The 112,232-nt window shown below is 71.9% G+C and carries 107 protein-coding genes, 6 pseudogenes and 1 riboswitch (1 of these 114 running past the window's edge); of the genes and pseudogenes, 58 read left to right on the forward strand and 55 right to left on the reverse strand.

From position 1 onward, the window contains the following. Positions 1–239 precede the first annotated feature (239 nt). From ACZ573_RS25755 to ACZ573_RS25775, 5 genes are all read right to left on the reverse strand, one after another. Positions 240–1,400, reverse strand: coding sequence for an acyl-CoA dehydrogenase family protein (locus ACZ573_RS25755; protein ID WP_471308003.1), 1,161 nt, complete (start codon positions 1,398–1,400; stop codon positions 240–242). Beyond that, on the reverse strand, positions 1,397–3,301 hold the full coding sequence (locus tag ACZ573_RS25760) for an acetyl/propionyl/methylcrotonyl-CoA carboxylase subunit alpha (protein WP_471308006.1): 1,905 nt from the start codon (positions 3,299–3,301) through the stop codon (positions 1,397–1,399). Before ACZ573_RS25760 ends, ACZ573_RS25755 begins: the two co-directional genes overlap by 4 nt. 8 nt (positions 3,302–3,309) lie before the next feature. Further along, positions 3,310–4,908 (reverse strand): acyl-CoA carboxylase subunit beta, encoded by a 1,599-nt coding sequence (locus tag ACZ573_RS25765; protein ID WP_471308008.1) that lies wholly within the window; start codon positions 4,906–4,908, stop codon positions 3,310–3,312. After that, on the reverse strand, positions 4,905–6,554 hold the full coding sequence (locus tag ACZ573_RS25770) for an acyclic terpene utilization AtuA family protein (RefSeq protein WP_471308446.1): 1,650 nt from the start codon (positions 6,552–6,554) through the stop codon (positions 4,905–4,907). Before ACZ573_RS25770 ends, ACZ573_RS25765 begins: the two co-directional genes overlap by 4 nt. Before the next feature lie 68 nt (positions 6,555–6,622). Next, positions 6,623–7,435 carry a TIGR03084 family metal-binding protein gene (locus tag ACZ573_RS25775; protein ID WP_471308010.1) on the reverse strand — a complete coding sequence of 271 codons (813 nt, stop codon included), beginning with the start codon at positions 7,433–7,435 and terminating at the stop codon, positions 6,623–6,625. A gap of 390 nt (positions 7,436–7,825) precedes the next feature. Between ACZ573_RS25775 and ACZ573_RS25780 the strand changes: the two genes are divergently transcribed. Continuing rightward, positions 7,826–9,448: a CocE/NonD family hydrolase gene (locus ACZ573_RS25780; RefSeq protein WP_471308014.1), complete on the forward strand. Its 1,623-nt coding sequence runs from the start codon at positions 7,826–7,828 to the stop codon at positions 9,446–9,448. A gap of 925 nt (positions 9,449–10,373) precedes the next feature. On the opposite strand, the gene ACZ573_RS25785 is transcribed toward ACZ573_RS25780, so the two are convergent. Continuing rightward, a complete protein-coding gene (locus ACZ573_RS25785; protein ID WP_471308017.1) occupies positions 10,374–10,610 on the reverse strand; it encodes a hypothetical protein in 237 nt (78 codons plus the stop codon). A gap of 145 nt (positions 10,611–10,755) precedes the next feature. Between ACZ573_RS25785 and ACZ573_RS25790 the strand changes: the two genes are divergently transcribed. Next, complete coding sequence (locus ACZ573_RS25790; RefSeq protein WP_471308019.1) at positions 10,756–11,508, forward strand: DUF6879 family protein; 753 nt, start codon at positions 10,756–10,758, stop codon at positions 11,506–11,508. A 15-nt stretch (positions 11,509–11,523) separates the two neighbouring features. After that, positions 11,524–12,371 (forward strand): annotated as a pseudogene (locus ACZ573_RS25795) (helix-turn-helix domain-containing protein). A 688-nt stretch (positions 12,372–13,059) separates the two neighbouring features. Here ACZ573_RS25795 and ACZ573_RS25800 read toward each other — a convergent pair. From ACZ573_RS25800 to ACZ573_RS25810, 3 genes are all read right to left on the reverse strand, one after another. Beyond that, positions 13,060–13,404 carry a DUF1801 domain-containing protein gene (locus ACZ573_RS25800; protein ID WP_471308021.1) on the reverse strand — a complete coding sequence of 115 codons (345 nt, stop codon included), beginning with the start codon at positions 13,402–13,404 and terminating at the stop codon, positions 13,060–13,062. Continuing rightward, positions 13,404–14,381 (reverse strand): EamA family transporter, encoded by a 978-nt coding sequence (locus ACZ573_RS25805; protein WP_471308023.1) that lies wholly within the window; start codon positions 14,379–14,381, stop codon positions 13,404–13,406. Before ACZ573_RS25805 ends, ACZ573_RS25800 begins: the two co-directional genes overlap by 1 nt. Before the next feature lie 90 nt (positions 14,382–14,471). Further along, a complete protein-coding gene (locus ACZ573_RS25810; RefSeq protein ID WP_471308026.1) occupies positions 14,472–17,267 on the reverse strand; it encodes an FAD-binding and (Fe-S)-binding domain-containing protein in 2,796 nt (931 codons plus the stop codon). Between the two features lie 84 nt (positions 17,268–17,351). On the opposite strand from ACZ573_RS25810, the gene serC reads away from it, so the two are divergent. After that, positions 17,352–18,482, forward strand: coding sequence for a phosphoserine transaminase (gene serC, locus ACZ573_RS25815; protein WP_471308029.1), 1,131 nt, complete (start codon positions 17,352–17,354; stop codon positions 18,480–18,482). Between the two features lie 155 nt (positions 18,483–18,637). Continuing rightward, positions 18,638–21,769 (forward strand): sacsin N-terminal ATP-binding-like domain-containing protein, encoded by a 3,132-nt coding sequence (locus ACZ573_RS25820; protein WP_471308032.1) that lies wholly within the window; start codon positions 18,638–18,640, stop codon positions 21,767–21,769. A gap of 42 nt (positions 21,770–21,811) precedes the next feature. Here the strand turns inward: ACZ573_RS25820 and ACZ573_RS25825 are convergent, their stop codons facing one another. Together ACZ573_RS25825 and ACZ573_RS25830 are read right to left on the reverse strand one after the other, a co-directional pair. Next, positions 21,812–24,277 (reverse strand): cation-translocating P-type ATPase, encoded by a 2,466-nt coding sequence (locus ACZ573_RS25825; protein ID WP_471308038.1) that lies wholly within the window; start codon positions 24,275–24,277, stop codon positions 21,812–21,814. A gap of 415 nt (positions 24,278–24,692) precedes the next feature. Then, complete coding sequence (locus ACZ573_RS25830) at positions 24,693–25,064, reverse strand: DUF2530 domain-containing protein (RefSeq protein ID WP_471308041.1); 372 nt, start codon at positions 25,062–25,064, stop codon at positions 24,693–24,695. A 128-nt stretch (positions 25,065–25,192) separates the two neighbouring features. Between ACZ573_RS25830 and ACZ573_RS25835 the strand changes: the two genes are divergently transcribed. After that, positions 25,193–26,656 (forward strand): NCS2 family permease, encoded by a 1,464-nt coding sequence (locus ACZ573_RS25835; protein ID WP_471308045.1) that lies wholly within the window; start codon positions 25,193–25,195, stop codon positions 26,654–26,656. On the opposite strand, the gene ACZ573_RS25840 is transcribed toward ACZ573_RS25835, so the two are convergent. Beyond that, complete coding sequence (locus ACZ573_RS25840; RefSeq protein WP_030010567.1) at positions 26,657–26,839, reverse strand: hypothetical protein; 183 nt, start codon at positions 26,837–26,839, stop codon at positions 26,657–26,659. Between the two features lie 129 nt (positions 26,840–26,968). Here ACZ573_RS25840 and ACZ573_RS25845 point away from each other — a divergent pair, with 129 nt between their 5' ends. From ACZ573_RS25845 to thpR, 3 genes are all read left to right on the forward strand, one after another. After that, complete coding sequence (locus ACZ573_RS25845) at positions 26,969–27,406, forward strand: MarR family winged helix-turn-helix transcriptional regulator (protein WP_030010566.1); 438 nt, start codon at positions 26,969–26,971, stop codon at positions 27,404–27,406. A gap of 25 nt (positions 27,407–27,431) precedes the next feature. Next, positions 27,432–28,790 carry an MFS transporter gene (locus tag ACZ573_RS25850; RefSeq protein ID WP_471308047.1) on the forward strand — a complete coding sequence of 453 codons (1,359 nt, stop codon included), beginning with the start codon at positions 27,432–27,434 and terminating at the stop codon, positions 28,788–28,790. A gap of 111 nt (positions 28,791–28,901) precedes the next feature. Continuing rightward, positions 28,902–29,456 (forward strand): RNA 2',3'-cyclic phosphodiesterase, encoded by a 555-nt coding sequence (gene thpR / locus ACZ573_RS25855; RefSeq protein ID WP_471308054.1) that lies wholly within the window; start codon positions 28,902–28,904, stop codon positions 29,454–29,456. Positions 29,457–29,626: 170 nt separating this feature from the next. On the opposite strand, the gene ACZ573_RS25860 is transcribed toward thpR, so the two are convergent. After that, positions 29,627–30,616, reverse strand: a complete 990-nt coding sequence (locus ACZ573_RS25860) for an aldo/keto reductase (protein ID WP_471308058.1) — start codon at positions 30,614–30,616, stop codon at positions 29,627–29,629. Between the two features lie 59 nt (positions 30,617–30,675). After that, positions 30,676–31,368, reverse strand: coding sequence for a GDSL-type esterase/lipase family protein (locus ACZ573_RS25865; protein WP_471308061.1), 693 nt, complete (start codon positions 31,366–31,368; stop codon positions 30,676–30,678). 76 nt (positions 31,369–31,444) lie between these two features. Between ACZ573_RS25865 and ACZ573_RS25870 the strand changes: the two genes are divergently transcribed. Then, positions 31,445–32,437 (forward strand): YncE family protein, encoded by a 993-nt coding sequence (locus ACZ573_RS25870; protein ID WP_471308064.1) that lies wholly within the window; start codon positions 31,445–31,447, stop codon positions 32,435–32,437. Positions 32,438–32,679: 242 nt separating this feature from the next. On the opposite strand, the gene ACZ573_RS25875 is transcribed toward ACZ573_RS25870, so the two are convergent. The 3 genes from ACZ573_RS25875 to ACZ573_RS25885 all read right to left on the reverse strand — a co-directional run bounded on the left by ACZ573_RS25875 (position 32,680) and on the right by ACZ573_RS25885 (position 35,454). Further along, complete coding sequence (locus tag ACZ573_RS25875; RefSeq protein WP_471308067.1) at positions 32,680–34,143, reverse strand: flotillin family protein; 1,464 nt, start codon at positions 34,141–34,143, stop codon at positions 32,680–32,682. Between the two features lie 127 nt (positions 34,144–34,270). Further along, a complete protein-coding gene (locus ACZ573_RS25880) occupies positions 34,271–34,474 on the reverse strand; it encodes a hypothetical protein (RefSeq protein WP_327266828.1) in 204 nt (67 codons plus the stop codon). A 56-nt stretch (positions 34,475–34,530) separates the two neighbouring features. Continuing rightward, entirely contained in the window at positions 34,531–35,454 is a 924-nt protein-coding gene (locus ACZ573_RS25885; RefSeq protein WP_471308073.1) for a DUF3027 domain-containing protein, read from the reverse strand. Positions 35,455–35,782: 328 nt separating this feature from the next. Here ACZ573_RS25885 and ACZ573_RS25890 point away from each other — a divergent pair, with 328 nt between their 5' ends. From ACZ573_RS25890 to ACZ573_RS25905, 4 genes are all read left to right on the forward strand, one after another. Beyond that, positions 35,783–37,138, forward strand: a complete 1,356-nt coding sequence (locus tag ACZ573_RS25890) for an MFS transporter (RefSeq protein WP_471308077.1) — start codon at positions 35,783–35,785, stop codon at positions 37,136–37,138. 190 nt (positions 37,139–37,328) lie between these two features. Then, positions 37,329–37,820: a DUF2771 domain-containing protein gene (locus ACZ573_RS25895; protein ID WP_471308079.1), complete on the forward strand. Its 492-nt coding sequence runs from the start codon at positions 37,329–37,331 to the stop codon at positions 37,818–37,820. A 13-nt stretch (positions 37,821–37,833) separates the two neighbouring features. Beyond that, positions 37,834–38,565 (forward strand): futalosine hydrolase, encoded by a 732-nt coding sequence (locus tag ACZ573_RS25900; protein WP_471308081.1) that lies wholly within the window; start codon positions 37,834–37,836, stop codon positions 38,563–38,565. Continuing rightward, positions 38,546–39,427 (forward strand): 1,4-dihydroxy-6-naphthoate synthase, encoded by an 882-nt coding sequence (locus ACZ573_RS25905; RefSeq protein ID WP_471308083.1) that lies wholly within the window; start codon positions 38,546–38,548, stop codon positions 39,425–39,427. Before ACZ573_RS25900 ends, ACZ573_RS25905 begins: the two co-directional genes overlap by 20 nt. 85 nt (positions 39,428–39,512) lie before the next feature. Here the strand turns inward: ACZ573_RS25905 and ACZ573_RS25910 are convergent, their stop codons facing one another. Then, entirely contained in the window at positions 39,513–39,896 is a 384-nt protein-coding gene (locus ACZ573_RS25910) for a cold-shock protein (protein ID WP_136225748.1), read from the reverse strand. 178 nt (positions 39,897–40,074) lie between these two features. Here ACZ573_RS25910 and ACZ573_RS25915 point away from each other — a divergent pair, with 178 nt between their 5' ends. Further along, positions 40,075–40,326, forward strand: a complete 252-nt coding sequence (locus ACZ573_RS25915; protein WP_471308086.1) for a hypothetical protein — start codon at positions 40,075–40,077, stop codon at positions 40,324–40,326. 18 nt (positions 40,327–40,344) lie between these two features. On the opposite strand, the gene ACZ573_RS25920 is transcribed toward ACZ573_RS25915, so the two are convergent. Continuing rightward, positions 40,345–40,962: an HAD family hydrolase gene (locus ACZ573_RS25920; RefSeq protein WP_471308088.1), complete on the reverse strand. Its 618-nt coding sequence runs from the start codon at positions 40,960–40,962 to the stop codon at positions 40,345–40,347. A gap of 307 nt (positions 40,963–41,269) precedes the next feature. Then, positions 41,270–42,268: a hypothetical protein gene (locus ACZ573_RS25925; RefSeq protein WP_471308094.1), complete on the reverse strand. Its 999-nt coding sequence runs from the start codon at positions 42,266–42,268 to the stop codon at positions 41,270–41,272. Between the two features lie 86 nt (positions 42,269–42,354). On the opposite strand from ACZ573_RS25925, the gene ACZ573_RS25930 reads away from it, so the two are divergent. Together ACZ573_RS25930 and ACZ573_RS25935 are read left to right on the forward strand one after the other, a co-directional pair. After that, on the forward strand, positions 42,355–44,847 hold the full coding sequence (locus tag ACZ573_RS25930) for a helicase-associated domain-containing protein (RefSeq protein ID WP_471308099.1): 2,493 nt from the start codon (positions 42,355–42,357) through the stop codon (positions 44,845–44,847). A gap of 70 nt (positions 44,848–44,917) precedes the next feature. Further along, on the forward strand, positions 44,918–45,514 hold the full coding sequence (locus ACZ573_RS25935; RefSeq protein WP_471308102.1) for a DUF4291 domain-containing protein: 597 nt from the start codon (positions 44,918–44,920) through the stop codon (positions 45,512–45,514). Between the two features lie 39 nt (positions 45,515–45,553). Here the strand turns inward: ACZ573_RS25935 and ACZ573_RS25940 are convergent, their stop codons facing one another. Continuing rightward, entirely contained in the window at positions 45,554–46,096 is a 543-nt protein-coding gene (locus tag ACZ573_RS25940) for a DoxX family protein (RefSeq protein ID WP_471308104.1), read from the reverse strand. A gap of 181 nt (positions 46,097–46,277) precedes the next feature. Between ACZ573_RS25940 and ACZ573_RS25945 the strand changes: the two genes are divergently transcribed. Continuing rightward, the gene (locus ACZ573_RS25945) at positions 46,278–47,102 is read left to right on the forward strand and encodes a hypothetical protein (RefSeq protein ID WP_471308106.1); all 825 of its coding nucleotides are present in this window, start codon (positions 46,278–46,280) and stop codon (positions 47,100–47,102) included. Between the two features lie 24 nt (positions 47,103–47,126). Here ACZ573_RS25945 and ACZ573_RS25950 read toward each other — a convergent pair whose 3' ends face one another. Together ACZ573_RS25950 and ACZ573_RS25955 are read right to left on the reverse strand one after the other, a co-directional pair. Continuing rightward, entirely contained in the window at positions 47,127–47,606 is a 480-nt protein-coding gene (locus ACZ573_RS25950) for an N-acetyltransferase (RefSeq protein ID WP_471308108.1), read from the reverse strand. Next, positions 47,603–48,163 carry a peroxiredoxin-like family protein gene (locus ACZ573_RS25955; protein WP_471308111.1) on the reverse strand — a complete coding sequence of 187 codons (561 nt, stop codon included), beginning with the start codon at positions 48,161–48,163 and terminating at the stop codon, positions 47,603–47,605. The genes ACZ573_RS25950 and ACZ573_RS25955 overlap by 4 nt, the downstream gene beginning before the upstream one ends. A 68-nt stretch (positions 48,164–48,231) precedes the next feature. On the opposite strand from ACZ573_RS25955, the gene ACZ573_RS25960 reads away from it, so the two are divergent. Both ACZ573_RS25960 and ACZ573_RS25965 read left to right on the forward strand, forming a co-directional pair. After that, complete coding sequence (locus tag ACZ573_RS25960) at positions 48,232–48,849, forward strand: TetR/AcrR family transcriptional regulator (RefSeq protein ID WP_471308449.1); 618 nt, start codon at positions 48,232–48,234, stop codon at positions 48,847–48,849. A gap of 128 nt (positions 48,850–48,977) precedes the next feature. Continuing rightward, positions 48,978–50,621, forward strand: coding sequence for a DNA repair helicase XPB (locus ACZ573_RS25965; RefSeq protein ID WP_030387353.1), 1,644 nt, complete (start codon positions 48,978–48,980; stop codon positions 50,619–50,621). Here ACZ573_RS25965 and ACZ573_RS25970 read toward each other — a convergent pair. Together ACZ573_RS25970 and ACZ573_RS25975 are read right to left on the reverse strand one after the other, a co-directional pair. Next, positions 50,579–51,346 (reverse strand): glycosyltransferase 87 family protein, encoded by a 768-nt coding sequence (locus tag ACZ573_RS25970; protein ID WP_471308114.1) that lies wholly within the window; start codon positions 51,344–51,346, stop codon positions 50,579–50,581. The two genes, ACZ573_RS25965 and ACZ573_RS25970, sit on opposite strands and share 43 nt — an antisense overlap. Positions 51,347–51,393: 47 nt before the next feature. Continuing rightward, complete coding sequence (locus ACZ573_RS25975; protein WP_468123337.1) at positions 51,394–51,573, reverse strand: hypothetical protein; 180 nt, start codon at positions 51,571–51,573, stop codon at positions 51,394–51,396. 237 nt (positions 51,574–51,810) lie between these two features. On the opposite strand from ACZ573_RS25975, the gene ACZ573_RS25980 reads away from it, so the two are divergent. Next, on the forward strand, positions 51,811–52,437 hold the full coding sequence (locus ACZ573_RS25980; protein ID WP_471308118.1) for a hypothetical protein: 627 nt from the start codon (positions 51,811–51,813) through the stop codon (positions 52,435–52,437). 157 nt (positions 52,438–52,594) lie between these two features. Further along, on the forward strand, positions 52,595–54,736 hold the full coding sequence (locus tag ACZ573_RS25985) for a HelD family protein (RefSeq protein WP_471308120.1): 2,142 nt from the start codon (positions 52,595–52,597) through the stop codon (positions 54,734–54,736). A gap of 205 nt (positions 54,737–54,941) precedes the next feature. On the opposite strand, the gene ACZ573_RS25990 is transcribed toward ACZ573_RS25985, so the two are convergent. Then, positions 54,942–55,628: a copper homeostasis protein CutC gene (locus ACZ573_RS25990; RefSeq protein WP_471308125.1), complete on the reverse strand. Its 687-nt coding sequence runs from the start codon at positions 55,626–55,628 to the stop codon at positions 54,942–54,944. Between the two features lie 137 nt (positions 55,629–55,765). Here ACZ573_RS25990 and ACZ573_RS25995 point away from each other — a divergent pair, with 137 nt between their 5' ends. The 3 genes from ACZ573_RS25995 to ACZ573_RS26005 all read left to right on the forward strand — a co-directional run bounded on the left by ACZ573_RS25995 (position 55,766) and on the right by ACZ573_RS26005 (position 59,118). Further along, complete coding sequence (locus ACZ573_RS25995; RefSeq protein ID WP_471308128.1) at positions 55,766–56,437, forward strand: HD domain-containing protein; 672 nt, start codon at positions 55,766–55,768, stop codon at positions 56,435–56,437. 63 nt (positions 56,438–56,500) lie between these two features. Further along, complete coding sequence (locus tag ACZ573_RS26000; protein WP_471308451.1) at positions 56,501–57,721, forward strand: Cmx/CmrA family chloramphenicol efflux MFS transporter; 1,221 nt, start codon at positions 56,501–56,503, stop codon at positions 57,719–57,721. Between the two features lie 149 nt (positions 57,722–57,870). Beyond that, on the forward strand, positions 57,871–59,118 hold the full coding sequence (locus tag ACZ573_RS26005; RefSeq protein WP_471308130.1) for a serine hydrolase domain-containing protein: 1,248 nt from the start codon (positions 57,871–57,873) through the stop codon (positions 59,116–59,118). A gap of 75 nt (positions 59,119–59,193) precedes the next feature. Here the strand turns inward: ACZ573_RS26005 and ACZ573_RS26010 are convergent, their stop codons facing one another. From ACZ573_RS26010 to ACZ573_RS26020, 3 genes are all read right to left on the reverse strand, one after another. Beyond that, a complete protein-coding gene (locus ACZ573_RS26010) occupies positions 59,194–60,117 on the reverse strand; it encodes a helix-turn-helix domain-containing protein (protein WP_471308135.1) in 924 nt (307 codons plus the stop codon). A 356-nt stretch (positions 60,118–60,473) separates the two neighbouring features. After that, positions 60,474–60,746 carry a DUF4031 domain-containing protein gene (locus ACZ573_RS26015; RefSeq protein WP_471308137.1) on the reverse strand — a complete coding sequence of 91 codons (273 nt, stop codon included), beginning with the start codon at positions 60,744–60,746 and terminating at the stop codon, positions 60,474–60,476. Between the two features lie 7 nt (positions 60,747–60,753). Further along, positions 60,754–61,128 (reverse strand): hypothetical protein, encoded by a 375-nt coding sequence (locus tag ACZ573_RS26020; RefSeq protein WP_030727652.1) that lies wholly within the window; start codon positions 61,126–61,128, stop codon positions 60,754–60,756. A 100-nt stretch (positions 61,129–61,228) separates the two neighbouring features. On the opposite strand from ACZ573_RS26020, the gene ACZ573_RS26025 reads away from it, so the two are divergent. The 4 genes from ACZ573_RS26025 to ACZ573_RS26040 all read left to right on the forward strand — a co-directional run bounded on the left by ACZ573_RS26025 (position 61,229) and on the right by ACZ573_RS26040 (position 65,498). Next, positions 61,229–62,176 (forward strand): MurR/RpiR family transcriptional regulator, encoded by a 948-nt coding sequence (locus tag ACZ573_RS26025; RefSeq protein WP_471308140.1) that lies wholly within the window; start codon positions 61,229–61,231, stop codon positions 62,174–62,176. 220 nt (positions 62,177–62,396) lie between these two features. Next, complete coding sequence (gene murQ, locus ACZ573_RS26030; RefSeq protein WP_471308143.1) at positions 62,397–63,332, forward strand: N-acetylmuramic acid 6-phosphate etherase; 936 nt, start codon at positions 62,397–62,399, stop codon at positions 63,330–63,332. 22 nt (positions 63,333–63,354) lie between these two features. Next, a complete protein-coding gene (locus ACZ573_RS26035; protein ID WP_471308145.1) occupies positions 63,355–64,863 on the forward strand; it encodes a PTS transporter subunit EIIC in 1,509 nt (502 codons plus the stop codon). 47 nt (positions 64,864–64,910) lie between these two features. Next, positions 64,911–65,498 (forward strand): GNAT family N-acetyltransferase, encoded by a 588-nt coding sequence (locus ACZ573_RS26040; RefSeq protein WP_471308147.1) that lies wholly within the window; start codon positions 64,911–64,913, stop codon positions 65,496–65,498. Between the two features lie 170 nt (positions 65,499–65,668). Here ACZ573_RS26040 and ACZ573_RS26045 read toward each other — a convergent pair whose 3' ends face one another. From ACZ573_RS26045 to ACZ573_RS26060, 4 genes are all read right to left on the reverse strand, one after another. Next, positions 65,669–66,088, reverse strand: a complete 420-nt coding sequence (locus tag ACZ573_RS26045; RefSeq protein ID WP_471308149.1) for a PIN domain-containing protein — start codon at positions 66,086–66,088, stop codon at positions 65,669–65,671. Continuing rightward, entirely contained in the window at positions 66,079–66,285 is a 207-nt protein-coding gene (locus ACZ573_RS26050; RefSeq protein ID WP_471308151.1) for a type II toxin-antitoxin system VapB family antitoxin, read from the reverse strand. The genes ACZ573_RS26045 and ACZ573_RS26050 overlap by 10 nt, the downstream gene beginning before the upstream one ends. A gap of 70 nt (positions 66,286–66,355) precedes the next feature. Next, positions 66,356–66,889 (reverse strand): amidase, encoded by a 534-nt coding sequence (locus ACZ573_RS26055; RefSeq protein WP_471308156.1) that lies wholly within the window; start codon positions 66,887–66,889, stop codon positions 66,356–66,358. Then, complete coding sequence (locus ACZ573_RS26060; RefSeq protein ID WP_471308159.1) at positions 66,886–67,107, reverse strand: hypothetical protein; 222 nt, start codon at positions 67,105–67,107, stop codon at positions 66,886–66,888. Before ACZ573_RS26060 ends, ACZ573_RS26055 begins: the two co-directional genes overlap by 4 nt. Positions 67,108–67,221: 114 nt before the next feature. On the opposite strand from ACZ573_RS26060, the pseudogene ACZ573_RS26065 reads away from it, so the two are divergent. Beyond that, positions 67,222–67,973 (forward strand): annotated as a pseudogene (locus ACZ573_RS26065) (helix-turn-helix domain-containing protein). Between the two features lie 13 nt (positions 67,974–67,986). Beyond that, positions 67,987–68,211, forward strand: a complete 225-nt coding sequence (locus ACZ573_RS26070) for a DUF397 domain-containing protein (RefSeq protein WP_471308454.1) — start codon at positions 67,987–67,989, stop codon at positions 68,209–68,211. A gap of 4 nt (positions 68,212–68,215) precedes the next feature. Here the strand turns inward: ACZ573_RS26070 and ACZ573_RS26075 are convergent, their stop codons facing one another. Further along, the gene (locus tag ACZ573_RS26075; RefSeq protein WP_471308161.1) at positions 68,216–69,415 is read right to left on the reverse strand and encodes a S8 family peptidase; all 1,200 of its coding nucleotides are present in this window, start codon (positions 69,413–69,415) and stop codon (positions 68,216–68,218) included. 365 nt (positions 69,416–69,780) lie between these two features. Here ACZ573_RS26075 and ACZ573_RS26080 point away from each other — a divergent pair, with 365 nt between their 5' ends. Then, the gene (locus tag ACZ573_RS26080; protein WP_471308164.1) at positions 69,781–70,152 is read left to right on the forward strand and encodes a protease inhibitor I9 family protein; all 372 of its coding nucleotides are present in this window, start codon (positions 69,781–69,783) and stop codon (positions 70,150–70,152) included. Positions 70,153–70,192: 40 nt separating this feature from the next. Here the strand turns inward: ACZ573_RS26080 and ACZ573_RS26085 are convergent, their stop codons facing one another. Further along, a complete protein-coding gene (locus ACZ573_RS26085; RefSeq protein WP_471308166.1) occupies positions 70,193–71,617 on the reverse strand; it encodes an outer membrane protein assembly factor BamB family protein in 1,425 nt (474 codons plus the stop codon). 149 nt (positions 71,618–71,766) lie between these two features. Beyond that, a pseudogene (locus ACZ573_RS26090) lies at positions 71,767–72,309 on the reverse strand (TetR/AcrR family transcriptional regulator C-terminal domain-containing protein); the annotation flags it as partial. Between the two features lies 1 nt (position 72,310). Here ACZ573_RS26090 and ACZ573_RS26095 point away from each other — a divergent pair. Beyond that, a pseudogene (locus ACZ573_RS26095) lies at positions 72,311–73,174 on the forward strand (FAD-dependent oxidoreductase); the annotation flags it as partial. A gap of 168 nt (positions 73,175–73,342) precedes the next feature. Here ACZ573_RS26095 and ACZ573_RS26100 read toward each other — a convergent pair. From ACZ573_RS26100 to ACZ573_RS26120, 5 genes and pseudogenes are all read right to left on the reverse strand, one after another. Next, positions 73,343–73,525, reverse strand: a pseudogene (locus ACZ573_RS26100) (hypothetical protein); the annotation flags it as partial. Between the two features lie 437 nt (positions 73,526–73,962). Then, on the reverse strand, positions 73,963–74,703 hold the full coding sequence (locus ACZ573_RS26105; RefSeq protein WP_471308169.1) for an SDR family oxidoreductase: 741 nt from the start codon (positions 74,701–74,703) through the stop codon (positions 73,963–73,965). 108 nt (positions 74,704–74,811) lie between these two features. After that, positions 74,812–75,411, reverse strand: coding sequence for a phosphoribosylanthranilate isomerase (locus ACZ573_RS26110; protein WP_471308172.1), 600 nt, complete (start codon positions 75,409–75,411; stop codon positions 74,812–74,814). A gap of 32 nt (positions 75,412–75,443) precedes the next feature. Then, positions 75,444–75,635: a hypothetical protein gene (locus ACZ573_RS26115; protein WP_471308174.1), complete on the reverse strand. Its 192-nt coding sequence runs from the start codon at positions 75,633–75,635 to the stop codon at positions 75,444–75,446. Positions 75,636–76,002: 367 nt separating this feature from the next. After that, complete coding sequence (locus ACZ573_RS26120; protein WP_471308175.1) at positions 76,003–76,182, reverse strand: hypothetical protein; 180 nt, start codon at positions 76,180–76,182, stop codon at positions 76,003–76,005. A gap of 314 nt (positions 76,183–76,496) precedes the next feature. Here ACZ573_RS26120 and ACZ573_RS26125 point away from each other — a divergent pair, with 314 nt between their 5' ends. Continuing rightward, a complete protein-coding gene (locus ACZ573_RS26125; protein WP_471308177.1) occupies positions 76,497–77,096 on the forward strand; it encodes a TetR family transcriptional regulator in 600 nt (199 codons plus the stop codon). Positions 77,097–77,427: 331 nt separating this feature from the next. Here the strand turns inward: ACZ573_RS26125 and ACZ573_RS26130 are convergent, their stop codons facing one another. Next, positions 77,428–78,024, reverse strand: coding sequence for a hypothetical protein (locus ACZ573_RS26130; protein WP_471308180.1), 597 nt, complete (start codon positions 78,022–78,024; stop codon positions 77,428–77,430). Between the two features lie 215 nt (positions 78,025–78,239). On the opposite strand from ACZ573_RS26130, the gene ACZ573_RS26135 reads away from it, so the two are divergent. From ACZ573_RS26135 to ACZ573_RS26160, 6 genes are all read left to right on the forward strand, one after another. After that, a complete protein-coding gene (locus tag ACZ573_RS26135; protein WP_471308183.1) occupies positions 78,240–79,754 on the forward strand; it encodes a DHA2 family efflux MFS transporter permease subunit in 1,515 nt (504 codons plus the stop codon). A 37-nt stretch (positions 79,755–79,791) separates the two neighbouring features. Then, the gene (locus ACZ573_RS26140) at positions 79,792–80,445 is read left to right on the forward strand and encodes a TcmI family type II polyketide cyclase (RefSeq protein ID WP_471308186.1); all 654 of its coding nucleotides are present in this window, start codon (positions 79,792–79,794) and stop codon (positions 80,443–80,445) included. Positions 80,446–81,026: 581 nt separating this feature from the next. Then, the gene (locus ACZ573_RS26145) at positions 81,027–81,455 is read left to right on the forward strand and encodes a nuclear transport factor 2 family protein (protein ID WP_471308190.1); all 429 of its coding nucleotides are present in this window, start codon (positions 81,027–81,029) and stop codon (positions 81,453–81,455) included. A gap of 32 nt (positions 81,456–81,487) precedes the next feature. After that, positions 81,488–82,300: a response regulator transcription factor gene (locus ACZ573_RS26150; protein WP_471308192.1), complete on the forward strand. Its 813-nt coding sequence runs from the start codon at positions 81,488–81,490 to the stop codon at positions 82,298–82,300. Positions 82,301–82,403: 103 nt separating this feature from the next. Beyond that, on the forward strand, positions 82,404–83,624 hold the full coding sequence (locus tag ACZ573_RS26155) for a cytochrome P450 (RefSeq protein ID WP_051837739.1): 1,221 nt from the start codon (positions 82,404–82,406) through the stop codon (positions 83,622–83,624). A gap of 11 nt (positions 83,625–83,635) precedes the next feature. Further along, positions 83,636–83,830 (forward strand): ferredoxin, encoded by a 195-nt coding sequence (locus ACZ573_RS26160; RefSeq protein WP_471308195.1) that lies wholly within the window; start codon positions 83,636–83,638, stop codon positions 83,828–83,830. Between the two features lie 62 nt (positions 83,831–83,892). On the opposite strand, the gene ACZ573_RS26165 is transcribed toward ACZ573_RS26160, so the two are convergent. Beyond that, a complete protein-coding gene (locus ACZ573_RS26165) occupies positions 83,893–84,351 on the reverse strand; it encodes a nuclear transport factor 2 family protein (protein WP_471308197.1) in 459 nt (152 codons plus the stop codon). Positions 84,352–84,636: 285 nt separating this feature from the next. On the opposite strand from ACZ573_RS26165, the pseudogene ACZ573_RS26170 reads away from it, so the two are divergent. The 10 genes and pseudogenes from ACZ573_RS26170 to ACZ573_RS26215 form a co-directional block, all read left to right on the forward strand. Then, positions 84,637–84,813 (forward strand): annotated as a pseudogene (locus tag ACZ573_RS26170) (TcmI family type II polyketide cyclase); the annotation flags it as partial. A gap of 84 nt (positions 84,814–84,897) precedes the next feature. Beyond that, positions 84,898–85,230: a TcmI family type II polyketide cyclase gene (locus tag ACZ573_RS26175; protein WP_471308457.1), complete on the forward strand. Its 333-nt coding sequence runs from the start codon at positions 84,898–84,900 to the stop codon at positions 85,228–85,230. Further along, positions 85,227–86,498: a beta-ketoacyl-[acyl-carrier-protein] synthase family protein gene (locus ACZ573_RS26180; RefSeq protein WP_471308200.1), complete on the forward strand. Its 1,272-nt coding sequence runs from the start codon at positions 85,227–85,229 to the stop codon at positions 86,496–86,498. The genes ACZ573_RS26175 and ACZ573_RS26180 overlap by 4 nt, the downstream gene beginning before the upstream one ends. Beyond that, positions 86,495–87,688, forward strand: coding sequence for a ketosynthase chain-length factor (locus ACZ573_RS26185; protein ID WP_471308201.1), 1,194 nt, complete (start codon positions 86,495–86,497; stop codon positions 87,686–87,688). The genes ACZ573_RS26180 and ACZ573_RS26185 overlap by 4 nt, the downstream gene beginning before the upstream one ends. A gap of 40 nt (positions 87,689–87,728) precedes the next feature. Then, the gene (locus ACZ573_RS26190; RefSeq protein WP_030718886.1) at positions 87,729–87,995 is read left to right on the forward strand and encodes an acyl carrier protein; all 267 of its coding nucleotides are present in this window, start codon (positions 87,729–87,731) and stop codon (positions 87,993–87,995) included. Between the two features lie 35 nt (positions 87,996–88,030). Beyond that, complete coding sequence (gene fabG / locus ACZ573_RS26195) at positions 88,031–88,816, forward strand: 3-oxoacyl-ACP reductase FabG (RefSeq protein WP_266383837.1); 786 nt, start codon at positions 88,031–88,033, stop codon at positions 88,814–88,816. A gap of 33 nt (positions 88,817–88,849) precedes the next feature. Continuing rightward, positions 88,850–89,803, forward strand: coding sequence for an aromatase/cyclase (locus ACZ573_RS26200; protein ID WP_471308205.1), 954 nt, complete (start codon positions 88,850–88,852; stop codon positions 89,801–89,803). Beyond that, entirely contained in the window at positions 89,800–90,699 is a 900-nt protein-coding gene (locus ACZ573_RS26205; protein WP_471308208.1) for an alpha/beta fold hydrolase, read from the forward strand. The genes ACZ573_RS26200 and ACZ573_RS26205 overlap by 4 nt, the downstream gene beginning before the upstream one ends. Before the next feature lie 35 nt (positions 90,700–90,734). Next, positions 90,735–90,914, forward strand: a complete 180-nt coding sequence (locus ACZ573_RS26210; RefSeq protein ID WP_471308211.1) for a hypothetical protein — start codon at positions 90,735–90,737, stop codon at positions 90,912–90,914. Continuing rightward, positions 90,911–91,765 carry a 4'-phosphopantetheinyl transferase family protein gene (locus tag ACZ573_RS26215; RefSeq protein WP_471308213.1) on the forward strand — a complete coding sequence of 285 codons (855 nt, stop codon included), beginning with the start codon at positions 90,911–90,913 and terminating at the stop codon, positions 91,763–91,765. The genes ACZ573_RS26210 and ACZ573_RS26215 overlap by 4 nt, the downstream gene beginning before the upstream one ends. Positions 91,766–92,106: 341 nt before the next feature. Here the strand turns inward: ACZ573_RS26215 and groL are convergent, their stop codons facing one another. From groL to thrC, 4 genes are all read right to left on the reverse strand, one after another. Next, entirely contained in the window at positions 92,107–93,729 is a 1,623-nt protein-coding gene (groL, locus tag ACZ573_RS26220) for a chaperonin GroEL (RefSeq protein WP_033223630.1), read from the reverse strand. Between the two features lie 327 nt (positions 93,730–94,056). Continuing rightward, entirely contained in the window at positions 94,057–94,263 is a 207-nt protein-coding gene (locus ACZ573_RS26225) for a cold-shock protein (RefSeq protein ID WP_030009783.1), read from the reverse strand. 425 nt (positions 94,264–94,688) lie between these two features. Next, positions 94,689–94,967: a MoaD/ThiS family protein gene (locus ACZ573_RS26230; protein ID WP_033223628.1), complete on the reverse strand. Its 279-nt coding sequence runs from the start codon at positions 94,965–94,967 to the stop codon at positions 94,689–94,691. Positions 94,968–95,003: 36 nt separating this feature from the next. Beyond that, on the reverse strand, positions 95,004–96,293 hold the full coding sequence (thrC, locus tag ACZ573_RS26235; protein WP_471308218.1) for a threonine synthase: 1,290 nt from the start codon (positions 96,291–96,293) through the stop codon (positions 95,004–95,006). A 17-nt stretch (positions 96,294–96,310) separates the two neighbouring features. Next, positions 96,311–96,468: riboswitch (SAM riboswitch) on the reverse strand. Between the two features lie 185 nt (positions 96,469–96,653). Between thrC and ACZ573_RS26240 the strand changes: the two genes are divergently transcribed. After that, positions 96,654–97,604, forward strand: a complete 951-nt coding sequence (locus ACZ573_RS26240; protein WP_471308459.1) for a glucosyl-3-phosphoglycerate synthase — start codon at positions 96,654–96,656, stop codon at positions 97,602–97,604. 46 nt (positions 97,605–97,650) lie between these two features. Then, positions 97,651–99,102 (forward strand): alpha,alpha-trehalose-phosphate synthase (UDP-forming), encoded by a 1,452-nt coding sequence (locus ACZ573_RS26245; protein ID WP_471308220.1) that lies wholly within the window; start codon positions 97,651–97,653, stop codon positions 99,100–99,102. A 92-nt stretch (positions 99,103–99,194) separates the two neighbouring features. Here ACZ573_RS26245 and otsB read toward each other — a convergent pair whose 3' ends face one another. From otsB to ACZ573_RS26260, 3 genes are read right to left on the reverse strand one after another with little or no spacing between them, the layout of a single operon-like run. Continuing rightward, positions 99,195–100,043: a trehalose-phosphatase gene (gene otsB / locus ACZ573_RS26250; protein WP_471308222.1), complete on the reverse strand. Its 849-nt coding sequence runs from the start codon at positions 100,041–100,043 to the stop codon at positions 99,195–99,197. 39 nt (positions 100,044–100,082) lie between these two features. Next, positions 100,083–100,319, reverse strand: a complete 237-nt coding sequence (locus ACZ573_RS26255) for a DUF3263 domain-containing protein (RefSeq protein WP_030031449.1) — start codon at positions 100,317–100,319, stop codon at positions 100,083–100,085. A 47-nt stretch (positions 100,320–100,366) separates the two neighbouring features. Beyond that, a complete protein-coding gene (locus ACZ573_RS26260; protein WP_471308224.1) occupies positions 100,367–101,665 on the reverse strand; it encodes an extracellular solute-binding protein in 1,299 nt (432 codons plus the stop codon). 176 nt (positions 101,666–101,841) lie between these two features. Here ACZ573_RS26260 and ACZ573_RS26265 point away from each other — a divergent pair, with 176 nt between their 5' ends. The 3 genes from ACZ573_RS26265 (at position 101,842) to ACZ573_RS26275 (ending at position 104,955) form a co-directional block, all read left to right on the forward strand. After that, complete coding sequence (locus tag ACZ573_RS26265) at positions 101,842–102,774, forward strand: ROK family protein (RefSeq protein WP_301374627.1); 933 nt, start codon at positions 101,842–101,844, stop codon at positions 102,772–102,774. Beyond that, entirely contained in the window at positions 102,774–103,925 is a 1,152-nt protein-coding gene (gene nagA / locus ACZ573_RS26270) for an N-acetylglucosamine-6-phosphate deacetylase (RefSeq protein WP_471308225.1), read from the forward strand. The genes ACZ573_RS26265 and nagA overlap by 1 nt, the downstream gene beginning before the upstream one ends. A 112-nt stretch (positions 103,926–104,037) precedes the next feature. After that, positions 104,038–104,955 carry a 1-phosphofructokinase family hexose kinase gene (locus tag ACZ573_RS26275; protein ID WP_471308226.1) on the forward strand — a complete coding sequence of 306 codons (918 nt, stop codon included), beginning with the start codon at positions 104,038–104,040 and terminating at the stop codon, positions 104,953–104,955. Between the two features lie 30 nt (positions 104,956–104,985). Here ACZ573_RS26275 and ACZ573_RS26280 read toward each other — a convergent pair whose 3' ends face one another. Next, positions 104,986–106,002 (reverse strand): CBM35 domain-containing protein, encoded by a 1,017-nt coding sequence (locus ACZ573_RS26280; RefSeq protein ID WP_471308230.1) that lies wholly within the window; start codon positions 106,000–106,002, stop codon positions 104,986–104,988. 68 nt (positions 106,003–106,070) lie between these two features. After that, a complete protein-coding gene (cdgB, locus tag ACZ573_RS26285) occupies positions 106,071–107,843 on the reverse strand; it encodes a diguanylate cyclase CdgB (RefSeq protein WP_471308232.1) in 1,773 nt (590 codons plus the stop codon). Positions 107,844–108,145: 302 nt separating this feature from the next. On the opposite strand from cdgB, the gene ACZ573_RS26290 reads away from it, so the two are divergent. After that, positions 108,146–108,715, forward strand: coding sequence for a flavin reductase family protein (locus tag ACZ573_RS26290; RefSeq protein ID WP_471308234.1), 570 nt, complete (start codon positions 108,146–108,148; stop codon positions 108,713–108,715). Positions 108,716–108,777: 62 nt separating this feature from the next. Here the strand turns inward: ACZ573_RS26290 and arfB are convergent, their stop codons facing one another. Continuing rightward, positions 108,778–109,203: an alternative ribosome rescue aminoacyl-tRNA hydrolase ArfB gene (arfB, locus tag ACZ573_RS26295; RefSeq protein ID WP_266483857.1), complete on the reverse strand. Its 426-nt coding sequence runs from the start codon at positions 109,201–109,203 to the stop codon at positions 108,778–108,780. A 209-nt stretch (positions 109,204–109,412) separates the two neighbouring features. Here arfB and ACZ573_RS26300 point away from each other — a divergent pair, with 209 nt between their 5' ends. Both ACZ573_RS26300 and ACZ573_RS26305 read left to right on the forward strand, forming a co-directional pair. Next, on the forward strand, positions 109,413–109,988 hold the full coding sequence (locus tag ACZ573_RS26300; RefSeq protein ID WP_362395804.1) for a TerD family protein: 576 nt from the start codon (positions 109,413–109,415) through the stop codon (positions 109,986–109,988). A gap of 90 nt (positions 109,989–110,078) precedes the next feature. After that, positions 110,079–110,597, forward strand: coding sequence for a GNAT family N-acetyltransferase (locus tag ACZ573_RS26305; RefSeq protein ID WP_471308238.1), 519 nt, complete (start codon positions 110,079–110,081; stop codon positions 110,595–110,597). 12 nt (positions 110,598–110,609) lie between these two features. On the opposite strand, the gene ACZ573_RS26310 is transcribed toward ACZ573_RS26305, so the two are convergent. Both ACZ573_RS26310 and ACZ573_RS26315 read right to left on the reverse strand, forming a co-directional pair. Then, the gene (locus tag ACZ573_RS26310; protein WP_471308240.1) at positions 110,610–112,022 is read right to left on the reverse strand and encodes a M1 family metallopeptidase; all 1,413 of its coding nucleotides are present in this window, start codon (positions 112,020–112,022) and stop codon (positions 110,610–110,612) included. Positions 112,023–112,054: 32 nt separating this feature from the next. Beyond that, positions 112,055–112,232: the 3' end of a GlcG/HbpS family heme-binding protein gene (locus ACZ573_RS26315; RefSeq protein WP_471308244.1), read on the reverse strand. Its footprint extends 389 nt past the window's final position; 178 of the gene's 567 nt are visible here — the last part of the coding sequence; its start codon lies beyond the right edge, outside the window; it ends in the stop codon at positions 112,055–112,057.

Here is a 112,232-nt window from a genome sequence, read left to right on the forward strand (position 1 = left end):
GCCTGAGGGGTGGGGGGACGGGGCGGGGTGTCCCCGCAGGACGAGCGCGCAACCACCGGGTACGGCCGAGACAAACCCGCACGCGCCGAGCCGAGGCGACACCCCGCCCCGGCACCCCACCCCGCCACCAACCGACAGGCCCGCGCACTCAGCCCCGCCGGCGATTGAGGCGCGGGTCCGGGCAGCGCCCGGCAGACAGCCCGAGCCGAACACACGGCCCGCGCCCCCGCCGCAGGGACCTAGTAGGACTTCGGGAGGCCCAGGGTTTGGTGGGAGATGAAGTTCAGGATCATCTCGCGGCTGACCGGGGCGATGCGGGACACGCGGGAGGCGGTGATGAGGGAGGCCAGGCCGTATTCGCGGGTGAGGCCGTTGCCGCCGAGGGTGTGGACAGCCTGGTCCACCGCACGGACGCAGGCCTCCGCCGCGGCGTACTTGGCCATGTTCGCCGCCTCGCCCGCCCCCATGTCGTCGCCCGCGTCGTACAGGCGGGCCGCCTTCTGCATCATCAGGCGGGCCAGTTCCAGTTCGATGTGCGCCTGGGCCAGCGGGTGGGCCACGGCCTGGTGCGCGCCGATGGGCGCCTTCCAGACCTGGCGGGTCTTGGCGTAGTCGACGGCCTTGGCGAGGGCGTACCGGCCCATTCCGATGGCGAAGGCCGCGGTCATGATCCGCTCGGGGTTGAGCCCGGCGAACAGCTGGAGCAGGCCCGCGTCCTCGTCGCCCACGAGGGCGGAGGACGGCAGGCGTACGTCGTCCAGGGTGAGTTCGAACTGCTTTTCCGCGGCGGCCAGTTCCATGTCGATGACCGAGCGGGTGAAGCCGGGGGCGTCGCGCGGGACGATGAACAGGCAGGGCTTGAGGCTGCCGGTACGAGCGTCCTCGGTGCGGCCGACGATGAGGGTGGCGTCGGCGATGTCGACGCCGGAGATGAAGACCTTGCGGCCGGTGAGGATCCAGTCGTCGCCGTCGCGGCGGGCCGTGGTGGTGATCCGGTGGGAGTTGGATCCGGCGTCGGGTTCGGTGATGCCGAAGGCCATGGTGCGGCTGCCGTCGGCGAGGCCGGGCAGCCAGGCCTGCTTCTGCGCGTCCGTGCCGAAGCGGTCGATGACCGTGCCGCAGATGGCGGGCGAGACGACCATCATGAGGAGGGGACTGCCCGCGGCCCCGAGTTCTTCCAGGACGATGGAGAGTTCGGCGATGCCACCGCCTCCGCCGCCGTACTCCTCGGGGAGGTTGACCCCGAGGTAGCCGAGCTTCGCGGCGTCGGCCCACAGCTCGTCGGGGTGGCCGCCTTCGCGGGCGACGCGGGTGAGGTAGTCGCGGCCGTAGCGCTGTCCGAGGGCGGCGACGGCGGCGCGCAGGGCGTTGTGCTCTTCGGTTTCGATGACGGTGCTCATGCTTGCGGTTCCTCCTGGACTACGGCGAGCAGGGCGCCGAACTCGACCTGTTGGCCGGTGGCGACGTGGAGCGCGGTGAGCGTGCCGGAGGCGGGAGCGAGGATGCGGTGCTCCATCTTCATGGCCTCGAGCCAGAGCAGGGGCTGGCCGGCGGTGACGGGGCCGCCGGGGGCCAGGCCCTCGGCGACGCGGACGACGGTGCCGGGCATGGGGGCGAGCAGCGAGCCCGGTTCCGTGCGGTCCTGGGGTTCCGGGAAGCGGGGGACGCGGGTGAAGGTGTGGGAGCCGAGGGCGGAGTCCACGTAGATGTCGTTCGAATTTTGTTTCACGTGGAACGCACGTCGGATTCCCTCGACTTCAAGGGTGACGAGGGTGGGGGTGGCGGCTACCACGCGGATCCCGGGGTGGTTCACCGGGTGGTACTGGACCTCGTGCTCGACGCCGGCGGACCGGTAGCGGCGGGTCTGCGGCTGGGAGCGGACGTTGCGCCAGCCGCCGAGGCGGGCCGCGAGGGGGGCGTCCGGGCCAGGGGCCGCTTCGGCGAGGGCGGCGGCGAGGGCGGCCGGGGTGGCGTCCGGGGCGCCGGTGGTAAGGGTGTCGAGGTGGCGGTCGTAGAAGCCGGTGTCGAGCTGCCCGACGGCGAACTCCGGGTGGCGCAGGGAGCGTACGAGGAGCTCGCGGTTGGTGGTGAGCCCGTGGATGCGGGCTCCGGCGAGGGCGCCGGCGAGGGCCCGGACGGCCTCGGCGCGGGTGGGGGCGTGGGCGACGACCTTGGCGAGCATGGGGTCGTAGTGGATGCCGACGGTGTCCCCGTCGGTGAAGCCGGTGTCCACGCGGACCTCGCCGGGGATGGCCAGGGTGTGCAGGAGGCCGGTCTGCGGGCGCCAGTCCTGGGCGGGGTCCTCGGCGTAGAGGCGGGCCTCGACGGCGTGGCCGGTGGGCTGCGGGGGTGCCGGGGGCAGGGCCGCGCCCTCGGCTACGCGCAGCTGGAGGGCGACGAGGTCGAGGCCGAAGACGGCTTCGGTGACCGGGTGTTCGACCTGGAGGCGCGTGTTCATCTCCAGGAAGTACGGGCGTCCGTCGGCGGTGACGAGGAACTCGACGGTGCCCGCGCCCTCGTAGGAGACCGCGCGGGCGGCGGCGACGGCTGCGGCGTGCAGGGTCTCCCGCAGGCTTTCGGGCAGGCCCGGTGCGGGCGCTTCCTCGATGACCTTCTGGTGGCGGCGCTGGAGGGAACAGTCGCGGGTGCCCAGCGCCCAGACGGTGCCGTGGGCGTCGGCGAGGATCTGCACCTCGACGTGGCGGCCGCGTTCCACGTAGGGCTCGGCGAAGACCTCGCCGTCCCCGAAGGCGGAGCGGGCCTCGGCCGAGGCCGCGTCGAGGGCCTCCTTGAGCTGGTCGAGGTCGCGGACCACGCGCATGCCGCGGCCGCCTCCGCCGGCCGCGGCCTTCAGGAGGAGGGGCAGGTCGGCGGGGGTGGCGGTGGCCGGGTCGACGGGGTCGAGGAGGGGCACCCCGGCGGTGCGCATCAGTTCCTTGGCCCGGGTCTTGGAGGCCATGGCCTCGATGGCTTCGGGGGGCGGGCCGATCCAGGTCAGTCCGGCGGCCAGGACGTCGCGGGCGAAGTCGGCGTTCTCGGAGAGGAAGCCGTAGCCGGGGTGCACGGCGTCGGCGCCCGCGGCGAGGGCGGCCTTGATGACGAGGTCGCCGCGCAGGTAGGTGTCGGCGGGGGCCGCGCCGGGCAGCCGTACGGCCGCGTCGGCGTCGCGGACGTGCAGGGCGTCGGCGTCCGGGTCGGAGTGGACGGCGACGGTGGCCAGGCCCAGGGCGCGGGCGGTGCGGAAGATGCGGACGGCGATCTCGCCGCGGTTGGCGACGAGGAGGGAGGTCAGGTTCGTCATGTGCGGGCTCACATCCGGAAGACGCCGAAGCCGCCACGGGCGCCCTCGACGGGGGCGTTGTGGACGGCCGACAGGCACAGGCCGAGGACGGTGCGGGTGTCGCGCGGGTCGATGACCCCGTCGTCGTACAGCCGCCCGGACAGGAACATCGGCAGGGACTCGGACTCGATCTGCGCTTCGACGAAGGCCCGCATCCCTGCGTCGGCCTCCTCGTCGTAGGGGAGTCCCTTGGCGGCGGCGGACTGGCGGGACACGATGGAGAGCACTCCGGCCAGCTGCTGGGGGCCCATGACGGCGGACTTGGCGCTGGGCCACGCGAACAGGAAGCGGGGCTCGTAGGCGCGGCCGCACATGCCGTAGTGGCCGGCGCCGTAGCTGGCGCCGATGAGGACGGACAGATGTGGGACCTTCGAGTTGGAGACCGCGTTGATCATCATCGAGCCGTGTTTGACGATGCCGCCCTGCTCGTACTCCTTGCCGACCATGTAGCCGGTGGTGTTGTGGAGGAAGACGAGGGGGATGTCGCGCTGGTTGGCGAGCTGGATGAACTGGGCGGCCTTCTGGGACTCGGCGCTGAACAGCACGCCCTGCGCGTTGGCGAGGATGCCGACCGGGTAGCCGTGCAGGGTGGCCCAGCCGGTGACGAGGCTGGAGCCGTAGAGGGGCTTGAACTCGTCGAAGTCGGAGGCGTCGACGATCCGGGCGATGACCTCGCGCGGGTCGAAGGGGGTCTTGAGGTCGGGCGGGACGATGCCGAGGAGTTCTTCGGGGTCGTGGAGGGGTTCCTCGGCCTTCGGCGGGTCCTGGTGCGGCTTGCGGTGGTTCAGGCGGGCCACGACGCGGCGGGCCTGGCGGATGGCGTCGTACTCGTCGAGGGCGTAGTGGTCGGCGAGTCCGGAGACGCGGGCGTGCATGTCCGCGCCGCCGAGGGACTCGTCGTCGCTCTCCTCACCGGTGGCCATCTTGACCAGGGGCGGACCGCCGAGGAACACCTTGGAACGGTCCTTGATCATGATGGTGTGGTCGGACATCCCGGGGATGTACGCGCCTCCGGCGGTGGAGTTGCCGAAGACGACGGCGACGGTCGCAATGCCCTCGGCCGAGAGCCGGGTGAGGTCGCGGAAGACCGCGCCGCCCGGGATGAAGATCTCCTTCTGGGAGGGCAGATCGGCGCCGCCGGACTCCACGAGGCTGATGCAGGGGAGGCGGTTCTGCCGGGCGATCTCGTTGGCGCGCAGCGCCTTCTTCAGCGTCCACGGGTTGGAGGCGCCGCCGCGGACGGTGGGGTCGTTGGCGGTGATCAGGCACTCGACGCCCTCGACGGTGCCAATGCCGGTGACCATGGAGGCGCCGACCGGGTAGTCGCTGCCCCAGGCGGCGAGCGGGGACAGTTCCAGGAACGGGGTGTCGGGGTCGAGGAGCAGCTCGACGCGCTCGCGCGCCAGGAGCTTGCCGCGGTCCCGGTGACGGGCCGTGTACTTCTCGCCGCCGCCCTGCAGGGCCTTGGCGTGCTCGGCGTCGAGGGCGGCGAGGCGCTCCAGCGCGGCGGTACGGGCCTGCGCGTGATCGGGGGCGTGCGGGTCGACGGTGGTGCCGAGGCGGGTCATGAGGTGGCCTCCGGGGCCGGGAGGAGAGCGACGGGGATGTCGAGGTGGCGGGCGCGGAGCCATTCGCCGAGGGCCTTGGCCTGGGGGTCGAAGCGGTGGCCGGAGGCGACGCCGTCGCCGAGGATGCCGGTGACGGTGAAGTTCAGGGCTCTCAGCCGCGGCAGCTCGTGGCGGGCGACGGGGAGGCCGCGGGTCTCCGGGAGCAGCTCCTGGAACACCTCGGTGGTGACGGTGTCGCGCAGCCACTCCCAGGCGGGGTCGGTCTCGACCCAGACGCCCACGTTGGCGTCGCCGCCCTTGTCGCCGCTGCGGGCCCCGGCCACCGTGCCGAGCGGCGCGCGGGTGGTGGGCCCTGCCGTCGGCCCTGCGGGGGCCGTGCCCCCGGGCCCCGGCTCCTCGAACGCCGGAGGGGCTGAACATGCGGCGGGGCCTGTCGGCGAAGCCTGAAGGGGCATGCGCGTGCCGTCCGGGAGGACCGCCACGTGCGGGACCTCGTCCGGCGGGATCAGGGTCGAGGTGAAGACGCCGTAGGGCTGGGCCGGGCCCGGCGGGGACGTCACGTGGAAGCCCGGGTAGCTGCCGAGGGCCAGTTCGATCGCCGCGGAGGTCAGGGCGCGGCCCACCCGGTCCGGGGACGGGTCGCGGACCACCAGTCGCAGCAGGGCGGAGGCCGTCTCCTGCGTGTCGGCGTCCTCGTGGTCGGTGCGGGCCAGGGTCCAGGTCACGTCGGCCACGCCGTCCAACACGTCGGTGAGTTGGGTACGGACGAGGTCCGCCTTGGCCTCGATGTCCAGGCCGGTCAGGACGAAGACGACCTCGTTGCGCCAGCCGCCGATCCGGGTGACGCCCACCTTCAGGGAGGGCGGCGGGGCCTCGCCTCGCGCTCCCGTGATGCGTACCCGGTCGGCGCCCTCGTCGGTCAGCCGGACGGTGTCCAGGCGGGTGGTCACGTCGGGGCCGAGGTAGCGCACGCCCTGGGTCTCGTAGAGGAGTTGGGCGGTGACGGTGCCGGTGGTGACGGCTCCGCCCGTGCCGGGGTGTTTGGTGATGACCGCCGAGCCGTCCTCGGAGATCTCCGCCAGCGGGAAGCCGGGGCGGCGGACGTCGTGCCGGGCGAAGAAGGAGTAGTTGCCGCCGGTGGCCTGGGTGCCGCACTCCAGGACGTGGCCCGCGGCCACCGCCCCCGCCAGCCGGTCGTGGTCGTCCGGGGCCCAGTCGAACCACCAGGCCGCCGGGCCGCTGACCAGCGCCGCGTCCGTGACCCTGCCGGTCACCACCACGTCGGCCCCCGCGCGCAGGCAGGCCGTGATCCCGGCGCCCCCGAGATAGGCGTTGGCGGTCAGGGCCCCGTCCACCTGCGCGGTGAGGTCGTCACCCTCGACGTGGGCGACCCGCACCGGGACGCCCGCCTTCGCCGCCAGGGCCCGTACGGCGTCGGCGAGTCCGGCCGGATTGAGGCCGCCGGCGTTCGCGACGATCCGTACGCCGCGCTCGTGCGCGAGCCCGAGCCCCTCCTCCAGCTGGCGCAGGAAGGTCTTGGCGTAGCCGAGGTCCGGGTTCTTCAGGCGGTCGCGACCCAGAATCAGCATGGTCAGCTCGGCCAGGTAGTCGCCGGTCAGCACGTCCAGCGGGCCACCGGTCAGCATCTCGCGCAGGGCGCCCGAGCGGTCCCCGTAGAAGCCCGAGGCGTTGCCGATGACGAGCGGGCGCCGGGTCACCGCGCGGCTCCCGGTTCCCGGCCGGCTCCCGCCGGGCCGGCGAACGCCTGCGCGATGTCCAGCCAGCGGTCCGCGTCGGGGCCGGTCGCGGTCAGGCCCAGGTCGGCGCGGTGGGCCCGCTGGGTCACCAGGAGGCAGAAGTCGAGGGCCGGGCCGGTGATCCGCTGCGGGGCGTCCGGCGGGCCGTACGTCCACACCTGCGGGCCGTCGGGGGCCGTCAGCTCCACCCGGAACTGCTCGGCCGGCGCGGGCAGTCCGCGTACGCCGTAGGCGTAGTCGCGGGCCCGTACGCCGATCCGCGCCACGTGCCGCAGCCGCGCGGTCGGGGTGCGGCGCAGGCCGAGCGCGTCGGCGACGTCCTGGCCGTGGGCCCAGGTCTCCATCAACCGGGCGCTGGCCATGGAGGCGGCCTTCATCGGGGGCCCGTACCAGGGGAAGCGGGTGTCGGGCGAGGCCGCGGCCAGCGCCTCGTCGAGGGCGGCGCGCGTGGTGCGCCAGCGGGCGAGCAGCTCGGCGGGGGCAAGCTCCGCGCCCTCGCGCGCGCCCTCGTCGACGAAGGTGTCGGGGGCCTTCAGGGCCTCCTCGACCATGTGGCCGAAGCCGGTGGCGTCGGTGAGGGAGAGCAGCGAGGCCCGGTCGGTCCAGTGCAGGTGGGCGATCTGGTGGGCGACGGTCCAGCCGGGCGCGGGGGTGGGCCGGCCCCAGTCCGGGACGGCCAACTTCCCGACCAGGGAATCCAGTTCACGGCCTTCCTCGCGCAGATCTGCGAAGACGGCGACGGCTGCGTCGACGGCGGACGGATCGGGCACGGTGCGCTCCCCTTCTCGGCGTGAGGGGAAGACTGGCAGCACCCGGCAAAACAATCAAGCATGCTTGCATGATTTTCTCGGGCGGCGACGCCTTCCCGCCACGCGAGCCAAACCACGCCACCGGAAAGGCAGTTGCCGCCCCGCGCACCGGCCGCAGGTCCCGCCGCCCGACGGCCCGCGGGAACGGCGGGGGCGATTTCGGCCGTAAGCCGGAAACTCGCGATACGTCACCGGATGTCCCGTCGATACTGAACGCTCCGCTCCGGGCCCGGGCGGGCGCACCCAGTTCGTGTCACTCGACGAAGACGACTCACTCGACTCACTCGAATCGCTCGAATCATTCGACGAAGACGACGAAGACGACGAAGACGACGAAGAGGATGGACCGACGTGACTCCAGCCGCCCGCACCCCCTTCTCCCTCTATCCCGAACTCGACGCGACCGCCCTCACCGCCTTCGTCGCCGCCCTGGAGAGCGGCGACGTCACCGGCCTCGCCCCCGCCCGCGCCGCCGAGATCGCCGAGGTCCGCTCGGTCGCCGTCTTCACCCGCGGCAAGGTGACCGGCGCCGACGGGGACCTCCTCGACGCCGCGCTCTGGCGGCACACCGGGACCCAGCCCCGCCCCGCGATCGTCATGCCCTCACCCTGGTCCAGCCTGGGCTGGCTCCCGTACGCCGTCCAGGCCTCCCTCTTCGCCGCCCGCGGCTACAACGTCCTCGCCTACTCCGCCCGCGGCTTCGGCGGCTCCGAGGGCCAGGTCGACGTGGCGGGCCCGCTCGACGTCGCCGACGGCAGCCGGGCCCTGGACCACCTCATCGAGCGCAGCACCGGCCCGGTGACGAAGATAGGCTTCCTCGGGGACTCGTACGGCTCCGGCATCGGCCAGCTCGTCGCCGCGCACGACACCCGCGTCGACGCCGTGGTCGCGCTCAGCACCTGGGGCGACCTCGGCGAGGCCTTCTACGAGAACTCCACCCGGCACGTCGCGGCCGTACGGGCCCTGCTCGACGCGGCCGCGAAGGCCCGGCTGAGCCCGCAGACGCAGAGCGTCTTCGACAACGTCCTCGCCGACCGCGACGTCCAGGGCACCCTGCGCTGGGCGGAGACCCGCTCGCCCTTCACCCACATCAAGGAACTCAACCGCCGCCAGGTGCCCGTCTTCTTCTCGCACGCCTGGCACGAGACGCTCTTCCCGCCCAACCAGACGCTGAAGATGTTCAACGAGCTGACCGGCCCCAAACGCCTCGCCGTCTCCATCGGCGACCACTCCGGCCCCGAGATGACCGGCATGCTCGGCCTGCCCAACCGGATCTGGACGGACGCCCACCGCTGGTTCGACCGCCACCTCAAAGAGATCGACAACGGCATCGACGCCGAGGGTCAGGTGCTCGGCGAGATCATGTGGAGCAAAACCCTCGAACCCCGCCCCACCTGGCCCTCCCTCACCGAACGCCTGGAACGGCTGCACCTGGCGGCCGAAGGCGAGCTCGGCGACGAGCCTCAGGCCGGCTGGACGGCGACCGTACTGTGCGGGGTGGACACCCCGGCGACCGTCGCCGACACGGTGGTGCAGTCCGGCTACGCGGAGATCGCCGGCCGCCCGAAGGTCTACCGGACCCAGGACATCGACCGCACCGTCGCCGCCGTATGGACCGCGGACCCGGCCGGGGAGACCACCCGGCTGCGCGGCATACCGCGGCTGCGCGTGACGTACCGGGCGGCGAACCCCGGATCCACCTTCGTCGCGTACCTCCTCGACACCGCCCCCGACGGCACGGCCCACATCATCACGCACGCCCCGTACACGGACCTCGACTCCCCGCCCGACAGCCTGATCAGCGCGGACATCGAACTCCAGGCCACGGCCTACGACGTCCCGCGCGGCCACCGCCTGATGCTGGTGATCGACGCCCGCGATCCCTTCTACGCCGACGCCAACCTGCCCCGCGCGACCCTGGCGTTCACCTCCCCGGACGCCACCCCGTCCTACCTGGACCTGCCCCTGGGCTGACCTGCGGTCGGGGGCTTCGGCGGGCGGGAGCCACTTGATCGGAATCAGGGATGCGTATGGGGGTTTCCCGTCAGTCCCATCGTCCCTCCGTGTCGGGCCGGTCCCTCAAGGGCGCTCCTACGTCGCGTCACTGCGTGATGGCCTTCGGCCACCCTTGACCGACCGCCCCGCCCCGGAGAAACGAAAGACTGCCGGGAAGCCCCCAAAGGAACGGGCCGGGCGATCCAGGAGCAGGACGGGGCGATCAGAGATGCCCGAGGAGATCCGGGCCGCCACGCGCAAGAGACGGGGCCCATCAAGACCAGGGCCCGGGTCGGGGGAGGCGCGTCCGATCGTTGCGCGCTTCTCATCTCTCAGCGTCCGACGACCGTCCTGGGTGGGACATAAGCCGCCCACGAGCCGTAGGCGCTCCTCATGGGAGGCGCCTGACGGTTGTTCGTGGCGGAGAAGCCTGGAACAGCGGCTATTCCGTAGTGGAGCCGGGTCAGCGCATGCAGGCACCCCAAAGGGCCCATGAACCACCCTGCTCGTGGAGTCGGTCCTGCGCTGACGCCCATCCCCGACGTCGCCAGCGCCGGGTCCTCGCTGTCGGCGCACTCGTTCGCGTCGCCGGTCGGAGGTGCTTCCCAGCCGCAGTCAGGGTGCACACAACGGGCTCTGGCGGTCGTCTCGGCATCGGGATGCCGCTTGATCACATGCTTGACGAAGGTCACGACGGACCTGACGGTCACGACTGCCCCTCCCTGCTGCCGGTTTCGCTTGAATGCGCTCCTGCGACGGTGCGGATGATTGCGGATCTCGGCGTTCATCTTCGCCACCTCCACAAGATCCGCGGCTCGCCATGCCTCTGCCCGTTCCTCGTTGAGGGCTTCGCACACGCCACAGTCGATGAACGGGACTGGTTCAAGCCCGGACCCGGAACCCGTCATGATTCCCGCCTCCCGTGCCCATCGGCATGCAGCCGGATACGAATGTTGCAGTCGGTCGCAGTGCTGCCGTCGTGCTCTTTGCGGGCCGCGCGACGCAGCTTGCTCAGGCGGGTGCACTCGTCACATCCGTCAGTCGGCTCGGCATCGGGCTTGGGGAACGCATCGCGCTGCGGCGTCTGCTGCCACAAGATGCTCCAGATCCCGTCCCGGTTTTCGGCTGGGGTCACGTCCATGAACGGAAAGCTAGAAGCCGGGAGTTGGACCGCAACGAGACTATTCCCGGATATTCTCGCGCGGGGTCCCGTCATACGTCGACATTCGGCTGCGGGGGCCGACACCCTTGTCGGGACGTCAGTCCTCCACGAGAGGTGATCACGAATGGCACGCATGCTGCGGTTCAACGGCACGGGCAGCGGCGGGACCGGATGCCCTTCGGTCCACGAGGACGTGGACAGCCGAGAGGTGATCGTCCACGGCCCGCCACTGACAGACCGCAACGATGTGGCCCAGCTACAGCACCTCTCCGAGGGCGAGGTCGCCATCGTCGTGCCTCGCGAGCTGCTGGTGGACTGGACGCCGAAGGACGCCACACGGAAGGCGAGCATCATCGGCTTGGAGGAGTTCGAGAACCTGTTCCGGACGTTCGAGCACACCGCGTGGCGACTGGAAACCCGAAGCCGGTATGCCAGCGACGAAGCCACCGAGACGTACGGGCAGTTCATCGAAACCGGAGCGGCGCGCTGGGATCCCAAGGACCCGTACTGCGAACTGATCGCTCCGCAGACGGCGCAGGGCAAGAGGGTCGAGCGGGTACGCGTCGTGGACGATCCGCCGACCGTTGGCCAGCTCTACCTGATGGACAACGCGAGGCGGAACAGCAGTCTGGGCGAGGACATCCGCAATCTCAGCCGCGAGGACGCCAAGCGCCTGCACCTCCCCTCCGACGATGCTTGGCTGTTCGACAGCCGACTCGTTGCCGTACTGCGCTTCGACCAGGCGGACAACCTCGTGGACGTAGAGGTGATCACCGAACCCTCGGAGGTGATCCGCTGGACGCGGGCGAGGGACGCGGCATGGCATCACGCGGTCCCGTACGAGAGGTTCCTGGCAGGGCTGACTGCGGGCGAGTAGACAGAACGACCACCGGTGAGCACGGACTACCAGAAAGCCCGCGAGGCGCTCGGGCTGCGCCTGCGTGAGCTGCGCGAGTCGAGCCCCCATGGCAGGATCACCGGTACTGCTCTGGCCGAGCGGTTGGGCTGGGGACAGAGCAAGGTCTCCAAGCTGGAGAACGGACGCCAGACGGCCACACCCGACGACCTCCGGCAGTGGGCCGAGGCCGCAGGCCAACCGGGCACATATGAGGAGCTGCACGGCCGCCTGAAAGGGTTCGAAAGACACGTCCGGTCGTGGCGGCGGCAACTCGCGGGGGGACACCGCCCGGTGCAGGAAACCTGGAACGCAGTGGTCTCCAATGCCGGCACCATGCACGTCTGGGAGAACAATGCCGTCAACGGCATGCTCCAGACCGCCGAGTACGCCCGCTGCATCTTCGAGCACTACTCCGCTCTCCAAAACTCCCCTCGGGACGCCGATGAGGCCGTCAGGGTCCGAATGAAGCACAGGAGTGGCTCTACCAGCCGGGGAAGCGCCTACGGCTGATCATGTGGGAGGGCGCCCTCCAGGCGCGGCTGTGCCCTCCACCAATCCACGCCGCCCAGCTGGACCGTTTGCTGGGGGTCGTGGGCATGGACACCGTGAAGCTGGGGATCGTCCCGTACGAAGCAGCCTTGAGGCTGCCGCCGGGCAACCCGTTCTGGATCTTCGATGACCAACTCGTCATTGCCGACGACTGGCATGCGGAATTGTGGCTGGACGACGCGGAGACGATCGGTGTCTACCGCAGGGTCTGGGAAGCGTTCCACTCGGCCGCCGTGTTCGGCGCAGAGGCCCAGAGGGTGATCACCCGAGTACGCAGAACCGTCCAGGTCTGACTGAGCCGGCGATCGCGCCGAGCAGCCGCAACTGCGGAGCGCGCAGCGGTCCGGACCGGACAGCCGGTCCGAGTCCTCGATCTCACCCCGTGACCACGTCCGAACGGCCGGCCGCAGTCCCGGAGAAGCGCACCCGCAGGTGGTGGGCGGCCCATGTCCAGCGCAAGACGGCCTGGAGACGCTGAGAGATGAGGAGCGCGTAGCGATCGGACGCGCTCCCCCATCCCGGCAGGCGGCTGTCATGGGCCCCGTCTGTGGACCGTGCCCAGCGGGATCTGCCCGGGCATCTCTGATCGCCCCGTCCTGATCCTTGAGTGCCCGGCCCGTTCCTTCGGGGGTTTCCCGGCAGTCTTCGACTTTCCGGGGCGGGGCGGTCGGTCAAGGGTGGCCGCAGGCCATCACGCAGTGACGCGACGAAGGAGCGCCCTTGAGGGACCGGCCCGAACCGGAGAGACGATGAGACTGACGGGAAACCCCCATACACATCCCTGATTCCGGTCGGGCAGCTCCCCCCACCGGAGCCGGCCCATCCAGCCGGCCGGGCCAGGCGGAGTTCTCCGACGCCCGACCCCGCCCAGCAGGCCATCGGCTCCGCCCGGCCTCCGAGGGGGGGCGGGTGGGCAGCCACCGCCCGCGAGCGGGGGCGCCGAGGGGGTGAAGGCCCCGCGCGCGCAGCTCCCGTACCCCCTCAGCCGGCCTTCGCCGCCGCCGCCCGGAGGAGGTCCCGGAGGAGGTCGAAGTCGACCTTGGCGGGGTTGCGGAAGCGGAGGCAGGCCTTGCCCATGTCGTGGGCGGCCAGGCGGTCCGCGAAGGCGTCCCGGACGTCCGTGCGCATCAGGTAGAAGGAGATGTACTGCTTCTGGTTCGCCCAGGCGATCTCGGCGGCGGTCTCGCCCGCCCGCACGTACACCGGCATCCCGTACGCGATCCCCTCCTCGAACCCGGTCAGCTCCTCCAGGCACAGCTCCCGCAGCCGCACCAGGGCCTCCCGTCGGGCCTCCGGGACCGCGGCCAGGTAGGTGGCGACGTCCATCAGGCGGCCTTCTTCCGGATCTGCGAGCGGACCGCGCCCATGCTGGCCGCGATCACGAGGGCGATGGCCAGGGCGTCCAGTGCGGACATGGCCTGGTTCAGGACGAGGAAGCCCGCGGTGGCGGCGATGGCCGGCTCCAGGCTCATGAGGATCGCGAAGGTCGGGGCCGGCATCCGCCGCAGCGCGAGCAGTTCCAGGGTGTACGGCAGGACGGAGGACAGGACGGCCACGCCCACACCCAGCGCCAGCGTGCTCGGGACCAGCAGGTCCGAGCCGGCTTCGGCGATGCCCAGCGGCAGCGAGACGACCGCGGCCACCGCCATCGCCAGCGCGAGCCCGTCCGCCTGCGGGAAGCGGCGGCCCGTACGCGCGCTGAACACGATGTACGCCGCCCACATCGCGCCCGCCCCGAGCGCGTACGCCGCGCCCACCGGGTCGAGGGAGCCGAAGCCGAGGCCGCCCCCGCCGTGCCCGGACAGCAGGATCACGCCGCCGAGCGCGAGGCCGGCCCACAGCACGTTGACCAGGCGCCTGGAGACGATGACGGAAAGGGCGAGCGGTCCGAGGACCTCCAGGGTGACGGCCGGGCCGAGCGGGATCCGGTCGATGGACTGGTAGAAGAGGCCGTTCATACCGGCCATGGCGACGCCGAAGGCGAGCACCGTGCCCCAGTCGGAACGGGAGTGGCCGCGCACCTTCGGGCGGCACAGGATCAGCAGCACGAGCGCGGCGGCCGCGAGGCGCAGGGTGACCACGCCCGCCGCGCCCGCCCTCGGCATGATCATGACCGCGAGGGCTGCGCCGAACTGCACCGAGATCCCCGCCGAGATCACCAGCGCCACGGGACCGAGCCCAGAACGGGAGCCAGAGCCGGAACCAGAACCGGAACCGGAACCGGGGCCCTTGGCGGTCGACGGGACCGGTGCGGCGACGGCCGGCGGGGCCGCCGGGGAGGACGAAGAGGAAGGTGCGGGCATCTCTCCAGACTAAGGGCCCGTAAGGAGTGTCGCCGCATGTCCTGCCTTACAACCATGTCAACACTGCCCTACGGCTGCACGACAACCGCCCTACAGCCCCTCCGCAAGGAGTTCCGCCAGGTGCCGGGCCCGCACCCCGCCCAGCTGTGCGATCTGCGTACGGCAGGAGAATCCGTCCGCCTGGACGACGGCGTCCCGCGGGGCCGCACGCAAGGACGGGAGCAGCTGTTCCTCCGCGCAGGCCACCGACACCCCGTGGTGCCCGGGCTCGAAGCCGAAGTTGCCCGCCAGCCCGCAGCAGCCCCCGCTGAGCTCGCCCACCAGCCCGGCCCGCTCGCGCAGCCGCCGGTCGGGGCCGTCCCCGAGCACCGCGTGCTGGTGGCAGTGGGTCTGGCCGACGACCTCCCGGTCCAGGCGCGGCGGCCGCCAGTCCGGGGCGTACTCCTCCAGGGTCTCGGCGAAGGTCCGCACCGCTCCCGCGAGGCGGGCCGCGCGGGGGTCGTCGGGGAGCAGCGCGGGCAGGTCGGTGCGCAGGGCCGCGGCGCAGCTCGGCTCCAGCACCACCACGGGCCCCGGTACGTCTCCCAGTACGTCCAGCGTCCGGCGCAGGACCTTGCGGGCGCGGTCGAGGCGGCCCGTGGACACGTACGTCAGGCCGCAGCAGACCCGGCCGCCGCGGGGGACGGACACCTCCAGGCCGGCCGCCCGGAGCACCTGCACGGCCGCCCGCCCCGCCGCAGGACTCAGGTACTCCGTGAACGTGTCCGGCCAGAGGGTGACGGATCTCCCCGGCCCCGACCCCGCCCCCGACCGCCCCGACCGCCCCGACGACCCCGAGGGCCCCGCCGGCCCCGAGCGCCCCGACGCCCCCGACCGCCCCCACCACCGCGTGAACGGCTCCCGCGCCAGCTCCGGCAGGCGGCCGCCGCGGTCCCGGTCCAGCCCCGGTACGGGGACGCGCCGGGCCAGGGCGTTGACGGGCCCCGCCGCCCGCAGAGCGGCGATCAGCCGGAGCCAGCCCGGCAGGCCGCCCAGGGTGTAGTGGGACAGCGGGCGGATCCGGCTCGCCCAGTGGCGGTGCAGGAATTCCGCCTTGTACGCGGCCATGTCCACGCCCACCGGGCAGTCGCTGCGGCATCCCTTGCATGCCAGGCACAGGTCCAGCGCCTCGGCGACCTCCGCCGAGCGCCAGCCGTCGGTGACGATCTCCCCGGCCAGCATCTCGTGCAGCAACCGGGCCCGGCCGCGCGTGGAGTGCCGTTCCTCCCCCGTGACCCGGTAGGAGGGGCACATCACCGAGGCGCCGCCGCCCGTGTCCGTGGTCCGGCACTTCGCGACGCCCACGCACCGCGCGACCTCACCCGCGAACGAAGTGGCCGGCAGCACCGCGAAGCGCAGGTTCTCGTCCAGTCGCGCCGGCCGGACCAGCATCCCCGGGTTCATGCCGCCCGCCGGGTCCCACACGTCCTTGTACGCACCGAAGAGCCGGACCACCTCCGTCCCGTACATCTTCGGCAGCAGCTCCGCCCGCGCCTGCCCGTCCCCGTGCTCGCCCGACAGGGAGCCGCCGTGCGCGACGACCAGATCGGCCAGTTCCCCGGAGAAGTCCCGGAAGCGGGCGATGCCCGCCGCCGACACCAGGTCGAAGTCGATCCGTACGTGCACGCAGCCCTCGCCGAAGTGCCCGTACGGGGATCCGCGCAGCCCGTGCGCCGCCAGCAGGGCCCGGAACTCCCTCAGGTAGGCCCCCAGCCGGGCCGGCGGCACCGCGCAGTCCTCCCATCCGGGCCAGGCCATGCTCCCGTCTGGCATCCGGGTCGCCGTGCCCGCCGCGTCCTCGCGGATCCGCCACAGCGCCCGCTGCCCCGCCGGATCGGTGACGACCGTCGCGTCCACCGCGTCGGCGGCCCGCAGCAGGGCCCGGGCTCTGCCCTCGTCCGGCATCTCCACGAACAGCCACGCCCCGCCCCGGGGCAGCTCCGCGGCCGTGCCGCCGACCAGGTCCTGGGCCATCCCCTCCACCGTCAGCGGACCGTACGGCAGCAGCCCGGCCGCCGCGTCCGCCGCCGCGCCCTCGTCCGCGTACCCGAGCACCGCGAGCACCGGCGCGCGCGGCGCCTCCACCAGGCGCACCACCGCCTCCGTCACCACCCCGAGCGTGCCTTCGCTCCCGCAGAACGCCCGCGCCAGCTGCACCCCGCGCTCGGGCAGCAGCGCGTCGAGGCCCCCGTAGCCGGAGATCCGCCGCGAGAAGCCGGTCGGCATCCCGGCGGGTGTCATCCCGGTGCGCAGCAGCCCCAGATGTGCGGTGATCAGCTCCCGCAGGCCCGCCGGGGCACCGTCCCAGCCGGTCGCGAGCCGGTGCGCGGTGCCCCCGTACGCGGTCACGGCGAGCTCGGTCACGTTGTCCGCGGTGGTGCCCCAGGCCACCGAGTGGGCGCCGCACGCGTTGTTGCCGATCATGCCGCCGAGGGTGCAGCGGGAGTGCGTGGACGGGTCGGGCCCGAAGGTCAGCCCGTACGGCCGCACCGCGTCCCGCAGCCGGTCGAGGACCAGCCCGGGCTGGACCACTGCCGTCCTCGCCGCCGGGTCCACCGACACGAGGCCGTTCATGTGCCGGGTGAGGTCGAGGACCACGCCCACGCCGGTGGCCTGGCCGGCGATGGACGTCCCGCCGCCGCGCGGCACGACCGGGACCCCGGCCTCGGCGCACACCGCGAGGGCGGCCGCCACGTCGCCGGCGTCGCGCGGGGCGACCACACCCACCGGGACACGCCGGTAGTTCGAGGCGTCCATGGTGGTCAGGGCCCGTGCGGCGGCGCCGAAGTCGATCTCCCCGCGCAGGTTCTCCCGCAATGTCCGTTCGAGTTCACCGGGTGACGTCACGGCCCCACCCTCCCACCGGCCGGACCCGTCTCATCGGGTGGACGCGCTTCCGAGGCGCGGACCGGGACCCGATACGCTCCGCTCGTGGCTGAGATCCAGATTCCCGCTGACATCAAGCCCGCCGACGGACGCTTCGGCGCGGGCCCCTCCAAGGTGCGGACCGAGGCGCTGGACGCCCTCGCCGCCACCGGTACCTCCCTGCTCGGAACCTCACACCGCCAAGCCCCGGTCAAGAACCTGGTCGGCTCGGTGCGCCAGGGCCTCCGGGACCTCTTCTCCCTCCCCGAGGGGTACGAGGTGATCCTGGGCAACGGCGGCTCCACCGCCTTCTGGGACATCGCGACCGCCGGTCTGATCGAGCGGAAGTCCCAGCACCTGACCTTCGGCGAGTTCTCATCGAAGTTCGCCACGGCCGCGAAGCTCGCGCCGTGGCTGGACGCGCCGTCCGTGATCTCCTCCGACCCGGGCACGCACCCGGAGCCGGTGGCCGAGGCGGGCGTGGACGTGTACGCGTACACCCACAACGAGACGTCGACGGGCGTGGCGGCGCCGATCAAGCGCGTCGCGGCCGCCGACGGTGCTGACGAGGGGTCCCTCGTTCTGGTGGACGCGACCTCGGGCGCCGGCGGTCTGCCGGTGGACATCACCGAGACGGACGTCTACTACTTCGCCCCGCAGAAGTCCTTCGCCTCGGACGGCGGCCTGTGGCTGGCCGCGTTCTCCCCGGCCGCCCTGGAGCGCGCCGCCCGCGTGCACGCCTCCGGCAGCCGGCACATCCCGGAGTTCTTCTCGCTGCCGACGGCGATCGACAACTCGCTGAAGAACCAGACGTACAACACCCCGGCGCTGTCCACCCTGTTCCTGCTGGACCAGCAGCTGCGGTGGATGAACAGCCAGGGCGGCCTGGAGTTCACCACCGGCCGTACGGCTGCCAGTGCGCGCAACCTGTACGGCTGGGCGGAGGCGTCCAAGTACGCGACCCCGTTCGTCGTGGACGCCGACAAGCGCTCGTCCGTCATCGGCACGATCGACTTCTCGGACGACATCGACGCGGCGGCCGTCGCCAAGGTGCTGCGCGCCAACGGCATCGTGGACACCGAGCCGTACCGCAAGCTCGGCCGCAACCAGCTGCGTATCGCGATGTTCCCGGCGATCGACCCGGCGGACGTGCAGGCGCTGACGGCCTGCATCGACCACGTGATCGAGAAGCTCTGACCCTCACCCGTCCGGTACGACGTGAAGCCCCCGGTGACTGCCTGCTGTCGCCGGGGGCTTCGGCGTTCCCGGGACACCGCGAGGCCACCGGCGTGGGGGTTTCCCCGGCACGCGGTACCTTCAGGGCTCCGGCGGCGATTCTTGGAGGCAGCGGCGTGAGCGTGCGAGTGACGGCGGCCCAGAGCGGTGTGGACCCCTTCGGCACGGCCCGGCTGCGGCGCGGGGTGCTCGACGCGTGGGGTGCGGGCCCGGCCCGGTTCCGCGAGGACGCCAACGCCGAGGAGGACCTCGCACTCGGCGGCTACCGCGACCGGCTCGTCATCGAGCTGGCGCAGAACGCCGCCGACGCCGCGGCCCGGGCCCAGGTGCCCGGCCGGCTGCGGCTCACCCTGCACGCGGGCGAGGGCGGGCACGCGCTGCTGGCCGTCGCCAACACCGGTGCCCCGCTGGACGCGACGGGCGTGGAGTCGCTGAGCACCCTGCGCGCCTCCGCCAAGCGGGAGCCCGCCGGCGACAGCGTCGGCCGGTTCGGCGTCGGCTTCGCGGCCGTGCTGGCCGTCTCCGACGAACCCGCGGTGCTCGGCCGCCACGGCGGCGTGCGCTGGTCCCTGGCCGAGGCCCGGGAACTGGCCCGGGGCGCCGCCGTCGGCAGCCCCGGCCTCGGCGACGAACTGCGCCGCCGCGACGGGCACGTTCCGCTGCTGCGCCTCCCGCTGCCCGCCGAGGGAACCGCCCCGGAGGGCTACGACACCGTCGTGGTCCTCCCGCTGCGCGACGCCGCCGCCGAGGATCTGGTGGAACGGCTGCTGGCGGGTGTCGACGACGCCCTGCTGCTGACCCTGCCCGGGCTGCGCGAGGTCGTCGTGGAGACCCCGTCCGAGGGCGTGCGCACCCTGTACCGGCGCGACGAGGGCCCGTACACGGTCATCGAGGACACCACCGCCTCCGGTACGGTCACCCACCGCTGGCGCACCGTCCGCCACGGCGGCCCCATCGAGCGCGCGCTGCTCGCCGACCGGCCCGTCGAGGAACGGCTGCGGCCCGCCTGGGCGGTGTCCTGGGCCGTGCCCGTCGACACCGACGGCGCCCCGGTCCGCCCCGCCACGGCCCCGGTGGTGCACGCGCCGACCCCCACCGACGAGCCGCTGGGCATCCCGGCGCTGCTCATCGCGACCCTGCCGCTGGACACCTCCCGCCGGCACCCGGCGCCGGGTCCGCTGACCGACTTCCTCGTGGAGCGCGCGGCCGACGCGTACGCCGAACTCCTCGGCGCCTGGGACCCGGTGACCACCGCGCTGGTGGACCTGGTGCCCGGCCCGCTCGGCAAGGGCGAGCTGGACGGGGCCCTGCGCGCGGCCGTGCTCCAGCGCCTGCCCCGTACCGCTTTCCTCGCACCGGCCGCGCCGCCCGAGCACGCGGAGGAGCGCGCCGCCCTGCGCCCCTTCGAGGCCGAGGTGGTGGAGGGCGCGGGCGCCGACACCGTACGCGTCCTCGCCGAGGTCCTGCCGACCCTGCTGCCGGCCGGCCTGGAGCGCCGGTCCGAGCTGCGCACCCTGGGGGTGGGCCGGCTCCCGCTGGGCGATGCCATCGAGCGGATCGCGGGCATCGAGCGGACCCCCGAGTGGTGGCACCGGCTCTACGACAGCCTCGCCGGGGTGGACCCCGACCGGCTGTCGGGGCTGCCCGTGCCGCTCGCCGACGGCCGCACCTCGATCGGGCCCCGGCACATCCTGCTGCCCGGCGCGGACACGCCGGCGAGCCTGGCCCGGCTGGGACTGAAGGTGGCCCACCCTGACGCGGCGCACCCGCTGCTGGAGAAGCTCGGCGCTCTCCCGGCCACGGCGCGGGCGGTCCTGACGACCCCGCAGGTGCGGGCGGCCGTCGCCGCCTCCCTCGACGCGGGGGAGATCTGGGACGAGGACGCCGACACCCTGGACGCCGACGAGCTGGCCGAGGTGGTCCTCGGGCTGGTCCGGGACGCCGATCTGGCGCCGGGCGACGAGCCGTGGCTCGGCGCGCTGGCCCTGCCGGACGAGGACGGGGAACTGGTTCCGGCGGGCGAGCTCCTGCTGCCGGGCAGCCCGCTGGCCTCGGTGATCCGCGAGGACGAGGTCCCGTACGTGGACGCGGACCTCGCCGAGAGGTGGGGCGCGGGCCCGCTCACCGCGTGCGGGGTCCTGGCCACCTTCCAGCTGGTCCGCGCCACCGACGTGGTCCTCGACCCGGACGAGCTGGAACCGCGCGAGGGCGACTTCGCCGAGCCCGACGACGCGGGCCTCCTGGACGCGGTGGACGTGTGGTGCGAGGACGTCCTGGACCAGCTGCCGGACACCCCGGTCCCGCCGGTGGCGACCGAGCTGATCGCCGTCCGGGACCTCGACCTCGTCGACGACGACTGCTGGCCGCAGGCCCTGGCCATGCTCGCGCAGCCGCCGCTTCGTGACGCGCTGACCCAGCCCGTGCGGATCCTGCTGCCGGACGGCACCACGCAGTCGGTGCGCCCGTACACCGCCTGGTGGCTGCGCGACCACCCGGTGCTCGACGGCCGCCGCCCGGCGGGACTGCGCGCGGCGGGCGGCGACCCGCTGCTGGCGGGCCTCTACACCTCGGCGGACGCCACGGGCTTCGAGGACGAGCAGGTCCTGCGGGCGCTGGGCGTACGCACGTCCGTGCCGGCCCTGCTGGACGAGCCCGGCGGCGCCGCCGAACTGCTGGCCCGGCTCGCCGACCCGGACCGCGAGGTCACCGGCCACCAGCTGCACGGCCTGTACGGCGCGCTGGCCGATCTGGATCCCGAGCAGGTCACCCTCCCGGACGAGCTGCGCGCGGTGGTGGACGGCGAGGTGCTCGTGGTGGACGCGGCCGACGCGGTGATCGCGGACGCCCCGGACCTGCTCCCGCTGACGGCGGGTCTTCCGCTGCTGCCGGTCCCGCCGTCGCGTGCGGCGGATCTCGCGGAGCTGCTCCAGGTCCGCCGCCTCTCGGAGACGGTTCCGGCGGAGGTGACCACGCCCGGCGAGGAGCACGAGGTACCGGAGTCGGTGCTCGTGCTGCTGGGTCCGGCCACTCCGGCGACGTACATCGAGCACGAGGAGCTCGTCGCGGGCGGCACGGAGCTCGACTGGCGCCGCACCCCCGACGGCACGCTCCACGCGTCCACGCTGGAGGGCGTGGCCGCCGGCCTTGCCTGGTCGGCGGGCCAGTGGCCGCGCCGCTTCGAGGTGGCGGCGCTGCTGGAGGACCCGTCGCGTACGGCGGAACTGGCGCGGGACCGCTGGTTCGACTGACCTGAAGGAGCCGGGAGGGGGCCGGGAGCGGACCGGCCCCCGTCAGGCCGGGAACTTGCGGTCGACCCACCTGAAGGTGAACTCGATCAGGACGGCTGCGCCCACGGCGACGGCCACCGCGATCCACGGCACCATGACGCCCACCAGCTTGAGCTGGAAGAAGTCCTGCAGCCACGGCACGACGAGGACGATCAGGAACGCCCCGCCCATCGCGCCGACCAGGGCCACCCGCCACCAGGTGTAGGGGCGGGCGATGATCGCCAGTACCCACATGGACGTCAGGAACAGCGTCAGCGTGGCCGCGCTGGACTCGGCATCGAGGGCGCCCTGGCCCGTGTAGTGGTGGCGGGCGATCAGGTACGAGACGAAAGTGGCCACGGCCGCGATGACGCCGCCGGGGATCGCGTACCGCATGACCCGCTTCACGAAGTGCGGTTTCGCGCGTTCCCTGTTCGGCGCCAGGGCCAGGAAGAAGGCCGGGATGCCGATGGTGAGCGTGGACAGCAGCGTCAGGTGGCGGGGCAGGAAGGGGTACTCGACCTGCGAGCAGACCACGAGGATGGCCAGCAGCACCGAGTAGACCGTCTTCGTGAGGAAGAGGGTGGCCACGCGGGTGATGTTGCCGATGACCCGGCGGCCCTCGGCGACGACCGAGGGCAGGGTCGAGAAGCTGTTGTTGAGGAGGACGATCTGGGCCACCGCCTTCGTCGCCTCCGAGCCCGAGCCCATGCTGACGCCGATGTCGGCGTCCTTGAGGGCGAGCACGTCGTTGACCCCGTCGCCCGTCATGGCGACCGTGTGGCCCTTGGACTGGAGGGCCCCCACCATGTCCCGTTTCTGCTGCGGGCTCACCCGTCCGAAGACCGAGTTGTCGTCGAGGACCTTCGCCATGTCGGCCCGGTCGGTGGGGAGCCCCCGGGCGTCCACGGTGTCCTCCGCGCCCGGCAGACCCAGCTTGCCGGCGACCGCGCCGACGGAGACCGCGTTGTCGCCGGAGATGACCTTCGCGCTGACGTTCTGGTCCTCGAAGTAGCGCAGCGTGTCGGCGGCGTCGGGGCGCAGCCGCTGTTCCAGGACGACGAGGGCGGTCGGCCGGACCCCGGTGGCGACGGCCGCGTCGTCGAGCTCGCGGGCGGAGCGGGCCAGCAGGAGGACGCGCAGGCCCTGTTCGTTGAGGTCGTCGATCTCCTCGAGGGCCGGGTCCCCGGCGGGGAGCAGCACGTCGGGGGCGCCGAGCAGCCAGGTGTTGTTCTCGCCGTCGCCCTCGCTGAAGCTGGCGCCGCTGTACTTGCGGGCGGAGGAGAAGGGCAGGGACTCGGTGCAGCGCCACTCCGCCATGTCGGGGTAGGCGTCGATGATCGCCTGGAGGCTGGCGTTGGGGCGCGGGTCGGACTCCCCGAGGGCGCCGAGCACCTTCTTGACGTACGCGGGCTCCGCGCCGCCGAGCGGGCGCAGCTCGGTGACGTCCATGCCGCCCTCGGTGAGGGTGCCGGTCTTGTCGAGGCAGACCACGTCGACGCGGGCGAGGCCTTCGATGGCGGGCAGCTCCTGGACCAGGCACTGCTTGCGGCCGAGCCGGATGACGCCGATCGCGAAGGCCACGGAGGTGAGCAGGACGAGCCCTTCGGGGATCATCGGGACGATGCCGCCGACGGTCCGGGCGATGGAGTCTTTGAGGTTGTTGTCCTTGACGAGGAGCTGGCTGATGATCAGGCCGATCGAGGTCGGGATCATCATCCAGGTGACGTACTTGAGGATGGTGGAGATGCCGGAGCGCAGCTCGGAGTGGACGAGCGTGAAGCGGGAGGCCTCTTCGGCCAACTGGGCGGCGTAGGCCTCGCGGCCGACCTTGGTGGCGGTGAAGGCGCCGCCGCCGGCGACGACGAAGGAGCCGGACATGACCGGGTCGCCGGGCTTCTTCAGGACGGGGTCGGCCTCGCCGGTGAGCAGGGACTCGTCGATCTCCAGGCCGTCGGCCTCGCCGACGGATCCGTCGACGACGACCTTGTCGCCGGGGCCGAGTTCGATGACGTCGCCGAGGACGATCTCGGAGGTGGAGATCTCGGCGGTCCGGCCGTCGCGGCGCACGCTGGGTTTGACCTCGCCGATGACGGCGAGGCTGTCGAGGGTCTTCTTGGCGCGCAGTTCCTGGATGATGCCGATGCCGGTGTTGGCGACGATCACGAAGCCGAAGAGGCTGTCCTGGATCGGCGCGACGACGATCATGATCGCCCAGAGCACGCCGATGATCGCGTTGAACCGGGTGAAGACGTTGGCGCGGACGATGTCGGTGGTGGAGCGGCTGCTCCGGACGGGAACGTCGTTGACCTCGCCCCGCGCGACGCGCTCGGCGACCTCGGCGGTGCTCAGCCCGCCCGGCTTGAAGCGGGGCGCGGGCGGGCGCACGGGATGTACGGGGTCCAGCTCCGCTCCCGCGTCGATGGCGGGGGCGGCCGTCCTGCCACCCGGCTCCGGCCCGTCGGATTCGGTTCCAGCCCGCTGCGTCATGCCTTCGACGTTAAGCGGGGTTCTTTCGCTTCACCCGCCGAGCAGCGGGAAGATCCGACCTCAGGATGACCCGAATCGTCCCCTGGTAGCGCGTACCGGGCCGTGGGGCGGGGGCACTCCGGGACGTCCCCGCAGGTCGAGCGAACCCACCGCCGGGCCACGGGCCGGTCCGGCCCAGGGTTCGCGAGCCGAGGAGACGTCCCGGAGGGGCACTGCCACACCCCGAAGCCGCCGGACCCGCGCCCAGGCCGCCGCTAGTGCTGTGACCGGGAAGGTTCACCGGGTCACGACGCCCGGCACGGCGCCTCGCCGCGTTGTCGGACCGCGCAAGTACGTCCAGTACGAGCCGCGGTCCTCCGCCTTGCGATCCACCGCACCGGACGACGCGACCCGGCAAACCTTCCCGGCCACAGCACTAGGCCTGAGGCCCCGAGCCCGCCTGCCCGGCCTGCCCGGCTTGCCCGGCCTGCCCAGCTTGCCCGGCCTGCCCGGCCTGCCCGGCCTGCCCGTCCCGCTCGGCCCGCGCAGCGGCCTCGGCCTGTTCAGCGGCATGGCGCTTGAGGGCGGCGTCACGGCCGCGGACGTACCAGATGCCGATCAGGCCGAGGAAGCCGCCAGCCGCGCAGGTCCAGACCCACCACAGCTGGTCCCGGTCGGCGAACCACCCGTAGAAGGGCAGCTGGACCAGGAAGAGGGCGAACCACAGGATCGTGCCACCCGTGACGGTGGCGACGACGGGGCCCTCCAGGGGCTCGGGCGCCTCGTGCTTCGCAATCCATTTCGCCATGCGGCAAGTCTAGGCGGCGGGAAATGACATCTACGCGCGGAGATGGACGCCCTTTCGTTCATGTGTTCATACTGAAACGGTGTGGGCGCGGCCCATTTTCTTCGTATGAACCACCCAATGAGGACCGTATGAGTACCCCGGCCCCCGCCCCCGCAGCCACCGCTCCGGAGCCTTCCCCCAAGGAAGCCTCCGGCCCGCTGGACCGCTACTTCAAGGTCTCCGAGCGCGGCTCGACCCTCGCCCGCGAGGTCCGCGGCGGCTTCGCGACCTTCTTCGCCATGGCGTACATCATCGTGCTGAACCCGATCATCCTGGGCAGCGCGAAGGACATGTACGGGCACCAGCTCGACGGCGGCCAGCTGGTGACGGCCACCGTCCTGACGGCGGCCTTCACCACCCTCCTCATGGGTGTCATCGGCAACGTCCCGATCGCGCTCGCCGCCGGACTCGGCGTGAACACGGTCGTCGCACTCCAGCTCGCCCCCCGCATGAGCTGGCCCGACGCCATGGGCATGGTGGTCCTGGCCGGCTTCGTGGTGATGCTGCTGGTCGCCACCGGCCTGCGCGAGCGGGTCATGAGCGCCGTGCCGCTGGGCCTGCGCAAGGGCATCGCCATCGGCATCGGCCTGTTCATCATGCTGATCGGCCTGGTCGACGCGGGCTTCGTCTCCCGCATCCCGGACGCCGCGCACACGACGGTCCCGCTGCAGCTCGGGGCCACCGGGCACCTGGACGGCTGGCCGGTCCTGATCTTCGTGATCGGCGTGCTGCTCACCCTCGCCCTGCTGATCCGCAAGGTCCCGGGCGCGATCCTGATCTCCATCGTGGCCATGACCGTCGTGGCCGTCGTGGTCCAGCTGGTCGCGAAGGTGCCCGACTCGGGCTGGGGCCTGACGGTCCCGGAATGGCCCGGCAATCCCGTGGCCGCGCCCGATTTCGGGCTCGTCGGCGAGGTCAGCCTGTTCGGCGGCTTCGGCAAGGTCGGGATGCTCACCGGCATCCTCTTCGTCTTCACCGTGCTGCTGTCCTGCTTCTTCGACGCCATGGGCACGATCCTCGGCGTCGGCGACGAGGCGAAGCTGATCGACAAGAAGACCGGCGAGTTCCCCGGGATCAACCGGGTCCTGCTGGTCGACGGCCTGGCCGTCGCCTCGGGCGGTGCCACGTCCTCCTCCGCGACCACCTGCTTCGTGGAGTCCACGGCCGGGGTCGGCGAGGGTGCCCGTACGGGTCTGGCGAACGTCGTGACGGGCGGCCTCTTCGCCGTGGCGCTGTTCTTCACCCCGCTCGCCACCATGGTCCCGTCCCAGGCGGCCACCCCGGCGCTCGTGGTGGTCGGCTTCCTGATCCTGGCGGGTTCGGTCAAGGACATCGACTGGAGCGACTTCACCATCGCCGTCCCGGCCTTCCTGGCCATGGTGATGATGCCCTTCACCTACTCGATCACCAACGGCATCGGCATCGGCTTCGTGAGCTTCTGCGCACTGCGCCTGGCGACCGGCCGGGCCCGCGGGGTCCCGGTGGCCATGTACGTGGTGTCGGCGGTGTTCGTCTTCTACTACGCGATGCCCGCCCTCGGGCTCGGCCAGTAGCTACGTCAGCCCGTAGAACTTCTCTGTCTCGTCGACGGCCGCCTTGAAGCGCTCGTCGAAGTCATCGCGAATGAGCGTCCGGACCACATAGTCCTGGACGCTCATTCCGCGTTTGGCGGCATGGATCCGGAGCCTGTCGAGGAGCTCCCCGTCTATGCGCATGCTCAGCACATGTGTCCCCATGCCGAAAGAGTCGGGGCACAGGGTGCGTACGCGTGTCACTTTCAGCCGCCGGCTCACCCGTACGAGTGACCCCCTTGCGAGCCGGAAAACCGGTTTTCCTTAGGAAGAGTAATGAGTTACCCTAAACACATGCATGACCTCTCCCATGGCGACGACGCAGCCGCCGTGAACGATCTCCGCTCCGCCGTCATGCGGCTGGGGCGACGCCTGAAGCACCAGCGCGTCGACGAGTCGCTGAGCCCGACCGAGATGTCGGTCCTCGGCACCCTCGCCCGCTGCGGCCAGGCCACACCCGGCGAGCTCGCGCGGCGGGAGCACGTCCAGCCGCCGTCGATGACGCGCATCGTCGCGTTGCTGGAAGCCAAGGGACTGGTCACGCTGGAACCGCACCCCGACGACCGCCGCCAAAAGGTGGTCCGCCAGACGGAGGAGGCCGAAGCGATGCTCGAAGAGAGCCGCCGCAAGCGCAACGCCTTCCTGGCCGGGCTCGCTGCCGAGCTGACCGAGGACGAATGGGCCAAGCTGCGCGCGGCCGCACCCGTCCTGGAGAAGCTCGCGCACCTGTAGGAACGACGCCAGGAGGCGAACGCTTTTGAGTACGGGAACCGGAGCAGACTCCGCACCCGGCCACACATCCACCCCCGCTACCGCCGCGACCGTCGCGGCACCCACGAGCAAGGGCTCCATGTTCAGCTCGCTGAAGATCCGTAACTACCGGCTCTTCGCCACCGGCCAGGTCGTGTCCAACACGGGCACCTGGATGCAGCGCATCGCCCAGGACTGGCTGGTCCTCTCGCTGACCGGCTCCGCCTCCGCCGTCGGCATCACCATCGCCCTGCAGTTCCTGCCGATGCTGATGTTCGGCCTCTACGGCGGCGTGCTCGCCGACCGGCTGCCCAAGCGGCCGTTGCTCCTCGCCACCCAGAGCGCGATGGGCCTGACCGGCATCGCCCTCGCCGTCCTCACCCTGGCCGGACACGTCCAGGTGTGGCACGTCTACCTCGCCGCCTTCGCGATCGGCCTGGTCACCGTGGTCGACAACCCGGCCCGGCAGACCTTCGTCTCCGAGATGGTCGGCAAGGACCAGGTGGCCAACGCCGTCAGCCTGAACTCGGCCAACTTCCAGTCCGCCCGGCTGGTCGGCCCGGCGATCGCCGGTGTGCTGATCACCGCCGTCGGCTCCGGCTGGGCCTTCCTGCTGAACGGCCTGTCCTTCGCCGCGCCCCTCGCCGGCCTGCTGATGATGCGGACCCACGAACTGCACCGGGTCGAGCCGAGGCCCCGTGCCAAGGGCCAGCTGCGCGAAGGCCTGCGCTACGTCGCCGGCCGCCCGGAGCTGATCTGGCCGATCGTGCTCGTGGGCTTCATCGGCACCTTCGGGTTCAACTTCCCGATCTGGCTCTCGGCCTACGTCAGCGACGTCTTCCACGGGGACGCGGGCACGTACGGGCTCTTCAACACCCTGATCGCGGCCGGCTCCCTGGCGGGCGCCCTGCTCGCGGCCCGGCGCGGACAGTCCCGCCTGCGGGTGCTGGTGGCCGCGGCCGTGCTGTTCTCGGTCCTGCTCCTGGTGACCGCCTTCGCACCCGGCTTCTGGCTGTTCGCCGCCCTGCTCGTCCCCATCGGGATCTTCGGCCTGACGGTCAACGTCACCGCCAACTCCAGCGTGCAGATGGCGACCGACCCCGAGATGCGGGGCCGGGTCATGGCCCTGTTCATGATGGTGTTCACCGGCGGCACCCCGCTGGGCGCCCCGCTGCTGGGCTGGATCACGGACACCTACGGCGCCCGGATCGGCATGGCTTCGGGCGCGCTGGTCTCCCTGGCCGCCTCGGTCGCGATCGCGGTGGTCCTGGCCCGTGTCGGCAACCTCCGGCTGCGGGTGGACCGCCGCGGTGTGACGTTCGTCCCGGCCGTCCCGCGCCACCGCGAACTGGTGACGGTGGCCTGACCCCGGGGCTCAAACGCGGCGAGGCTGAATGTAGCCTCGCCGGCGTTTGAGGCGCGGGGGTCCGGGGGCAAAGCCCCCGACAACGGCGCCGCGCGCGGCTACGCTCGCCGCATGAGACTGTTCGCCGCCGTCCTGCCACCCGACGCGGCCGTCGCCGAGCTGGCACGGGCCGTGGACGGAGTCCGCGACGACCACCTGACGTGGACCGCGCGAGCGGGCTGGCACTTCACGCTCGCCTTCATGGGCGAGGTACGGGACGAGGTGCTCCCGGAGCTGCACACCCGCCTGGAGCGGGCCGCCCACCGCACGCCCCCCTTCGCACTGCGGCTGCACGGCTGCGGCCACTTCGGGGAGCGCGCCCTGTGGGCCGGCGCCGCCGGGGAGCTCGCCGCCCTGCGGATGCTCGCCGAACGGACCGACGCCGCCGCGCGGCGAGCCGGCGTACCGATGGAGCAGCACCGCCGGTACACCCCGCACCTCACCCTGGCCCGCAGCCGCAGCGCCACCACCCCGCTGCGGCCCTACCTGGACGCCCTGGCGGACTTCGAGGGCACACCCTGGCAGGTCGACACGCTCAGCCTGGTCCGCAGCAACCTCCCCGTCAGCGGGGTGCCGGGCGAGCAGCCCCGTTACGAGACCGTCGGGGCCTGGCCGCTCGTCGGCTGAACCCGCACGCCCCCCCGGCCGGAGCCGGGGGGCGTGCGGGAGAGCGGACGGGCCGCGTTAGGCTCGACGGGTGGATCCCAAGACCCGAAACCGTGTGATGGCCGGTGTGCTCGTGCTGATGTTCCTCGTCGTGGCCGTGGCGGCTGCCGTCGGCCAGTAGCCCCCGCCGCCTACCAGGCGAAGGCCTCCGGCGACGCCCCGGGACCGGGGAAGATCTCGTCCAGGCCCGCCAGGACCTCCTGCGAGAGCTCCAGCTCCGCCGCGCGCAGCGCCGAGTCGAGCTGTTCCTGCGTACGCGGCCCGACGATCGGCCCGGTGACCCCGGGGCGCGTCAGCAGCCAGGCCAGCCCGACCTCGCCCGGCTCCAGGCCGTGCTTGTCCAGCAGGTCCTCGTACGCCTGCACCTGCGCGCGTACGGCGCTGTTCGCCAGCGCGTCCGCCGACCGGCCGGAGGCGCGGCGGCCGCCCTCGACCTCCTTCTTGATGACCCCGCCCAGCAGGCCACCGTGGAGCGGGGACCACGGGATGACCCCGAGGCCGTATTCCTGGGCCGCCGGGATGACCTCCATCTCGGCGCGCCGCTCGGCGAGGTTGTAGAGGCACTGCTCGCTGACCAGGCCGAGCCGGCCGTGGCGGGCCGCGGTCTCGTTGGCCTGGGCGATCTTCCAGCCGGGGAAGTTGGAAGAGCCCGCGTAGAGGATCTTGCCCTGCTGGACGAGGACCTCGACGGCCTGCCAGATCTCCTCGAAGGGGGTCAGCCGGTCCACGTGGTGGAACTGGTAGACGTCGATGTAGTCGGTCTGGAGCCGCTTGAGGCTGGCGTCGACGGCCCGCCGGATGTTCAGCGCCGACAGGCGGTCGTAGTTGGGCCAGGTGTCGCCCTCGCGGGACATGGAGGCGTACACCTTGGTGGCGAGGACCGTCTTCTCGCGGCGGTCGCCGCCCTGGGCGAACCAGGTGCCGATGATCTCCTCGGTGCGGCCCTTGTTCTCGCCCCACCCGTACACGTTGGCGGTGTCGAAGTAGTTGATGCCCGCGTCGAGGGCGGAGTCCATGATCGAGTGACTTTCGGGCTCCGCCGTCTGGGGGCCGAAGTTCATGGTGCCGAGTACAAGTCGGCTGACCTTGAGGCCGGTGCGTCCGAGCTGCGTGTACTTCATGGGTCACTAGCCAACTGCTTCGAGTGCGCTCGAAGCAAGACCCCGCCGTGACGGGCGTGTTACAGCCCCCGCGCGGGCCGGTAGGGGCCGCCGATCCCCCACGCCTGGTGCAGGACCGCCGCGAACTCACCCGCCAGCCGGTGCTCGCCCGAGGCGTTCGGGTGAGTGCCGTCGTAGGTGTCGCGGTGGATGTCGTACGCCTCCGGGCGCGCGGCCAGCAGGATCGGCGAGGCGTCGGTCGTCAGGTCGGCGACCGCCTTCGCGAGGAGCTCGTTGAAGCGGGCCACTTCGGCCGCGAAGGGGGCGTCCTCCTCGGCCCGGCTGTTCGGGATGACCGGCAGCAGGACCATGCGGACGCCGGGGCGGGCGGCGCGGGCCCCGGCGACGAACCGGCGGGCGTTGGCGGTGGTCTGTTCGGCGTCGGTGTAGAAGCCGAGGTCGATCAGCCCGAGGGAGACCAGCAGGACGTCGGCGCCGGTGTCGGCCACCGCGGGGCCTATGAGGGGGGCCATGTGCTGCCAGCCCTCGCCCCAGCCGGCCAGGTGGCGGCGGGCGCGCTCCGGGAAGCCCGGGTCGGCGTACGCGTGGCTGGTGGGCGTGTCGGCGACGGTGTCGTACAGCTCGCAGCGCGGGCCGACGATCCGGTGGGGACCGCCGAAGGTCGAGCTGAGGTGCTGCCACATCCGGTAGCGCCAGGTGTAGTCGCCGGCGCGTCCGATGGTCATGGAGTCACCGACGAACATGAAACGCATCCGGTCATCATCGCGGATCGCGCGACAGAAACCCCTGTGACGCCGGACACGCGGCACGTACTGGCAGGCTGGTGGAATGCGCCTGCCCATGCCGTCCGCCGCCGCGTCCGCCGCCGTTGCCACCGCCGCCGCCGCCGCACTCGCCGTGCTGCCGGGCCCGGCCCTCGCGGCGGAGACCCCCGCCATGTCCTCCTTCACCATCTCCGACCCGCGGATCAAGGAGTCGAGCGGCCTGGCCGCCAGCCGGATCCACCCGGGCGTGTACTGGACGCACAACGACAGCGACGACGGCCCGTACATCTACGCGGTGGACTCGGCATCGGGCAGGACAGTGGCCCGCGTGACGCTGAAGGGGATCGGGAAGCCGCGCGACGTCGAGGCGATCTCGCTGGGCCCCGACGGGCAGCTCTACGTCGGGGACATCGGCGACAACCGCAACGGCACCTGGGACCACGTGTGGATCTACCGCTTCCCGGAACCGAAGCAACTGGCCGATGTCACCGTCGAGGCCGCGCAGTTCACGGTGAAGTACGCGGACGGGGCGCGCAACGCGGAGGCCCTGATGGTCCATCCGGTGACGGGGCGCGTCTACATCGCGAGCAAGGACGAGAACAAGGGCGGCCTGTACGAGGGTCCCGCGGAGCTGACGACGGGGGGCACGAACGTGTTCCGGCGGGTCGCCGACGTGCCGTGGGTGACGGACGGGGCGTTCTCCCCCGACGGCACCCGTCTGACGCTGCGCGGCTACTTCACGGCCCGCACCTACCCGTGGAAGGACGGCCTGCCGGTGGGCGAGGGCGAGCGGGTGGACGCGCCGTGGCAGGGCCAGGCGGAGTCGGTGACGTACACGCCGGACGGCTCCACGCTGATGTTCGGCGCGGAGGGCGAGGGCAGCCGGGTCATCGCCGTGCCGGTCGCCGCTGCCGCCTCGGCCTCGCCGCAGCCGGGTGCCCCTTCGGAGGCGGCCCCCACGCCGGGGCCGACGGGCAGCTTCGGCAAGGGAGCCCTCGTCCTCGCGGGCGGCCTGGCCCTGGTCTTCGGCGCCAAACGCCTCTTCCGCCGCCGCTGAATCCAGCCCCGCTCTTCCAGCCCCTCCGGCGTTTGAGGAGCGGGGTCCGGGGCGGAGCCCTGGCAGCGGCGCGAGCGCCGAATCACCTGGTTCCTGGTGCGGCGCCGTTGCCGGGGCTCCGCCCCGGACCCCGCTCCTCGAACGCCGGAGGGGCTGGGTTCGGCCCGGCGGAGCCGGATGGGCCGGGGTGGGGCCGGAGGGCCGGGGGTGGTGGGCCCGGCCCACCCGGTGCAGGGCTTGGGTCACTCCTCGCGGATCGGGATGCGGCCGTTCGCCGGCGGGGAGGCCGGGGACGGAGTCCCCGGGGCGGGGGGCTGGCCCATCGAGGCCAGGAGCTGGCGGGCCACGCCCAGGCCCGTGCCGCCCATCGTCAGCGCCTTCGCGAACATCTCCGACATGCCCTCGGCCCCGTTCAGCAGGACCATGTGCTCCACGTTCCCGAAGGCCCCCGCACCCGCCTCCACGATCGCCGGCCAGTTCTCGGCCAGCTGCTGCGCGACGACCGCCTCCTGGTTCTCCGCCAGCGCGGCGGCCCGCGCCTTGATCGCTTCCGCCTCGGCCAGACCGCGGGCCTTCGCCGACTCCGCCTCCGCGAGGCCCCGCGCCTGCGTGGCCGCGGCCTCCGCCTCACCGGTCGCCCGCGTCGCCTTCGCCGACGCGATGCCGCGCGCCTCCACGGCCTGCGCGTCGGCGGTCGCCGCCGTCGTCACCCGCGTCGCCTCGGCGGCTGCCGCGAGCTCCGTCTCCCGCGCCTTCGCCTGCGCCGCCGAGATCCGGGCGTCACGCTCGGCCTCCGCCCGGGTGCGGGTCTCGTACGCCGCCGCGTCCGCGGGCTTGCGTACGTCCGCCTGCAGCTGCTGCTCGCGCCGGTGCGCCTCCAGCTCCGCGACCCGGGTCTCCTGGACGACGACCTCCTGGCGGGCGGCCGCCTCCGACAGCGGGCCCGCCTGGCGGGCCGTCGCCGCCGCCTTGTCCCGTTCGGCCTGGTAGCCGGCCTGCAGGATCTCGCTGTCGCGCGTCGCCTCGGCCATCCGGGCGAAGGCGGCCTGTTCGGCCTCCGTGGCCAGCCGGTTCGCCTCGGCCTGCGCGATCCGCGCGTCCCGCTGCACGGCCGCCGCGTGCGGCATCGCCAGGTTCTTGATGTAGCCGGTCGGGTCCTCGATCTCGTGGATCTGCAGCGAGTCGACGATCAGGCCGAGCTTCTCCATCTCGGTACCGCAGGCCATCCGGGTCTGGCCCGTCAGCTTCTCCCGGTCGCGGATCATGTCCTCGACCGTCAATCCGCCCACGATGGACCGCAGATGGCCCGCGAAGACGATGTGCACGCGCTCGGGCATCATCTTCTGCTGGTCCAGGAACCGGCGGGCCGCGTTGGCGATCGACACGAGGTCGTCGCCGACCTTGAAGATGACGACGCCCTTCACCCGCAGCGGGATGCCCTGGTGGGTGACGCAGTCCACGGACAGCTGCGTCTCGTTGAGGTCCAGCGACAGTTTCCGTACCGCCTGCACGCCCGGGAGTACGAGCGTCCCCCGCCCGGTGACGATCCGGAAGCCCATGCCCTGCCCGAGGCCCTCGGTCTTGTGCGTGGAGCCGGAGATGACGAGTGCCTCGTTCGGTTCGGCCACCCGCCACATGAGCTTGAACAGGCCGATCAGAGCCACGATTGCGGCGAGAACGATTCCCGCCACGACGCCGATAGCCATCGGCAACGCCCCCTTAGCGCGGTGCCGTTCGGCACCGACGAGGCCGAGTCTGCGCCTGCCCCGGTCACGCCGGAAGATGCTGGCGGAGTCTTGTCGCCATCTTGATACGTACAGGTGGGACGGGGCGTCAGTTGTCGTAGGCGGCCATCACGTACACCGTGCGCGGCGGCAGGTATTCGACCACCGTCACCACCGTCCCGACGGCGATGCGGCCGGTCCCGGCGACCGGGTGGGCGAGGAAGTGCTCCGCCCCGCCCCGGATCCGGACGATGACCTCGCCCACCAGGCCGGGGCCGACCGTCCCGGTCACCCGGCCGGTCATTCCCACCATGTCCATGTCCGTGTCCGCGCCCGTGTCCCCCATGGGGCGAGGGTACGCCGAGCGGGCTACGAGTGGCCGAGGTCCGCGGCCGGCAGGTCCGATTCCGAGACCGGGACCGAGCCGGTGTCGGGGGCCGGCCGCAGGGTGAACTCGTCCGAAGCCATCGAGTCGAGCACCGGCGGGGCCGGGCGCAGCGGCGCGGGCATGACCGCGGCTTCCGAGTGGCCGCCGCAGCCGTAGGACAGCGACACCAGACGGCCGTCGGCCGGGCTGAACTCGTTCGCGCAGACGCCGAAGGCCTGGCCGAGCGAGCCGCCGATGGCGACCAGGAAGCCGCAGGAGACGCAGGACGCGGGCGCGGCCTGCGCCATCGGGGTCTTGGCGCCGAAGGACTCGTCCCAGCGGTCGGCGGCGGTGTGCAGCCCGTACCGCGAGAGCACGCGCGCCCGGCGCATGCCCAGTTCCTCGGCGACCGAGGTGATGGAGCCGCGTACGGGGACCACCGCGCGGTCGGTGACGTCGGCGTCCTCGGCCTCGACCAGTTCGGCCATCTCGGCGGAGACCACCGAGTTCGGCGGCGGGGTGTCCTCGCCCGACCAGCCCGGCTCCAGGCGCAGGTCCTCGGCGTCGGTGGGGAGCAGGTCGCCGGGGCCCATGTCGCCGGGGCGCAGCCGCTCGCTCCACGGCACCCACTCGGGGGCCAGCAGCGCGTCGTCGCCGGGCAGCAGCACCGTTTCGTCGAGGGTGACGTTCTTCGCGCGGGAGGCGCGGGTCACGGTGACGGCCCAGCGCCAGCCGCGGTAGCCCGGTTCCTTGGACTCGAAGAAGTGGGTGACGACGCGGTCGCCCTCCGCCACGGCGGAGACGTGCGCGCCCACCACTCCGGGGAAGGCGGCCTCCTCGGCCGCCGCGCGGGCGAGTTCTACCGCCTCGACGCAGAGGCGGTCGGGGGTACGCGGGGTACGGCTTCGCGTCGTCGCAGCACTCACTGGTCTCGTTCTCTCCTACGCCGTCTCACGTGTGCGCCGTCCGTACTGTCGTCCACAACGACCCGTCGGTGCTGTCCGTACGTGGCACGGGCGGAGCGGACCAGAGGGCCGCGTCGACGTCCGCACCCGATCGGACTCCGGGCGCACCTCACTGCGTCCCATTCTGCGGGATCACGAAGAGGCGCGCGGCCAGGAGCAACCGCCGGTGGCGCGCTACGCACGCTACCTCCTCTTAAGCCTCGGGCACACATGCAAGGTCCGATTCGCGGACAAGCCACCGGCCGGGCGACGCGCCGGGAGGCGCCCGGCAGGGGCCGGGTGGGGCACTATGTCGAGTGTGGCACCCGTACGGTCGTCCGACGACGGCTCGGGACCGGCCAGGCGGGCCGGCCGGGCTGTCGGGCGTGCGCTGCACCTTCCGGCGCGCGGGATCCGGCGGGCCACGCATGCGCACGGGGCTGGGGAATCGGGCCTCGGCAAGCTGATCGAGCTGCACGCCATCAACGGCGCCGGCGATGTGATGATCACAGTGGCGCTGGCCTCGACGGTGTTCTTCTCCGTTCCCACGGACGAGGCGCGCGGCCGGGTGGCCCTGTACCTGGCGATCACGATGGCCCCGTTCACCGTGCTGGCCCCGGTGATCGGTCCGCTGCTGGACCGGCTGCCGCACGGCCGGCGGGCGGCGATGGCGGCCTCGATGCTGGCGCGCGCGCTGCTGGCGCTGCTGATGTCGGGCGCGGTGGCCACGGGGGGCATTCAGCTGTATCCGGCGGCGCTGGGCGTGCTGGTGGCGTCCAAGGCGTACGGGGTGGTCCGCAGTGCGGTGGTGCCCCGGCTGCTGCCGCCGAAATTCTCACTCGTCAAGGCGAACTCACGGGTCACGCTGGCCGGCCTGCTGGCCACGGGCGCGGCGGCGCCGGTGGGTGCCGCCCTGCATCTGATCGGGCCGCCGTGGCCCCTGTACGGGGCCTGCGTGATCTTCGTGTGGGGCACCGTCGCGGCGTTCACGCTGCCGCACAAGGTGGACGAGGCCAAGGGCGAGCGCCGCGCGCGGCTGTCCACGCACGAACCGCACTCGAAGCGGCCCGGCCTGCGCACGGTCAGCCGGCCGGTGCTGTGCGGGCTGCTCGCGAACGCCTCGATGCGTGCGCTGTCCGGGTTCCTGATCTTCTTCCTGGCGTTCCTGCTGCGCGAGCATCCCCTGGGAGGGCAGAGCGCGGCGGTGTCGCTGGGCATCGTGGGCGTCTCGGCGGGCGTGGGCAACGCCTGCGGTACGGCGGCGGGCGCGTGGCTGCGGGCGCGGGCGCCGGAGGCGATCATCGCGGCGGTGCTGTGCCTGACCCTGGGCGTGGCGGTGCTCGCGGCGGTGTTCTTCAGCGGGCTGTTCATGGCGGTGCTGGGCGCGACGGCGGGCTTCTGCCAGGCGCTGGCGAAGCTGTCGCTGGACGCGATGATCCAGCGGGACGTGCCGGAGTCGGTGCGGACCTCGGCCTTCGCCCGTTCGGAGACGCTGCTCCAGGTGGCGTGGGTCCTCGGCGGCGCGATCGGCATCGTGCTGCCGCTGAACGGGGTACTGGGGATGTCGGTGGCCGCGGCGATCGTGGCCCTGGGCACGACGATGGCCCTGCGCGGTGTCGCCGCGGCGCCCCGCCACCACAGCGCCTCCCGGCCGCGGGTCGCATGACCGCCTGCGGCACCGTTGCCGGGCTGGATTTTCCATCCCGCCCGGCGTTTGAGGGCACGGGCGCGGAGCGTATGTACGGGGTCCGGGGCGCAGCCCCGGCACGAGAGCCGCACCCGAGTGCCGCGCCGCGCCGCAGGCCACCGGTACCCCGTGCGGCGGCGCAGCCCACCGGCCCGATAGCCTTCGGCTCATGACCGCACCGCTTTTCTCGGGTAGGGCCCGCCGCAGCGTCGCGGCCCTCGGAGCCGTGTCCGCCGGCCTCCTCCTCCTCTCCGCCTGCGGCGAGAAGCCGACACCGCTGGCGACCGTGACGGTCGGCACCTCGTCGGTGTCCGCCGAAGCCTCCTGCCAAAACGACGGCAAGGAGCTCTCCATGGACCAGGTCCAGGAGTGCCTCACCAACCTCAAGAACCCCAAGACCGTCGAGTACGCCCGCGGTGACACGCTGCGTCTCGGCGTCGAGCCGGAGATCGTCGAGGACGGCAAGCGCTGGTCGGCGGTCCTGGACGGCCAGCCGATCACCGAGCCCTCCTCGAACACCTACCGCAGCTTCCCGGGCGCCGACGTCTTCGCGACCGGCGGCCAGGGCGAGGCCCCTTCCTCGAAGAAGCTCGCGTTCCTGCAGATCGCCGAGGACGGCAAGCCGCTCGCCGTCTGGTCCTTCAACCTCAAGCTCAAGTAACCGGGCGGCAGCGGTGCGCGCGCTCGTCGTGACCGCGGTGGCGGCGGAGGCAGACTCCGTCACCACCGGGCTGACCCCTCATCCGGACACTCCCGGTCCTGAGCCACGCACCTTGCCCGGCGGCTACCTCATCAGGCGCCGGGACCTTCCGGGCATCGCCTTCGACGTGCTCGTCGGGGGCGTCGGTCCGGCGGCGGCCGCCGCCGGGACCGCCACCGCCCTGGCCCTCGCCGACTACTCGCTCGTCGTCTCCGCCGGCATCGGCGGCGGGTTCGCGCCCGCCGCCCCGCTCGGTTCGCTCGTGGTCGCCGACGCGATCGTCGCCGCCGACCTGGGGGCCGAGACCCCCGACGGCTTCCTCGACGTGACGGAGCTCGGCTTCGGGCACAGTGTGCACCTGCCGCCCGCCGAGCTCGCCGCCCGCGCCGCCGAGGCGACCGGGGCGCTGCTCGCGCCCGTGCTGACCGTCTCCACCGTCACCGGGACCGCCGCCCGGGCCGCCTCGCTCGCCGCCCGGCACCCGATGGCCGGTGCCGAGGCCATGGAGGGTTTCGGGGTCGCGGAGGCGGCCGCCGCGCACGGGCTGCCCGTACTGGAGATCCGCGCCGTGTCCAACGCCGTGGGCCCTCGTGACCGTGCCGCCTGGCGGATCGGGGACGCGCTGACCGCGCTCGCCGGCGGCTTCCGCGTGCTGGGGCCCGTACTCGCGAACTGGGGAGAACGCCATGAGCACCAGCACCGGTGAACCGCTGAAGATCGCCTATTCGCCGTGCCCGAACGACACCTTCGTCTTCGACGCGTGGGCCCACGGCCGGGTGCCGGGCGCGCCCGCCCTCGACGTCACCTTCGCGGACATCGACCTCACCAACGGCATGGCCGAGCGCGGCGAGCTGGACGTGCTGAAGGTGTCGTACGCCGTGCTGCCGTGGGTCCTGGAGGAGTACGCGCTGCTGCCCTGCGGCGGGGCGCTGGGGCGCGGCTGCGGTCCGCTCGTGCTCGTGAAAGATCCCAGCCTGACGCGTGAGCCGGGGCCCGACCTGACCGGGCGGACGGTGGCCGTGCCGAGCGAACGCTCCACCGCCTACCTGCTGTTCCGGCTGTGGGCCGCGGACGTGCTGCCGGAGGGCGTCGGCAAGGTCGTCGTCCTGCCGTTCCACGAGATCATGCCGGCCGTCCGGGACGGCCGGGTGGACGCCGGGCTGGTGATCCACGAGGCCCGGTTCACCTATCAGGACTACGGGTTGCACTGCCTGGCCGACATGGGTGAGCACTGGGAGTCCACGACCGGCCTGCCGATCCCGCTGGGCGCGATCATCGCCCGGCGCTCGCTGGGCGCGGAGCGGCTGCGCGCGCTGGCCGAGTCGGCCCGTACGTCGGTCCGGATGGCCTGGGACGACCCGGAGGCCTCCCGCCCGTACGTCCGCGCGCACGCCCAGGAGCTGGACCCTGCCGTCGCCGACCAGCACATCGGTCTCTACGTCAACGAGTTCACCGCGGACCTCGGCGACTCCGGCTACGCGGCGGTGCGCGGGCTGCTCACCCGTGCGGCGGCCGAGGGTCTGGTACCGGCCATCCCGCCCGGCTCGCTGGACTTCCCGCAGGACTGACCGCCCCGCACGCACGACCGCGCCCCGCCGCTCTTTCGAGTGGGGGGCGCGGTCGTACGCGTGACGGTGCGGGGCGGGGCGGGGGTCAGACGTCGAGCTGGTCGGCGACCGCGCGCAGCAGTCCGGCGATCTTCGTGCCGTGCACCCTGTCGGGGTAACGGCCGCGCTCCAGCATCGGGGTGATGTTCTCCAGGAGGGTCGTGAGGTCCTGCACGATCGAGGCGAGCTCGTCGGGCTTGCGCCGCTGCGCGGCCGCGACGGAGGGTGCCGGGTCCAGTACCGTCACCGAAAGTGCCTGGTCACCGCGCTGGCCCGCGACGACACCGAACTCGACGCGCTGGCCGGGCTTGAGAGCGTCCACCCCGGCAGGGAGCACCGACGAGTGGACGAAGACGTCGCCGCCGTCGTCGCGGGAGAGAAAGCCGAAGCCCTTCTCACTGTTGAACCACTTGACCTTGCCGGTAGGCACGTCCGTCCTCTGTCCTTGTGCTCGTCGGGGGTCCGAAGTGCCGTGAACGGCTCCGGACAACAGCGCAGCGGGCCATGTGTGACCCGCCACCTCAAGGCTAATGGTCGGGGGCCGGGTGACAAGACGTTCCCCGGTCCTTCACGGTCGGCTGCTTCGGCCAGGGAACTACCCTGGTGAGGTGACTGTTACTCCTCATTCAGACGAAGCCCGGCCCGGCGACGGACTCGTCAAGGCCGGCGGCATCGTGTTCATCGCCGGGGCCGTGGCCACGCTGGCGACCATGGCTCCGCTCTTCCTCGACATGGACCCGTTCCCGCCGTACGCGTGGGCGGTCTGCATGCTCATGGGCGTCGGCTTCGCCATCTCCGCGGCGGGCGTGCTCCGCTCGGCCTCGGCGCAGCGCCGGGCCGCCCGCGCCTCGCAGGCGTAGGGGATACCCGGGAGGCTCTCAGACGGGCTGGGCGGCGACGTACTGCGCGAGCCACTGGGGCAGGGCGGTGAGGTCGGGCAGCACCACGTCCGCGCCCGCCTCGCGCAGTTCCTCCTCCGGGCACGGGCCGGTCGGCACCACCACGGACAGCGCGCCGGCCGTGCGGGCGCCGCGCACGTCGCCGACGTGGTCGCCGACGTAGACCTGCGCCCCGTACTCGCGCAGCGCACCGGCCTTGGCCTCCGCCCAGAGCCAGCCGATGACCGCGTCGGCCTCGATGCCGAGGTGCGACAGGTGCAGGCGGGCGTTGGGCTCGTGCTTGGCCGTGACGACGATCGCGCGGCCGCCCAGCGCCTGGACGGCCTCGATCGCCTCACGGGCGCCCGGCATGGCCGGAGTCGGCCCGATGGCGTACGTGGGGTAGATCTCCCGGTAGCGGTCGGCCATGGCCGGGATCTCGGCCTCCGGGAACCAGTGCGCGAGCTCCTCCTCCAGCGGCGGACCCAGCCGGGTGACCGCCTCGTCGGCATCGATGAGCGTTCCCGTCTCGGAGGAAAGGGCCTGGTAGGCGGCCTTGATTCCCGGGCGCGAGTCGATGAGGGTCATGTCGAGGTCGAAGCCGACGGTGAGGTTCATACCTTCCATTGTGCCGAGGCGCCCGCACGGCAGGCCGACTGCGGGCCGACTGCGGGCTTACATCAGGGGAACGCACGCCCAGGGCCGCCTTGCGGGCGGTGGACGACACACGCCGTCGGAAGGTGTACCGGGCGCACCCTCCCTCCGCGGGTGTCGTCATGACGCCGAACCAGAGCCGCAGAAGGCATCGTTCCCCGGAACACCGACCGCCCACCCGAACGAGCGACCGACAGCAGCACCCGGCCCCCGCCGGCGATTGAGGCGCGGGGTCCGGTGCGGAGCCCCAGCAGCGGCGCCGGGCCGGCGGCTACCGCCGCCGCGCCCGCCACACCAGGTACAGCGCGGAGGCCAGCGCGGCGCCCCGCAGGACCCACGGCCACATCCCGTGCAGCTCCCCGCTCAGCTGGTCGTCGGGCAGGGTCTCGCCCCACTTGCCGTTCATCCGGCCCCACACCCACAGCACCGCCCCCGCGAGCACCACGCCGGGCGGGCCGAAGACCGCCCATTTCCGCTCGGCCGGCCTCAGCACGCGCGAGGCGAACGGAAGGAGCCAGCCGACCACGAGCAGCAGCCAGTAGCCGGTGACCATGCCGACGACGAGGACGGCCGCCGCCAGCAGCAGGAGGGCGTTCGGCCGCGGGCGGGCGGCCGCGGGGGCTTGTGGCCCGGCGGCCCCGGCCGCCGCGTCCTTCTTCGCGCGCCGCCGCTCGCGCAGGAACCGTACGAGGCTCCGCGCGCGCCCCTCGTCCTCCCCGGGCGGGGCCGGCGCCGCCTCCCCCTCCCCCGGCTCGTCCTGCGGCCCTTCCTTGAACAGGTCCGGGATCTCGATGCCGCCCGCGAAACCGTCGACCTGCGGGCCCGCCCCGTACGTCGCCGGGCTGACCCGCCACCAGTCGGGCTCGGCCCCGCCGGACGGGCCGAGCTCGTCCAGCCCGGCCAGGTGCGGCGGCACGTTCTCGGGCTCCGCCGCCGGGCGGGCCGGGGCCGCCTTCCGGCTGCGCAGGCGGCCCGGCCCCCGCTGGACGGGGACCGACAGGCCGGCGTCGGCGGGGGCCGCGGGGGCGGGGGCCGCGCCCGGCCGGGAGCCGAGGGTGTCCAGGACCTCCTCGGGCGTGCCGATCCGCTCCAGGATGCGCCGTACGGCGGCCGGGGTGTCCGGGTCGTACTTGGCGCGCCGACGGTCGATCTCGTCCCGCAGCCCCGACACCAGCCGCATCCGGTCACCGGAGGACAGCTGCCGCTGTTGCGCCAAGTCCCCGACGCGGCTCAGATATTCGTAGACCAGATGGTCGCTCTCGATGCCCACGCCCAGGCTCCTCCCTCATCCCCTGTCCCGAAGGTAGCGCGTGCGCCCGTGGAGCTGCTGCGGGCGCAGCGGATACCGTTGACCGGATGGGGACCGGCCGACTGACCGGCCGACGCGACCAGGAGGCGACTGTGCCCGAGGCAAGCACTGCGGCGGGATCCGCCGGCGGGAGCCCGGCGGGAAGCTCCCCGCGTTCACTCGCCGAGGCGCTGCGCGCCCGTGACGACGCGGCGCTCGCGGCTCTGTTGCGCGCCCGCCCGGACCTGCTCGGGCCGGTGCCGGGCGATGTGACGCAGCTGGCGACCCGGGCCGGCACCCGGGCTTCGGTGGTGCGTGCCCTGGACCGGCTGGACCGGTTCGCCCTGCAGACCGCCGAGGCCCTCGCGGTGGGCCCGGAGCCGTGCCCGTACCCGGTGCTGGAGGGGCTGCTGACGGGCGGCGAGGACGAACAGGCCCGCGCCGCGCTCCCCGGCGCCCTGGCCACCCTGCGCGACCAGGCCCTGGTGTGGGGGGACGAGGAGCGGCTGCGGCTGGTCCGCACGGCGCGCGAACTGCTCGCCCCGTCGGCCTCCCGCCCCTCCCCCACCGGGCTGGGTCCGACCGTCGCCGAGGCCACGGCCGGGATGTCGCCGACCCGCGTACAGGAGATCGTGGCGGCGGTGGGGCTGCCCGCCACCCACGACCCGGTGTCCGCGGTGACCGCGCTGACCGGGCTGTTCACCGATCCGGAGCGGATGTCGGCACTGCTGGACGAGGCTCCGGCGGAGGCGCATCAGGTGCTGGGGCGGCTCGTGTGGGGGCCGCCGTACGGGGAGGTCACCCCGAATCCGACGCCGCCGGTGCGCTGGCTGCGCGACCGGGGGCTGCTGCTGCCCGCGACGGCGCGGACCGTCGTGCTGCCCCGCGAGGTGGCGCTGCACCTGCGCGGCGGGCTCGCGCACCGGGACACCGCGCCGGTGGCTCCGCCGGTGCCCGCGCACCGCGAGCACCGTCCACAGCTTGTGGACGCGAACGCCGCCGGGCAGGCGCTGGCCGCGCTGGCCACCGTCGAGGAGCTGGTGAAGTCCTGGGAGCACGCCGGTCCGCCGGTACTGCGGGCGGGCGGGCTCTCCGTACGGGACCTGAAGCGGACCGCGGCCCTGCTGGACACGACCGAGTCGCAGGCGGCCTTCTGGGCCGAACTGGCCTACGCGGCCGGTCTGCTGGCCAGCGACGGGGAAGCGGACGAGCGGTACGCGCCCACCCCGGCCTTCGACGACTGGGTCGAACTGCCGCCCGCCGAGCGCTGGTCGCACCTCGCGGCGGCCTGGCTGCCGGCCACCCGCACGGCCCCGCTGGTCGGCGAGCAGGACGCCAAGGGGCGCACGCTGTCCGCGCTCGGCCCCGAACTCGACCGCTCCGCCGCCCCCGAGGTGCGCCGGCGGGTGCTGGAGCTCCTCGGTGACCTGCCCGAGGGTGGGTCGCCCGACCCGGAGACCCTGTTGGCGCGACTCGCCTGGGAGCGTCCCGTACGCGGGGCGAGCGATCTGCGGGCGCGCCTCGCGCGCTGGGTGCTGGCCGAGGCGGAGGTCCTCGGGGTGACCGGCCGGGGCGCCCTGTCCGGGCCCGGCCGGGCCCTGCTGGAGCACCGCGACCCGGCACCGCTGCTGGCCCCGCTGCTGCCGGAGCCGGTCGACCACGTGCTGCTGCAGGCCGACCTGACGGCGGTGGCCCCGGGCCCGCTGCGCCGCCCGCTGGGCGACACCCTCGCCGTACTCGCGGACGTGGAGTCCAAGGGCGGGGCGACGGTGTACCGGTTCACGCCCGGGTCGGTGCGCCGGGCCCTGGACGCCGGCCACGCCGCCGCGGACCTGCACGCCTTCCTCAAGGAGCACAGCCGTACGCCGGTGCCGCAGCCGCTGGCCTACCTGATCGACGACGTGGCCCGCCGGCACGGACACCTGCGGGTCGGCGCGGCCTCCTCGTACGTGCGCTGCGACGACGACGCGATGCTGGGCGAGATCCTGGCCGACAAGCGTTCGGCGGGGCTGGGGCTGCGCCGCCTCGCGCCGACGGTGCTGGCGGTGCAGGCGGATCCGGCCGTCCTGCTGGAGGGGTTGCGGGCGATGGGGTACGCGCCGGCCGCGGAGTCCCGTACCGGCGACGTGCTGGTGGCGCGGGCGGACGCCCATCGCACCCCGGCCCGCTCGGCGCCCGTACCGGTGCCGGAGGGTCCGCCGGTGCCGGACGCGACGCTGCTGGCGGCGGCCGTACGGGCGATCCGCGCGGGTGACGTGGCGGCGACGGCGGTGCGCAAGGAGCCCGCGACGGCCCCCGCCGCCGGGACCGGGGTGCCGGGCGAACTGCCGCGCACGAGCGCGGCGGAGACCCTGGCGACGGTGCAGGCGGCCGCGCTGACCGGGTCGGCGGTGTGGATCGGGTACGTGAACGCGGAGGGCGCTGCGAGCCAGCGGGTCATCGCGCCGGTCCGGGTGGAGGGCGGCTTCGTCACGGGGTACGACCACACGGCGGACGAGGTACGGACGTACGCGCTGCACCGGATCACCGGTGTCGCGGAACTGGCGGACGACCAGGTGTAGTACGTCTCCGGCTCGGCGGCCGTGCCGAAAACCGATGGCCAGCGGGGTGACGGGCCGTCATCCTGGGCCCATGTCCGACGACCACGTCCCGAACCGCCAGATCCGCGCGGCGCACACCGGCACCACGATCACGGTGTACCAGGCCTACTCCCCCTCGCTGGGGGTGCCGGCCGCCCGCGACGGCCGCTTCCCGCCCGCCTGGAAGCGCGAGCGGATGACGTGGATCAAGCCGTCGTTCCTGTGGATGATGTACCGCTGCGGCTGGGGGACCAAGGCCGACCAGGAGACGGTGCTGGCGATCGAGATCACCCGCGAGGGCTTCGACCGGGCGCTGCGCGACGCCTGTCTGTCCCACTACGTGCCGGAGGTGCACGAGGACCGGGCGGCCTGGAAGGAATCCCTGCTCGGGGCGCCGGCCCGGGTCCAGTGGGACCCGGAGCGCGACCTGCGGCTGAATCCGCTGCCGTACCGCTCGCTCCAGCTGGGCCTGTCCGGTCCGGCGTCGCGGGCGTACGCCGACGAGTGGACGGTCTCCATCCGTGAGGTGACCGGGCTGGCCCGGGAGATCCACGGTCTGCTCGGGGCCGGGGACGAGGCGGCCGCGCGCGCCCTGCTGCCCGTGGAGACCCCGTACCCCGCGGGTCCGCTGCCCCACCTGGGGGCGTGACCGGTCGGTCCGGGTCGGTCCCGGTCGGTCCGGGTCGGCTCAGTCGCGGATGAGCAGGACGACGAATCCCGTGACGACGCCCACCAGCAGGGCGAGCAGGGAGTATCGGGGCCGGCTCTCGCGCAGCACCGGGAGGTGGTGGTCGACGGCGAAGCGGCCCGGCCCGGTGAGGGTGAGGGTGACGATCGCGGCGAACAGCACCACTTCGAGTTCCACGCCCTTGGGCGGGAAGTAGGCACTCAGGCCCCGGACGTCGAGGACGTTGATGAAGGTGCCGGTCAGGGCCGCTCCGGCGAGCGGGGTGAGCAGGCCGAGGGCGAGGCCGAGGCCGCCCAGGGTCTCGGCGAGACCGGCGATGACGGCCATGGCGTCCCCGGCGGGGTAGCCGGCCGCCGTGAAGCCCTTGCCGGTCGCGGTCAGGCCCGGGCCGCCGAACCAGCCGAAGAGCTTCATCGTGCCGTGGCCGGCCATGCTCAGGCCGACGACGAGCCGGAGCAGAAGCAGACCGGCGTCGTGGGTGACGGTGGTGGCGGGAGCCGAGGAGGTGCTGAGGAGCGTGCGGTCCCAGCTCGCTTGCGTCATGAGGGTCCGTTCCGACGTCGCCGGTGGGCGCCTGCCACCCTAGGCGGCGCGTGGGTGGCGACCCGTGCGCAACGTCGCCGCCCGCCGCATCGACCTCCGGCGTCTACCCGTTCGGCCGTAGAGCGACTGAACACGACCGCGGCGAGGGGCCGCCCCCGGCGGTCCGTTACGCTCACGCACCATGCCTGACCTGCCTCGTTTCCACAGCGCCACCATCGACGCAATCATGGGCCACGCCGGCCGCGCGACGCTGCCCTTCCAGCGGGCCAACCGGGCGGAGCAGCACGCGACGGCCTTCTGGTTCAACGAACTCGTCGAGGAGACCGACGAGGGTTCGGTCATCCGGCAGTACCTGGTGACCGCGGGCGAGCGGACGCTGTACGACATGGCCGAGTTCACGCTTCGGCCGGAGCTGTGCGCACCCGCGATGAGCGCGGAGAAGTTGGCGATGACCGGCTTCGCGGAGGGGTGGATCCACCTCGGGGACCTGGGCGTGGCGGTCATGCCCGACACCCCGCTGTACGCGTACGCCGCACGTAAGGGCTGGAGCTGGACGACGGACGAGGTCACCGACGGCCTCGCGGCGACGGAGGAAGACATCGCCGCCCTCGACGGGACGCCGGTCCCCGCCTACCTGCTGGGCCACGTCGACGACGACGTGAACGGCCCGCGGGGGCAGGCCGTCGTGGTCGGGGAGATCGTGCGCACCGACGAGGACGGCGTCCGCTGGCTCGGAACCCTGCCGCGGGGGTGTGTCGGCGCACCGGTGTTCATCGGCGCCGGTCTGGGCGAGAACAGCTTCAAGCTGGTCTGCGTCGGGGTGGCACTGCCCGGGGAGGGGCATCACCCGATCGCGACCTTCGACCGCATCCGCACCGCCCTGCTCGCCGTCGCCCCGGAGCGGCGCGACCTCGCCCCCGTCGTCTCGGTCACCGCCACCGCCGCCGCCGTCCCGGAGTCCGGGTCCGTCGCACCGAAGCGTCGCTGGTGGCGGCGGCGCGGCTGATGCGGGCCGCCGGCAACGTCGACCTCACCTGGGTTCGTAGTCGATCCGCCCGGCGTCGAAGGGCCACACCTCGCGGAGCCAGCGGGTGACCCGCTCGTGGACCCGTGGGTCGAGCGCGGCCCGGTCGGACCGTACCCAGTGGCTGACGACGACCCGCCGGGCGTCCTGCCGGGAGGTGTGGATGTACAGGCAGCCGATCACCTCGCCGTCGCCGTCGGCCTCCCCTTCCAGGAGGCTGTAGGCGAAGGCGGAACGTTCCTCGAACTCCCGCGCGTGCCGGAGCAGGTCGGCCAGGTTCGCCTCGGCGGACATCCCCGCCACCGGCGGCCAGCCCCGCCCCACGAACCCGGGCGTCGCCCTGATGTGCGCGATGCTCCCGGTCCAGGCGGCGAGGTCCCGCTCGTTGTGCTCGGCGCCGAGCGGCTCCAGCCGGAAGCCGTCGGCGAGGAGGGTCCGCGGTACCGCGAAGTCGGCGGGTACGAAGGGCTGCTGATCTTGGTTCACGCCAGGACGGTACGTGTCTCCGCCGCCAGGGTCAGCAGCTTTCCCACCGGCCACTGGTCGTCCGCGTGCATCCCGTAACCGGCGGCCAGGACGCGTCCGTCCGGCGCGATCAGGAAGTCCGCCGGCAGCCCCAGGCGCCCGCCGTCCTGGACGAGCGTCGGCGGCTTCGCCTGGCCGCGCAGGATGTCGAGCGTGCCGACGGCGATCGCCCGCCAGGCGCGCGCGGCCAGCAGGGCGCGGTAGGACGACTCGACGCCGAACTCGGCGTACAGCCGCTTGCGGGGGTCCGCGACGACGGCGAAGGGCAGGTCGGCGACGTGCTCGCGCAGTTCGTCGGCGCCGGAGTGGAAGACCACGACCTCCCGGATCCCGGCGGCTTCTATCTCGGCGTGCCGCCGCACCACCGAGCGCAGGTGCAGATGGCAGATGGGGCAGCCGGCGAACCGCCGGAACTGGAGGTGGACGAGGTGTCCGGGGTCGGGGACGGCCACGGGGGCGCCGTCCGCGACGGCGGTGAGGGTGCGGGTGCGGACGATGGAACCGGTGTCGAGCTGCACTGAGGTCTCCTCCGTAAGCGTATGCCGTACACCTACAGCGTAAGCGTATGTCGTACGCTGTCAACACCATGCCGCGCCCCCGCTCACTCACCCCGGACCAACTGGCCGCCGCGGCCCTCGCCGTGATCGACCGTGAGGGCCTGTCCGGGCTGTCCATGCGTGCCGTCGCCGTCGAGCTCGGCATCAGCACCATGGCCCTCTACCGGTACGTCCAGGACCGAGGGGAGCTGGAGGCCCTCGTCGTCGAGCTGGTCCTCGGCTCCGTCGACAGCACCCCGCCGCCCCTGACCGCCGGCCCCTGGCGCGCCCGCATCACGCTCCTCGTCGACCGGATGCGGGACACCGTCGGCGCGCACCCCGCCGTGCTGCCGCTCACCATGAGCCACCGGCACCGCTCCCCCGGCGTGCTGCGCTGGGGCGAGACCGTCCTCGGGGTGCTCGGCGAGGCCGGATTCGGGCCGGAGGAGCGGATCATCGCCCTGCGGGCCCTGCTCGCCTACGTGATCGGCGCGATCCAGCAGGAACACCTCGGCGCCCTCTCCGGCGCGGGCACCGCCGCGATCGCCGAGCTCCCGGCGGAGGAGTTCCCGTACATGACCGAAGCCGCGCTCGGCGCCCGCTCCCTCACCCCGGACCGCGAGTTCCACGGCGGCCTCGCCCTGCTCCTGGACGGCCTGGGCCGCTGACCCGCACGGGGCCCCGCCGGGTGCGCCACCCGGTGCCCCACGTGGTGCCCCGCCGAAGCGCCGTGTTCCCACCCTCCGCGCCGTACGGCACACTGGAGGTTTGACCTGAATGAAACGGGGCGCCGCGCGTGAATGGTCCACTCATCGTCCAGAGCGACAAGACCCTCCTTCTCGAAGTCGACCACGAGCTCGCCGGAGCCGCCCGGCGTGCCATCGCCCCCTTCGCCGAGCTGGAGCGGGCCCCCGAGCACATCCACACCTACCGGATCACCCCGCTCGGCCTGTGGAACGCCCGGGCCGCCGGCCATGACGCCGAGCAGGTCGTCGACGCGCTCGTCGAGTACTCCCGCTATCCCGTCCCGCACGCACTCCTCGTCGACGTCGCCGAGACCATGGCGCGCTACGGCCGCCTGACCCTCTCCAAGCACCCCGTGCACGGACTGGTGCTGACCAGCACCGACCGGCCGGTGCTGGAGGAGATCCTGCGGTCCAAGAAGGTCGCCCCGCTCGTCGGTGCGCGGCTCGACGCCGACACCGTGGCCGTGCACCCCTCCGAGCGCGGGCAGATCAAGCAGACGCTGCTCAAGCTGGGCTGGCCCGCCGAGGACCTCGCCGGCTACGTCGACGGCGAGGCGCACCCGATCGACCTGGCCGAGAACGGCTGGGCCCTGCGGCCGTACCAGCAGCAGGCCGTCGAAGGCTTCTGGCACGGCGGCTCCGGTGTGGTCGTGCTGCCCTGCGGCGCCGGCAAGACGCTGGTCGGCGCCGGGGCCATGGCGATGGCCAAGGCGACGACGCTGATCCTGGTGACGAACACCGTCTCGGCCCGCCAGTGGAAGCACGAGCTGGTCAAGCGGACCTCGCTGACGGAGGACGAGATCGGCGAGTACTCCGGTACCCGCAAGGAGATCCGGCCCGTCACCATCGCCACCTACCAGGTCCTGACGACCAAACGGAAGGGCGTCTACCCGCACCTGGAGCTCTTCGACTCCCGGGACTGGGGTCTGATCGTCTATGACGAGGTGCACCTGCTGCCCGCTCCGGTCTTCAAGTTCACCGCCGACCTGCAGGCACGCCGCCGGCTCGGCCTGACCGCGACGCTGGTGCGCGAGGACGGGCGGGAGTCGGACGTCTTCTCCCTCATCGGGCCGAAGCGGTTCGACGCCCCGTGGAAGGAGATCGAGGCGCAGGGCTACATCGCGCCCGCCGACTGCGTGGAGGTCCGGGTCAATCTGACGGAGTCGGAGCGGCTCGCGTACGCGACGGCCGAGACGGAGGAGAAGTACCGCTTCTGCGCGACGACGGCGACGAAGCGCAAGGTCACCGAGGCGCTGGTGGCCAAGCACCGCGGTGAGCAGACCCTCGTCATCGGGCAGTACATCGACCAGCTCGACGAGCTGGGCGAGCACCTGGACGCCCCCGTCATCAAGGGCGAGACCTCCAACGCGCAGCGCGAGAAGCTCTTCAACGCCTTCCGCGAGGGCGAGATCAGCGTGCTGGTCGTCTCGAAGGTCGCGAACTTCTCCATCGACCTGCCGGAGGCCACCGTCGCCATCCAGGTGTCGGGCACCTTCGGCTCCCGCCAGGAGGAGGCCCAGCGCCTGGGCCGCGTGCTGCGGCCGAAGGCGGACGGCCACGAGGCGCGGTTCTACTCGGTCGTCGCGCGCGACACGATCGACCAGGACTTCGCGGCGCACCGCCAGCGGTTCCTCGCCGAGCAGGGGTACGCCTACCGGATCATGGACGCCGACGAGCTGCTGGCGAGCGACTGACTCCGGCACGCGCGGGCCGTCAGGACGGCCAGTAAGGGAGCGCACCAGACCCACAGCGGCGGCCAGTCCAGTACGAGGGCCCGGGCCGCGTCGGCCAGGTGCCGGGTCCAGAACTCGGCGGAGGCCTCCGGCAGGACCAGCAGCCCGAGCAGGACGGTCCCGGCCGAGGCCGCCAGCGCGGTGAGCCCGGCGCGGACGCGGCGGGTCAGCAGGAGGTACGCGGCGATGGCCGCCGGGGCGAGGGTGATCCCGGCGGCCACGCCCAGCGCGAAGCCCTTGCCGAGCGCGGAACGCGGCCGGCCGAGGTCCCACAGGACCAGGCAGGCGAGAGCCAGGTTGATCAGACCGGGCAGCGGTGCCTGGAACAGCGGCTGCAGCCACAGCCCGGCGATGGTGGCGGCCAGCACGGGCCCGGGCCGGGACCGGAGTCCCGCGAGGCGGCAGGACAGCGTGATCAGCAGGGCGAGCAGGCCGGCGTTGCCGAGGACGAGGACGGCCTTCAGCGCGCCGCTCGGCAGCCACGCGGCGGGCGTGAACAGGATCGCCGCGAACGGCGGATAGGTGGCGGACGGCCCCCACTCGGCGGCGGAGAAACCCTGGACGAGGGCGTCGGCCACCGGAATGCGCAGGGCGATGCAGAGCACACCGAGCAGCAGCAGCGAGCCGGTCAGCAGCACACCGGCGAGGGACGACGGTGAGCGGCTGGGAACGGGACTCCGGGTCACCCGCGTGACCCTAGTGGATCAGTGGACGTGCTGTGTGGGGCCCGGGGTCAGTGGCGTATGACTCCCGCGTCCTCGGCGTATTCACCGAGCACGACGACGCTGACGGCGGTCGCCGCGAAGATCTTGACGGCGCGCAGCATGCCGCCGAGGCCGCCCTGCGGACGGGAGTCGGACGCGGCGCCGCTAGGACGGCTGCCCTGGATCGAGGTGAAGGTTGCGGGGCTCATGGATCCATGGTGCGTTTTCGCGCCGTCCAGCACATCGCTCCCGGGAGGGAACCTCACAGGCCCCCGGGTCCTCCTCCCGTCGCATGCGTACCCCTAGGGGTGGATACCAAGGTCTGACACTCCCCGGTACGACGCGGTACGACGCGGTGCGACACCCGTCCGGATGCACTCGGGCGGGTCGGGACGGACCCTGGGAAGGTCCGCGGTGCCGGCGACCAGGCCAGGAGAGTGATCCGCATGACCCACCGTTCCCGGACGCAGCGCCTCGCGCTGCTCTCCGCATCGACAGCCCTGGTCACAGGGGGGCTGCTGCCGTCCGCCACCGCGTTCGCCGCCCCAGCACACGCCGCCGCGGCCGCCGTCGCCGCCCCCACGCCCACGCCCACGCCCACCCAGCCCGCCCAGGGCGCGGTGAAGACCACCGATCCCCCCAGCGGCATCACGGCCCAGCTTCCCGGAAAGGCCAAGGTCCGCATGGGGGCCATTCCCATGGAGGGCGATTCCGTCGACGCCCGCGTGTACGGGGTGGAGACCCCGGACGGAGCCACCGGCTTCGCCGTCTACGACATGCCGGGCGACCGGCTCCCGCTGGAGGACGCCCTCAAGGGGTTCGTCGACGCGTACGGCCTGACCGGCGGCGGGACCCTGACCAGTGACAACGTCCGCAAGACGACGGTGGACGGCCGCCCGGCCCTCGATGCGAGCCTCTCCGGCGAGGACGCCGACGGGGCCGCGGTCGGCTCCATCCGCTTCATCTCCGACGACGACCATCTCGTCATGGCCCTGACCTACGGTCCCGAGGAGAACGAGAAGGACCTGAAGCAGATGCACCAGCAGCTCCTCTCCTCCCTCACGATCCCCTGATCCCTGATCCCCGCACCCGATATTCGTTCGCGCCGCACCGCCCCGGTGGCTAGAATCTCCGCTCTTGCCGCCTCCCGCCGCCTCATCGGGGAGAGCCGCCCTCCGGCCGGAAACCGGCGGGCCATCTGTTCCGCATCCAGCAGCTGGAGGCAGTTCCGTGCCCGCGCACGCCCCCGAGACCACGCACGACGACCCGAACGCGACCTCGAACCCGACCGCGGACCCGACCGCGGACCCGGCGGCGCCCACCGACCCGCTGGGCCGCGAGCGGGCCCACCTCACCGCCTCGCGTTCCGCCCTGCGCGCCATGCGCGCGGACGTCGAGTCCCTCGACATCCGCGACGTCACCGCGAACTGGGTCAACGCGATCGTCCTCCAGGCCCAGATCGACGACCGCATCAAAGCCCTCGCCGACCTCGCCCACACCCCGCTGTTCTTCGGCCGCCTCAACTACCTGCACGCACCGGGCGCGGAGCTCGCCGAGGGCGCGGAGGGCGAGCAGTTCTACATCGGCCGCCGCCACGTCCACGACGCCGACGGCGACCCGATGGTCATCGACTGGCGCGCGCCCGTCTCCCAGCCGTTCTACCGGGCCTCCAAGACCGACCCGCAGGACATCGCGCTGCGCAGGCGCTTCGGTTACACCGGCGGCGAGCTGACGGCGTACGAGGACGAGCACCTGTCCGATCCCGGCGAGGCGGCCGCGGTCAGCAAGCTGCTCCAGCAGGAGATCGAGCGCCCGCGCGTGGGCCCGATGCGGGACATCGTCGCGACGATCCAGCCCGAGCAGGACAAACTCGTCCGCTCCGGCCTGGGCGGTTCCGTCTGCGTCCAGGGCGGCCCCGGCACCGGCAAGACCGCCGTCGGCCTGCACCGGGTCGCGTACCTGCTCTACGCGCACCGCGACCGCCTCGCCCGCACCGGCACGCTCGTCATCGGGCCGAACCGTTCCTTCCTGCACTACATCGAGCAGGTCCTGCCGGCCCTCGGCGAGCTGGAGGTCAAGCAGGCCACCGTCGACGACCTGGTCGCCCGCCCCGGCCTGGAGGTACGCGGCACGGACGCCGCCGAAACCGCCGTGGTCAAGGGCGACGCCCGCATGGCGGAGGTACTGAGCCGCGCCGTCCGCTCGCACGTCACCCGCCCCACGGAGCCGCTGATGGTGGTCCGCGGCTCGCGCCGCTGGCGGGTGCCCGCGTACGAGCTGGAGGAGATGGTCGAGGAGCTGCAGAAGCGCGACATCCGCTACGGCGCGGCCCGGGAGGCCCTGCCGCAGCGCATCGCGCACGCGGTGCTCGTACGGATGGAGCAGGCCGGCGAGGCCCCGGACGACCGGGTGCAGGACGCGGTGGCCCGCAACGCGGCGGTGAAGGCGGCGGTCAAGGAGATCTGGCCGGCCGTCGAACCGGCGAAGCTGGTCCTGCGGCTGCTGTCCGACCCCGCTTTCCTCGCGCTGCACGCGGCGGACGTGCTCACCGAGGACGAGCAGAAGCTCCTGCTGTGGCCGAAGCCGTTCCGGAGCGTGAAGTCGGCGAAGTGGTCGGCGGCGGACCTGGTGCTGATCGACGAGGCGGCCGACCTGGTGGAACGGACGCATTCGCTCGGCCACGTGGTCCTGGACGAGGCCCAGGACCTGTCGCCGATGCAGTACCGGGCGGTGGGACGGCGCTGCACCACGGGCTCGGCGACGGTCCTCGGCGACCTCGCGCAGGGCACCACGCCGTGGGCCACGCGCAGCTGGGACGAGGCCCTCGCGCACCTGGGCAAGCCGCAGGCGGTGCTGGAGGAACTGACGGCGGGCTTCCGCGTGCCGCGCGAGGTCATCGCCTACGCCTCCCGGCTGCTGCCGTCGATCTCCCCGGGCCTGGCCCCGGTCTCCTCGGTCCGCGAGACGCCGGGGTCGCTGCGGATCGTGGAGACGGCGGACCTGACGGCGGCGGTGGTCGCCGCGTGCCGTGACTCCTTGGCGCAGGAGGGGTCGATCGGCCTGATCGCGGCGGACGCGCGGATCCCGGTCCTCGCGGAGGCGCTGGCGGAGGCGGGGATGCCGTACCTGTCCCCCGGCGAGGAGACGACCTCGGAGTCCCGCCTGACGCTGGTCCCGGCGTCGCTGGCGAAGGGTCTGGAGTACGACTACGTGGTCCTGGACGAGCCCGCGGCGATCGTGGACGGCGAGCCGGACGAGCGGACGGGCCTGCGGCGGCTGTACGTCTGCCTCACCCGCGCGGTCTCGGGCCTGACGGCCCTCCACGCGGCCCCACTCCCGACCGCCCTGACCTCCAGCCCCGCCGGCGTTTGAGGCGCGGGGTCCGGGGGCGGCGCCCCGGGTCTTCCAGCCCCGCCGGCGTTTGAGGCGCGGCGTCCGGGGCGAAGCCCCCGGGTCTTCCAGCCCCGCCGGCGTTTGAGGCGCGGGGGTCCGGGGGCGGCGCCCCCGGCAGCGGCGGCGCGCCCGACCGCCGGACCCCCGGTCAGGGAAGGGCGGCGCGCCCGACCGCCGGACCCCGTCAGGAAAGGGCGGTGCGCCAGTCCGCGACGGCCGCCGCCGAGACCGGCCCGCCCCACCCGGAGGGACGGGCCGCGCCACCGATGTGGAAGGCGTCGATCCCGCCCGCCCTCAGCACCGGCAGGTGCGCGAGCGTCAGCCCGCCGCCCACCAGGATCCGCGCCCCGTACCCCGGCTCACCACCCCGCGCCGCCTCCGCCAGCAGCACCGGCAGCCCGGCCTCCACCCCCGCCGCCGCGCCCGCCGTGAGGTACGTGTCCAGCCCCGGCACATCGGCCAGCGCCTTGCGCAGCTGGTCCCGGTCCGCCGCGCGGTCGATCGCCCGGTGGAAGGTCCAGCTGCAGCCGTCCAGCTCCGCGACGACCGCCTCGACCGCGGCCAGGTCGGGGGCGCCGTCGGCGTCCAGGAAGCCGAGGACGAACTCCCGCGCGCCCTCCGCCCGCAGTTCCCGTGCCGCCCGGGCCAGGGCGGAGACGTCGCCGGCCGCGAAGCCGTCCGTCTTGCGGAGCATCACGCGCAGCGGGATGTCGACCGCCGCCCTGATCGCCGCGAAGGTCTCGCGCGGCGGGGTGAGCCCGTCGGCGGCCATGTCGGTGACCAGTTCGAGTCGGTCCGCCCCACCTGCCTGGGCCGCGACCGCGTCCTCCACGTCGAGGGCGATCACCTCCAGGAGCGCACGGTTGCTCATTCGATCCCATCCTTCTTCGGAAAGCTCGGGAAACTCGGGGAACTCAGGAAAACCCACTAGAGGTCTAGTCCAATATTCAGAATACGGGCCTCCACCCGCCCTTCACCAGCACAATCACGCCACCCCACAATGTGCCCATGGACACAGGCACCCAGCGCAGCGACACCCACCCGGACACCGCCGACCTGCGGGCCCGCTGGCAGGCGACCGTCACCGCCGCCGGCGCCGCCGCCGACCGTGATCCCGCGCCCTACGCCGACCGCCTCCTCACCGCCTGGGCGGAGCCGCAGCGCCGGTACCACACCACCGCGCACCTGGCCGACGTGCTCGCGCGAATCGACGTACTGGCCCCGCACGCCACCGATCCGGCCGCCGTTCGGCTCGCCGCCTGGTTCCACGACGCCGTCTACCGTCCCGACCGGTCCGAGAACGAGGAGCGCAGCGCCGCCCTCGCCGAGCGCGCCCTCCCCGAGCTCGGCATCGGCCCCGCGCGCACCGCCGAGGTGGCCCGCCTGGTCCGGCTCACCGTCACCCACGACCCCGCCCCCGGGGACACCGACGGCGAGGCCCTCTGCGACGCCGACCTGGCCGTCCTGGCCGGGGATCCCGACGCGTACGCCGCCTACGCGGCCGCCGTCCGCGCCGAGTACGGCTTCGTTCCCGACGACGCCTTCCGCACCGGCCGCGCCGCCGTCCTGCGCCAGCTGCTCGACCTGCCGCGGCTCTTCCGCACGCCCTACGGGGCCGCGCACTGGGAGGCCCCGGCCCGCGCCAACCTCGCCGCCGAGCTCGCCGCTCTCGTCCCGTAGGGAATTCGATCGCGTTCGCGCTGGTTGGTGACAGTCATGCCCGCACCAGCCGCACGCCCCCGCATGCCCGTCGCCGTGTACATCCTCGGACTGTCCGTGTTCGCGCTCGGCACCAGCGAGTTCATGCTCTCCGGTCTGCTGCCACCCATCGCCGAGGACATGGGCGTCACCATCCCGCAGGCGGGCCTGCTCATATCCGCCTTCGCGATCGGCATGGTCGTGGGCGCACCGCTGCTGGCCGTGGCCACCCTGCGGCTCCCCCGCCGCACCACCCTCATCGCCCTCATCAGCCTCTTCGGCCTCGGCCAGGTCGCGGGCGCGCTGGCCCCCACGTACGAGCTCCTCTTCGCCTCCCGCGTGGTCTCCGCGTTCGCCTGCGCCGGCTTCTGGGCGGTGGGCGCGGCCGTCGCCATCGCCATGGTCGACAAGGACCAGCGGGCCCGCGCGATGGCCGTCATGATCGGCGGCCTGTCCATCGCGAACGTCCTCGGCGTCCCCGCCGGTGCCTTCCTCGGCGAGCACCTGGGCTGGCGCTCCGCCTTCTGGTCGGTCGCCGCCGCCTCCGCGATCGCCCTCGTCGGCATCCTGGTGCTGATCCCGAAGATCCCGCTGCCCGCCGAGAAGCCGTCGCTCGGGCGCGAGCTGCGCATCTACCGCGACCGCCAGGTGTGGCTCTCCATCGGCATCACCGCGCTGGCCGCGGGGGGCGTCTTCTGCGCCTTCAGCTACCTGTCACCGCTGCTCACGGACGTGGCCGGGCTCGACTCCCGGTGGGTCCCGTGGATCCTCGGCCTCTTCGGCATCGGCGCGCTCGCCGGCACCACCGTCGGCGGCCGGGTCGCCGACGCGCACCTGTTCGGCGTGATGATCTGGGGCATCACCGCCTCGACCGTCTTCCTCACCGCGCTCGCCCTGCTGGCCGGCGCCGCCGCCGCGGCGGTCGCCCTGGCCTTCCTGCTCGGCTTCTCGGCCTTCTTCACCGCCCCGGCGCTCAACGCCCGTATGTTCAACGTGGCCGGCGCCGCCCCGACCCTGGCCGGCGCGACCACCACGGCCGCCTTCAACCTCGGCAACACCGGTGGCCCCTGGCTCGGCGGCACCGTCATCGACGCCGGCCTGGGCTTCGCCGCCACCGCCTGGGCGGGCGCCGCCATGACCGTCACCGCGATCGTCCTCACCGTGCTCGCCCTGCGCCTGGACCGCCGTACGCCGCCGCGCGCGACCCGCGTGATCGCCACGGGCGGCGCCGCCGCGACCCCCGCCGAGGAGCCCGCCCGCGCCTGACCGCCGTCCCGGTCCCGGTCTCAGTCCCGGTCTCAGTCCCGGTCCCGGTCTCAGTCCCGGTCGCTGCCCCGGACCCGGCTTCCTACGATGGGAAGGTCCGCTCGGGGATCAGGTGGGAACGCTCGGGGACGCGTCAGAGGTGATCCTCCATGGGCCGGTACCGCACGCCCACCGTCCTGGCCGCCGCCTCCCTGCTGCTGACCGCGCTGTGCGCGGGCCAGGCCCCCGCGGCCGCCCCGCCGGGCCGGGTCGACATCGACCCGGCGACCGCCGAGCAGCTCGACGACGCGATCACCGCGGCCATGCGCAAGGCCGCCATCCCCGGTGTGGGCGTCGGCCTGTGGATCGACGGCGAAGACCCCTACGTGCGCGCCTTCGGCACCGCCGACAAGGCCACCGGCGTCCCCATCAAGACCGACATGCACACCCGCATCGGCAGTGTCACCAAGACCTTCACCGTCACCGCCGTCCTCCAGCTCGTCGACGACGGGAAGGTACGGCTCGACGCGCCGATCTCGGCGTACCTCGACGGCGTGCCCGGCGGCGACAAGATCACCGTCCGGCAGCTCGCCGACATGCGCAGCGGCCTCTACAACTACACCGAGGACCCGCGCCTGCTGGCCACCTACAAGGCCGACCCGCACCGCGCCTGGACCCCGCAGGAGCTGCTGGACACCGCTTTCCGGCACCCTGCCAACTTCCCGCCGGGCACGCGCTGGGAGTACTCCAACACCAACACCGTCCTGCTCGGCCTGCTCGTCGAGAAGGTCGGCGGGCAGCCCCTGCACACCTACCTGCAGCAGCACGTCCTCGAACCGGCCGGCCTGGACGCGACCTCGCTGCCGACCGGCGCGGAGATCGCGTCCCCGTACGTGCACGGCTACACGAACTTCACCCCGAACGGCGCGACCGTCGACGCCTCCACCTGGAACCCGTCCTGGGCCTGGGCGGCCGGCGCGATGATCTCCACCATGGACGACCTGCACTCCTGGGTCCCGAGCCTGGTCACGGGGAAGCTGCCCGACGGCGACCGCCTGCTGGAGCCGGGCACCCAGGCCCAGCGGCTGCGCATGCTGCCCACCGGACACCCCGGCATCGGCTACGGGCTCGGCATCGCCGAACTCGACGGCTGGATCGGCCACAACGGCGAGCTGCCCGGCTACGAGACCGTCGCCGTCCGGCTCCCGCAGGCACGCGCCACCATGGTGATCGTGGTGAACTCCGACGTCGACGGGAAGTTCAGCAACCTGAGCTCCCTCATCGCCCACACGGTCACCGAGATCGCGACCCCGGACCACGTCTGGGAGCTCCCGCCCGCGGCCCAGCCCAACACCGTCCCGGAGCCCTCCGCACCCTCGCCCCCGGCCCCGGCCCCGGCCCCCAAGCCGAGCTCCTAGACCACCGGACGGCCCTTCGGGCCCGACAGGCGGCTGAAGAGCTGGGGGGCGTGCCGGAAGATGCGGTGCATCGCTTCATGGGGTGAGCCGACCATGGGGTTCCTCGGTGTTCGGGGGTGCGTCGTGCCTGGTACGGCAGCCGCCGCAGGTGCCCGGTTCCGGGCCGCGGAAGGCACGGTCGCAGTTGTCGCAGTTGTGGAGCGGGTGCCTGACGGCCGGGGGTGCTCCCGGGGCGCGGAACGGCGGCACGGGCGGGAGCTGGGCGGCGAGGCGGTGGGCCAGGAGGGCGGCCGGCCGGTGCAGGGGCACCGACGGCAGGTCGGCGGTCAGGGCGTGGTGTACGGCGCTCGGGGGTAGATCGCGCTCCAGCCAGGCCGCGACTCCGGGGGCGAGGTGCTCGACCTCCGTGACGGAGATCAGAAGGCGGGGATCCCCACGGCGGAGGCCGGCGAGCACCTCGATGGCGGACTGGAGCAGGTCAGGGGCGGGGTACGCGGGCTGCGGTACGGCGGGCAGGGCACGGCGCGGCGGCTCGCCCTCCCGGCGGCCGGAACGCTTGGGTTTCGCTTTCGGCTCCGGCTTCGGCTCGTCCGTGGCTCCGGACCGGCCCGGCTGGTTGCAGGAGACCGTGCGGGTGACGACGTGGCCGCTGCTCGTGCGTTCGCAGGTGCGGCGCAGATAGCCGTGGGCCTCCAGTTCGCGCAGGGCGGCGGCGATCCGGGTCTTCCCTTCGGGGAAACGCGCGGCGAGGGTCCTGATGTCGATGAGGGAGCCGCTGGGAAGGGACTGGATGTGGACGGCCAGGCCGATGGCCAGCAGCGACAGCTCGGCGTGCTGGGCGAGGTGATTGCCGATCACGGTGAAGCGGCCGGTGTGGCGGGCGTTGTCGTGGATGACACCGCCGGAACGTGTGCGCGCACGGGTGCGCCGGGACGGGTGGTTTTCCCCGCCGTTACGGGACTGGGCGTGCGGGCGCGCGCTAGTGTTCTGGGTATCCATCGGGAAGCCTTACTTCCTCGGTGGTCAGGCCCTCGCCTTGGGATTGCAGTCCCGGCGGGGGCCGACGTATGTCAGCGGTGGTGTGGTGTGTCGCGCTGAGCGTAGATCAGGCAACCCGTCCCGAAGCCAGCCAAGTTGGTGTCTTTCACTCAAGTGAGTGAGCGTGCGCCATGGGCGGGAGGGGTGGGGTTCGGTGTGGTCCTTTCCCTCCCGTGTCTTGGATCCTGGGATCGTCCCTGCCACCGGAGGCCCAGCGCGCGGGCTCCGGCGCGCGAGCGATGTCCGCAGGCCAGGGGCGCGGCAGGTCGAATTCGGCCCATACGGTCCTGCCGGGGGCGGCGGCGTTCGCGGTGAAGCTACTGGGCCGCCGGCCGGCCCTTCGGGCGGCGCAGACCCGCCGCGGTGAGGCGGCGGACGAGCTCCTTGCTGCCGATCTCCACCGCACCGGCGCCGACCGCGTCCGCGTACCGGTAGGAGGGCACGTCGTAGTGGTCCCGCTCGAAGGCCCGCGGCGGGCAGCCGATGGCCGCCGCGAAGGCGTGCAGCTCCTCGTACGAGACGTCGCTGACCAGGTGCGACCACATGCGGCCGTGGCCCGGCCAGGTCGGCGGGTCGATGTAGACGGTCACCGGCGGCTCACCGGAGTCCGAAGACCGGGCCCAGGCCGCCGATCGCGGCCACCTTCACACCCGCCTCCGAACACACCCAGTGCGGGTCGGGTCCCAGCTCCGGCTCCACGTCCAGCGCATGCGGCTCGCCGTGGTTGCAGACCGGGCACAGCGGCCATCGTCCGTACTTCTCCAGCAGCGCGTCCTTCACGTCTTGGGCGACGAGTCCGGCAAGGTAGTCGACACCCTCCGGCCACTGCTCCACCCACCACCGGCGGTGCGTGACCGAGTCCTCGACGAGGGAGACGACATCGGCATCGGCGACCTCGCCGGCGGCGAGGTCGGCGAGAACAAGGGCACGGGCGACGTGCAGCGCCTGCTCCAGGGGGGTCGCGTGGTCCATGCGCCCATTGTGGACCCGCGAGGGCCCGGCGATGAAGGCCATCTTTCCGAGGGCCCAATGGCGTATTGACCGGACCTTGCGTCGAAAATAAGTTTCAGGAGTGAGCCAGAATGCGAAGGAAACTGCCAACCGCCCGCCCGTTCCCGCCCCAGGCCCCGGCGAAAGCCCCGCCCCGGCTCCCCCGCCCCACGCCCTCCGGGCCCGGATCCGCAGCCTCGGCCCCTCCATGACCCGCTCCGTGCGGGCCGTCGCCGACGCCGTCGCCGCCGACCCCGCCGCGTGCGCCCGGCTCACCGTCTCCGCCCTCGCCGAACGCACCGGCACCAGCGAGGCCACCGTCGTCCGCACCGCCCGCCTCCTCGGCTACCCCGGCTACCGCGACCTGCGCCTCGCGCTCGCCGCCCTCGCCGCCCAGCAGGAGTCCGGCACCGCCCCCGCCGTCACCGTCGACATAGCCGCCGACGACCCGCTCGCGGACGTCGTCGCCAAGCTGGCCCACGAGGAGGCGCAGACCCTCACCGACACCGCCGCCGCCCTCGACCTCACCCAGCTCGCCGCCGCCGTCAGCGCGCTCGCCACCGCCCGCCGCATCGACATCTACGGCGTCGGCGCCTCCGCCCTCGTCGGCCAGGACCTCGCCCAGAAGCTGCTGCGCATCGGCCGCCTCGCCCACGCCCACAGCGACCCCCACCTGGCCGTCACGGGCGCCGTGCAACTCCGCCCCGGCGACGTCGCCGTCGCCATCACCCACTCCGGCACCACCGGCGACGTGATCGAACCGCTGCGCGTCGCCTTCGAGCGCGGTGCCACCACCCTCGCCCTGACCGGTCGCCCGAACAGCCCCGTCACCCGCCACGCCGACCTCGTACTGACCACCTCCGCCGCCCGCGAGACCCAGCTGCGCCCGGCCGCCATGTCCAGCCGGACCAGCCAGCAGCTCGTCGTCGACTGCCTCTTCGTCGGCGTCGCCCAGCAGACCTACGACACCGCCGCACCCGCCCTCGCCGCCACCTACGAAGCCCTGACCCACCGCCACACCACCCGCTGACGCAGCCGGCCCCGCCGCCACACCGAGCCCCTCCGCCACACCCAGCCCCTCCGGCGTTCGAGGAGCGGGGCCTGGGGCGGAGCCCCGGTCTTTTCAGCCCCGCCGGCGTTTGAGGCGCGGGGTCCGGGGCGGAGCCCCGATCGTGAAGCCCAGCCCGCACACCACCCACCAACCGCCACCCGCCACCCGCCACCCGCCACCGCACGGGAGCCGCCCCCCCATGACCGCCCACGAAGAACTCCGCGCCCAGCTGGACACCCTCACCACCGAGGCCTTCCGCCAGGACCTCGCCGAGATCGACCGGCTGCCCACCCTCGACATCGCCCGCACCATGAACGCCGAGGACGCCACCGTCCCGGCCGCCGTCGCCGCGCAGCTCCCCCGGATCGCCGCCGCCGTCGACGCGATCGCCGAGCGGATGGCCCGCGGCGGGCGGCTGGTCTACGCGGGCGCCGGCACGGCCGGCCGGATGGGCGTCCTGGACGCCAGCGAGTGCCCGCCCACCTTCAACACCGACCCGGCCGACGTGGTCGGCCTGATCGCGGGCGGCCCCTCCGCCATGGTCAAGGCCGTCGAGGGCGCCGAGGACTCGAAGGAGCTGGCCGCAAGCGACCTCACCACGCTGGAGATCGGCCCGCACGACACGGTCGTCGGCATCTCCGCCTCCGGCCGCACCCCGTACGCGATCGGCGCCGTCGAGTTCGCCCGTACCCGCGGCGCGCTCACCGTCGGGCTCTCCTGCAACGCCGGATCCGCCCTCGCCGCGGCCGCCGACCACGGCATCGAGGTCGTCGTCGGACCCGAACTCCTCACCGGATCCACCCGCCTGAAGGCCGGCACCGCGCAGAAGCTCGTCCTCAACCTCATCTCGACCATCACGATGATCCGCCTGGGGAAGACGTACGGGAACCTGATGGTCGACATGCGCTCCACGAACGACAAACTGCGCGCCCGCGCCCGCCGCATCGTGGCACTGGCCACCGGCGCACCCGACGAGGAGATCGAGTCCGCCCTCACCGCCACGGGCGGCGAGGTGAAGAACGCCGTACTCGTCGTCCTCGGCGGAGTCGACGGCCCCACGGCCGCCGAGCTGCTCGCCGCCTCGCAGGGCCACCTGCGCGCCGCCCTCGAACGCGCCCTCGCCCACACCCGCTGACCCCCGAGCCAAGGCGATCCCCATGTCCACTGACAAGAACCGCGCCACCGCCGCCGCGATCCTTCCGCTGATCGGCGGCGCGGACAACATCACCTCGATCGCGCACTGCATGACCCGCCTGCGCCTCTCGCTGCGCGACCGCTCGCTGGTCCAGGACGAGGCCCTGCGCGCCCTCCCGGCGGTCCTCGGCGTGGTCGAGGACGACACCTACCAGATCGTGCTGGGCCCGGGCGCCGTCGCCCGCGTGACCCCGGAGTTCGAGGCGCTCGTCGAGGAGGCCCGCTCGGCCGCGCCGCCGGCCGCCCCGGCGGCCCAGCCCTCCGGCGGGATCACCGCGGACGACCTCGCCGCTCAGGGCGCGGCGCTGAGGGAGGCTCAGAAGGCCCGGAACGCCACGCCCTTCAAGCTGTTCCTGCGCCGCATCGCGAACATCTTCGTCCCGCTGATCCCGGCCCTGATCGGCTGCGGCATCATCGCCGGGCTGAACGGCCTGCTGACGAATCTGGAGTGGGTGCCCGCCGTCGTCCCCGCCCTCGCCGCCATCGCGTCCGGCTTCATGTCCCTGATCGCGGTCTTCGTCGGATACAACACGGCCAAGGAGTTCGGCGGTACTCCCGTCCTGGGCGGCGCGGTCGCCGCGATCATCGTCTTCCCGGGCGTCGCGAAGATCGACGCCTTCGGCCTGGAGCTCAAGCCCGGCCAGGGCGGCGTCCTCGGCGCGCTCGCCGCCGCCCTCCTCGCCGTGTACGTGGAGAAGTGGTGCCGCAGGTGGGTGCCGGAGGCCCTGGACGTCCTGATCACCCCCACCCTCACCGTGCTCATCTCGGGCCTGGTCACCCTCTTCGGCCTGATGTACCTCGCCGGTGAGGCCTCCGCCGCGATCGGCACCTTCGCGAACTGGCTCCTCGCCAGTGGCGGCGCCTTCGCGGGCCTGGTCCTTGGCGGCCTCTTCCTCCCGCTCGTGATGCTCGGCCTGCACCAGGCCCTGATCCCCATCCACACCACCCTCATCGAGCAGGACGGCTACACCGTCCTGCTGCCCATCCTCGCCATGGCGGGCGCGGGCCAGGTCGGCGCGGCCATCGCCGTCTACTACCGCCTCCCGCGCAACGGCTCGCTCCGCGCCACCATCAAGTCCGCCCTCCCGGCCGGCTTCCTGGGCATCGGCGAACCGCTGATCTACGGCGTCTCCCTGCCGCTCGGCCGCCCCTTCGTCACCGCCTGCATCGGCGGCGCGGCCGGCGGAGCCTTCGTCGGCCTCTTCCACCAACTGGGCGTCGCCTTCGGCTCCACCGCCATCGGCCCCTCGGGCTGGGCCCTGTTCCCGCTGCTCGACGGCCGCTCCGGCGCCGGCATCACCCTCGCGATCTACGCGGGCGGCCTGCTGACCGGCTACCTGGTGGGCTTCGTCGCCACGTACTTCTTCGGCTTCACCCGCCAGACGCTGACCGACCTCGACACCGGGCCGGACCAGGACCCGGACACCACCACCGCCACCGGAACACCCCCGAAGGAACGGGTCCCCGCATAGCCGCGCATGCATCCGCATGCGCGCCGCCGGTCCGCAATGATGCAGAGATGATCAACTCCATACCTCCCGTGGTCCCCGCCGGCCGGATGCGCGCCCTGCCGCAGCCGGAGTTCGAGCTGCCGGGCGGCCTGCTGCTGCGCCCCTGGGCGGCCCACGACGTCCCCGCACTCGTCGAGTCCTGCCTCGACCCGGACATCCGGCACTGGAACCGGCCCGCCCTCCTGAATCCGGCCGAGGCCGAGGAGCGGATCGCCCGCTGGCACGCCCGATGGCAGGACGAGGAGGCCGCGATCTGGGCCGTCGCCCCCGCCGGCGCAGGCCCGGCCGTCGGGCTCATCGGCATCGGCGACCTCGATCTCGCAGGCGGCAGCGGCGAGATCCTGTACTGGCTGCTGCCCGCCGGGCGCGGCCGCGGGGTCATGGTGGCGGCCACGGAACGCGTCAGCCGCTGGGCCTTCGAGGACCTCGGCCTGCACCGGATACGGATCACCCACTCCGTGGCGAACCCGGCCTCCTGCGCCATCGCGACGAAAGCCGGATTCCCCCTGGAGGGCACCATGCGCGGCGCCCTCCTGCACGCGGACGGCTGGCACGACGAGCACTTGCACGCCCGCCTGCGCACCGACTGCGACTGAGGCGGACCCGCGGGTCAGCAGTTGCCTGGCGCCGACGGCCCGCGAAGCGGTCGGCGATTCAGGTCAGGTACTCCTGCTGCGGGACGAAGGGGATCGTCTGATGCGCCGCCCCCTGGTACTTCGTCTACGGACGTCGCCCCGTGATGCCCCCGCGCACCGACCGATCCCGGCTACGGTACGGACCCCTGCTCCACCACCCACTCCACCGACTGCCCTGTGACCTTGGCGATCCCGTCGTAGTCGGCGTCATAGTGGAGGACCACAGCCCCATGGCGCTCAGCAGTCGCAGCGATCAGCAGGTCAGCGAGCGACGCACGGCGGTGATCACCGCTCTGCGCCAGCAGCCCCTGCACTTCGATGGCCCGTTCGCCGATCTCGTCGGTGAGCGGAAGCCAGTCGAAGCCTCGCCGTACCGACCGGCCGCGCGCGTGGTCTCCGGCGTTGCGCGCGCTGTAGAGGATCTCCAGGTCGATGACGGCACATGTCGCGAGCAGGCCCCGCTCCAGAAGCGGTATCAGCGTGTCCCGGACCGTCGGCAGATGCATCCGAGCCCAGGCGCTCTTGTCGACCAGATACTTGGTCACCGCCACGCACCTCGCATCACTTCTGGGTCGCGCAGGTCGTCGAAGACACCCTCGTCCATGAGGTCTACGAAGCGCCGCCGCCGGGCAGCAGCTACGAACTCAGCCAGTGCTCCGTTGATCGTCGCTCGCTTGGTCGTTGTGCCCAGTATCTCCGCGGCCTCGGCGAGAAGTGCATCATCCAGGTCCACCATGGTGCGTGACATCGAGCCCTCCAGGCATACAGATCGCGTCGATTTATATGCCATCGTACGGCCGCTGGGGCCGAGCGGCCCGCTACGCTCCGACATCGGCTGCTCCACCGACGGCCTGCAGCAAGCCGGCCAGATCGTCCACGCCGTATCCGAGCCTCGGACCCCGATCGGCCGCCATCAGCAGCAGCTGCCCGACGATCTCGGCGCCCCAGCCGTCCGTACCGTCCTCGGACCACTCCCACAGCTTGTCGATGCCGAGGCCGGTCATGAGCAGCCCGTACCCGGTACGGATCTCGGCGCACAGCTCCGCCACCGCGTCGAGCAGCCGCCCGCCCGGCCGCTCGCACCGCAGCCCCAGGCACCCGCCGAAGTCCTCCACCGCGCAGCCCTGCGGCGGGCTCGCCCTGAGCCCCTCGTAGCGCGGATCGTCGAAGCCCGGATATCCCTCCAACGGGCAGTGCACCAGCGTGAACCGCTGCCATCCGGGCGGCGGAGGCGGCTTCGGACCCCCGGCCTCGGGCCCGCACACCCCGCGCGGGGCGAGGGCCGTCTCCAGGCCGCGCAGCTTCCAGCCGAGTTCGAAGGCGAAGTTCACCGCCTCCACGGACTCGCTCACGCGCCCCCCGCCCGCTCGTGCAGGACGGCGGCCAGCCGGAGCGCGGTGTCGAGGTTGCAGCGGCCGAGGTCGACCAGCGGCAGGCCGTACGTACCGGCGGCCGAGACCCGCTCCACGTCCAGCGAGGGGAACAGCACCCCGACCGCGGCAAGCGATTCCCGCAGCTGCTGGACGGCCTCCTCGGCCGCCTGCATGCGCTCCTGTGGGGAGAGCACCATGACATGTCACCTTTCTACTCCGAGTATCCAACTTCTTCACACAGAGTGGCGACGCGCTCACTGGCCTTCAAGTGCGGACCCGCAACAACCGCACATGTTGCTCAGGGAGTTGCCATGGCGCGGAAGAACCTCGATCCCTCCTCCTCACCCCGCGCCCTCCTGGGCGCGGAACTGCGCGTAGCGCGCGAACGCGCGGGCATGAGCCAGGCCGAACTCGGCGAACGGCTCTTCGTCAGCGGGTCGTTCATCGGCCAGCTCGCAGCGGGCACGCGTCGCATGCACCTCGAATTCGCCCGCCAGATCGACGACATCCTCGGCACGGACGGCTTCTTCGTCCGCAACTGCGGGGCAGCGGCCGAGTCCAGTACCCGGACGGAGGCGTACGCTCGCGCTGTCTGCCGCGCATACCAGCCAACGGCACCGGAGCAGGTGATCGACGAGCTGGTGACGAACCGACTGGACCGTGCCGCACTGCTCGCACCGAGCCAACAACCCCACTGTTGTGGTGCGTGTTCGGCGGGGCTGTGCTGCGTTGCGAGGTGGGAGGTGCAGGGGTGACGGCAGAGGCCTTGAATCACATGACCGCACTGATCCGAGCACACCGGATCATCGTCCAGGTCATTCCGTTCCGAGCGGGAGCACACGCCGCCATGGGAGGCTCACTTCAGCTGTTGGCATCCGACGATGGTCCGACACTCGCCTACGTTCAAGGCAACGGAACGGGCCAGCTGTTCGACGATCCAGCCACGGTCTCCCGTCACTCCCTGACCTACGATCTCCTCACGGCCAGTGCGCTGTCGCCCGCACAATCCCTGGCCTTGATCGAGTCCGTAGTGGAGGGGTACGAACGTGGAGCAGCAGCCTGACTACGACCTGTCGATGGCCGTCTGGCACAAGTCCAGCTACAGCGACGGCAGTGGGGGCAGCTGCGTGGAGATGGCCACCTGGCGGAAGTCCACCCACAGCGGCGGTGGCGGCGGCGACTGCCTCGAGGTGGCCGACGGCCACCCCGGCCTCGTCCCCGTGAGGGACTCCAAGCAGCCCGAAGGCCCGCACGTGGTGTTCCACGCGCAGGCCTGGGCCCGGTTCGTCGGGTCGCTCTGAGCTATCAGAGACCGCCGGTGAACAGCAGCTTGTTCGGCCTGTTGTCGCTGAGGTTCTGGACGATGTCCTTCGTGGACACCTCGTCCAGGAAGTCCGACACCTCCGCCGGCAGCGCCTTCGGGTGCTCCGACTTGTAGAGGACGGCCACACCGGTGACGTGCGGCGCGGCCATCGACGTACCGTCCAGCGCGACGCTGCCGCCACCGAGCTTCGCGGAGACGATCGCCTCACCGGGGGCGTAGAGGGTGGTGCAGGGGCCGTAGTTGGAGAAGGAGGCCTCCTCGTCCCACTGGTTGGACGCGGCGACGGTGACCACCCGTTGCGCGGACGCCGGCGAGACCCCGCACGCGTCCTTCGCGGAGTTGCCCGCCGCGACGACCGGCAGGACGCCCGCGTCGGAGAGGGCCGTGGCGGCGTCGTCGACGGCGGCCGACTTGTCGCCGCCCAGGGAGCCGTTCAGCACGGCCGGCTGCTTGGCGTTCTTCGCCACCCAGTCCAGGCCCGCGATGATCCCCGACCACGTGCCCTTGCCGTCGCAGCCGAGGACACGGACGCTCACCAGGTTCGCCTCGCGCGCCACCCCGTACGTCCTGCCCGCGACCGTACCCGCGACGTGCGTGCCGTGGCCCTGGCAGTCCTGGCCGTTGCGGCCGTCATTGATCGCGTCGAAGCCGAAGGTGGCACGCGTGGCGTCCGGGCCGCCGAACTCGGTGTGGTCGTAGTCGATGCCGGTGTCGAGGATGTACGCGGTCACCCCGGCACCATTGCCCTGAGCGGTGAAGTTGTTGTCCAGCGGCAAGTTGCTCTGGTCGATGCGGTCCAGGCCCCACGAGCTCGACGGGGCCCGGCTCGACCCGGCCGCGCTCGGCATCGGGACGGACTGCACCTTGGCGTCCTCCTCGACCGCCTTCACGCCCGGACTGTTGCGGACGAGCGTCAGCTCCAGCGAGGTCAGCGGGACCGCGAAGCCGTTGATCGCCGAGGTGTAGACGAACGACGGCTTCAGGCCGAGCCTCTTCGCGACCTTCGCCGCGTCCTGGCCCTTCTCCAGCGTCACGATGTACTGGCCGGGCAACGGGTTGGCGGCGATCTTCAGCGGTGCCGGTGCCGGGGTCGGCTCCGGGGCCGCGGCCGAAGCCGTGCCGGCGGCGACCGGGGGGACCGTGAGGAGGGCCGCGGCGGCCAGGCGTGCGAGCAGGCGCATGGAAGGAACTCCCTGACGTTGCTTGGACGGCAGACATGGGGGGAGCCGGCCTCACGGCACCAGGTGCTCCTGCGGGGGCGGCCCTCAGCTCCATCGCTGCCACCTCTGTGCAGCTTGAACCACCGGCTCACCTGGTTGCCCGTCCGGCCCCCGCGTCGACGCGGTCGCGCGCACCGTGCAGAAAGGGTTGTCCCGCTGTGCCGTACCGGTCGTGCCCCGTCCCGCGCGGCCGCCGGCCCGCCCCGCAAGATCACCCGTACGGTCCGCCGCCGGACCAGGGGGCGCACGGCCGGTGCGCCGCCCGTGACCCTGCCACACCTACCGGCGTCATTGACCGGCCCCGCCGCCCGTGATGGCCTCGCCCCATGCGCATCCGCCTGAGCCGAGCCCTGCCCGTGACCGTCGCCGTACTGGCCGCCGTCGCCGTACTGCCCGTGGCCGCGGCCACCGCCGACGTGCCGGAACCCGTACGGCACACGGCTCCCGCCGCCGACCACGCCACGTACATCGTCGCCGTGCGGGAAGACAGCGACCCCGTCGAGGTGGCCGACCGGGTCGGCGCCACCCCGGTGCACATCTACCGCACCGTCCTGCACGGCTTCGCCGCCCGGCTCAGCCCCGACCAGGTCGAGTCCCTGCTGGCGATGCCGGACGTCGAAACCGTCGAGGAGGACGGCCGGGCGACGGGCGGCGAGGCCTTCGGCCAGTACTGGAGGTGGGGGCCCTCCGGCGCGTGACCCCGTGATCCGGGCGGGCCGTGACGCCGGCCGGCCGCCGTCACCAGCCGAAGACCGGGTCGACGTCGAAGGTCGGCGGCAGCAGTCCCTTGCGGTCCAGGTTGACGAAGACGTACGAGCCGGGCGGGCCGGGATAGAAGGCGAACCGCTCGCCCAGCGGCAGGTCGCGCAGGACCGTGGGCTCCGCCCGGCGCCCGCCGTCGGCCAGGCCGCGGTGGGTGAGGTGCGTCCACCAGTGGCCGGAGGTCACCACACCGACCTCGCCGGGGCCGGTCGGGGCCAGGCCGCGGACCTCCTCGTCGCCGGCGCCCGCGTGCCAGAGGCGGCCGCCGTCGGTGAGGGAGTAGGCGGACACGCCGCTCTTCTTCCCCTGCTTCACCGCGGTGACCAGCGTGTCGCCGGTCAGCACCGGGGACGGCTCGGACAGCAGGTCCCCGTCCGGGCCCGAGGCGGGTACGGAGCCCCGCACGCGGCCCGCGCCGTCGAGCAGCAGCACCGCGTCCATGCCGGTTTCCGCGGTCTCCGTGACGCGCAGGACCGGTGGGACGGCGGACAGCACCCGCACCTCGCGCAGCCGGCTCGCCGTGGGCAGCGCGGTCTGCCAGGCGCGGGTTCCCGTACGGGCGTCGACGGCGGTGATCCGGGCGGCGTCGCCGCACTCCTCCACGTACAGGGCGTGTCGCTCCGAGCCGTCGACGGCTTTCACCGTGCAGTCGGCCGGGACCGGGACCCGCCAGAGCTCGTGTCCGCCGTGCAGGTCGAGGCCGGTCACCGTGTCCCGGTCCGCCACGACGGCGCTCGCGCCCGCAGCGGCCACCAGGGCCCGGCCGGTGTCCCGGCTCCACCGGACCAGGCCCCCGGCCAGGTCCACGGCGACGACCTGCGAACCGCACGTGCCCACGCTCTCCCCGTACGCGAGGAGGCCGGTGTCCGACGGGGTCGTCCGGCTGAGCGCGCAGAGCGGCGTCCGCTCCGGGGCGGGCAGCCGCCAGCCCTTGCGGCCCTCCCCGTCGTAGGCGACGAGGCCGTCGGTGCGGGCCCGTACGAGCATTCCGGGCGCGGGCGCCCAGACGCCGACCGGGGCCGCCGCCGGATGCACCGGCTCCTGCCACCCGGACAGGTCCAGCTGCGGGCCGCGCACCCACTCGTAGCCCAGCCAGCCGGGCCCCAGCGCGGCCAGCGCCACGCAGCCGGCGATCACCCGGACGTGCACCGGGGCGCGTCCGTGGCCGCGCTTCCCCGGCGTCCGCCACAGCAGCCACGCGGCGGCGGCGCACAGCACGGCGAGGATCGCGAGGGTGCCCGTGCCGCGCGGGCAGCTGTCGATCCGGCACATGCGGCCGGGGGCGTCGGCGAACACCAGCTTCGCCAGCAGGACCAGATACAGGGCGGCCACCGCCGCGAACGCGGCGGCGCCGACGCACGCGAGGTAACCCAAGAGCCGCACGGGCCGCGGTCGTTCCATGTCCATGATCCTCCCGAGCGGGACCCTATCGACCGGCCGCCGGTGCCCCTGCGGGGGGCTCGGCGGTGTACGGCGGGTCCGGATCCACACCGGGCTCCACCCGTGCACCAGCAGGGCGGCGCCGCGGGGGCAGTGGGTGTCGGGGGCTTCTAGCGCAGGGCTGAGATGCCGGCGAGGAAGATGTCTACCCCGACGAGGAACTGCTCGCGATCGTCATGCTCGCCCAGCTGAGTCGCCGCCGCGTGCACGAACGGGTACCGGCCAGGGTCGATCTGCGCCCATTGCGTGGCGGCGTTCTCCAGGAAGGTCTCTCGGTCCGTGTCGCTGCCCGCGCGGAGCCGTGCGTTCGCGGCGTTCTGCGCGGCGACGCCGAGGACGTAGTTCACAAGGGTGCCGGCCGCGTCGAAGCGCGCCTTTTCCGGAACACCGAGGGCGTCCAGCAGGCGGCCGACGCCCTCGTAGAAGTCCAGCAGCGCGGGCCGCCACGGCTGGCGGGAGAATTCCGCCCCGACCCAGGGGTGAGCGTCGATCGCGTCGAACAGACCGAGGGCGAGGGCGCGCAGAGCAGTGCGCGGCTCCGCGTCGGCGACCGCGCCGGACATCACGCGGGTGATGACCTCGTCAGCGGCCGTCGCGAGCAGATCACTCTTGTCCGCAACGTGGTGGTAGATCGCCCCGTAGCCGGTGCTCAGGCCCGATACCGGAACCGGCGAACGCCCGGAGGTACCGCGCGGCGCACTGCGGCAGATGCTGCTCGACTCCCTGCCCGCCGGAACCGTCCACTGGGGCCACATGGTCACCGCCGTGCAGGCCCTCGGCGACGGCCGCCATCAGATCGACTTCGCCGACAACACCACCGTGGTCGCGGACCTGCTCATCGGCGCCGACGGCGCCTGGTCGCGCGTACGCCCGGTGCTCTCGAAAGCCACTCCGGAGTACTTCGGCGTCTGCAGCGTGGAGACGTTCCTCTTCGACGCGGAAACCCTCCACCCCGCCTCCGCGAAGGCGGTCGGAGCCGGCTCGCTGTTCGCGCTCGCACCGGGCAGGGGACTGCTGGCCCACCGTGAAGGCGGCGGAACCCTGCACACCTACGCGCAGCTGAAGAAGCCCCAGGACTGGTTCACCGACTTCGACACCACCGATGCCGCAGCCCTCACCGCACGGGTGGCGAAGGAGTTCGACGGGTGGGCTCCCGCACTCACCGCCCTGATCACCGACGGCAACACCCCGCCGGCCCTGCGCCCCATCTTCACACTGCCGGCCGGACACCGCTGGGGCCGCATGCCGGGGGTGACCCTGCTCGGCGATGCCGCCCACCTCCGGGCACCGAACGGCGAAGGCGCCAACCTGGCCATGCAGGACGGCGCCGAACTGGGCCGGGCCCTCGCCGCGCACCCCGGCGATGCGGAGACCGCGGTCGCCGCGCACGAACAAGCCATGTTCGCCCGCGCCGCCGCTGTGGAAGCGGACGACGACGGCTTCTACACGATCATGATCGACGACCACGCGCCGTACAGCTTGCTCGCCCTGATGACCGGCGCCGAACCAAACGCGTGATCCGCAGCCGCGCGTACAGCACCAGACTGCCCGACGCCGTGCCCCGCACGGTGCTCTGAAGCGCGGGTCCGCGGCACCGGCTCAGCCCTCGCGGCCGTCGTCGTCCTCGTCCAGCTCCGGCGCGTCCGGGTCGCGCAGCGGACGCAGGGCGCCGGCCGCCGGAGTCGAGGAGCCCTCCGGCGCCCTCAGCGCCGCCACCAGGTCTCCGGGCAGCGCCGGGTCCGCACGCCGCGCGGCCCCCGCGACGGTGGCCTGCAGCCGCTTCTCCGCGACCTTCCGCACCTCCGACACCTGCCGGGCCAGCACGCTCACCCCCGGCAGCAGCACTCGGTTGCGGCGCAGCCAGCCCAGCCCCCAGCCGGCGCGCTGACCGATCATGATCATTCTCGGCGCCAACGGCTGCACCGATGTTCCCCGAGGCCGTTCCATCCCCCTGTGGGCTTCGACGGCGTGAGGGGTGGGGGGACGGGGCGGGGTGTCCCCGCAGGACGAGCGCGCAACCACCGGGTACGGCCGAGACATGCCCGCACGCGCCGAGCCGAGGAGACACCCCGCCCCGGCACCCCACCCCGCCCCCCTGCCGACAAACCCGCCACCCCCAGCCCCGCCGGCGATTGAGGCGCGGGACCGGGCAGCGCCCGGCACACGGCCCGCGCCGTGCACCGCCTAGCCCCCCGCAGGGGCACCGTCAGGATCCCCGCCCCGGTGGGCATCACCCTCGACACCGAACCCCTCAAGGAGTTCGCGCGCCGAGTGACGCCCCTGCGCCGGGGCCCGGGGCCCGGGGCTCAGAGCGCGGAGCCTCCCGTGGCGTCGACCACCCGGCCCGTCACCCAGCGCGCGGCGTCGGAGGCGAGGAAGCCGACGACGTCCGCGATGTCCTCGGGGCGGCCGACCCGGCCGAGCGCGGAGAGGGAGGCGGCGTGCGCCTCGGCCTCGGCGTTGCCGCGCAGCCAGCCGGCGTTGACATCGGTGTCGACGATGCCGGGGGCGACCGAGTTCACGGTGATCCCGCGCGCGCCGAGGGCCTTGGCGAGGTTCAGGGTCAGCGTGTCGAGCGCGCCCTTGGTGGCCCCGTAAGCCAGGATCTCGGGCATCGCGATGCGCGCGGCGCCGCTGGAGATGTTGATGATCCGGCCCCCGTCGCGCAGCCGCCCGAGGGCCTCCTGGACGACGAAGAACGGCGCCCGGACGTTCACCGCGAAGACCCGGTCGAAGTCCTGCTCGGTGATCTCGCCCAGGGGAATGGGCAGTCCGATGCCCGCGTTGTTGACGATGATGTCGACCCCGTCCAGCCCCAGCGCGTCGTACGCCGCCCAGAGCGCGGCGGCGGAGCCCGGGCTGCCGAGCTCCGCCTGGAGGGCGAAGGCCCGGCCGCCGTCCTTCGCGATCCGCTCGACGGTCTCGCGGGCGGCCGCGCCGTCGTTCGCGTACGTGAGCACGACGGTGACGCCGTCGGCGGCGAGCCGCTCGGCGATGGCCCGTCCGATGCCCCGGCTGCCGCCCGTGACCAGCGCTGTCCTGCTCATGAAGTCCCCCCCGAATTCAGTAATGATCACTACAGAATAAAGCTAGCACAGTTTCTGTAGCGGTCATTAAGTAAATTTGGAGACGTACGGGCGCGTGAGCCCCCGACGTCAGCCCCGGGCGGCCTCGACGAACGCGCGGATCAGCTCCGGAGACTTCACGCCGCGCTCCCGCTCCACCCCGCTGGACACGTCCACGCCCCACGCCCCGGTGGCCGCGAGCGCCTCCCGTACGTTGCCCGGGTTCAGCCCGCCGGCGAGCAGCCAGCACCCCTCGGGCGCGGTGAAGTCCGCCGCGCCCCAGTTCCACGGCTTGCCGGAGCCCGGGTCTGGCGCGTCCAGCAGCAGCAGGTCCTCGCCGTACTCACCGCAGCGCCGCACGCGCTCGGCGGTGGCCCGCAGCAGGGTCCGGCCCTCGGCGCGCAGCGCCGCGAAGTCCCCGGGCCCCTCCTCGCCGTGCAGCTGCACCCCGCGCACACCGCTCTCCTCGGTGAACCGGCGCACCTCCGCCACCGCCTGCCCCCGGAACACCCCGACGGTGAGCACCCCGTCCGGCACCCGCGCGGCCAGCTCCCGCGCGGTGGCGGCGTCCACGGTCCGCGGACTGCCGGGCGCGAAGACGAACCCGACGGCGTCCGCCCCGGCGGCCACGGCCACGTCGACATCGTGCGCGGTCCTGAGCCCACAGATCTTGACGAAGAGATCAGCCATGCACCCAGCCTATGCGGACCGGGGCGACGGCCTCAGCGGCCCAGCTGCCCGGGGCCCAGCACCGACCCGCCGATCGCGGCCGCGAGATGGGCCGCGCCCGCCTCGTCGTCGCACCGGAAGTGCACGTAGACCGTATGCCGGCCGTCGGGATGCTCCTCGTTGATGTCGAGTTCCACCCGCTGGTTCGTCGGGTCCTGCGACCACGACGGGATCGCGGGGACCACTCTCCGCGCCAGCGCATCCTGGCCGCTCCGCCGCCCAGCGCGCGCAGGAAGGCCTGTTCGACAGGGCCGGGGGCCACGTCCGCGTCCACGGTCAGCGGCAGCTCGGCCGCCAGCTCCCGGTCGTCACCGGGCAGTTCGGCGCCCGTGAACCAGACGAACCGGTCCCAGTCGTACGACAGCTCGAACAGACCCGTCGGAAGGAGCGCGGCCAGCGCGCGGGCCTCCCGGACGGTGTGCGCCTACGCGACGAGCCACATCTCCGGGTTCGAGCGGCTTCATCCACGCACACAGCCGGCGGGCCCGCCGGTAGGCCTCGGCAAGGTCGTCGGTCCGGAACACGGGGTAGGCCATCGAACTCCCCATCGCCTCAGCAGCCCCGCTCCGGCTCGCCCAGCACGCTGCCGCCGATCGCGGCGGCGAGCCGCTCGGCGCGGACGAACTCCTCCCCGGCCACCGCGGCCGGCGGCCCGCACAGCAGGCGCGCCTCGGCGTACGGCTCGGCGAGATCGCCGGTGCGCTGGACCGGGTACGCGACGGAATTGCCCATGGCCGTACCGTCACACGCCCCCACCCACCCCGGCCGGCGGTTTTACCAGGCGCCGGCAGCACCGCCCCGATACGCCCGACCAGCCCCTTCCCGTCCGCCGTCGCAGACAGACCGAGGCCCCACCCTGTAAGATCGCCCCGGAAAGGTGACCTGATTTCGGCGCCCGGATATAATCTCAGCACTCGCCTCCTTGCTAGCCTGCGGCACCTTTCTGCCGCCAGGGCGTCAATTCGCCCAATTCCGCTCACGTGGCAGGGCCAAACAGGGGCGATGGACAACGATTTAAGACGTCCCTAGTGCAAGGGGTTGCCGGAGTGGCGGGACTGCGAGAACGGAAGAAGGCGCAGACGCGAAAGCGCCTGGCGGACGCCGCATTCACCCTGTTCCGCGAGCGCGGATTCGAGAATGTGACCGTTGCGGAGATTTCCGACGCCGCGGAAGTGGCCGTGAGCACACTGTTCGCCTATTTCCCCTGCAAGGAAGCGCTGGTCTTCGACGCCGAAGACGAGTACGACCGCGCATTGACGGCCGCGGTCCGTGACCGCGACGCCGACGTCTCGATCCTGGACGCGCTCGAGGCGCACCTGGCGCCGGTGGCGCAGCCTGCGGCGGGCGGCCCGTCCGGCGAAGACTTCGTCGAACTCGTCAAATCCACGCCGGCACTGCTGGATTACGCCGGCCGGGTGCGGCACCGCTGGGAGGCCAGCCTCGCCGCCACCCTCGCGCAGGAGGCCGGGGTCCCGGAGGGCGACCTGCTCGCGACGGCCCTCGCCCGCTTCATCCTGGACGCCATCTTCCTCGTTACGTACGGGGATCACTCCCCGGCGGATCTGACGTCCGTGTTCCAGCGACTGCGGTACGGCTGGGCGGACTTCGGTACCGCGGCCGCCCGGAAGCCCGACACCGCGGAGTAGGGCCGCCGGCGCCGCGGACCAGGACCGTGTGCTCGGTGTCCAGCGGTCCCGCGAGCCCGGCCTGATCCGCAAGACGCCCCCCTAGTGCTGTGGCCGGGAAGGTTTGCCGGGTCGCGTCGTCCGGTGCGGTGGATCGCAAGGCGGAGGACCGCGGCTCGTACTGGACGTACTTGCGCGGTCCGACAACCTGGGGGTCCCCCCGGACGGAGTCTGGGGGATGAGGCGCCGTGCCGGGCGTCGTGACCCGGTGAACCTTCCCGGTCACAGCACTAGGGGCGAGGGCACTCCCCGCGGCACCGAGCGGTCCCGTCAGGGCGTTCGAGTGCGGGGATCACATACGGGAACCACGTGCGGAGCCGGTCTCGATCCGCACCGACACCGATGCCTCGTGCGCATGGGGGACAGCGGGCAGGCCGCGCACCACGCGCCGCAGCTCCCGGCTCGCCGGCACATCGGCCGCGAGGCCACCGCCGTGCTGTGCGGCGCCCGGGCAGGGCAGCTGCGTACGGCGGGCGCTTCGGTCACCCCCGTAGACAAGGGTGAGATCCCGCTCCCACTCCCCCAGGGCGTGTACGCCGACGGCGTCCAGGTGGAAGACGATCCGTCCGTGTCCGTCCCGGGGCCGCAGTTCGAGGCGATCCGGCCGACCGCGTACGACGGTGCATCGCCCTTCGGGCCCCAAGTCGGCGGCGGAGAGCCGGTGGACGAGGTACCCGAGGAGGGACGGGTCGGCGTCCAGATGAAGACAGCACGGTCCGGTCGCGGCCCCGCGCAGCCCGAAGGCGCCGCCGCCCAGCGACTCGACGTCCGTCGCATACTCGATCAGCGCCGCCAACACGTGGTGTTCCAGGCGTAGTTGACCTCCGCAAACGGCCGCAGCGGCTCGGTATGCGCTGACCACCCGCCGCTCGAACGGCGTGAGCCTCATGGCACCAACTCCCCGTAGCGCTTCAAGGCGGTCAGCGGCTCGAGCGGTACGTCCATCGGCCCCTCCTCGGCGAGCACCCCCGTCCGGATCGGACCAGGGTGAGGCCAACCCTGCCCCGAACCGAGCCCGGAAGGCAAGTGGATCCGTATTGACATGCACTTCAAATTCAGATCTACTCTGAACTCGTAGTGACTTCGCCATTTTGAGGAGGACCCATGAAAGTGACGGCTACGCACCGCTGGCTGGCCCTCGGTGCGCTCGCTCTCGCGATGCTGACCGTCGGGCTCGACATGACGGTGCTGAACATCGCCCTGCCGACACTCGCCCGCGACATGCACGCCGGCACCGCGGCCCTGCAGTGGTTCAGCACCGCCTACACCCTGACGCTGGCGGGGGTGATGCTGCCCGCCGGTGCGCTCGGCGACCGGTTAGGGCGGAAGAAGGTCGTGTTCGGCGCCCTGATGCTGTTCGGCGCGGCCTCGGTCTGGTGCGCGCTCGCCTCGTCGTCCGGCGAGCTGATCTCGGCCCGCGTGCTTCTCGGTGTCGCGGCGGCAGCGCTGATGTCCCTGTCGATGGGGATGATCCCGGTGCTGTTCCCCGACCCGGCGGAACGCGGCCGGGCCACCACCGTGTGGATCACGGCGGTGACACTCGGAATGCCGTTGGGCCCCATCGTCGGCGGCCTGCTGCTCAACCACTTCTGGTGGGGTTCGGTGTTCTTGGTGAACATCCCTACCGTCATCATCGGCGCGCTCGCGGTGGGCCTGTGGATGCCGGAATCCCGCAGCCGGGTCCGCCGGCCGATCGACCCGGTCAGCGTGGTGCTCTCGGGAGCCGGACTGGTCGGTCTCACCTACGGGTTGATCCGGTTCGGCGACGAAGGCTGGGGTGACGGCACGGCCTGGGGAACCTTCGTGGCGGGCCTCGCCCTGATCGCGGGCTTCGTCGCCTGGGAGCGGACCCGGGAACACGCCCTCGCGGATCTCAGCCTCTTCGGGGACCGCGGATTCAGCATGGGCACCATCTACCAGCTGATCAACGCCTTCGCGATGTTCGGCCTGTTCTTCACCATCCCGCTGTACTTCCAGTCGGTACTCGGCGTCGACTCGCTCGGCAGCGGTCTGCGCATGCTCCCGATGATCGGCGGCCTGCTGGTGGCCTCGAACTTCCTGGAAGGCCTGCGCGACAAGATCGGTCTCAAGGCGACCCTGATGATCGGCTTCGCCGTCCTCGCGGTCGGGATGGGACTCGGCTCGCTGACCGACATCGGCACCTCGTACGGGTTCGTCGCCGCCTGGATGGCCATCGTCGGCCTCGGCATCGGCCTGGTACTGCCCACCTCCATGGCACTGGCCGTGGGCGCGCTCACCCCCGAGCGGGCGGGCGCCGGATCGGCCCTGCTGTCGGCCCTGCGCCAGGCGGCCGGCACCACCGGTGTCGCTGTGCTCGGCACGGTGCTGTCCACCCGATACCACTCCGAACTCGGCCCGCTCAACCACAAGCCGGTCTCCGAAGGCGTCGGCTCCGGTGTGGCCGTTGCCGACTCGCTCGGCGACCAGGCGATGCTCCACGGCGTCCAGACGGCCTTCATGAGCGGCATGAGCCTGCTCCTGAGCGTCTGCGCCGGAATCGCGGTCGTCGGCCTCGTCCTCGCGGCGGTCACCACCAAGAAGCGCACCACCGAAGCCGGGGCGCAGCTGCCCGAGGTGGAATCCGCGCCGATCGCGTAACCGAATATCGATACTCTCCCACCAGGAAGTGATGAACATGCGCACCATGGTCACCGTCGCGAAGATGGACCAAAATTCCATTCCCGAGGTTTCGAAGCTGTTCGCCGAATTCGACAGCACGGAAATCCCGAACATGATCGGATTGCGCCGCCGCCAGTTATTCATCCACGACGGCATTCAGATCCACCTGTATGATTTCGCCGAAAAGTCCGACCAGTCCGCCCTGGAAAAGGTCAAGACCGATCCGCGAATGGGTCGACTGGCGATCGACATGAAGGCGTTCGTCACGCCGTACGAACCCGAAACATGGAACTCCCCGGCCGATTCCACGGCTTTCTGCTTCCACGACTGGGAGGACGAGCCGATCGAGAACCAGGGTCGGACGAATACCGCCGTCACCATCACCCGGATGGACCAGGCGATGATTCCCGCCGTCTCGAGCGCCTTCCGGGAGTTCGAATCCACCGAATACTCCCGATCCACGGGAATCCGTCGGCGCCAGCTGTTCGCCTTCAAGGATCTGTGCATCCACATTCAGGAATACACCGGCAGCAATGGTGCGGCTACCGCACAGAAGGCCGCGTCGGACATCTGGTTCGGCAAGGTGGTCCGGGAGCTGCCGGAGCTCGCTCCCGAGGAGTCGGCGACGGACGGCACCGCCAGCCGCTTCTACGGCTGGGAGGCGTCATGACGCGATGAGTCGCCGGCGGCGACGGATCGCGGCACTGCCGGGCAGGCGTGAAGCCTCTGGTACCGGAACTGGTCTGCCAAGACCAGGTCCGCGCACCAGAGGCTTCACGCCTGTCTGTACCACTTCAAGAAGGTTCGCCCCGCAATATGCATTTACGCAAAGTCACCTTATGATCACCTCTGGCGATAGGTCGACCAAAACATGATGCGAGGAGAATTACCTAGCAACTATGATTACGTTGTGACTTCGACTCGTGTACGCTCGACGCGACAGGAATCAGACACGGGATGCGCCCCTCAGCCCGGCAAGAGGGCAGGCATGGTCGCGCCGGACGTGCAGGGCATCGGCCGCCACCGCCGCCGGCCAAGGATGACAGCCGACCGGTACGCGGTCGGAATGTCGTCGCGCCGAGGCATACGCCGATGTTCAGGAGTTCACCAAAAACCGGGGGTAACGCTTGCAGTTTCGTGCAGCTGCAGGTAATTCGGCGGGATGAAACGACTCGACCGGCCCGCGGTGACACCCATCACATGAGTCCCGTTATGGTTGCGTAACCGCTAGAGAGGCTACATGATCATCCAATGAAAACAAGCCACTTAGACGCCGAGATAAGTTCACTTCTTGACCGATACGTTCTCGGGCTCGACTACGACAAACTTGACGACGAGTGGGCGTCCAGCCTTTTCTCGGAAGATGTGCTCATCGAGTTCCCCGTCAGTCGGCACGCGGGAATCGACGGCCTCGTCGAATATCACCAGAAGGCGCTGGCGATGTGGGATCGAACCCACCATCTGAATACGCCGTCGATTGTGAGCATCGCTGCGGATCGCGCGACGCTTCGCGCCAATATGACGTCGGTGCATGTGCACCACCAGCGGGATGGCGAGACGCTGCCGCACTACGTGTCCGGTACCTACGTCACGGGCGACGCGGTGTATACCGAGCAAGGCTGGCGCCTTTCACGCCTTTCGTTCGAGCTGATATGGAAGACCGGTAACCCGCCGCACTGAGCGGGGAACTGAGAACGGGGGATAACAGCACAATGAAAGCGACTGCTCAAGAAGAGTTAACCGAAACCCACAACGGCGAGCACCGCGCGACGGTCCGATCGATCTTCGGCAGCCGGCGCGGCGCCGCAGCACCACCGCCACCGCCGGCGCCACCCCGGAACGTCTCGGACACCTGGCGGGTCCTCGTCGCCGAGAGCAACCAGACCGATCGCGCGACGCTCACCGAAGCCCTCGCGCGCCATGGCCACGATGTCGCTGCCGTCGACTCGGGCGGGGACGCACTGGCCTCGTTCGAGACCGCGGACCTCGTGCTACTGGACCTCGATCTCCCGGACCTGGACGGCCTCGAGGTGTGCCGCGAGATCCGGGCGGCCCGCGACATCCCGGTCATCGCCGTCACCTCGCAAGGGTCCGAGCTCGACTGCGTTCTCGCGTTGCAGGCCGGAGCGGACGACTACGTCATCAAACCCTACGGGCTCCGGGAACTGATGGCCCGTCTGAATGCGGTGATGCGGCGTTCGCGCCAGAGCACGCACACCGATACGGGCGCCGATGACGCGGCCGTGCTCGAGCACGGCCCGCTCCGGATCGACAGCGACTCGCGCGAGGTCGAGGTGCACGGCGAACCGGTCCCGGTGACGCGCAAGGAGTTCGATCTGCTCGCCCTGCTGGCCAGCACGCCGGGACGGGTGATCTCGCGGGAATCCATCATGCATCAGGTCTGGGGAGAATCCTGGTCACGCCGCACAGTCGACACGCACGTGAGCAGCCTCCGGAGCAAGCTGGGCGGGCCGGACTGGATCGTCACCGTTCGTGGGGTGGGATTCAAACTCCGCAGCTTGTGATGACAATTCATGTGCGGAGAATTGACATTCGCTGAACCTGGCCGTGTAGATGCCCGGGCTATCGTGAGTTTGCAGGAAGCGCAAACTCCGACCAAGGGGTCTCATGGCGAACGCCGATGTTGACGAAAACAACGAACTCGTCACTTTCCCAATTCAGCGCACATGCCCTTTCTCCATTCCGCCGGTCTACACCAAGTTCCGGGAGGAATCACCGATCAGTCAGGTGGTCCTCCCGGACGGCGGAAAGGCCTGGCTCGTCACCAAATACGACGACGTGCGGGCCGTGATGGCCAATCCCAAGCTCAGCTCGGACCGTCGCGCGCCAGATTTTCCGGTCGTGGTGCCCGGGCAGAATGCGGCACTGGCCAAGCATGCCCCCTTCATGATCATTCTCGACGGCGCGGAACACGCGGCGGCGCGCCGGCCCGTCATCAGTGAATTCTCGGTGCGGCGGGTCGCCGCGATGAAACCGCGGATTCAGGAGATCGTCGACGGATTCATTGACGACATGCTGAAGATGCCGAAGCCCGTGGACCTGAATCAGGTCTTCTCCCTGCCGGTTCCGTCGCTGGTGGTCTCCGAGATCCTCGGCATGCCCTACGAGGGCCACGAGTACTTCATGGAGCTGGCCGAGATCCTGCTGCGCCGCACCACCGACGAACAGGGCCGGATCGCCGTCTCGGTCAAGCTCCGCAAGTACATGGACAAGCTGGTCGAGGAGAAGATCAAGAATCCGGGCGACGACCTGCTGAGCCGGCAGATCGAACTGCAGCGGCAGCAGGGTGGTATCGACCGGCCGCAGCTTGCCAGCCTGTGCCTGCTGGTGCTGCTGGCAGGGCACGAGACCACGGCGAACATGATCAATCTCGGTGTGTTCTCGATGCTTACGAAGCCGGAACTGCTCGCAGAGATCAAGGCGGATCCCTCGAAGACCCCGAAGGCCGTCGACGAGCTGCTGCGGTTCTACACGATTCCGGACTTCGGCGCGCACCGGCTGGCGCTGGATGACGTCGAAATCGGCGGCTTCCTCATCCGCAAGGGCGAGGCCGTCATCGCCTCCACCTTCGCGGCGAACCGCGATCCCGCGGTGTTCGATGATCCGGAGGAGCTCGACTTCGGCAGGGACGCACGGCATCACGTGGCCTTCGGCTACGGGCCGCACCAGTGCCTGGGTCAGAACCTCGGACGCCTGGAGCTTCAGGTCGTGTTCGACACGCTTTTCCGGAGACTGCCGGATCTGCGCCTGGCCGTGCCGGAAGAGGAACTGTCCTTCAAGAGCGACGCATTGGTCTACGGCCTCTACGAGCTGCCCGTGACCTGGTGAAAGAGGCGACCATGAAACTCGAGAAGAATCACGACCGCTGCATCGGCGCGGGTCAGTGTGTGCTGACCGAGCCGAGGATCTTCGATCAGGACGACCGGGGCCTGGTGAGCGTCCTGGTCGAGCGGCCCCGGGGCGCCGACGAGGCCGCCGCCCGCAAAGCGGTCTACATCTGCCCGGCGAAGGCGCTGTCCATCGTGGAGGAGTGATCGGATACGGAGCCGCGCCGGGGCCTTCCTCATGGAGGAAGGCCCCGGCGCGGCTTCACCTGTCATCGGTCGTTGTGCACGCCCTGATCGTCGCCGGTGGTCCAGACGGGTTCGATCCCGATCCGGGACAGGAGCCATGACCCGTCGGCGGTCCGCACGGCGGTGAAGGTGTAGCGGGCGCCCAGATCGAAATGCTTGCCCACCCCGTCCCGGCTCACATGCACCGCCGTGATGTTCGCGTGAATGGTCGCGCTGTCGCCCTCCGGTTCGGGCAGCACATTGCTGACGGAGTGCATGGTGGTCGCCCAGGTGAGGTCGTCACGCAGCATGCCGGCCAATGTCTCACGGCCGTCGATCCGGATATCCGGCGCCACTTCCATCGTCACGTCCGGAACGAACACCGTCGACAGCGCCTCGTGGTCACGGGTGTCGACCGCGTGCGCGAACCGCGCCACCAGCGCCTGCAGCGCGAAGAGGTCTTCCATACGTTTGATCGCACTGATCGTATCCATTTTGGTCATACCTGTGATGCTGCACTTCGAACTGTCTGCGGCGCCTCGACTTCAAGATCTTCTGACAAAGCTCTGACGAAGGTTTTTCCTCTGCGCACATCGTTGAGCCTCCCGCATCGAAACCCTGCAGAGTCCTGAAGTTGCCCGTATTGAAACCTGTATCGGGCACCGGAAGACTCGTTCTCGTCACCAGCTTGACCAGTTCAGAAGGCAACCACTCACGAAGTGTCCAGAAGCGCGTCGAGGTCTCAGCCGATTCGGGATTCAGTCCGCTCGAGATACGGAGAAGGAAGTATGCACAGCAGTGTCATCGTGGGCAGGATCGAACCTGGATCCACCGAAGAGGTCGCGGGCGTCTTCGCGGGGCTGGACGGCGAGCCGTCCGGCACCCGGAATCTCCTGCGCCGCCAGCTCTTCGAGTACAAGGGCATATACATCCACCTCCAGGACCACACCCAGGAGAGCCCGACCGAGGTCGTGGAACACGGCGCCGACGACCAGGTCGCGACCCGGTTCTACGAGTGGCACGGCCATCCGGTGACCGAGGAGCACCGGATGTACAGCACCGTGATCGTGGCCCGGCTCGACCCCGCCGACATCGACACCGTCGCGAAGCTGTTCGGAGACTTCGACAACGGCACCGAGCTGCCGCACACGATGGGCACCCGGCGCCGGCAGTTGTTCGCCTGCAACGGGCTCTACTTCCACATCCAGGACTTCGAGTCCGACAACGGCGGTGAGCTGATCGAGCGGGCGAAGTCCGATCCGCGCTTCGTGCAGATCCAACAGGACCTGCTGCCTTACATCTCCGTCTTCGATCCGGAGACATGGCGCTCGCCCGCCGACGCCATGGCGTCGCGCTTCTACACCTGGCAGGTCACGGCATGAGCAAGCGTCGCGTGGTCGTCACCGGGATGGAGGTGCTGGCTCCCGGCGGCGTGGGCAGGGACAACTTCTGGTCCCTGCTGAGTGAAGGCCGTACGGCCACACGGGGGATCACCTTCTTCGACCCCAGCCAGTTCCGGTCGCGCGTGGCCGCGGAGATCGACTTCGATCCGTACGCGCACGGCCTGACCCCGCACGAGGTGCGGCGCATGGACCGGGCCGCCCAGTTCGCGGTGGTCGCGGCGCGTGGTGCCGTCGCGGACAGCGGCCTCGAGACGGATGCCCTGGACCCCTACCGCATCGGTGTCACCATCGGCAGCGCGGTGGGTTCCACGATGAGCCTCGACGAGGACTACCGCGTCGTCAGTGACGGGGGCCGACTCGATCTGGTCGATCGCGCCTACGCCGACCCCTTCTTCTACAACTACTTCGTGCCGAGCTCGTTCGCCGCCGAGGTCGCCCGTGCCGTGGGTGCGCAGGGGCCGAGCAGTGTGGTGTCGGCCGGGTGCACGTCCGGGCTCGACTCCGTCGGGTACGCCGTCGAGCTGATCAGGGAGGGCACGGTGGACGTCATGGTCGCCGGAGCCACCGACGCACCGATCTCGCCGATCACGATGGCCTGCTTCGACGCGATCAAGGCGACCACACCTCGCCACGACGAGCCGGAGCACGCCTCCCGGCCGTTCGACGCCACCCGCAACGGCTTCGTCCTCGGCGAAGGCACGGCGGTGTTCGTCCTCGAGGAGCTGGAGAGTGCCCAACGCCGCGGTGCGCGAATTTATGCGGAAATCGCGGGATACGCGACGCGCAGCAACGCGTACCACATGACGGGGCTGCGCCCTGACGGCGCCGAGATGTCCGAGGCGATCACGGTCGCGCTCGACGAGGCCCGGATGAACCCCACCGCGATCGACTACATCAACGCGCACGGCTCGGGCACCAAGCAGAACGACCGGCACGAGACCGCCGCCTTCAAGCACAGCCTCGGCGATCACGCCTACCGCACCCCCGTGAGCTCCATCAAGTCCATGGTGGGGCACTCGCTGGGCGCGATCGGCTCCATCGAGATCGCGGCATCGATCCTGGCGATCCAGCACAACGTCGTGCCGCCGACGGCGAACCTGCACACCCCTGACCCCCAGTGCGACCTCGACTACGTTCCTCTGACCGCACGCGACCAGTTGGTCGACGCCGTCCTCACGGTCGGCAGCGGCTTCGGGGGGTTCCAGAGCGCGATGGTGCTGGCCCAACCCGAAAGGAGTGCGTCATGACGACATCTGTCGTGGTGACCGGACTGGGCGTCGTTGCCCCCAACGGGCTCGGCGCGAGGGACTATTGGAGTGCGACCCGGGTCGGCAAGAGCGGCATCGGCCCGCTCACCCGCTTCGACGCATCGCCGTATCCGGCGAAGCTCGCCGGGGAGATCGACGGCTTCGTGGCCGAGGAGCACCTGCCCAGCCGCCTGATGCCGCAGACCGACCAGGTCACCCGGCTCTCGCTGGTCGCGGCGGACTGGGCGCTCGCCGACGCCGGTGTGAACCCCGCCGATCTGCCCGCCTTCGACATGGGTGTGATCACGGCCAGCTCGGCCGGCGGCTTCGAGTTCAGCCAGAACGAGCTCAAGAGCCTGTGGAGCAAGGGCGGCGAGTACGTGAGCGCGTACCAGTCGTTCGCCTGGTTCTACGCGGTCAACACCGGCCAGATATCCATCCGCAACGGGATGAAGGGCCCCAGCGGAGTCGTCGTCACCGACCAGGCCGGCGGTCTCGACGCGGTGGCGCAGGCCCGGCGTCAGATCCGCAAGGGCACCTCTCTCGTGGTAGCGGGCGCTGTGGACGCACTGCTGTGCTCCTGGGGCTGGGTGGGACTGCACACCAGCGGCCGGCTGAGCACCGAGAAGGAACCCACCCGCGCCTACCTCCCCTTCGACGACCGGGCGGCCGGCCATGTGCCCGGCGAGGGCGGCGCCCTGCTCATCCTGGAATCCGCCGACTCCGCCCGCGCCCGCGGAGCCAAGGTGTACGGCGAGATCGCCGGCTACGCCGCCACGTTCGACGGACGCGAGCCGGGCCTGCGCAAGGCCGTGGAACTGGCCCTCGCCGACGCCGGCATGGTGCCCTCGGACGTGGACGTGGTCTTCGCGGACGGCGCGGCCGAGCCCGAGCTCGACCGGATCGAGGCGCAGACCCTCGTCGAGGTGTTCGGCGAGCGGGGCGTCCCGGTCACCGCGCCCAAGACGATGACCGGCCGCCTGTACGCGGGCGGGGCCGCCCTTGACCTCGCCACCGCCTTCCTCTCGATGGAGGCGGGCCTGATCCCCGCGACCGCCCACACGGAACCCGCCGACCGGTACGGCCTCGACCTGGTCGTCTCGCAGCCGCGTACCGCCGACGTTCGTACGGCGCTCGTCGTCGCCCGCGGCCATGGCGGCTTCAACTCGGCGATGCTCGTCCGTTCCTGAGCCCCTCATCCCGATCCCTTCCCCGAAAGGCAGGACCCCCATGTCTCAGGCCACTTTCACCCTCGACGACCTCAAGCGGATTCTCCTCGAAGGCTCCGGCGCCCCCGAGGGCAGCGGTCTCGACCGGGACACCCTCGACACCGAGTTCTCCGACATCGGCTACGACTCGCTCGCGCTGCTCGAGACCGCGAGCCGGATCGAGCGCGAGTACGGGATCGAGCTGGACGAGTCCGTCATGGGCGAGGCCACGACGCCTCGCGTCTTTCTCGACGCCGTCACCGCACACCTCACGGCACCGGCCGCCTGAGCACCGACCCACCAGCGAACCGAGAAGGGGAGAAAATGACACAGCAGGAGCAGCGCGTCGCCCTGGTGACCGGCGCCACCAGCGGGATCGGTCTGGCCGTGGCCCGGCTGCTGGCCGAACAGGGCCACCGGGTGTTCATCGGTTCGCGCACCGAGGACAAGGTGCTGACCACGGTCAAGCAGCTCCAGGAGGAGCAGCTCGACGTGGACGGCGCGGTCCTCGACGTGCGCTCGACGGACTCGATACGCGCCTACGTCCAGGCCGCCGTCGACCGGTTCGGCAGGATCGACATCCTCGTCAACAACGCGGGCATCAGCGGCGGCGGGGTGACCGCCGACATCGCCGACGACCTGTGGAACGACATCATCGACACCAACCTCAACAGCGTGTTCCGGCTGACCCGGGAAGTCCTCACGACGGGCGGCCTGCGCGACAAGAGCTGGGGCCGCGTCATCAATATCGCCTCCACCGCCGGCAAGCAGGGCGTGGTCCTGGGGGCGCCGTACTCCGCCTCCAAGCACGGCGTCGTCGGCTTCACCAAGGCTCTGGGCAACGAGCTGGCGCCTACCGGCATCACCGTCAACGCCGTCTGCCCCGGCTATGTCGAGACGCCCATGGCCGAGCGCGTACGGCAGAACTACTCCCGCCTTTCCGGTGCGCCGGAGAGCGCCATCCTGGAGAAGTTCCAGGCCAAGATCCCGCTGGGCCGCTACTCGACCCCCGAGGAAGTGGCCGGCCTCGTCGGCTATCTGGCCTCCGACACGGCGGCGTCCATCACATCCCAGGCCCTGAACGTCTGCGGTGGCCTCGGCAACTTCTGACCGCACCGCGCCCGTCCCGACCCGAGGAGCCCCATGCCGTCCGAACTGCGTACATCCGAGCACGAAATCAAGATCGCGGGACCGGCCGAGAACGTCTACCGCTTGCTGGCGCAGGCGGAGAACTGGCCGCAGCTGTTTCCGCCCAGCATCTACGTCGACCATGTGGAGCGCGGCGAGCGCGAAGAACGCATCCGCATCTGGGCGACGGCGGGCGACACCGTCAAGGCCTGGACCTCGCACCGCACCCTGGACCCGGACCGGCTCCGCATCGGCTTCCGGCAGGAGGTCAGCACGCATCCCGTGGCCACCATGGGCGGAACCTGGCAGCTGGAGGCTCTCCCTTCCGGAGAGACCCTGGTGCGCCTGAGCCACGACTTCCGGGCGGCCGACGACGACAGCCTGACCTGGCTCGAGGAGGTCGTGGACCGCAACTCCCGCTCCGAACTCGACTCTCTCAAGGCACTGGCCGAGTCGAGGAGCGCGGCCGCTGACGAACTGACCTGCTCCTTCGAGGACACGGTGCAGATCAAGGGCGCCGCTCAGGACGTGTACGACTTCATCTACGAAGCGAACCTGTGGACCGACCGGCTGCCCCACGTGATCACGGTGCGCCTGGACGAGCCGACACCCGGGTTGCAGACCCTGGAGATGGACACGCAGTCCAAGGACGGCAGCATCCACACCACCAAGTCGCACCGCGTGGGACTGGCTCCCCACCGGATCGCTTACAAGCAGACCACGCTGCCCGCACTGATCACTCTGCACACGGGTCACTGGACCTTCACGCCGAACGACGACGGCATCGCGGCGTCCTCGCAGCACACCTTCACCGTCAACACGGACAACATCGCCAAGGTGCTCGGAGCGGACGCGACGGTGCAGGACGCGATCGCATACGTACGCACCGCGCTCAGCACCAACAGCAAGGCGACCCTCGGCATCGCGAAGGAGTACGCGGAAGGACTCGCCGGGGAAGGCCGTTCATGACCACGGCGCCCGTTGCCCCGCCCCCAGGGCGGTCCATCGACCAACGGCACATCACGCTGGACGCGGACGGCATCATGCTGTCCGCCCGGCTCGCCCAGCCGGTGCACGTCCCGCCGAGGGCCACGGTCGTCGCCCTGCACGGGGCGGGGATGAGCGCCGGGTACTTCGACGGACCGGCGCACCCGGAGACCTCGCTCCTGGCGGTCGCCGCAGAACTGGGCTTCACGGTGGTGGCCATCGACCGCCCCGGATACGGCCGGTCGGCCGCCCAGCTCCCCTACGGCCAGGGGGTCGTGGCGCAGTCCCACACCCTGGCCGCGGCGCTGCGCCGGCTGGTGGGGCAGTACGAGACGGGCGCGGGCATCTTCCTGATGGGGCACTCCTTCGGGAGCAAGCCGGCGTTGCAGATCGCGGCGGACGGCACGGTCCCCGAGCTCATCGGCCTCGACCTGTCCGGCTGCGGCGCCGAATACCTGATTCCCCCCACCACACCGGCCACCCGCGCCGGAAGCTGGAAGCTCAACTGGGGCCCCTTACGGCTGTACCCCCCGGGGACGTTCCAGTCCAGCGTCGGCGTCGTCGCTCCGGCACCGGAACGTGAACTGGCTGACGCCGCTCAGTGGCCGACGGCGTTCGCAGCACTCGCGGAGCGGATACGCGTTCCGGTCCGGTTCACCTTCGCCGAGCACGAGGCGTGGTGGCGCCGCGACCACCAGGCGCTCACACGGTTGCGGAGCCGGCTGGTCTCGGCGCCCCGGGTCCTGATCGACCACCAGCCCGGCGCAGGCCACAACATCAGCCTCGGCTGGGCGGCACGGGCGTACCACCTGCGGGCTCTCGGCTTCGCGGAGGAGTGCCTGCGGCGGCAGTCACCGGAAACGGGACAACGCGCATGACCCGGGGACTCGTCGGTGAAGGGGACCTCCTCACCGTGAGCACGCCCCCTCCCTCTCGCGCGGAGGAGGAACACCCCCTGGTCGCGGTACTGAACATCTTCGCCCCCGGCATCGGGAACACTCTCGGAAGTACGGAGCGGGAAACGGAGGAAGACGCGCGCTTCATTCCGTACGACGCGGTGGCCCGGCGCCTGGCACGACTGGGGCTGTCATGACCGCGAGGGCGAGGCCGAGCCGGGCGCCGGAGAGCCTCTTCCTCGCCTGCGACCTGCAGGCGCCGGGGGCCGAGGCAGCGGCCCGAGCGGCACTCCGCCGCCTTTCCCCCGACGACCAGGAGCGCGTGGCACGCCTGCGCCGCCCCGCCGATCGGACGCGCTCGGTGCTGGCCCGCCGACTGGCCCTCCAAGCCGCAGGCCGGCTTCTCGGCGTCCCGTGGACCGGACTCCAGCTCGGGCGTCATCGCGATGGGCGCCCGTACGTGAAGACGCAGCCGCACCTGTTCGTGAGCATGGCGCACAGTGGCCGCTACGCGGTGGCCGCCGCGGCGCTTGGCGCGCGGGCAGGTGTGGACGTGGAGGAGATCTCGCGCGTGTCCGGGCTGCCGGACAGTGCCTTCCTCACTCCGGCCGAGATCTCCGCCCTGCCCTCGGCAGGGCGCGCCGCGGAGCACAGGGCGGCGCTGTGGGTGATGAAGGAAGCCGCGATGAAACTGACGGGCGAGGGCATGCGCGCGGGCATGAAGCGCGTCGGCTTCCGGCGGCAGGGAGATCCGCGGATTCCCTTTTCCGCGCACACGCCCTACACCGCCGGCGAGTTCAATGTCTGCCGTCTCCCCGGCGGGTACGTCTGCGCAGTGGGAGTTTCGGCGGGTGTACCACCCGCCGCTCCGACGGTCCTTGCCGTCGGCCCTCGAACACGGATGGAAACAGAGAGGACCGACTTCTCCGTGCATCCCTTCCAAGAACACGGCACCGCGTCACCGGCCGCACACCGAGCGGAACAGGACGAGGAGGTGGAGGTGGAGGTGGAGGAGGCTGAATCTCACATCTGGCTCAGCGTCAACTGAGTACGGCCACGGCCACGGCCACGGGCACCCCATGAGACCGGTCAGGGCGAGCGAGCAGCAGCTCTGACCACACCGCCCCGACGGCTCGCGCGTTCGTCATCTGCCGTGCCCTTCTCGCCACAACGGCGGGGAAGGCACGGCATTCCTCCCGGTACAAGCGGTATGCGTGTGGTGATCCCCCGGCCACGGCTGCACGCTGCACCGGGATGGGACGAATGCGCGGGTCGTCGGGGCCCACTGATTTTCTGACGCCTCCCGGAACGCCCGAGGGCGGCACCCCCGTGGGGGTGCCGCCCTCGTTCGAGAACAGCCGATCAACCGGTGGCCGGAGCCGGGGTCGATCAGAAGTCCATGTCACCACCCGGCATGCCGCCGCCCGCGGGGGCACCGGCCTTCTCGGGCTTGTCGGCGATGACGGCCTCGGTCGTCAGGAACAGCGCGGCGATCGACGCGGCGTTCTGCAGCGCGGAGCGCGTGACCTTCGCCGGGTCGATAATGCCCTCGGCGATCATGTCGACGTACTCGCCGGTCGCGGCGTTCAGGCCGTGACCGATCGGCAGGTTGCGCACCTTCTCGACGACGACGCCACCCTCGAGACCACCGTTGACGGCGATCTGCTTGAGCGGGGCCTCCAGCGCGAGCTTCACGGCGTTGGCGCCGGTCGCCTCGTCACCCTCGAGCTCCAGCTTCTCGAAGACCGCGGAGGCCTGCAGCAGGGCCACGCCACCACCGGCGACGATGCCCTCCTCGACGGCCGCCTTCGCGTTGCGAACGGCGTCCTCGATGCGGTGCTTGCGCTCCTTGAGCTCGACCTCGGTCGCGGCACCGGCCTTGATGACGGCCACGCCGCCGGCCAGCTTCGCGAGGCGCTCCTGGAGCTTCTCGCGGTCGTAGTCCGAGTCGGAGTTCTCGATCTCGGCGCGGATCTGGTTCACGCGACCGGCGACCTGGTCGCTGTCACCGGCACCGTCGACGATGGTGGTCTCGTCCTTGGTGATGACGACCTTGCGGGCGCGGCCGAGCAGGTCGAGACCGGCGTTCTCCAGCTTGAGGCCGACCTCCTCGGAGATGACCGTGCCGCCCGTGAGGATGGCGATGTCACCGAGCATGGCCTTGCGGCGGTCACCGAAGCCCGGGGCCTTGACGGCGACGGACTTGAAGGTGCCACGGATCTTGTTGACGACGAGGGTGGAGAGCGCCTCGCCCTCGACGTCCTCGGCGATGATCAGCAGCGGCTTGCCGGACTGCATGACCTTCTCCAGGAGCGGCAGCAGGTCCTTGACCGAGCCGATCTTGGAGTTGACGATCAGGATGTACGGGTCGTCGAGGGACGACTCCATGCGCTCCATGTCGGTGGCGAAGTACGCCGAGATGTAGCCCTTGTCGAAGCGCATACCCTCGGTGAGCTCCAGCTCCAGACCGAAGGTCTGGGACTCCTCGACGGTGATGACGCCTTCCTTGCCGACCTTGTCCATGGCCTCGGCGATGAGCTCGCCGATCTGGGTGTCGGCGGCGGAGATGGAGGCCGTGGAAGCGATCTGCTCCTTGGTCTCGACGTCCTTGGCCTGGGCGAGCAGGGCGGCGGAGACGGCCTCGACGGCCTTCTCGATACCACGCTTGAGGGCCATCGGGTTGGCACCGGCGGCCACGTTGCGCAGACCCTCGCGGACGAGCGCCTGGGCCAGCACGGTGGCGGTGGTCGTACCGTCGCCGGCGACGTCGTCCGTCTTCTTGGCGACTTCCTTGACCAGCTCGGCGCCGATCTTCTCGTACGGGTCCTCGAGCTCGATCTCCTTGGCGATGGAGACACCATCGTTGGTGATCGTGGGGGCGCCCCACTTCTTCTCAAGGACGACGTTGCGACCCTTGGGGCCAAGGGTGACCTTGACGGCGTCGGCGAGCTGGTTCATCCCACGCTCGAGGCCGCGGCGGGCCTCCTCGTCGAACGCAATGATCTTGGCCATCTGAAGTGGTCCTCCCGGACAGCGGTGGATTGCTCCCAGGACCGCGCCCGCGCCCGCGACGGACGGCCTGCGTGCCCGGCGGTTCCTTCCCGCCGGACCCTGCGGGCCTCACCGACCCGGTCCTCGTTTCAGTAGCACTCTCACGTGGAGAGTGCTAACGCCAATGATTAGCACTCGACCCCTCCGAGTGCAAGCGGCTTCGCGCATCGCCCCGCTACTACCGGGCACACGGACGAGGGGCCCCCATCCCGTGTCCAGGATGTGGGCCCCTCGTGGTGTTCCAGGTCTTCGCTGAAGACTGTGCGTCGGTGGTCGATCGCGCCAGGACTAGCCGAGTGCGAGTTTGACCATGTCCGCCTGCGGACCCTTCTGGCCCTGCGAGATCTCGAACTCGACCCGCTGACCCTCTTCAAGGGTGCGGTACCCGTCCATCTGGATGGCGCTGTAGTGGACGAACACATCCGCACCACCGTCGACCGCGATGAAGCCGTAGCCCTTCTCCGCGTTGAACCACTTGACGGTGCCCTGAGCCATGCCTAACTCCCCTATTACTGGCCCTTGCGCAGGAACGCACTTCACGATCCCGGGTCAGAACTTGCGTCGGAACGCGTCGACCGAGGCTGAATGTATCTGCGCGGATGCTGTCTGCAACAGGTCAATCCGATGAGAATTCTGGACACCGAGAAACATTGAAATAGAGTGAAAATTTGCCATACTCCCGGGCAACTCGGGCCTGACATATCTCGCCAAAGCCCCATACCGCACTCGCATGTTGGCCCGATGTCGACCCTTGCGCGGCCCGTTCATATGCAGGGGGCAAGAACAGCGGAGGGGACTTCCCCAACCCTACCGCGCCCAATCAAGCAGAATTGCCCCCTCCGCTTTTGCGGAGGGGGCAATTTCGGTTTGCGCGTGTCACCTGGGCGGTGACGGGGATGCGGCCGGGGAGACCCGGGGAATCAGCAGCCGCCGGCGACGGCCGGGATGATCGAAACGCCGGCGCCGTCGGGCGTCGCCGCCTGCAGCCCGCCCTCGAAGCGCACGTCGTCGTCGTTGACGTAGACGTTCACGAAACGGCGCAGCTTGCCCTGGTCGTCCAGGACGCGCGCGGCGATGCCCGGGTGGTTCTTCTCCAGGGACTCGATGACCTCGGCGAGGGTCGCGCCCTCCGCCGGGACCTCGGCGACGCCGCCGGTGTAGGTGCGCAGGATGGTGGGGATGCGGACGTTGACGCTCATGGCGCTACTGCCTTTCCGGGAGTACGTGGAGGGTGGTCAGGCCAGGCCGGCGGCGCGGAAGGCGTCCAGGCTCGGGCGGATGGTGGCGGTCTGCCCGCTGTCCGCGGCCACCGCCTCCAGGGTCTTGAGGCCGTCACCGGTGTTGAGGACGACGGTGGTCAGCGTCGGGTCGAGCTGACCGTTGTCGATGAGCTTCTTCGTCACGCCGACGGTCACACCGCCCGCGGTCTCGGCGAAGATGCCCTCGGTCTGCGCGAGGATCTTGATGGCCTCGACGACCTGCTCGTCGGTGACGTCCTCGACGAAACCGCCGGTGCGGCGGGCGATGTCCAGGACGTACGGGCCGTCCGCCGGGTTGCCGATGGCCAGCGACTTGGCGATGGTGTTCGGCTTCTGCGGGCGGACCACGTCGTGACCGGCCTTGAAGGCGGTGGACACCGGGGAGCAGCCCTCGGCCTGGGCGCCGAAGATCTTGTACGGCTTGTCCTCGACGAGGCCGAGCTTGATGAGCTCCTGCAGACCCTTGTCGATCTTCGTCAGCTGCGAGCCGGACGCGATCGGGATCACGATCTGGTCGGGCAGCTGCCAGCCGAGCTGCTCGCAGATCTCGTACGCGAGCGTCTTGGAGCCCTCGCCGTAGTACGGACGCAGGTTGACGTTGACGAAGCCCCAGCCCTCGCCCAGCGGGTCGCCGATGAGCTCGGAGCAGAAACGGTTGACGTCGTCGTAGTTGCCCTCGATGCCGACAAGGTCGCCGCCGTACACACCGGCCATGACGACCTTGCCCTGCTCCAGGTCGTGCGGGATGAACACGCAGGAACGGAAGCCGGCCCGGGCGGCCGCGGCGCCGACGGCGCCGGCCAGGTTGCCGGTCGAGGAGCAGGACAGGGTGGTGAAGCCGAAGGCGCGGGCGGCCTCGACGGCGATGGCCACGACGCGGTCCTTGAAGGAGTGCGTCGGGTTGCCGGAGTCGTCCTTGACGTAGAGCTTGCCGGTGATGCCCAGTTCCTTGGCCAGGTTGGCCGCGTCCACGAGCTTGGTGAAGCCGGGGTTCAGGCTGGGCTTGGAGGCCACGTCCGCGGGGACGGGCAGCAGCGGCGCGTAGCGCCAGATGTTGTTCGGGCCGGCCTCGATCGCGGCGCGCAGGGCCTCGACGTCTTCAGATGAACCAGTGCCGGTCGGGAGGTCGTAGGCGACTTCCAGCGGTCCGAAGCACTCGGCGCACGCGAAGATGGGGCCGAGGTCGAAGCGGGTACCGCACTCGCGACAGGAAAGGCCGGTGGCAGGTCCGAGATCAACAGAGGTGGCGACAGTCTGTGCAGCCATGATGGCGAGGCCCTTTCTCCTCATCTTCCCCATGGCGCACTTCGCCATGAGACGGAATTGGCACCTTCCCTAGCCGGGGACCTCGCTGACGAGCGCTGACGCGCGATCGCGAGAACCGACTGGAGGGTTGCCGGGGCTTCAACGGGCCGTGTCCCTCTGCCCCTCTGGATGAGCGGTATGGCACCGGCACACGCGCTCTGTGGCGCGCCGGTGCGTTTGTACGCGGGGACCCCCGGCATGCGGTGGTCCTTCGCGTTGTTCAAGACTGTAACCGAAGGCCCGGGCGGTTGAGACAGCCGTCCGAACCGCGAGATGGATCACATAAGGGCGAATATCGCCGACACGCAGGGAGTGCTGAGGGTGCTGGAAGAGGTGGAGCGATGGCTGGCCGACCGCTCCTGGTCCGCCGCCGACCGACCGCTCGACCAGCTGCTCGACCGGAAACGGGCGGCCGGGACCACGGTCAGCGTGGTGCTGCCCGCGCTGGACGAGGAGGCGACGGTCGGCGCGATCGTCGAGACCGTCCGGCGTGAGCTGATCGAGGGACTGCCCGTCCCCCTGGTCGACGAGCTGGTCGTCATCGACTCCGGCTCCGCCGACCGGACCGCGGAGGTCGCGGCGAAGGCCGGGGCCCGGGTGGTGCACCGCGACGAGATCCTGCCCCGCCTCCCGGCGCTGCCCGGCAAGGGCGAGGTGCTGTGGCGCTCGCTGCTGGCCACCGGTGGGGACATCGTCTGCTTCGTCGACGCCGACCTGCGGGACTTCTCCGCCACCTTCGTCTCCGGCATCGTCGGACCGCTGCTGACCGACCCCGGCGTGCAGTTCGTCAAGGCGATGTACGACCGGCCGCTCGGGGACACCCCGGGCCAGGGCGGCCGGGTCACCGAGCTGGTCGCCCGCCCGCTCCTGAACCTCCACTGGCCGCAGCTGGCCGGCTTCGTGCAGCCGCTCGGCGGCGAGTACGCCGTACGCCGCTCGCTGCTGGAACGGCTGCCGTTCCCCGTCGGGTACGGCGTCGAGCTGGGCCTGCTGGTCGACGCGCTGCACACGGTCGGGCTGGACGCTCTGGCCCAGGTGGACGTGGGCGTACGGGTCCACCGCCACCAGGACGGGCAGGCGCTGGGCCGGATGGCCGCGGCGATCTACCGCACCGCCCAGGTACGGCTCTCGCGCGGGCACCTCGTGCGGCCGGAGCTCACGCAGTTCGAGCGCGGGCCGGAGGGCTTCGTACCGCGGACGCATCCGGTGGACACGGAGGAGCGGCCGCCGATGGCGGGCGTCAAGGAGTACGCGCTGCGCCGCGTGGCGTGAGGGAACGTACGGTTTGAGCGGGCCCGGGCCGGGCTAGGTTGGCCGCATGGCTTCCCAGGTGCTCGTCGCAGCGAACCGCGGCCCCCTCTCCTACGCCCTCGCCGAGGACGGGACGCTCAGCGCCCGGCGCGGCGGGGGCGGTCTCGTCTCCGGCCTCTCCACGGCCCTCGCGGAGCAGCCGGGGGCGCTGTGGATCTGCGCGGCGCTGTCGGACGCGGACCGGGAGGCGGTCCGCCGGGGCGTGGCCGAACCAGGCGTCCGGATGCTGGACATCGATCCCACGATGTACGACGACGCGTACAACGGCATCGCCAACTCTGTGCTGTGGTTCACGCACCACCACCTGTACGACATCCCGCGCGAGCCGGTCTTCGACGCCGGGTTCCGGCGGCAGTGGGAGTCGTACGAGCGCTACAACCACGCGTTCGCCGAGGCCCTGGCCGAGGAGGCCGCCGAGGGCGCGCGAGTGCTGGTCCAGGACTACCACCTGGCCCTGGTGCCCGGACTGCTGCGGGTGCTCCGCCCCGACCTGCGGATCGCGCACTTCACGCACACCCCGTGGGCCGCGCCCGGCTATCTCGCCATGCTGCCGGACACGGTCCGCGAGACCCTGCTGTGGGGCATGCTCGGCGCGGACGTGCTCGGCTTCCACACCGAGGCGTGGGCGGCCGAGTTCCTGGGCTCGGCGCAGCTGGACGACGCGTGGGGGCGGTCCGAGGTGCGCGACGGCTCGGTGGTGGAGCACCGCCGGTACACGGTGTGGCCCACCCGCACCACGCACGTGCGCGCGTACCCGCTGGGCGTGGACGGGGACGAGCTGCGGGCGCTGGCGCACCGGCCGGAGGTGGACGCGAAGCTGGCGGAGCTGCGGGCGGAGGTCGACGGCCTGCGGACGATCCTCCGCGTGGACCGCACGGAGCTGTCGAAAAACATCCTGCGCGGCCTGCTGGCGTACCGGGAACTGCTGACCACGCGCCCGCAGTGGCGGGGCCGGGTGGTCCACCTGGCGTCGGCGTACCCGTCGCGGCAGGACCTGGCGGTGTACCGGAACTACACGGCCGCGGTGGCGGAGCTGGCGGCGGAGATCAACGCGGAGTTCGGTACGGAGGACTGGCAGCCGGTGCTGGTGTCGGTGAAGGACGACTTCGCACGCTCGCTGGCGGCGTACCGGCTGGCGGACGTGGCGCTGGTGAACCCGGTGCGGGACGGGATGAACCTGGTGGCGAAGGAGATCCCGGTGGTGTCGGAAGCGGGGTGCGTGCTGGTGCTGTCCACCGGGGCGGGGGCGTACGAGGAGCTCCGCCAGGACGCGCTGACGGTGAACCCGTACGACGTGACGGCGACGGCGGACGCGCTGCACGCTGCGCTGGCCATGCCGGTGGGTGAGCGCGCGGAACGCACCAAACGCCTCGCGGCGGCGGCGACGTCCCTCCCCCCGACCCAGTGGTTCACAGCCCAGCTCTCGGACCTCGGCCCATCCAGCCCCGCCGGCGTTTGAGGCGCGGGGGTCCGGGGCTGGCCCCCGGTAGCGGCGCCGTTGCCGGGGCTCCGCCCCGGACCCCGCTCCTCAAACGCCGGAGAGGCTGAAATTCAACTGCGGATGGCCTCGGCCAGGGCGGCCAGGAAGGCCGCGACCGTGCCCGGGCTCGGGAGGACGAGGTCGGCGCGGGCGGCGAGCTCGGGGACCTCGGCGGAGCCACTGCACACCAGCAGCCCCGGCAGGCCCTCGGCCCGGCGCTTCTCGACCGCCGAGTACGCCGCCAGGTCACCCAGGTCGTCGCCCGCGTACAGCACCGCCTCCGCGCCCCGCTCCGCCAGGAACTCGGTCAGGGCGACGCCCTTGTCCATGCCGGGCGGCCTCAGCTCCAGCACCGCCCGCCCCGGCTCGACCATCAGCCCGTGCCGCGCCGCGAGCTCCGCCAGCGGCTCCCGCAGCGCCGCGAAGGCCGCCGCCGGGTCCTCCGCCCGCCTGGTGTGCACGGCCAGCGCCCGGCCCTTCTCCTCGATCCAGGTGCCGCGCCAGGCCCCGATGGAGTCCAGGAACCCCGGCAGCTCCGCCCGGACCGCCGCCACCCCGGGGTGTTCGGCGGGCGCGTGGACGATGCCGGTGACGGCGTCCCACCGTTCGGCTCCGTAGTGGCCGAGGACGACCAGGTGCTGCAGGCCGGGGACTCCGGCGAAGCCCCCGTAGCGGACGGCGACGCCCGCCGGCCGTCCGGTGATCACCGCTACCGAGTCGACCTCGGGGGCGAGCACGGACAGGGCCGGGACGGCTCCGGGGTGGGCTCGGGCCTGGTCCGGGTCCGGGACGATGTCGGCGAGGGTGCCGTCGAAGTCCAGGGCGACCACGGACCGGCGGGGTGCGCGCAGCAGCGCCGCGAGTCCCTCGCGTCCGGCTGCGGTGACGGGCATCGGCAGATCGTGCGGATGACTCCCCATACGCACGACCCTAACGGCCGGGCGGTGCCACGGCTACGGCTATCGCCGGGCTCGCTGGGCTTCGCGGATCCTGCGCAGCCGGTTCACCGTGCCAGGGGCGTGGGCCAGGGCCCTCGGATCGTCCATCAGTGCGTTGAGCAACTGGTAGTAGCGGACGGGGGTCATCCCCAGCCCTTCCCGTATGGCGCGTTCCTTGGCTCCGGGCCCGGGCCAGGTGCGTCCCTCGTACGCGAGCACCGCGGCCTCCGTGGCCGTCAGCTGCCCCTCGTCCGTCATACCGCCAGATTAACGCCGCGCTCTGACACCCGGCCCGCCGCCACCGGTCAGCGCGGGTCCGCCGCCCGGGCGGCGGTGGCGATCTGCTCCAGCACCTTCGCGGGCTGTCCGCCCGGCTGGACGGTCTTGCCGATGTTCTGCTTGATGTCCTCGCTGACGCCCGCCCAGGACTTCTTGCCGACCGGGTACAGCCGGGAGCTGGGCAGTGCCGTCAGGAAGGGCTTCAGCGGCGCGGCCGAGCCGCTGGTGGCGGCCTGCTTGGCCTGGTAGCCGCTGGTGGTGGCGGGCAGCAGGTCGTACTTCTCGGTGAAGGCCGTCACGTTCTTCGGCTGGTACAGGAAGTCCAGGAACTTGCCGGACTGCTGGCGGTGGCCGTTCTTGAAGGCCATGACCCAGTCCGCGACGCCCATCGCGGGCTGGTCGCTGCCGTCGGACGTGGGCAGCGGCACCATGCCGAACTTCACGCCCTTGGCCGCGGCCTGCTTGAGCAGGGTCGGGTGCCCGTTGAGCATGCCGACCTCGCCCTTGGTGAAGCCCTCGAAGGCGGCCTGGCGGTCCAGCTTGCCGGGCTCCACGGGGCCGGTCAGCCCCTGGCCGACCATCTTGTCCCGCAGGAACTCCAGCGCCTTGACGTTGGGGGCGGAGTCGATGGAGTACGACTCCTCGTTGTCGGTGTAGCCGCCGCCGCCCGCGAGCATCCACATCATCGTCTCGGCCTGCGCCTCTTCGCGGCCCAGGGGCAGCGCGAAGGGGGTGGGGACGCCTGCCGCCTTGAGCTTCTTGGCGGCGGCTTCGAGGTCCGCCCAGTTCTTGGGCTGCCAGCCCTTGGCGTCCTTGCCGATCACACCGGCGTCGGCGAGCAGCTTCTCGTTGTAGAAGAGCAGGCGGGTGCTGGAGACGAAGGGCATGCCGTACTGGACCTGCTTGACCTTGCCGGCGTCCGCGAGCGGCCCGAGGAAGTCGGCCTCGGTCTTCACGGAGAGCAGCTCTTCCGCCGAGTACAGCTTGCCGGCGGCCGCGTAGTCGGAGTAGGCGCCGATCTGGGCTATGTCGGGGGCCTTGCCGGCCTTGACCATCTCGGCGACCTTGGCGTCGACCTCGGACCAGGAGTAGACGCTGACCTCGACCTTGGTGCCGGGGTTGGCCTTCTCGAAGCCCGCGGCGAGGTCCTTCCAGTACGCCTCGGAGGAGTTCTGCGGATTGTCCCCGTAGTCGGCCGCCACGACCCGCAGGGTCACCTCGTTGTCTCCGGTGAGCCCGCCGACGGCTCCGCAGCCCGTCAGCGTCACGGCAGTCAGGCACAGCGCGGCGCCGGACGCGGCCAGGCTCAGGTAACGGCCCTTCACAGTTCTCCATCCACCCCTTCTTGTACGTACGATCCACGTAAGGTCTACACCACTTTGGCGGCTCGTCCACATCGGGCTCCCGACCGGGGTCCTGAATTTGTATGGCCACTCAACAATCCCTCCCAATGGACTAGACCTTTCCCCGCCGAGCACGCGAGACTGTCTCTGTGAAACCCGTGAAACACGTCATCGCCCTCGATGTGGGCGGCACCGGGATGAAGGCCGCCCTCGTCGCAGGCGACGGCACCCTGCTCCACGAAGCGCGCCGGGCCACCGGCCGCGACCGGGGCCCCGACGCCGTCGTCGAGACGATCCAGGACTTCGCCGCCGAGTTGCTCGACACCGGCCGGGAACGCTTCGGACGGCCCGCCTCGGCCGCCGGCGTCGCCGTTCCGGGCATCGTCGACGCCGAGAACGGGATCGCCGTCTACGCGGCGAACCTGGGCTGGCGCGACGTACCGATGCGCGCGCTGCTCAGCGGCCGCCTCGGCGGCATCCCGGTGGCCCTCGGCCACGACGTGCGCACGGGCGGACTCGCCGAGGGCCGCATCGGCGCCGGCCGGGGCGCCGACCGCTTCCTCTTCGTCCCGCTCGGCACCGGCATCGCCGGAGCCATCGGCATCGCCGGCCGCATCGAGGCCGGCGCCCACGGCTACGCGGGCGAGATCGGGCACATCGTGGTGCGCCCGGGCGGCCCCGCCTGCGGCTGCGGCCAGCACGGCTGCCTGGAGACCCTCGCCTCCGCCGCGGCCGTCAGCCGCGCCTGGGCGGCCGCCTCCGGCGACCCGGAGGCCGACGCCGCGGACTGCGCCAAGGCCGTCGCGTCCGGGGACGCGCGCGCCCGGGAGGTCTGGCTGGCCGCCGTCGGCGCCCTCGCCGACGGACTGGTCACCGCCATCACCCTGCTGGACCCGCGCACGCTGATCATCGGCGGCGGGCTGGCGGAGGCCGGGGAGACCTTGTTCACACCACTACGGACGGCCGTGGAGGAGCGCGTGACGTTCCAGCGGCTCCCCCACATCGTTCCGGCTGCCCTCGGGGACACCGCCGGATGCCTGGGCGCAGGGCTGCTCGCCTGGGACCTACTCGCCACGGAGGTACCTGCCTGATGTCCGGAAGCGCGCACAGCACTGTTCTTTCGGGCGCCAGGGTGGTGCTGCCCACCGGAACGGTGGCGAACGGCAGGGTCATCGTCGACGGCGACCGGATCGCAGGCAGCGCCCACGAGGGCGCGCGGACCGTCGACCTGACCGGGCACTGGATCGTCCCCGGCTTCGTCGACATGCACAACCACGGCGGCGGCGGCGCCTCGTTCACCTCCGGCACCGCCGAGGACGTCCTGAGGGGCGTCCGCACCCACCGCGAGCACGGCACCACCACCCTGGTCGCCTCCACCGTCACCGGGGACCTGGACGAACTGGCCCGCCGCGCCGCCCTGCTCGCCGAGCTGACGCAAGCGGGCGAGATCGCCGGCATCCACTTCGAGGGGCCGTTCATCAACCCCTGCCGCAAGGGCGCCCACAAGGAGGACCTGCTCCGCGACCCCGACCCGGCCGAGGTCCGCAAGCTGATCGACGCCGCGCACGGCGCCGCCCGCATGTTCACCCTCGCCACCGAACTGCCGGGCGGCCTGGACTCCGTACGGCTGCTCGCCGAACACGGGGTCATCGCGGCGATCGGCCACACGGACGCCACGTACGAGCAGACGCGCGCCGCCATCGACGCGGGCGCGACCGTCGCCACCCACCTCTTCAACGCGATGCCGCCCCTCGCCCACCGCGAACCCGGCCCGATCGCCGCGCTGCTGGAGGACGAGCGGATCACCGTCGAGCTCATCAACGACGGCACCCACCTGCACCCGGCCGCCCTCGAACTGGCCTTCCACCACGCGGGCGCGCACCGCGTCGCGCTGATCACCGACGCGATGGACGCGGCCGGCTTCGGCGACGGGACCTACCACCTGGGCCCGCTGGAGGTCGAGGTCAAGCACGGCGTGGCCCGGCTGGTGGAGGGCGGCTCCATCGCCGGCTCGACGCTGACCCTGGACACCGCCTTCAAGCGCTCGGTGACCCTCGACAAGCTGCCGGTGGAGTCCGTGGTCCAGGCGATCTCCGCCAACCCGGCCAAGCTGATCGGCCTGTACGACGAGATCGGCTCGCTGGAGCCCGGCAAGTACGCGGACCTCGTCGTACTGGACGCCGCGTTCGACGTCACGGGAGTCATGCGGCGCGGCGAATGGATCGTCAACCCGCCCTCCTGACCGCCGATCTGACGGCCGAGCGGCCGTACACAGGGAAAACGGTCGGCCCCGGGACTGGGCCGACCGCCCTGCGTTTGGCATGATCCCGGCAGCATCAGACCCGGGAGTGCCGATGATCCTAACCGTGACGCTCAACACCGCACTCGACGTCACGTACCAAGTGCCGAAGCTGCTTCCGCACGCCTCGCACCGGGTCTCCGCCGTCACCGAACGCGCCGGCGGCAAGGGGATCAACGTCGCGCACGTCCTGGCCGCCCTCGGCCACGAGGTGACCGCGACGGGCTTCGCCGGCGGCCCGGTCGGCTCCGTCGTCCGCGGACTGCTCGCCCAGTCCCCCGGAGTGGTCGACGCCCTGGTGCCCTGCGCCGGCACCACCCGCCGCACGGTCGCCGTGGCCGACGCGGCCTCCGGCGACACCACGCAGTTCAACGAGCCGGGGCCGCTGATCACGGCAGCCGAGTGGTCGCGCTTCCTCGCGCGCTACGAGGACCTCGTGCCCGGCGCCCGCGCCGTCGCCCTGTGCGGCAGCCTCCCGCCGGGCGTGCCGGTGGGCGCGTACGCGCTGCTCGTGCGCTCGGCCCGCGCGGCCGGGGTCCCCGTCCTCCTGGACACCAGCGGCGAGGCCCTGCGCCGCGGGGTCGCCGCCCGCCCGGAGATCATCAAGCCGAACGCCGCCGAACTGGCCGAGCTCACCGGGTCCCGCGACCCGCTCCCCGCCACCCGCGACGCCCGCCGCCGCGGCGCCCACGCGGTGGTCACCTCCCTCGGCCCGGACGGCCTGCTGGCCGCCACCGCCGAGGGCTGCTGGCAGGCGGCCCCGCCCCGCCGGCTCGCCGGAAACCCGACCGGAGCCGGCGACTCCGCGGTCGCCGGCCTGCTGTCCGGGCTGGCGGAGGGCCTGGACTGGCCCGCCCGCCTCACCCGCGCCGTCGCCCTCTCGGCGGCCACGGTCCTGGCCCCGGTGGCGGGAGCGTTCGACCCCCGCACCTACGAGGAGGTACGGGGGTCGGTGAAGATCACGACGGCCTAGCCGGGGCCGGCCGGCGGGGAACGGGGCGGATCAGCCCTGCTCCAGCCAGAGCTGGTCGAGGACGACCTCGCACTGGTTGCCCGCCTCGCACGAGATCTTGATGGTGTTGGCGCCCTGCTTGAGGTCCACCAGCGAGTAGGTGTTGGTCCAGCCCTTGGCCCAGTCGCCCGCGGCGGCCTTGGAGAAGTTCGCCATGTTGACCGGCCGGGTCTGCGCCTCGCCGTTGATGGTCAGCGTGGTGTTGGCGTCCTTGCCCGGCACCCCGTAGGTCATCTTCAGCTTGTACTTGCCCGCCTTGGGGACGTCCAGCGACCAGGTGGCCGCCGCGCCCTGCGCGTTGAGGCCGCCCACGTACTGGCCGCCCTCACTCTTCGCGCCCGGCACCGTGTTCTGCAGCACCGCACCGCCCGTGAGGGACATGCCGCTGCCGGCGAAGTCGGCCTTCGGCAGGGGGGCCTGCGAGGGCTTCGGGCTGCTCGGGGCCTGGGTGGCCGGGTTCTGGGGGGCCGCCGACTGCTGGCCCTCGTTCGCGGTGGGCTGTTCCTTGCCCTTGTCCTTGTCACCGAACTGCAGTGCCGCGACGATGCCGATCACGACCACGGCGACCACCGCGACCGCTGCGATCAGCAGACCCCGGCGGCTGGAGCCGCCACCGCCGCCGTGACCGTGACCGCCCGGCTGAGGGACCGTCTGCGTCGGGTGCTGCGGGGGCTGCGCCTGCTGCGGGACGCCGTAGCCGCCCGCCTGGAGCGCTTCCGGGGCCTGGTACTGCGGGTATGCGGGGGGCTGCTGCGCGGGCACCTGGCCGCGCTGGCCGCCGTTACGGCGCTCGCCGACCGTCCGCACCTGGTGGTGGGAGGTGCGGGGAACTCCGGGCTGAGCGCCGGAAGGACCGCCCGCCGCGGGGCCCGGGTAGCCGTATGCGCCGCCCTGACCTGGCGGTGTGGCTCCGGCCGCCTGGCCATCCTCGTAGAGATAGCCGAACGGATCGTCGTCCTCGGGCTTGTTCGCCCCACCGTGCGGGCCGTTGTTCGCGGGCGTCGTCATCGCAGGTCACTCCTTTCGACCCCCGGGAGCCTACCCCGAACACGTGCGCCCACGAGCGGCAGACCGCTTCATCCCGCCCGGCGATGGGCCTTCGAACGGGACCTCTTCTCGATGTACATCCGCTGGTCGGCGGAGCGCAGCACCTCGTCGGCCGACATCCCGCAGCTGGCCCAGCCGATGCCGAAACTGGCCCCGACCCGCACCGCACGGCCGTCCACCCGGATCGGCGGGATGATCGCGTTGCGCAGCCGGACGGCGAGGTCGGCGGCGTCGGCGGCACCCAGACCGTCGGCCAGGACGACGAATTCGTCACCACCCAGCCGGGCGACGGTGTCACCGTCCCTGACGCCCGTCGTCAGCCGCCGGGCCACCTCGATCAGGACCGCGTCGCCCGTGTGGTGCCCGAACCGGTCGTTGATCGACTTGAAGCCGTCCAGGTCGCAGAAGAGGACGGCGAGTCCCTTCGTCCCGTCGTCGATGTCGGTCGCGGGCGCCACCGTGTGCACGTGGTGGTCGTACGGACCGTCCGACGGGGCGGGCGGCGCGCCGGGGAATTCGAAGGGGTCGGACCCGGAGAACCGGTCGGGGCCGTCCGCATGAAACCCGTGCTCACCGGCACCACCCGCCTCCGCCCCCACCGGGTGCCCGTCGTGCCCCGCGTGCGCCGCATGGCCCCCGGCCCCGTGCGCCGCGTGCCCGTCGTATCCGTCGCGCCCCTCGAAGGCCGCGTCCAGTGCCTCGATCGCGGTGGCCCGTGCGGACTGTGGCCTACGGCACAGCCGGGCGCCGAGCCGGGCCCGCAGCTCGGCGCTGTTGGGCAGGCCCGTCAGCGAGTCGTGGCTGGCGCGGTGGGCGAGCTGGAGCTCGTGCCGCTTGCGCTCCTCGATGTCCTCGACGTGCGTGAGCAGGAAGCGGGGTCCGTCGGCGGCGTCGGCGACGACGGAGTTGCGCAGCGAGACCCATACATACGTGCCGTCGCGGCGGCCCAGGCGCAGCTCGGCGCGGCCGCCCTCGGCGGAGGTGCGCAGCAGGGTGCCGATGTCCTCGGGGTGGACCAGGTCGGAGAAGGAGTAGCGGCGCAGGACGGAGGCGGGCCGGCCGAGCAGCCGGCACAGCGCGTCGTTGGTGCGCAGCAGCCGGCCGTGCTGGTCCCCGCCCATCTCGGCGATGGCCATGCCGCTGGGGGCGTACTCGAAGGCCTGGCGGAACGACTCTTCGCTGGCCCGCAGCGCCTGCTGCTCGCGCTCCAGCCGGACGAGGGCGCGCTGCATGTTCGCCCGGAGCCTGGCATTGCTGATCGCAATCGCCGCCTGGAAGGCGTACATCTGGAGCGCTTCGCGGCCCCAGGCGCCGGGCCGGCGGCCGTTGCGCGGTCTGTCCACCGAAATGACACCCAGAAGTTCCCCGCCGGACGCATACATGGGGGCGTAGAGCCGGTCCTCGGGGTGCCACTCGTCCTCGAAGCGCGGATCGGGGCCGTCGGTGTGCCACTGCGGGACGTCGTCCTCCATGAGGACCCAGCCCTCGGTGTGCGGGATGAACCTGAGTCCGTCCCAGTTCTCACCCATCGTCAGGCGGCGTTCCCAGGAGGCGCGGGAGCCGACGCGGCCGGTGATGAGGGCCTCGGCCGCGGGGTCGCCGGCGAAGGCGGCGACGACGAGATCACCGTCCGGGCGAACGAGGTTGACACAGGCGAGTTCGTAGCCGAGCCCCACGACGATGCCGTCCACGACGGTCTGCAGGGTGTCCGCCAGGCTCCGGGCCGTATTGAGCTCGGCCACCACCCGGTGCAGCTGCCGCAGGGTCGCAAGACGGACGTACGGCTCCGACTCGGTCTCCATTGCTCGCTCTCCCCGAGACCTCGACAGCAACTCCAGGTTTGTCATCGGCGTTTCGTTGCGGTGTCCCGTCCACTGAATCACAGTGAGCTGTGCGGCAGGTACACAGGGTCAACAAATCTTGCCCTCTGTGACTCAAGTCACATCAGGTGAATATAGGTACGCAGTGGGCTCGTGCACGGCTGGGAGCGCTCCCTCCCATTCCCGTGAGCAAACGATACGCCCGGGCCTAGGCCAAGGGGCGGGGACGCGACTCGGACCAGGGCCCGATGTGCGGCGCGGAAGGGCGAGATTAGCGTTTCAGCGTGCTGAAGACGACCCCCGTACCCGCCCCGTCCCACGGAACCCCCCATGCTGAGGGAGTGAGCAATGACGAGTTCCGGGCCGCGATGGCCCGGCTGGCGGCGGGCGTGTGCCTGATCACCGCGCACGAGCCCCCGCTGACGGCGGACGGCCCGCGCGGCGAGGACGTCGGCATGACGGCGACCGCCTTCATGTCCGTGTCCCTGGACCCGCCCCTGGTCCTGGTGAGCCTGCGCGAGGGCTCCCGGATGGACGACCTGCTGGCGGAGCAGCCCCTGTGGGCGGTGTCGGTCCTCGCCGACCACCAGCTCCAGGTCGCGGGCCGCTTCGCGATGAAGGGCCGCATCAGCGACCGGCTGCTCTTCGCCGACCTGCCGTACGTACGCGGCGAGGCCTCCGGCGCACCCCTGCTGAGCGGCGCCCTGGCCACCCTGGAATGCCGTACGGAGAACCGCGTCGAGGCGGGCGACCACACCCTGGTCGTCGGCCGGGTCCTGACGGCCGGCCTGCCGTCCCCGGACGGGCAGCCGCTGACGTACTTCCGCGGGCGCTACCGGCACCTGGGCGCGTAAGGCACCCGGGGCTCGTGGCGCTCGCAGGCATCCCGAGGCGCGTAAGACGGGCACGGACGGGGCTACCAGTCCCGCCCCGTGCGGCCGCGCTTGGTCTCCGCCCGTGCCTTCTTCTCGCGCAGCCGCCGCTCGTTGATGCCGCGCGGGATCTTCGTCGCCCGGCGCTGCTTCGGCGGCGGCGCCGTCGCCTCGGCCAGCAGCGAGGCCAGCCGGACCAGCGCCATCTCCCGGTTGCGCAGCTGCGAGCGGTGCTCGGAGGCCCGGACGGTCACCACCCCGTCCACCAGCCTCCCCGCGAGCCGCTCCAGCGCCCGCTCCTTCCACACCTCGGGCAGCGCCTTGGTGGCAGCCAGGTCGAACAGCAGCTCCGCGCGCGAGTCCGAGGTGTTCACGTGCTGACCGCCGGGCCCCGAGGACCGCGAGAAGCGCCAGGCGAGCTCTCCCTCGGGGAGCACGACCGAACCGCGGATGACATAAGGACCAGGCATGCCCCTATGATCCGCCCCCGGCGCGGCCGCCGTCACCCGTATTTACCGCCCGTCCCGTCCGGTTTACCGCCCGTCCCGTCCGGCCCGCGGAGATTCGCCGTCACGGACCATTCACGACGGGAACCCGACCGGCCTCTCGTCGCGTTATAGGGGGCAGCGGTAGTTTGACCGCCTGTACGTGCATGTTGGATGAGGAAAGGGACATTCCCATGGCTGTCAGCCTGTCCAAGGGCGGCAACGTCTCGCTCACGAAGGAGGCCCCGGGCCTCGCTGCCGTCACGGTCGGCCTCGGCTGGGACGTCCGTACGACCACCGGTGTCGACTTCGACCTCGACGCCTCGGCCATCGCCGTCAACGCGACGGGCAAGGTCGTCTCCGACGGCCACTTCGTCTTCTTCAACAACAAGTCCACCCCGGACCAGACCATCGTTCACACCGGTGACAACCGCACCGGCGAGGGCGCGGGCGACGACGAGGCCATCAACGTCAACCTCGCCGGCCTCCCGGCCGACGTGGACAAGATCGTCTTCCCGGTCTCCATCTACGACGCCGAGGCCCGCAGCCAGAACTTCGGCCAGGTCCGCAACGCGTACATCCGCGTCGTGAACCAGGCCGGCGGCGCCGAGATCGCCCGCTACGACCTCTCCGAGGACGCGGCGACCGAGACCGCCATGGTCTTCGGCGAGCTCTACCGCAACGGCGCCGAGTGGAAGTTCCGCGCGGTCGGCCAGGGTTACGCCTCCGGCCTCACCGGCATCGCGCAGGACTTCGGCGTCAACGTCTAAGACCGCCAGGTCCGGCACCCGCCGGACACCAGCGCTGGTGAAGCCCCCTCCCGGCCGTCCGGGGAGGGGGGCTTCGCTACCGTTCGACAGGTGATCCTGCAACCCCTCGTCCCCATCGACGGCGCCCTTCCCGGCCCGGTACTCACCGAGATCGCCGCCCTCTACTCGACGAACCACGCGTTCTTCGAACTCAGCGGAGACTTCCCCGACCCGGACCGCATCACCGTCGAACAGGTCGCCGCCGCGCTCGCCGGTGAACTCGCCCACGACAGCGCCGAGGTGCTCCTCGCCCGCTCCGCAGGCCGCCTCGTCGGACTGGCCGCCACCCTCGCGCAGGCACCCGCCGACGACGACCCCGACCCGTGGATCGGCCTGCTGCTCATCGACGCCACCGCACACCGCGAGGGATACGGCCGCGCCGTCGCCACCCTGGTCGAGGACCGCTTCCGCGCCGCCGGACGCGCGGGCGTACGCATCGCCGTACTCGACAACAACCCCAAGGCCCTCGCCTTCTGGCAGTCCCAGGGGTACGTCACCCTGCGCAGGTCCAAGGACCGCGAGATGGGCCGCGACTGCACCGTGCTGCGCAAGCCCCTCGAAGCCCCGTAGGGGACCGGGCCCTTACGCGGGGCGGTCCTTCCCGTACAGCCACACGTCCCAGACCTTCTTCAGGTCGTGCCCCGTCTTCTCCTCGGCGTAGGCGGTGAACTCGGCCGTGCTCGCGTTCCCGTGCCGGTGGTCGGCGGCCCAGCCGCGCACCAGGGCGAAGAACTTCTCGTCGCCCACCTCCTGCCGGATCCGGTGCAGGACCATCGCGCCGCGGTAGTACACCGGGGCCGCGGTGATCTCCTCGGGCCCGGGCGGGGAGGCCGGCGGGAAGGCGTCCCAGTCGACACCGGCATCCTTGTCCACGTCCGTGTCCCCGGCCAGGAACGCCTCGAAGTGCCGCTGCGCCGTGGGCCCGCCGTGGTCCTCGGCCCACAGCCACTCCGCGTAGGTCGCGAAACCCTCGTTGAGCCAGATGTCCTTCCAGGACTTCGGCGACACCGAATCGCCGAACCACTGGTGCGCGAGCTCGTGCACGACGAGCTCCTCGTTCTTGGGCGCGCCGGAGTAGACGGGCCGGCCCTGGGTCTCCAGCGCGTAGGTGAGCGTCCCGGCGGGCGCCACGATCGCGCCCGCCGTGGCGAAGGGGTACGGGCCGAACCGGCCGCTGCCCCACTCCACCATCTCCGGCAGCCGCGCGAGCGGACCGGTGCTCGCGGCCTCCTCCCCGGGCGCCACGGCACTGTAGAGGCCCACCCCCGAGGGCGTCCGCCCGGTCGTCACCTTGTACGGCCCGATGGCGGCGGTCGCCAGATAGCTCGCCATCGGCTCCGGACTGTGCCATGCGAAGGCGGTCCGCCCGTCCGCGTCCTCGGTACGGGAGCGCAACTCGCCGTTCGACACCGCCTCGTAGCCACGCGGAACCGTGAGGGTGATGTCGTACGCGGCCTTGTCGCTCGGGTGGTGGTTGCCGGGGAACCAGGTCATCGAACCGACCGGCTCGCCGACGGCGACCGCGCCGTCCTCCGTGGTGATCCAGCCCTCCTTGGAGCCGTCCGGATCCGCGAGGGGCTTCGGCTTCCCGCTGTAGTCGACCTCCGTCCGGAAGACCTCGCCCTTCTCCAGGTCCTCGGCGGGGCGCACGGTCAGCTCGTTGCCGGTCCGGTTGTACCGGGCCCCCTCGCCCTGGACGGTCACGCCCTCGACGTCCAGGCCGCTGAAGTCCAGGTTGAAGGAGCTGAGCGCCTGCTCGGCGCGGGCGGTGATCACGGCCGTACCGTGCAGCTGCCCGTCGGCGGGGTCGTAGTCCAGGTCCAGCGCATAGTGGTCGACCTGGTAGCCGCCGTTCCCGGCCCGGGGGAAATACGGATCACGCAGCCCCGACGCACCCGGCCGCCCCTGCACCGGGTCCCCCGTACACCCCGTGGTGAGGGCGAGCAGGGCGGCGACGGCAGGGGCGGCGAGGCGGGAGAGAGCACGGGGTTCCACGCACTCGATCCTAGGCGGGCCGGCCGGGCGGGTTACTTGCCGAGCGCGTCCGCGCCCGCCTTGGCGAACTTCTCGTCCAGGTCACCGCTCGGGGCACCGGCCACACCGACACCGGCGACGGGCGCGCCGTTCGCCTGGACCGGGGTGCCGCCACCGAGGAAGAGGGTGCCCGGGATGTCCTTCAGGTTCGGGGTCTGGGCCAGCCGGCCC

The organism is Streptomyces sp. NPDC040545 (assembly GCF_055595065.1).

Bases quoted from the DNA above. Each gene is read 5' to 3' on its own strand.
- groL (WP_033223630.1), bottom strand. From the start codon at position 93,729: ATGGCCAAGATCATTGCGTTCGACGAGGAGGCCCGCCGCGGCCTCGAG.
- ACZ573_RS25990 (WP_471308125.1), bottom strand. From the start codon at position 55,628: ATGAGCAACCGTGCGCTCCTGGAGGTGATCGCCCTCGACGTGGAGGAC.
- ACZ573_RS25830 (WP_471308041.1), bottom strand. From the start codon at position 25,064: ATGGCGAAATGGATTGCGAAGCACGAGGCGCCCGAGCCCCTGGAGGGC.
- ACZ573_RS25825 (WP_471308038.1), bottom strand. From the start codon at position 24,277: ATGACGCAGCGGGCTGGAACCGAATCCGACGGGCCGGAGCCGGGTGGC.
- ACZ573_RS25905 (WP_471308083.1), top strand. From the start codon at position 38,546: ATGAGCACCAGCACCGGTGAACCGCTGAAGATCGCCTATTCGCCGTGC.
- ACZ573_RS26075 (WP_471308161.1), bottom strand. From the start codon at position 69,415: ATGCGCCTGCTCGCACGCCTGGCCGCCGCGGCCCTCCTCACGGTCCCC.
- ACZ573_RS26110 (WP_471308172.1), bottom strand. From the start codon at position 75,411: ATGGCTGATCTCTTCGTCAAGATCTGTGGGCTCAGGACCGCGCACGAT.
- ACZ573_RS25995 (WP_471308128.1), top strand. From the start codon at position 55,766: ATGGACACAGGCACCCAGCGCAGCGACACCCACCCGGACACCGCCGAC.
- ACZ573_RS26135 (WP_471308183.1), top strand. From the start codon at position 78,240: ATGAAAGTGACGGCTACGCACCGCTGGCTGGCCCTCGGTGCGCTCGCT.
- ACZ573_RS25945 (WP_471308106.1), top strand. From the start codon at position 46,278: ATGCCTGACCTGCCTCGTTTCCACAGCGCCACCATCGACGCAATCATG.
- thrC (WP_471308218.1), bottom strand. From the start codon at position 96,293: ATGGCTGCACAGACTGTCGCCACCTCTGTTGATCTCGGACCTGCCACC.
- ACZ573_RS26040 (WP_471308147.1), top strand. From the start codon at position 64,911: ATGATCAACTCCATACCTCCCGTGGTCCCCGCCGGCCGGATGCGCGCC.
- ACZ573_RS25980 (WP_471308118.1), top strand. From the start codon at position 51,811: ATGACCCACCGTTCCCGGACGCAGCGCCTCGCGCTGCTCTCCGCATCG.
- ACZ573_RS25800 (WP_471308021.1), bottom strand. From the start codon at position 13,404: ATGGACGTCGCCACCTACCTGGCCGCGGTCCCGGAGGCCCGACGGGAG.
- ACZ573_RS25870 (WP_471308064.1), top strand. From the start codon at position 31,445: ATGCGCCTGCCCATGCCGTCCGCCGCCGCGTCCGCCGCCGTTGCCACC.
- ACZ573_RS25865 (WP_471308061.1), bottom strand. From the start codon at position 31,368: ATGCGTTTCATGTTCGTCGGTGACTCCATGACCATCGGACGCGCCGGC.
- ACZ573_RS25765 (WP_471308008.1), bottom strand. From the start codon at position 4,908: ATGACCCGCCTCGGCACCACCGTCGACCCGCACGCCCCCGATCACGCG.
- ACZ573_RS26280 (WP_471308230.1), bottom strand. From the start codon at position 106,002: ATGACGACGCCCGCGAACAACGGCCCGCACGGTGGGGCGAACAAGCCC.
- nagA (WP_471308225.1), top strand. From the start codon at position 102,774: ATGTCCGGAAGCGCGCACAGCACTGTTCTTTCGGGCGCCAGGGTGGTG.
- ACZ573_RS26300 (WP_362395804.1), top strand. From the start codon at position 109,413: ATGGCTGTCAGCCTGTCCAAGGGCGGCAACGTCTCGCTCACGAAGGAG.
- ACZ573_RS26005 (WP_471308130.1), top strand. From the start codon at position 57,871: ATGGGCCGGTACCGCACGCCCACCGTCCTGGCCGCCGCCTCCCTGCTG.
- ACZ573_RS26155 (WP_051837739.1), top strand. From the start codon at position 82,404: ATGGCGAACGCCGATGTTGACGAAAACAACGAACTCGTCACTTTCCCA.
- ACZ573_RS26275 (WP_471308226.1), top strand. From the start codon at position 104,038: ATGATCCTAACCGTGACGCTCAACACCGCACTCGACGTCACGTACCAA.
- ACZ573_RS26035 (WP_471308145.1), top strand. From the start codon at position 63,355: ATGTCCACTGACAAGAACCGCGCCACCGCCGCCGCGATCCTTCCGCTG.
- ACZ573_RS25840 (WP_030010567.1), bottom strand. From the start codon at position 26,839: ATGGGGACACATGTGCTGAGCATGCGCATAGACGGGGAGCTCCTCGAC.
- ACZ573_RS26225 (WP_030009783.1), bottom strand. From the start codon at position 94,263: ATGGCTCAGGGCACCGTCAAGTGGTTCAACGCGGAGAAGGGCTACGGC.
- ACZ573_RS25755 (WP_471308003.1), bottom strand. From the start codon at position 1,400: ATGAGCACCGTCATCGAAACCGAAGAGCACAACGCCCTGCGCGCCGCC.
- ACZ573_RS26185 (WP_471308201.1), top strand. From the start codon at position 86,495: ATGACGACATCTGTCGTGGTGACCGGACTGGGCGTCGTTGCCCCCAAC.
- ACZ573_RS25875 (WP_471308067.1), bottom strand. From the start codon at position 34,143: ATGGCTATCGGCGTCGTGGCGGGAATCGTTCTCGCCGCAATCGTGGCT.
- ACZ573_RS25930 (WP_471308099.1), top strand. From the start codon at position 42,355: ATGGGGACCGGCCGACTGACCGGCCGACGCGACCAGGAGGCGACTGTG.
- ACZ573_RS25835 (WP_471308045.1), top strand. From the start codon at position 25,193: ATGAGTACCCCGGCCCCCGCCCCCGCAGCCACCGCTCCGGAGCCTTCC.
- ACZ573_RS25940 (WP_471308104.1), bottom strand. From the start codon at position 46,096: ATGACGCAAGCGAGCTGGGACCGCACGCTCCTCAGCACCTCCTCGGCT.
- ACZ573_RS25975 (WP_468123337.1), bottom strand. From the start codon at position 51,573: ATGAGCCCCGCAACCTTCACCTCGATCCAGGGCAGCCGTCCTAGCGGC.
- ACZ573_RS26145 (WP_471308190.1), top strand. From the start codon at position 81,027: ATGAAAACAAGCCACTTAGACGCCGAGATAAGTTCACTTCTTGACCGA.
- ACZ573_RS26010 (WP_471308135.1), bottom strand. From the start codon at position 60,117: ATGGATACCCAGAACACTAGCGCGCGCCCGCACGCCCAGTCCCGTAAC.
- ACZ573_RS25845 (WP_030010566.1), top strand. From the start codon at position 26,969: ATGCATGACCTCTCCCATGGCGACGACGCAGCCGCCGTGAACGATCTC.
- ACZ573_RS26245 (WP_471308220.1), top strand. From the start codon at position 97,651: ATGGCTTCCCAGGTGCTCGTCGCAGCGAACCGCGGCCCCCTCTCCTAC.
- arfB (WP_266483857.1), bottom strand. From the start codon at position 109,203: ATGCCTGGTCCTTATGTCATCCGCGGTTCGGTCGTGCTCCCCGAGGGA.
- ACZ573_RS25890 (WP_471308077.1), top strand. From the start codon at position 35,783: ATGTCGAGTGTGGCACCCGTACGGTCGTCCGACGACGGCTCGGGACCG.
- thpR (WP_471308054.1), top strand. From the start codon at position 28,902: ATGAGACTGTTCGCCGCCGTCCTGCCACCCGACGCGGCCGTCGCCGAG.
- ACZ573_RS25760 (WP_471308006.1), bottom strand. From the start codon at position 3,301: ATGACGAACCTGACCTCCCTCCTCGTCGCCAACCGCGGCGAGATCGCC.
- ACZ573_RS26070 (WP_471308454.1), top strand. From the start codon at position 67,987: ATGGCCGTCTGGCACAAGTCCAGCTACAGCGACGGCAGTGGGGGCAGC.
- ACZ573_RS25880 (WP_327266828.1), bottom strand. From the start codon at position 34,474: ATGGTGGGAATGACCGGCCGGGTGACCGGGACGGTCGGCCCCGGCCTG.
- ACZ573_RS26140 (WP_471308186.1), top strand. From the start codon at position 79,792: ATGCGCACCATGGTCACCGTCGCGAAGATGGACCAAAATTCCATTCCC.
- ACZ573_RS26190 (WP_030718886.1), top strand. From the start codon at position 87,729: ATGTCTCAGGCCACTTTCACCCTCGACGACCTCAAGCGGATTCTCCTC.
- ACZ573_RS26130 (WP_471308180.1), bottom strand. From the start codon at position 78,024: ATGAGGCTCACGCCGTTCGAGCGGCGGGTGGTCAGCGCATACCGAGCC.
- ACZ573_RS25935 (WP_471308102.1), top strand. From the start codon at position 44,918: ATGTCCGACGACCACGTCCCGAACCGCCAGATCCGCGCGGCGCACACC.
- ACZ573_RS26165 (WP_471308197.1), bottom strand. From the start codon at position 84,351: ATGACCAAAATGGATACGATCAGTGCGATCAAACGTATGGAAGACCTC.
- ACZ573_RS26000 (WP_471308451.1), top strand. From the start codon at position 56,501: ATGCCCGTCGCCGTGTACATCCTCGGACTGTCCGTGTTCGCGCTCGGC.
- ACZ573_RS25960 (WP_471308449.1), top strand. From the start codon at position 48,232: ATGCCGCGCCCCCGCTCACTCACCCCGGACCAACTGGCCGCCGCGGCC.
- ACZ573_RS26215 (WP_471308213.1), top strand. From the start codon at position 90,911: ATGACCGCGAGGGCGAGGCCGAGCCGGGCGCCGGAGAGCCTCTTCCTC.
- ACZ573_RS25895 (WP_471308079.1), top strand. From the start codon at position 37,329: ATGACCGCACCGCTTTTCTCGGGTAGGGCCCGCCGCAGCGTCGCGGCC.
- ACZ573_RS25920 (WP_471308088.1), bottom strand. From the start codon at position 40,962: ATGAACCTCACCGTCGGCTTCGACCTCGACATGACCCTCATCGACTCG.
- ACZ573_RS25805 (WP_471308023.1), bottom strand. From the start codon at position 14,381: ATGCCCGCACCTTCCTCTTCGTCCTCCCCGGCGGCCCCGCCGGCCGTC.
- ACZ573_RS25790 (WP_471308019.1), top strand. From the start codon at position 10,756: ATGGCACGCATGCTGCGGTTCAACGGCACGGGCAGCGGCGGGACCGGA.
- ACZ573_RS25785 (WP_471308017.1), bottom strand. From the start codon at position 10,610: ATGGACGTGACCCCAGCCGAAAACCGGGACGGGATCTGGAGCATCTTG.
- cdgB (WP_471308232.1), bottom strand. From the start codon at position 107,843: ATGGAGACCGAGTCGGAGCCGTACGTCCGTCTTGCGACCCTGCGGCAG.
- ACZ573_RS26200 (WP_471308205.1), top strand. From the start codon at position 88,850: ATGCCGTCCGAACTGCGTACATCCGAGCACGAAATCAAGATCGCGGGA.
- ACZ573_RS26230 (WP_033223628.1), bottom strand. From the start codon at position 94,967: ATGAGCGTCAACGTCCGCATCCCCACCATCCTGCGCACCTACACCGGC.
- murQ (WP_471308143.1), top strand. From the start codon at position 62,397: ATGACCGCCCACGAAGAACTCCGCGCCCAGCTGGACACCCTCACCACC.
- ACZ573_RS26050 (WP_471308151.1), bottom strand. From the start codon at position 66,285: ATGTCACGCACCATGGTGGACCTGGATGATGCACTTCTCGCCGAGGCC.
- ACZ573_RS26175 (WP_471308457.1), top strand. From the start codon at position 84,898: ATGTACAGCACCGTGATCGTGGCCCGGCTCGACCCCGCCGACATCGAC.
- fabG (WP_266383837.1), top strand. From the start codon at position 88,031: ATGACACAGCAGGAGCAGCGCGTCGCCCTGGTGACCGGCGCCACCAGC.
- otsB (WP_471308222.1), bottom strand. From the start codon at position 100,043: ATGGGGAGTCATCCGCACGATCTGCCGATGCCCGTCACCGCAGCCGGA.
- ACZ573_RS26105 (WP_471308169.1), bottom strand. From the start codon at position 74,703: ATGAGCAGGACAGCGCTGGTCACGGGCGGCAGCCGGGGCATCGGACGG.
- ACZ573_RS26205 (WP_471308208.1), top strand. From the start codon at position 89,800: ATGACCACGGCGCCCGTTGCCCCGCCCCCAGGGCGGTCCATCGACCAA.
- ACZ573_RS26085 (WP_471308166.1), bottom strand. From the start codon at position 71,617: ATGGAACGACCGCGGCCCGTGCGGCTCTTGGGTTACCTCGCGTGCGTC.
- ACZ573_RS26160 (WP_471308195.1), top strand. From the start codon at position 83,636: ATGAAACTCGAGAAGAATCACGACCGCTGCATCGGCGCGGGTCAGTGT.
- ACZ573_RS25860 (WP_471308058.1), bottom strand. From the start codon at position 30,616: ATGAAGTACACGCAGCTCGGACGCACCGGCCTCAAGGTCAGCCGACTT.
- ACZ573_RS26080 (WP_471308164.1), top strand. From the start codon at position 69,781: ATGCGCATCCGCCTGAGCCGAGCCCTGCCCGTGACCGTCGCCGTACTG.
- ACZ573_RS26120 (WP_471308175.1), bottom strand. From the start codon at position 76,182: ATGGGCAATTCCGTCGCGTACCCGGTCCAGCGCACCGGCGATCTCGCC.
- ACZ573_RS26180 (WP_471308200.1), top strand. From the start codon at position 85,227: ATGAGCAAGCGTCGCGTGGTCGTCACCGGGATGGAGGTGCTGGCTCCC.
- ACZ573_RS26020 (WP_030727652.1), bottom strand. From the start codon at position 61,128: ATGGACCACGCGACCCCCCTGGAGCAGGCGCTGCACGTCGCCCGTGCC.
- ACZ573_RS26150 (WP_471308192.1), top strand. From the start codon at position 81,488: ATGAAAGCGACTGCTCAAGAAGAGTTAACCGAAACCCACAACGGCGAG.
- ACZ573_RS26060 (WP_471308159.1), bottom strand. From the start codon at position 67,107: ATGGTGCTCTCCCCACAGGAGCGCATGCAGGCGGCCGAGGAGGCCGTC.
- ACZ573_RS25770 (WP_471308446.1), bottom strand. From the start codon at position 6,554: ATGCTGACCGGTGGCCCGCTGGACGTGCTGACCGGCGACTACCTGGCC.
- ACZ573_RS26255 (WP_030031449.1), bottom strand. From the start codon at position 100,319: ATGACGGACGAGGGGCAGCTGACGGCCACGGAGGCCGCGGTGCTCGCG.